The organism is Pseudomonas sp. 50_B, from assembly GCF_017491625.1.
Taxonomy (GTDB): Bacteria; Pseudomonadota; Gammaproteobacteria; order Pseudomonadales; family Pseudomonadaceae; genus Aquipseudomonas; species Aquipseudomonas danubii.
Window position 1 is genome coordinate 31,011 of the sequence record NZ_JAFGYX010000022.1, and the last position, 83,039, is coordinate 114,049.

Genomic DNA, 83,039 nt, shown 5'->3' on the forward strand with positions numbered 1-83,039 from the left:
AAAATCCGGGGCTATAGCTCAGCTGGGAGAGCGCTTGCATGGCATGCAAGAGGTCGACGGTTCGATCCCGTCTAGCTCCACCAATTTACAGTTCAAGGCCTGGCCACACCGGCCTTGAATCGATCAGAACTCAGCACTGATCAACTGTTAGAAGGGTATGTGTCCCCTTCGTCTAGTGGCCTAGGACACCGCCCTTTCACGGCGGTAACAGGGGTTCGAGTCCCCTAGGGGACGCCACGTTTACCCGCTATGCGGGATTTTTAAGGGTCATTCAATTATTGAATGGCCCTTTTGTTTTTCTGGCGTCCGGCCAACTTTTACTCTCTTCCTCAGCCTGCACTTCTGACCGGCGGTCACACTGACGACTTGCGGAAAATTATTATGAGAATAATATTTTGTCCGTAATATTCGGAGGCAACGATGAACGATAAAAAAGCTCAAACCCGCGAACGTATTCTCCAGGCTGCCAGTTCGGCGCTGATCCAGCGAGGCCCGGCCGAACCGAGTGTGGGGGAGGTGATGGGGGCTGCCGGGCTGACGGTGGGTGGCTTCTATGCGCACTTCGAGAGCAAGGATGCGCTGATGCTTGAGGCGTTCACCCAACTGCTCGCCCACCGACGTGGCTTGCTCGACGAGCTGGACGCAGGTTTGAGTGGTGAGGAGCGAAGGGCGCTGACGGCAGCGTTCTATCTGTCGCGCAAGCACCGCGACTCCACTGAGCAGGCCTGTCCGATTCCGGCATCTGTGGGTGAGCTGGGGCGGCTGCCAGAGAGTTTTCGCAAGGCTTTGAACGAGCATATGGAGCTGATGATCGCGCAGTTGGCCGCAAGCCCCGAGGACACGGACAAGGCGTTGGCGGATATGGCGTTGATGGTGGGTGGGCTGTCCCTGGCGCGAGCTCTTGGGCCGGGTGAATTGTCCGATCGTCTACTGCGTGCCGCCAAGTCGGCGGTTCTATGACCTGAAGTTTGGTTGCGAGGTGTTGGGCGATGAGCGGATTGAGCTGGATTCGTGGTGTCAATGGCACTCTGGGCTGGGTGGCTCCTCAGTGGGCGGCGAATCGGATGCGCCAGTTGTTCATGACTCCCCGTGAGCTGCCGCCCCGAGAGTGGGAATTGCCCCTGCTGGAGCGTGCTGAGCGTCTGACCTTGCGCTTTGGCCTCTCTGCCTTGCGTTGGGGGCAGGGGCCGACAGTGTTGCTGATGCATGGCTGGGAAGGGCGACCCACTCAATTTGCCAGCCTGATCGAGGCGCTGGTGGCGGCTGGCTATACCGCAGTGGCGCTGGACGGTCCCGCCCACGGCCGCTCTCCAGGGGAGGAGGCCAATGTGGTGCTCTTTGCCCGGGCGATGTTGGAGGCAGCGGCGGAATTGCCCCCCTTGCGTGCAGTGATTGGTCACTCCATGGGCGGTGCCAGCGCCATGCTCGCTGTGCAGTTGGGACTGCGCACCGAAACCCTGGTCAGTATCGCCGCGCCGGCTCGGATTCTTGGCGTGTTGCGAGGTTTTGCCCGCTACATGCGCTTGCCGCCCAGGGCGCGCTCGGCCTTTATCCGTCAAGTGGAGAAGGATGTAGGAATGCGTGCCGCGACCCTGGACGTGGCTCAGTATCAGTTGGAGATGCCTGGCCTGATCATTCATGCCGAAGATGATCGATTTGTACCGGTCAAGGAGTCGGAGTTGATCCACCAGGCCTGGTTCGACAGTCGCTTGCTGCGCTTGAGTGAAGGTGGTCATCAGCGAGTGTTGGCCGATCCCCGAGTGATCGACGCTGTGATCACTCTGGTCACCGGACGCCATCTGCAGGCGCGCCAATCTGCCTGAGCATCCGCTACACTGCCCCGGTCAAAAAAACTGACCGGGAGTTGGGCATGAGTTGGGATCTGGCAACGCCATTCGTTATCGATCTGCAGGTAGTGGCCGAGGATATCGATGGCTTGGGGCACGCCAACAATGCGGTCTACGTGACCTGGCTGGAGCGTTGCGCCTGGCGTCACTCGCAACGTCTGGGGCTGGATCTGGCCGAGTATCGTCGCCTGGATCGGGCGATGGCCGTGGTGCGGCACGAGATCGACTATCTGGCCGCGGCTTATGAAGGCGATGAGCTGCAACTGGCCACCTGGATCGTCGATTGGGATCAGCGCCTGAAGATGACTCGACGTTTCCAGCTGGTCCGTCCGAGCGATGGCAGTACCTTGTTGCGGGCCCAGACCACTTTTGTCTGTATCGAGCTGTCCAGCGGCAAGCCCAAGCGTATGCCCGCTGAATTCCTTGAGGGCTACGGCCCAGCCCTGCAGGGCTCGTGATCACCTTGGCTCCTGTGTGGATACCGTCTTGCCAGCGAAGGCGTGTTCAAGGGCGCTGTCAGGCCCGAGAGTCCATTTGTCGCTAAGCGCAACGCCGCTCGGCCGTTCCTACAAAATTCCTGTTATCGGGTGAAACCCAGTAAACTGGTGGACGTTTTTTCGCCTGATTTTTCGTTGAGTGTGTTTCATGCAAATTGCCCTGGCGCCCATGGAGGGGTTGGTCGACAACATCCTGCGGGATGTGTTGACTCGTGTTGGCGGGATCGACTGGTGTGTCACCGAGTTCATTCGCGTCAATGACCGTCTACTGACGCCTGCCTATTTCCACAAGCTCGCTCCCGAGTTGCTGCAAGGCGCGCATACCGCTGCCGGCGTGCCATTGCGCGTGCAGTTGCTGGGGTCCGATCCGGTGTGCCTGGCCGAAAATGCCGCGCTGGCCTGCGAGCTTGGCAGCGAGGTGATCGACCTGAATTTTGGCTGTCCAGCCAAGACCGTCAACAAGTCCCGGGGTGGGGCGGTGCTGCTTAAGGAGCCCGAACTGCTGAATCAGATTGTCGAGCATGTGCGGCGAGCGGTGCCTGCGCATATCCCGGTCACGGCAAAAATGCGCCTGGGCTTCGATAGTCCGGACGGTTCGCTGGTGTGCGCTACGGCGCTGGCCGAGGGCGGCGCGGAACATATCGTGGTTCACGCACGGACCAAGGTTGATGGTTACAAGCCGCCCGCTCATTGGGAGTGGATTCCTCGGGTGCAGGATGTGGTCAAGGTGCCGGTGTTCGCCAACGGCGATATCTGGAGCGTCGAGGATTGGCGGCGCTGTCGGGAGATCAGTGGCGTGGAGGACATCATGCTCGGTCGTGGGCTGGTCTCGCGTCCGGACCTGGCCCGGCAGATCGCCGCCGCTCGCGCTGGGGAGGAGGTGGTGGAAATGTCCTGGGCCGATCTGCAGCCCATGCTTCAGGACTTCTGGGCCCAGGTGGTGGTGCAACTGACCCCCCGTTCAGCCCCGGGGCGTTTGAAGCAATGGCTGGCCATGCTGACCCGCAACTATCCGGAGGCGGTTGAGCTGTTTACCGCTCTGCGTCGGGAAACCGATCTGGATCAGGTGGGGCGGCTGCTGGGCATGCCCCGCAGCGAAGCGGCGTAAAAAATTCAAAAAAAGCCTCTTGAAATGTCAGGAGCGGTCCCTATCTCTTGGGTACGCGACGCCGAATTCGGGTCGCGGAGATAACCACTCGCTGAAAAATCAGGAGATAGACCCATGAGTACTGCATTTTCCCTGGCTCCACTGTTCCGTTCCTCTGTTGGCTTCGACCGTTTCAACGACCTGTTTGAATCGGCGTTGCGCAACGAACCGAGCAGCAGCTATCCACCCTACAACGTTGAAAAACACGCCGACGACCAATACCGCATCGTCATCGCCGCTGCCGGCTTCCAGGATGACGATCTGGAACTGCAAGTGGAGAAAGGCGTGTTGACCGTGAGCGGTGGCAAGCGCGACGCCAATGAAAGTGTCACTTACCTGCACCAGGGCATTGCCCAGCGTGCATTCAAGCTGTCCTTCCGCCTGGCCGACCATATCGAGGTCAAGGCCGCGGCCCTGAGCAACGGTCTGCTGAACATTGACCTGCTGCGGGTTGTACCGGAAGAGGCGAAGCCAAAGCGCATCCCGATCAACGGTGCGCAGCAGCCGGCTCTGCAACACTAAGACCGCTGTAAAAAAGGGCGCCCTGGTGGCGCCCTTTTTCGTGCCTGTCATTTCAGCAGCTTCTTGAATTCGCTCAGAGGTAGCGGCTGGCTGTGCAGGTAGCCCTGGTACAGATGGCATTCCAGCCCCTGGAGGAATTCCAGTTGCTGTGGGGTTTCCACGCCTTCGGCGATGACCTTCAGGTTCAGGCTGCGGGCCATGGCGACGATGGCCCGGATGATTTCCGCATCGTTGGGGTCGTGGGTGGCATCGCGGACAAATGACTGGTCTATTTTCAGGGTGTCCACCGGCAGGCGTTTTAGGTACGTCAGGGAGGAGTAGCCGGTGCCGAAGTCGTCCATGGCAAAACTGACCCCGAGTTTTTTCAGTCGACGCATCTTGTTGATGGTGTCATCCAGGTTCTGGATCACGATGCCTTCGGTGATCTCCAGCTTCAGCAATGATGAGGGCAGGGCATAGGCAGTCAGGCTGTGTTCGATTCGTTCGACGAAGTCGTTCTGGCGAAATTGCCGAGGGCTGATGTTGACGCATAGGCTGAAGTGGTGCGGGTCCACCAGGCCTTGCTCGATCAATTGGCTGAAGGCCAGGCAGGCTTCATCGAGAATCCAGGTGCCCACTTCAAGGATCAGTCCGCTGTCCTCCAGCACCTTGATGAACTCCGTCGGTGATTGCGCCCCCAGCTCCGGGTGCTGCCAACGCACCAGGGCCTCGGCGCCGACGATGCGGTTGTCGCGGGCATCCACCTGTGGCTGGTAGTGCACGCTGAATTCGCCGCGGGACAGGGCCAGACGCAGGTCGGTTTCCATGCGCAGGCGTTCGCTGGCGGCCTTCTGCATGGTGTTGTGGTACATCTGCGTGGTGTTGCGCCCGGAGTCCTTGGCGCGGTAAAGGGCAATGTCGGCGCGCTTGAGCAGGTCGGTGGGGGTCGAGCCGTGATCGGGAATCAGCGCCACGCCGATGCTGGGGGTGACCTGCAGGCGCTGGCCGTCGAGGAACATCGGTTCCGAGAGCAGCTCGCGCAGGGTCCCGGCCAGTTGCCGCACCTGTTCACTGACCTCATTGCGCGAGCCTTCCAGGCCGCTGAGCAGCACCACGAATTCATCGCCGCCCAGGCGCGCGACGGTGTCCTCCATGCGCACGCTGGCTTCCAGTCTGGCGGTGATGATCTTCAGTACGGTATCGCCCACCGGGTGCCCCAGGGAGTCGTTGATGTGCTTGAAGTGGTCCAGGTCGAGGAACAGCAGGGCGCCCCGCAGATTGTGGCGCTTGAGCAGAGCGATCTGCTGGCTCAGGCGGTCCATCAGCAGGGCGCGGTTGGGCAGGTTGGTCAAGGGATCGTGGTAGGCCAGGTGGCGGATCTGCGCCTGGGCATTCTTCAGCAGACTGACGTCCCGGGCCGTCAGCAGCAGGCACGGGGTTTCATTGAGGATGATCGGCTCCACCGAGACCTCTAGGGTGAGGATTTCCCCGCGCTTGTTACGCCCGAGCATTTCCAGGTGATGCACCCGGCCCTTGAGCCTGAGCTCCGCCAGCAGTGTGGCGAGCTGGGCTTCTTCGGCCCAGATGCCGACCTGATACATGGTGTGGCCGAGCACTTCATCGGTGCGGTAGCCGGTCAGGCGGCAGAAGCCGTCGTTGACCTCCAGGTAGCGGCCGGTGTCGCGCTCGGTGATGGTGATGGCGTCAGGACTGGAGTGGAAGGCCTTGGCGAACTTCTCTTCGCTGGCCTTGAGCGCGGCCTCGGAACGCTGTTGCTGGGTGATATCCCGCAGCGTGGTGACGATGCACGGCTGCTTGTCGACGGTGATCAGGCGGCTGGAAATGATGCAGGTCAGTGCCTGGCCGCTCTTGTGGTTGACCACCACTGCCACGTTGTTCAGCGCCTGTTCGCGAATCACCTGTTCGATCCGCCGCAGACGCGGGGCGGGATCTGCCCAGAAGCCGATCTGTTCGGCGCTGCGGTTGATCACATCTTCCGGGGTCCAGCCGAAGGTCTGGGTGAAGCTTGAATTGATCTCGATGAACTGACCGGTTTCCAGCAGCGTCAGGCAGATGGGGTCCGGGCTGACCTGGAACAGGCTGGCGAACTTCTCTTCCGAAGTGATCAGGCGCTGTTCGCGTTCCACCTGTTCGGTGATGTCCAGCAGCGTTCCGGCCATGCGCAGTGGATTGCCCTGCTCGTCGCGATAGAGGCGAGCGCGGCTTTCCAGGTAGCGCGAGCTGCCGTCCGCCAGTTGCACCCGGTAAGTCAGCTGGTAGTTGCCCGCCGGGCCTTCCCGCAGGCTGCGATAGGCATCGCGCATGCTGTCGCGTTCTTCAGTGGGGACGCCCTCGAAAAAGGCTTCGAAGGATTCATGGAAGGGCGCCGGCTCCAGGCCGTGCAATTGTGCGGCCCGGGCCGAGCCATAGAGCATGCCGCTGGGAATGTGCCAATCCCAGGTGCCCAGTTGCGCCGAATCCAGGGCCAGGTCGAGGCGTTCCTGACTGTCTTTGAGGGCCTGTTCGGCTCTTTTGCGTTCGCTGGTATCGAGAAAGGTGCTGAGCAGGTAGGGCTTGCCTTCCAGTTCGATTTTCTGCGCGCTGAGAATGCCGTCGTGGATCTGGCCGTTGCTGGCGCGGAACTGGACTTCGAGGCTGGCGGCCTGGCCCTTTTTCTGCACGGCCTTGATCAGTTGGGCGCGCTGTTCGGGATTAACCCACAGGCCGATCTCCAGGGTAGTGCGGCCTATCACATGTTCGGCGGGCCAGCCGAACTGGCTTTCGAAGTATTGGTTGGCCTCGCTGATCAGGCCATCTTCCAGGCGGGTCAGCAGCACCATGTTGGGGCACAGGTGAAACAGGGTGGCGAAACGTTTTTCCGAGCTGCTGAGGGCTTCCTCCCGCTGGCGTTGGTGGGTGATCTCGCGGATCACCCCGATCATTCGGGGCTTGCCATGCTTGTCCGGTAGCACGCTGCCGTTGATCTCCAGCCAGTGCAGGCTGCCATCGGGCCAGCGAATGCGGTGGTGCATCGCGTGTTCCAGGGGCGCTCCCGCCAGCACTGAATGAAAAGCCCGTACGGTTCTGGCCCGGTCTTCAATGGGGAGCAGATCGAGGTATTCGAGGTTTTCCGGCAGGGGTTGGCGTGGATCGAAGCCAAACAGTGCCTGGGTGCCCCGGGACCAGCTGATCTGTCCGCTTTCAATATCCCAATACCAGGCTCCCAGCCGCGCGCCATTGAGAGCGGCGAGCAACTGCGGTGCGCTTTCCCAGCTTTGCTCCGACTCCCTGGGGTCGACAGCATGGATACGCGGCATGGGTGGAATACGGTCAGCGGGTTTTGGCATGGGTGTCAGGCCTTGAGCTGAGTCATTCGTTTGGCGCGGGATACTCATGACAGTTCGGCTTGGCACGGGCAATACCCGGAAGAGCTATGCCGGGTTCCCTGGCCAATCGACTTGTGCATCCAGTAAGGCCATGAAGGCCCGCGCAGCATTCGACAGCGTCCGTTCGGTATGCAGGATATAGCCTAGCTGGCGTCGCAGTTGTATGCCCGGTAAAGGAATGCGCGCCACTTGATCGTCGAGCATGGTGCGGGGCAGGACGCTCCAGGCCAGACCGATGGAAACCATCATCTTTATAGTTTCCAGATAGTTAGTGCTCATGGCGATGTTCGGCGTCAGGCCTTGGGCCTCAAACAAGCGTTGGACAATATGGTGGGTAAAGGTGTTGCCGCCGGGAAAAACTGCCGGATGCAGGGCAATATCCGCCAGGCTGACCTGGCCGTTGCTGACCAGCGGATGTTCCGGGGCGGCGACAAAGTCCAGCGGGTCGTCCCAGACCGCGGTGGCCTTGATCAGGCTGTGGGGCTCGGGTGCCAAGGTGATCACCGCCAGTTCGGCGCGGCCGTGGAGGATTTCCTCGTAGGCCACCTCGGAATCGAGGAATTGGATGTCCAGCGCCACTTGCGGGTAGCGCCGGGTAAAGGCCCGCAGCAGCGGCGGCAGGCGGTGCAGGCCGATGTGATGGCTGGTGGCCAGGGTCAGGCGGCCGCTGACTTCCCCGGTGAGGTTGGTCAGGGCGCGACGGGTGTCGTCCAGCACGTTGATGATCTGATACGCCCGGGGCAGCAGAGCGCGTCCGGCTTCGGTCAGGCCGACCTCGCGGCCCAGGCGGTCGAACAGCCGCACATTGAGCTGCTGCTCCAGGCCGGCGATACGTTTGCTGATAGCGGGCTGGGTCAGGTGCAGGCGTTCACCGGCGCCGGAAAAGCTGCCGGTCTCGGCGATGGCTATAAAGGCATTGAGGTTGGCCAGGTCCATGGTTGTATTCCAGTTGGTTATCCAAAGCATGAAAAATATGAATTTGAGTTATTTAATCTAACGCCATAGCATCAGCCTCACAAGCCAAGGGGTTATTGATCGGCCGACGGTCAGGGCCCGGGGCATAGAAACAAGCTGATGAGGAATGGTCCGATGGCCGGCAAGACGCTCTACGACAAGCTCTGGGATTCGCATTTGGTCAAGCAGCGCGACGATGGTTCGGCGCTGATCTATATCGATCGTCACATCATCCATGAAGTGACCTCGCCGCAAGCGTTCGAAGGCCTGCGTCTGGCCGGACGCAAGCCTTGGCGCATCGATGCCAACATCGCTACCCCGGACCACAACGTACCGACTACGCCTGAGCGCAAGGGCGGGATCGAAGCGATTGCCGATCAGGTCTCCCGGCTGCAGGTGCAGACCCTCGATGACAACTGTGACGAATACGGCATCGTCGAATTCAAGATGAACGATGTGCGTCAGGGCATCGTCCACGTGATCGGCCCGGAACAGGGCGCCACCTTGCCGGGCATGACCGTGGTCTGCGGTGACTCCCACACCTCCACCCACGGTGCCTTTGGTGCCCTGGCCCATGGCATCGGCACTTCCGAGGTGGAGCATGTGCTCGCCACTCAGTGCCTGGTGGCCAAGAAGATGAAGAACATGCTGGTGCGCGTGGAAGGCACCTTGCCCTTTGGCGTGACCGCCAAGGACATCGTCCTCGCAGTGATCGGCAAGATCGGCACTGCCGGTGGCAACGGCCACGCCATCGAGTTCGCCGGCAGCGCGATTCGCGACCTTTCCGTTGAAGGCCGCATGACCATCTGCAACATGTCCATCGAAGCCGGTGCCCGTGTCGGACTGGTGGCGGCGGACGAAAAGACCGTGGCTTATGTCAAGGGTCGTCCATTTGCACCCAAGGGCGCCGAATGGGACTTGGCGGTCGAGGCCTGGAAAGACCTGGTGTCCGATGCCGATGCCCAGTTCGACACCGTGGTCGAGCTCGACGCCGCGCAAATCAAGCCGCAAGTCAGCTGGGGCACTTCGCCGGAAATGGTTTTGGCCGTGGATCAGCGCGTGCCGGACCCGGCCAAGGAAATGGACCTGGTCAAGCGTGACTCCATCGTCCGTGCCCTGAAGTACATGGGTTTGAGCGCCAACCAGGCCATCACCGACATTCAATTGGATCGCGTGTTCATCGGTTCCTGCACCAACTCGCGGATCGAAGACTTGCGTGCCGCGGCGGTGATCGCCAAGGGCCGTAAAGTGGCCTCCACCATCAAGCAGGCGATCGTGGTTCCGGGTTCGGGGCTGGTGAAGGCCCAGGCCGAGTCGGAAGGCCTGGACAAGATCTTCCTCGAAGCCGGCTTCGAATGGCGTGAGCCGGGCTGCTCGATGTGCCTGGCGATGAACCCGGATCGCCTGGAGTCCGGTGAGCATTGCGCGTCGACGTCGAACCGCAACTTCGAAGGGCGCCAGGGTGCCGGTGGGCGCACCCATCTGGTCAGCCCGGCCATGGCCGCCGCCGCCGCTGTCAGCGGTCGTTTCGTCGACGTCCGTGAATTGATTTAAGGAGCGCAGCATGAAAGCTTTCACCCAGCACAATGGTTTGGTCGCGCCTTTGGATCGTGCCAACGTCGACACCGACCAGATCATCCCCAAGCAATTCCTCAAGTCGATCAAGCGCACCGGCTTCGGTCCGAATCTGTTCGATGAGTGGCGCTACCTCGACGTGGGCCAGCCCTACCAGGACAACTCCAAGCGTCCGTTGAACAAGGAGTTCGTCCTTAACGCCGAGCGTTACCAAGGGGCCAGCGTGTTGCTGGCGCGGGAGAACTTCGGCTGCGGCTCGAGCCGTGAGCACGCGCCCTGGGCCCTGGAAGAGTACGGTTTTCGCAGCATCATCGCGCCAAGCTATGCCGACATCTTCTTCAACAACAGCTTCAAGAACGGTTTGTTGCCGATCATCTTGAGCGACGCCGAAGTCGACGAGCTGTTCCAGCAGGTCGAAGCCACGCCGGGTTACCAGTTGCACATCGACCTTGAGGCGCAGACCGTGACCCGTCCCGACGGCAAGGTGTTGAAGTTCGAGATTGATGCCTTCCGCAAGCATTGCCTGCTCAACGGTCTGGACGACATCGGCCTGACCTTGCAGGACGCTGACGCCATTGCCGCCTTTGAGGCCAAGCATCGGGCCAGCCAGCCCTGGTTGTTCCGCGAAGCCTGATCGCCGGCAGCCGGCTCCTGCGGATTTGTGTTGCAGGAGCTGGCTGGCCAGCGAACGCCGTTCCCCTGATCAAAAGGACCACAGCATGACCAGCAACGCCCATAGCCAGGTGGTACAGAAGCAATTCGGTGAACAGGCCTCGGCCTACCTGAGCAGTGCCGTACACGCTCAAGGCGCCGAATTCGCGCTGCTACAAGCCGAAGTGGCGGGCCGGGGTGCTGCCCGGGTCCTGGACCTGGGCTGTGGCGCCGGTCATGTCAGCTTCCACGTTGCGCCGCTGGTCAAGGAAGTGGTGGCTTACGACCTCTCCCAGCAGATGCTGGATGTAGTGTCGGGAGCCGCGCAGGAGCGTAATCTGCACAATGTCCGCACTGTTAAAGGCGCAGCCGAGCGCTTGCCGTTCGCCGACGGCGAGTTCGACTTCGTCTTCAGTCGCTACTCGGCTCACCATTGGAGCGACTTGGGCCTGGCCTTGAGAGAGGTGCGCCGGGTGCTGAAGCCGGGTGGCGTGGCGGCGTTCATTGATGTCTTGTCGCCGGGCAGTCCACTGCTGGACACTTACCTGCAAAGCGTCGAAGTGCTGCGTGACACCAGTCATGTTCGTGACTATTCGGCTGGGGAGTGGCTGCGCCAGGTCAGCGAGGCAGGGTTGCATACCCGCAGTACCGCTCGTCAGCGTCTGCGCCTGGAGTACAACTCCTGGGTCGAGCGCATGCGCACGCCCCAGGTGCTGCGGGCGGCAATTCGCGAGCTGCAGCAGGCAATGGGCAATGAAGTGCGCGAATATTTTGAGATTGAGGCCGATGGTTCGTTCAGTACAGATGTACTGGTGCTGTGGGCCGAGCGATAGAACTTTTCCGGGCGCGCCTGCGGGTGCGCCGACAGAGCAAATGAGGAACGCATGAGCAAGCAGATTCTGATTCTCCCAGGTGACGGTATTGGTCCGGAAATCATGGCCGAGGCGGTCAAGGTGCTGGAATTGGCCAATGACAAGTACAGCCTGGGCTTCGAGCTGAGCCACGACGTCATCGGTGGTGCTGCCATCGACAAGCACGGTGTGCCCCTGGCCGATGAGACCCTGGATCGTGCTCGTGCCGCCGATGCTGTGCTGCTGGGTGCTGTGGGTGGTCCGAAGTGGGACAAGATCGAGCGTGATACCCGTCCTGAGCGCGGCTTGCTGAAGATTCGTGCGCAGTTGGGTCTGTTCGGCAACCTGCGCCCGGCGATCCTCTATCCGCAACTGGCCGATGCCTCGAGCCTGAAGCCGGAAATTGTCTCGGGCCTGGATATCCTCATCGTGCGCGAGTTGACCGGCGGTATCTACTTCGGCGCGCCTCGCGGCACCCGTGAGCTGGAAAATGGCGAGCGCCAGTCCTACGACACCCTGCCGTACAGCGAAAGTGAAATCCGTCGTATCGCCCGGGTCGGCTTTGACATGGCGCGGGTGCGTGGCAAGAAGCTCTGCTCGGTGGACAAGGCCAACGTTCTGGCCTCCAGCCAGTTGTGGCGTGAAGTGGTCGAACAAGTGGCGCTGGACTACCCGGATGTCGAGTTGAGCCACATGTATGTGGACAACGCCGCCATGCAACTGGTGCGTGCGCCGAAGCAGTTCGACGTGATCGTCACCGACAACATGTTCGGCGACATCCTCTCCGATGAGGCTTCGATGCTCACCGGTTCCATCGGCATGCTGCCGTCGGCTTCCCTGGATGCCAACAACAAGGGCATGTACGAGCCTTGCCACGGTTCGGCGCCGGACATCGCCGGCCAGGGTGTTGCCAACCCGCTGGCGACCATCCTCTCGGTGTCGATGATGCTGCGTTACAGCTTCAACCTGAATGACGCGGCAGATGCCATCGAGCAGGCAGTGAGCCGAGTGCTGGATCAGGGTTTGCGCACCGGTGACATCTGGTCGGCCGGTTGCACCAAAGTCGGTACGCAGGAAATGGGCGATGCAGTAGTCGCCGCGCTGCGGAATCTGTAATCTTTCGGGCCCACCGCACAGACGGTGGCCCACTTTTGTAAAGGTGTAGTTGCGATGAAACGTGTAGGTCTGATCGGTTGGCGCGGTATGGTCGGTTCCGTGCTCATGCAGCGGATGCTTGAAGAGCAGGACTTCGATCTTATTGAACCGGTGTTTTTCACCACTTCCAATGTCGGTGGCCAGGGGCCGTCGGTGGGCAAGGACATTGCTCCACTGAAGGACGCCTACAACATTGAAGAGTTGAAAACCCTCGACGTGATTCTGACCTGCCAGGGTGGCGACTACACCAGCGAAGTCTTCCCCAAGCTGCGTGAAGCCGGCTGGCAGGGTTACTGGATCGACGCCGCTTCCAGCCTGCGCATGCAGGATGATGCGGTGATCATTCTTGACCCGGTGAACCGCAAGGTCATCGACCAGCAACTGGATGCCGGGACCAAGAACTACATCGGTGGCAACTGCACCGTCAGCCTGATGCTGATGGGCCTGGGCGGCTTGTTCGAAGCCGGTCTGGTGGAGTGGATGAGCGCCATGACCTACCAGGCGGCCTCCGGCGCCGGCGCGCAGAACATGCGCGAGCTGATCAAGCAAATGGGCGCGACCCACGCGGCTGTCGCTGATGACCTGGCCAATCCGGCCAGCGCCATCCTCGACATCGACCGTAAAGTGGCTGAAGCCATGCGCAGCGATGCCTATCCGACCGAGAACTTCGGCGTGCCGCTGGCCGGCAGCCTGATCCCGTGGATCGACAAGGAACTGCCTAACGGCCAGAGCCGTGAAGAGTGGAAGGCCCAGGCCGAGACCAACAAGATCCTCGGTCGCTTCAAGAGCCCGATCCCGGTGGATGGCATTTGCGTGCGCATCGGCGCCATGCGCTGCCACAGCCAGGCGCTGACCATCAAGCTCAACAAGGATGTGCCGATCGCCGATATCGAAGGGCTGATCAGCCAGCACAATCCCTGGGTCAAACTGGTGCCGAACCAGCGCGACATCAGCATGCAGGAGCTGAGTCCGACCAAGGTCACCGGCACTCTGAACATTCCGGTAGGCCGTCTGCGCAAGCTGAACATGGGCTCGCAGTTCCTCGGTGCCTTCACCGTGGGCGACCAGTTGCTGTGGGGTGCAGCCGAACCGCTGCGCCGCATGCTGCGGATCTTGCTGGAGCGTTGATTCTCTAAGCGTTTGAAACAGCCCGCCCCTTGCACAAGGCGCGGGCTTTTTCATGCTCATGTAGCGGACTCGCCCGCGAAGAGTGCTCTAGCCCAACCGGCACTTTCCCCCGCGAATTGCCTCGCCACCCCGTGCCGGGTAAAGTGCCGCTCCCCCCGTTCCGCCTGAGGTAGCACCATGACCCCGTCCTTTGATATTGCTGTTATCGGCGCCACCGGCACGGTTGGCGAAACCCTGGTGCAGATTCTCGAAGAGCGTGATTTCCCCGTTGCCAACCTGCACCTGCTCGCCAGCAGTGAGTCGGCCGGTCACTCGGTGCCGTTTCGCGGCAAGAATGTTCGTGTGCGAGAAGTCGACGAGTTCGACTTTGGCAAGGTTCAGTTGGCGTTTTTCGCCGCGGGCCCTGCGGTGACCCTGAGCTTCGCTCCGCGAGCCACAGCGGCCAATTGCGCCGTGATCGACCTCTCCGGTGCCTTGCCGTCGGCCCAGGCACCCAATGTCGTGCCTGAGGCCAATGCCCAGGCGCTGGCTGGTCTAAAGAAGCCGGTGCAACTGAGCAGTCCCAGTGCTGCGGCCACGGCACTGGCGGTGGCGCTGGCGCCATTGCAGGGCGTGCTGGATATCCAGCGGGTCAACCTGACGGCCAGCCTGGCGATTTCCAGCCAGGGGCGTGAGGCCGTCAGCGAGCTGGCCCGGCAAACCGCCGAACTGCTGAATGTGCGACCGCTGGAGCCGCGTTTCTTCGACCGCCAAGTAGCCTTCAATCTGCTGGCTCAGGTCGGTACGCCAGATGCCCAGGGACACACTCTGTTGGAAAAGCGTCTGGTGAGAGAGTTGCGGGAGGTGCTGGGGCAGCCTTTATTAAAGATTTCTGTCACTTGCATTCAAGCACCGGTGTTTTTTGGCGATAGCTATAGCGTGACTTTGCAGTCAGGTGCCGACGTCGATCTGGCGGCGGTGAATGCGGCGCTGGAGGCGGCTCCCGGCCTGGAACTGGTGGACGCCGGTGATTATCCCACCGCAGTGGGTGACGCCGTGGGCCAGGACGTAGTCTATGTGGGGCGGGTTCGTGGGGGCGTCGACGATTCGGCGGAACTGAATCTGTGGCTGACTTCGGACAACGTCCGCAAAGGTGCGGCCTTGAACGCTGTGCAGCTGGCTGAATTGTTGATAAAAGACCTGCTGTAAAAGATACTTGGCAACAATTTGCAGAATGAATCTAGCTGGGCGCTATGCTTGGCAAGTTGCTGGAGGTGAGTGGCCGTCAGGTGCTCCCGGGGCATGCAGTAAATAATCCCGCGTGGCGGTCGCTCATGATCCCGCGCAGTGCCTTATGGCAGCCGCTACAAAACCTTCTCGCTGGCCGAGGAATGTTCAAACAAAGGATGAGGCTATGGTTCAAGTTCGCAAACTGGTGTTAGCAATAGCGGCCGCCTCGGCGCTGTCCTCCGGTATGGCGCAGGCGCTTGGGCTCGGGGAGCTGACCCTGAAGTCGAGTCTGAACCAGCCTCTGGTAGCAGAAATCGAATTGCTCGATATCAAGGACCTTACTGCTGCGGAAGTGGTGCCCAGCCTGGCCCCGGCAGAAGAGTTCGCCAAGGCCGGCGTCGATCGTCAGGCCTTTCTCAATGACCTGAGTTTTACTCCTGTTCTCAATCCCGGCGGCAAGAGCGTACTGCGGGTGACCTCTAGCCAGCCGTTGTCGGAGCCGATGGTCAAGTTTCTGGTCCAGGTAATGTGGCCTAACGGTCGTCTGCTGCGCGATTACAGCGTGCTGCTGGACCCTTCGAAGTTTTCCCCGCAAACCGCTGCTGCTGCACAGGCGGCACCGGTCAGTGGCCCGGCGGTGAATGCCCCGGTCACTCGTGCCAACAAAATCAGCAAGCCTGAGCAATACACAACTGCGCCTCGTGACACGCTGTGGGAAATCGCCGCAAAGAATCGCAATGGCGCGTCGATCCAGCAAACCATGCTGGCGATCCAGGCGCTGAACCCGGATGCCTTTATCGACGGCAACATCAATCGATTGAAAGCTGGCAGGGTCCTGCGCCTGCCTGACGTGGTGCAGAGCACCGCGTTGCCGCAGCCCAAGGCCATTGCCGAAGTTGCTGCGCAGAATGCTGCCTGGCGTCAGGGGCGTCGCGCTGGTGCACGGAGCCAGCTGCAGGTGGATGCGACTCGTCGTGCGGGTGCCGAAAAGGCGCCCAAGCAGGTCAACACCAAGGACAACCTGAGCCTGGTTTCTGCGGACAGCGGCAAGGCTGGTGGCAAGGGCGTCGCGGGTGATAGCAAGGCCCTGAACAACAAGCTGGCGGTGACTCAGGAAAGCCTGGATGCAACCCGTCGCGATAATGCTGAGCTCAAGGAGCGCATGGCGGATCTGCAGAGTCAGCTGGACAAGCTGCAGCGCCTGATCGAATTGAAGAACAACCAGTTGGCCAAGTTGCAGGCTGAAGGTGCAGCCCCTGTCGCTCAGCCAACAGCGGTGATGCCTGCTGAGCTGGTGGCCAAACCTGAGGCGCCTGCGGCGACGCCAGTGGTTGCGCAAGCTCCAGTCAGTGAGCCAGCAGCCAATCCGGCTCCGGATGTGCCAGCGGCCCAGGCTGACGAAGACAAGTATGGCGACCTGCTGACCAATCCAATCCTTCTCGGGCTGGTAGGTGGCGGTGCGATAGTGGCGGTGTTGCTGCTGTTGCTGTTGCTGGCGCGTCGTCGCAAGGCTCAGCAGGAAGCGGAAAAGCACCTGCGCATGGCGCGGGCGTTGTCCGAGGAAAATAGCGACTTCGCCGAGGAACTGGATCTTCCGGAAGGTAGCTTCGAAGGCCTTGAAGTCCCGCCACCAAGCGTCAAGCTTGCTCCAGCTCCAGCTCCAGCTCCAGCTCCAGCTCCAGCTCCAGCTCCAGCTCCGGTGATGGCGCCAGTTCCGGCGGCGCCGGTTGAGCGAGCCACCGATGTGCTGGGACAGGCGCAGAACCATATCGATGGTGGTCGCCTGAATCAGGCGGCAGCCATTCTTGAAGAGGCGGTCAAGCTCGAGCCGCAGCGCAGTGATCTGCGCCTCAAGCTGATGGAAGTGTATGCGCATCAGGGGGATCGCAGTGCCTTCGTCGCTCAGGAGCGGCAGCTGGTAGCCAATGGCGATAACCACGCTCAGGTCGAGCAGCTCAAGAGCCGTTTCCCGGCGATGGTGGCGGTGGCGGCGACAGCTGGGCTGGCTGCTGCGGCTGTGGCTGCGGAACTGGATGCTCAGTATGTCAAGGAGCTGCTGGATGAGCCTGAGCCCGCGGCGCCTGTGGAAGGTCTGGACGCGGATTTCGATCTGAGCCTGGATGACCTCGAGGCAGCTTCGCCAGCGGTAGTGGCGTCCGAACCTGAGGTTGAGCTGGAGGAGTTCCCTCTGGACGACGACCTGAGCTTTGGTTCGGTTCTTGAGCAGCAGACTGCGGCCCAGGAAAGCCTGGATAATCTGGGGGATTTCGACCTTGATCTCGGAGCGGACCTGCCGGCGTCGACCCAGAGTGACGACGACTTCCTGTTGAGCCTGGAAGACGGTCTCAAGGATCTGCCGGCTGGCGATGTGCCTACCGTCACCGAGTCGACGCTGGATGACTTGGATCTGTCGGCGGACTTCGATCTGTCCCTGGCTGATGAAATGGATGCCGCGGCAGAGCCCAAGGACGCCTTTGCCTCCGAGCTGGATGATGTCAACGCCGAACTGGATCGTCTGGCCCAGAGTCTGGATCAGGCGGAGCCGGCTACGCCAAGCTTCACGGCTGAAGATGCTGCGGCTGCGCCTGAGGAAGCGGATTTCGACTTCCTCGCCGGCAGCGATGAAGTGGCCACCAAGCTGGATCTGGCTCAGGCCTATATCGATATGGGTGACAACGACGGCGCGCGGGATATTCTGGGCGAAGTGCTCAGCGAGGGTAATGAAGGGCAGAAGAGCGAAGCGCAGGAAATGCTCGCAAGGCTGGCCTGAAACAACCCGATGCTTGAGCAGAACGGCAGCCGATAAGGCTGCCGTTTTTGTTGGTGGCGCTTTTGGCGGTCATTCAGACCAGCAGGTCTTCGTAGAAGGCGCCAAAGGGGCGAGTGGGGTGGGCGATCTGGATTTCCAGGATCCACAGGCCCACTTGTGGGCAGTCGGCGAAGTCCCCCAGGTCTCCAGCGCGATAGATGGCGTGGGGGAAGTCGCTGACCCGATGCCCCTTGATCTCCAGGTTGAGCATCCAGCCCATGGCGCGGGCCTGTTCTTCGGCATATTGGTACAGTTCGGCGCCGGCCACTTGATGGGTTTTCCAGTGATCGTGCACCTGATCGAACAGGCTCTTGGCGGCCGCGGCACAGGCGTGCATTTCCTCGTCGCAACCTACGACGTAAGTCGCTCCGCAATCGCCTTCGTGGCGATCCCAGACGACTCCCAGGTCAATGAAGAACAGATCGTTTTCATTCAGCTGGGGGTCGCTGTCGGAGCGTTGCTTGAAGGTCTTAAGGGTGTTGGCGCCAAAACGAATCAGCAGTGGGTGCCAAATACGTTCCATGCCCAGCTCCTGTAATACTTGCAGGCCCATCTCCCTGGCGGTGGATTCGTGCATGCCGGGCCTGATCCGCCTGGCCATTTGCGCGATGGCCTCCCAGGTCATGCGCTTGGCGTGGAGCATGCCTTCCAGGCTGTAGGCCAGGCCCACGGCTTCTTTGTTGGTTGCGATCATTCGTCGGCTCTCGGTCAGGGTGTTTGTTTTTCTACCGCTATGTAGATTGCTATATAGCGATGACCTGGCGGCTGATGCAATCGTTGTCGACGTGAAGCAATCTGCAACTAAACCGCGGCAGTGCATGGCGTCTGCTCCCGCCAGCCTTATAATGAGCGCCTTTGCGCATATCAGCAGGCTGTAAGTTCTTGGCAAATATAGATAACCCGGCCGCCGAAATGGCGGCCGCAGGCTTTTCCCGTATCGCTCTGGGTGTTGAATACAAGGGATCGCGCTATCGCGGTTGGCAGCGTCAGGCTTCTGGTGTGCCCAGCGTCCAGGAAACCCTGGAGAAGGCCTTGTCCAGGGTCGCGGACTCTCCGGTGGTGGTGGCTTGTGCGGGGCGTACCGATGCCGGTGTGCATGCCTGTGGTCAGGTGGTGCATTTCGATACCCAGGCCGTGCGCTCAATGAAGGCTTGGGTCATGGGGGCCAATATCAACCTGCCTCATGACATCAGTGTCAGTTGGGCTCGTGAGATGCCGGCGCATTTTCATGCTCGGTTCAAGGCGATTGCCCGGCGCTATCGCTATGTGATCTACAACGATCAGATCCGTCCGGCCCATCTCAATGAGGAGGTCACTTGGAATCACCGGCCGCTGGATATCGAACGGATGGCCCAGGCTGCCGCGTTTCTGGTGGGGACCCATGATTTCAGTGCGTTCCGGGCCGGCCAGTGCCAGGCCAAGTCACCGATCAAGGAGATTCACCACCTGCGGGTTACCCGGCACGGCAAGATGATTGTCCTGGACATTCGCGCCAGTGCCTTCCTGCATCACATGGTGCGCAATATTGCCGGGGTCTTGATGACCATTGGTGCGGGCGAGCGGCCGGTGGAGTGGGCGCGGGAGGTGTTGGAGAGCCGGATTCGCCGCACGGGCGGGGTCACCGCCCATCCTTTCGGCCTGTATCTGGTGCAGGTGGAATACAAGGATGAGTTCCAGTTGCCGGAGCGATACATCGGGCCACATTTCCTCACCGGTTGGTCTGAACTTGACGGCTGACGCCCGGAAAAGCATTTGCTACCATCCGGAACTTTCCGAATTTGCCCCCGAGGTTCAAACGACATGTCAGCTGTTCGCAGCAAGATTTGCGGGATTACCCGCATAGAAGATGCGTTGGCAGCGGTGGCGGCGGGGGCCGATGCCATCGGTCTGGTGTTCTATGCCAAGAGTCCCCGGGCGGTGAGTGTGCAGCAGGCGCGGGCGATCATCGCCGCCTTGCCGCCATTCGTGACGACGGTCGGGCTGTTCGTCAATGCCAGTCGCTGCGAGTTGGGGGAGATCCTCGATGCCGTTCCGCTGGACCTGCTGCAGTTCCATGGCGATGAGTCGGCAGCGGATTGCGAGGGTTATCACCGTCCCTATATCAAGGCGCTGCGCGTCAAGGCCGGGGATGACGTTGCTGCTGCCTGCCTGGCTTATCCGCGCGCCAGCGGAATTCTGCTGGATACCTATGTCGAGGGTGTGCCGGGGGGAACTGGCGAGGCCTTTGACTGGTCCCTGGTTCCTCAGGGGCTGAGCAAGCCGATCATCCTGGCTGGCGGACTGTCTGCGCAGAACGTCGCCGAGGCCATTACTCGGGTTCGCCCCTACGCGGTGGACGTCAGTGGCGGTGTGGAGCAGAGCAAGGGCATCAAGGACCCGGCAAAGATTCAGGCATTTATGCAGGCAGTGCGTCGTAGCAACGAGTCGATGTGACGGCTGGCAGTCTGCCGCCGTCCATAACACCACTGTACAAAACAGGCAGGCGCCGCCTTAAGGCGGGGTCGGAATCGAGTGGCAACCGCTCTATTGCGGGTTGTCGGGATGGCTGAGGGGCGCTTCATTGCAGGCAGGTCGAGCCCGGTGCTGACCGCGGTAGCGAAGTGATCATCGCCGCACACATGAATTTAGCTCAAGGGCATACGCGGGGTTGCGAACCAGAGCGTTCGGGCCGCCGGTACTGGAGAAAGAAAGCATGAGCAACTGGTTAGTAGACAAACTGATCCCTTCGATCATGCGTTCCGAGGTGAAGAAAAGCTCGGTGCCCGAAGGTCTTTGGCACAAGTGTCCGTCCTGCGAGGCGGTGCTTTATCGTCCGGAGCTGGAAAAGACCCTGGATGTTTGCCCCAAGTGCAATCACCACATGCGCATCGGTGCTCGCGCCCGGATCGATATTTTCCTCGACGCCGAAGGTCGTGCCGAGCTGGGCGCTGACCTGGAGCCGGTTGACCGTCTGAAATTCCGTGACGGCAAGAAGTACAAGGACCGTCTGACAGCAGCGCAGAAGCAGACGGGCGAGAAGGATGCTCTGATCTCCATGAGTGGCACTCTGCTAGGCATGCCGGTCGTGGTCTCGGCCTTTGAGTTCTCCTTCATGGGCGGGTCCATGGGCGCCATCGTTGGCGAACGCTTTGTCCGCGCGGCCAACTACGCTCTGGAAAACCGTTGCCCAATGATCTGCTTCTCCGCCTCCGGTGGTGCGCGGATGCAGGAGGCGCTGATCTCCCTGATGCAGATGGCCAAGACCTCCGCCGTGCTGGCGCGCCTGCGTGAAGAAGGTATTCCATTCGTCTCCGTGCTGACCGACCCGGTCTACGGTGGTGTTTCCGCCAGTCTGGCGATGTTGGGTGATGTAATCGTCGCCGAGCCTAAAGCCCTGGTGGGCTTCGCGGGGCCGCGAGTGATCGAGCAGACCGTGCGGGAAAAACTGCCGGAAGGCTTCCAGCGCAGCGAATTCCTTCTGGAGCACGGTGCCATCGACATGATCATCTCCCGTCAGGAGCTGCGTCCGCGCCTGGGTAATCTGCTGGCCCAGCTCATGGGGCTGCCGACGCCTGAATTCGTGGCTGCTCCCGTTGAACCGATCGTGGTTCCGCCGGCTCCAGCAAACCTATGACCCAGCGTACCCTGGGCGATTGGCTCGCCTACCTTGAGCAGTTGCACCCTTCGGCCATCGATATGGGGCTTGAGCGCTCGCAGCAGGTAGTGGCCCGGATGGGGCTGGGCAAGCCGGCGCCTCGGGTCATCACGGTCACGGGTACCAATGGCAAGGGCTCTACTTGTGCCTTTGTCGCTTCCCTGTTGCGGGCTCAGGGTCTGCAGGTTGGGGTCTACAGCTCGCCGCACCTGCTGCGCTACAACGAACGGGTGCAGATCAATGGCGTTGAGGCCACTGATCAGCAACTGTGCGAGGCCTTTGTTGCGGTAGAGGCGGGGCGTGGTGATGTTTCCCTGACCTATTTCGAGATGGGCACCCTGGCGGCGTTCTGGCTGTTCCAGCGCGCGGCCCTGGATGCCGTAGTCCTGGAAGTGGGGCTGGGTGGGCGTCTGGATGCGGTCAATCTGGTGGATGCCGACCTGGCATTGGTCACCAGCATTGGTGTCGATCATATCGAGTACCTGGGGGATTCCCGGGAGTCCGTGGCTTTCGAGAAGGCTGGAATCTTCCGTGCCGGCGCTCCAGCTCTGTGTGGCGACCTGAATCCGCCGCAGCCTTTGCTGGACAAGGCGCGAGAGCTGGGTTGTCCGCTTTTTCTCCGGGGGCGAGATTTCGACCTCGGGCTCACCGAAGAATATTGGCAATGGCGCGGTCTGGATGCCCGGGGCAATCAGGTTGAGTTGCGGGATCTGCCGCTGCTCGATTTGCCCATGGAAAACGCGGCGTTGGCGTTGCAGGCCTACCTGCTTACCGGGTTGCCCTGGCAGCCTGAGCTGATCGGTGCAGCTCTGCAGCGGACCCGGGTGACCGGCCGTCTGGATCGTCGGCAGATCGAGTGGCAGGGCAAGCGTCTGAACCTGCTGCTGGATGTGGGGCACAATCCCCATGCCGCGCAGTATCTGGCTGAGCGCCTGGCGCGTCGACCCGTAGCCGGCAAGCGCCTGGCGGTATTCGGCCTGCTGGCAGACAAGGATCTGTCGGGAGTTTTCGGCAGTTTGCAGGCCTCGGTCCAGCACTGGGCGGTGGCTCCACTGGATTCGCCTCGGGCGCGTCCTGTTGAGGATCTGCAGGCCGCCTTGGAGAACCTTGGTGCTTCGGTAGCGTCTTATGCCAGTGTCGCAGCGGCGTTGGACGCGCAATGTGCGCAAGCGACTGCAGATGACGAAATTCTGCTGTTCGGATCTTTTTATTGTGTTGCCGAGGCGCTTGAGTGGCTCGCCCGGCGCTCCACGGAGGAAGCTGCACATGGCAATGCTGGATAAGGTCTACAAGCAGCGAATGGTTGGAGCGCTGGTGTTGGTGGCTTTGGCGGTGATTTTTCTGCCGATGCTGTTCTCGCGAGAGGATGAGCAGCGCCACGTAACGGTTGAAGCGCCGCCGGCGCCACAGGCCTCGGCCATGCCTCAGGTTCAGGTTGAGCCGGTGGTGGTGCCTGAGCCCCAGGTATTGCCCCAGGAACCGGTGCCTGTCGAGGAGCCTGTGGTGCAGCAGGTTGCACCGTCGATGCCGATTGCTCCGAGTGCGCCAGCACCTGTAGTGGCCAGCAAGCCGGCGCCAGCGCCTAAGCCTGCCCCTGTGCCGGCCCCAGCCCAGCCGATTGCCGTAGCCAAGCCTGACACCAGTCAGAGTCGGATCGATGCCAATGGTCTGTCCATCAGCTGGTCGGTGCAGTTGGCCAGCCTGTCGAGCCGTGAAAGTGCGGAAAACCTGCAGAAAACCCTGCGCAGCCAGGGCTATAACGCATATATCCGTTCTGCTGAAGGCAAGAATCGGGTGTTTGTCGGGCCGTTGATCGAGCGGGCCGAGGCTGATCGTCTGCGTGACCTGTTGGGTCGTCAGCACAACCTCAAGGGGTTTGTGGTGCGCTTCCAGCCGGAGCGTGGCTGAGGCTATCTGGCTGATTTCAAAAGCACAGTGAATCGCAGCTTACCGACAGCCAAGCGCTCTGTTAAAATGCGCCGCCTTATCCGTCTGTAGGCTGCACTGTGCCATTTACCTGGGTTGACTGGGCGATCGTTGCAATAATCGCCATCTCCGCTTTGATCAGCTTGAGCCGCGGTTTCGTCAAAGAAGCCTTGTCGTTGCTTACCTGGATCATCGCAGGAGTCGTTGCCTGGATGTTTGGTGGCTCACTGTCCGAGTACCTCGGCGGTTATATCGAAACTCCTTCGGCTCGCGTGATCGCGGGCTGCGCAATCATGTTTGTCGCCACCTTGCTGGTGGGGGCAATGGTCAACTATCTCATCGGCGAATTGATTCGTGTCACCGGTCTCTCCGGAACCGATCGATTTCTCGGCATGGCCTTCGGCGCGGCGCGTGGCGCGTTGCTGGTGGTCGTGGCCGTCGGGCTCTTGAGCCTGGGGCCGGTTCAGCAGGATTCCTGGTGGCAACAGTCGCGACTGGTGCCACAATTTCTATTGGTTGCAGACTGGTCCAAGAACCTCATTCTGGGGTGGAGCAGTCAGTGGCTGGCCAGCGGTATCAGCGTACCCGCTGAAATACCGTTCAAGGAGCACCTCTTACCGGCCAAAACGCCTCAGTAAGATGTGTTCAGTTCAGTTTCATTAAGTAGGGGTTGCGTCGCATGTGTGGCATCGTCGGTATCGTCGGTAAGTCGAACGTCAATCAGGCGCTGTATGACGCGCTAACCGTCCTCCAGCACCGCGGCCAGGACGCTGCCGGTATCGTGACCAGCCATGATGGCCGGTTATTCCTGCGCAAGGACAATGGCCTGGTTCGTGATGTGTTCCAGCAGCGGCATATGCAGCGTCTGGTCGGTCACATGGGTATTGGCCATGTGCGTTACCCGACTGCGGGCAGTTCGACTTCGGCCGAGGCTCAGCCGTTCTACGTCAACTCGCCGTACGGCATCACCCTGGCGCACAACGGCAACCTGACCAATGTCGAGCAGTTGGCCAAAGAGATCTATGAGTCCGATCTGCGCCACGTCAACACCAACTCCGACTCCGAAGTGCTGCTCAACGTGTTCGCTCACGAGCTGGCCCAGCGCGGCAAGCTGCAGCCTACCGAGGAAGACGTGTTTGCTGCGGTGACTGACGTGCACAACCGCTGTGTCGGTGGTTACGCAGTGGTGGCCATGATCACCGGTTACGGCATCGTCGGTTTCCGTGATCCACACGGTATCCGTCCGATCGTCTTCGGCCAGCGTCATACCGACGAAGGCGTGGAGTACATGATTGCCTCGGAAAGCGTTTCCCTGGACGTGCTGGGCTTCACTCTGATTCGCGACCTGGCTCCGGGCGAGGCGGTCTACATCACTGAAGAAGGCAAACTCTACACCCGCCAGTGCGCCACCAACCCGCAGCTGACTCCGTGCATCTTCGAGCACGTTTATCTGGCTCGTCCTGACTCGATCATTGATGGTGTCTCGGTGTACAAGGCGCGTCTGCGTATGGGCGAGAAGTTGGCCGAGAAGATCCTGCGCGAGCGTCCGGAGCACGATATTGATGTGGTGATCCCGATTCCGGACACCAGTCGTACCGCGGCGTTGGAGTTGGCCAACCATCTGGGCGTCAAGTTCCGCGAAGGTTTCGTCAAGAACCGCTATATCGGTCGCACCTTTATCATGCCGGGCCAGGCGGCGCGGAAGAAATCCGTGCGTCAGAAACTCAATGCAATTGAGCTGGAATTCCGCGGCAAGAACGTGATGCTGGTGGATGACTCCATCGTCCGTGGCACCACCTGCAAGCAGATCATCCAGATGGCCCGTGAAGCCGGCGCGAAAAACGTCTACTTCTGCTCGGCGGCCCCTGCTGTACGCTATCCGAACGTGTACGGCATCGACATGCCAAGCGCCCATGAACTGATTGCCCACAATCGTTCGACCCAGGATGTGGCGGACCTGATCGGTGCCGACTGGCTGATCTATCAAGACTTGCCAGACCTGATCGAAGCGGTCGGTGGTGGCAAGATCAAGATCGAGAGCTTCGATTGCGCCGTGTTTGATGGCAAGTACGTCACTGGCGATGTGGATGAGGCCTATCTGAACAAGATCGAGGACGCTCGTAATGATGCTTCCAAGGCCAAGACTCAGGCAGTCAGCGCCATCATCGATCTGTACAACAACTGATCCAGAGCATTTAAGAAGACATTAGGAGTAGGCGGCATGAGTCAGGATTGGGATGCCGGTCGGCTGGACAGCGACCTTGAAGGCGTAGCGTTCGATACCCTGGCGGTGCGCGCCGGCCAACACCGCTCGCCGGAAGGCGAGCACGGTGATCCAATGTTCTTTACCTCCAGCTATGTGTTCCGTACAGCTGCCGATGCGGCTGCGCGGTTCGCCGGCGAGGTTCCTGGTAACGTCTATTCGCGCTACACCAATCCGACGGTGCGCTCGTTCGAAGAACGAATCGCGGCGCTGGAAGGTGCGGAGCAGGCAGTCGCCACGGCCACTGGCATGGCGGCCATTCTTTCGGTGGTGATGAGTCTTTGCAGTGCTGGGGACCACGTGCTGGTGTCGCGCAGTGTATTCGGCTCGACCATCAGCTTGTTCGAGAAGTACTTCAGGCGTTTTGGTGTTGAGGTTGATTACGTACCCCTGGCGGACCTGTCCGGCTGGGATGCGGCAATCAAGAGCAACACCAAATTGCTGTTTGTCGAGTCGCCATCCAATCCCTTGGCCGAGTTGGTGGACATCGCCGCACTGGCCGAGGTAGCTCATGCCAAGGGTGCGATGCTGGTGGTCGACAACTGTTTCTGTACCCCTGCGTTGCAGCAGCCGCTGAAGCTTGGTGCGGACGTGGTGGTGCATTCGGCGACCAAGTTCATTGACGGTCAGGGCCGTTGTATGGGCGGTGTGGTGGCCGGCCGCAGCGAACAAATGAAAGAAGTGGTGGGTTTCCTGCGTACTGCAGGGCCGACCCTGAGTCCGTTCAATGCTTGGATTTTCCTCAAGGGGCTGGAGACTCTGAGCTTGCGGATGCGTGCCCACTGCTCCAATGCCCTGGCCCTGGCGCAATGGCTGGAGCAGCAGGACGGTGTCGAGAAGGTGCACTACGCAGGTCTTGCCAGTCATCCGCAGCACGAGCTGGCCAAGCGCCAGCAGCGTGGTTTCGGTGCGGTGGTGAGCTTTGAGGTCAAGGGTGGTAAAGAGGGCGCCTGGCGCTTTATCGATGCCACTCGGCTGATTTCGATCACTGCCAACCTGGGCGACAGCAAAACCACTATTACCCATCCGAGCACCACTTCCCACGGGCGTCTGGCGCCTCAGGAGCGTGAGGCTGCGGGTATTCGTGACAGTCTGATCCGCATTGCAGTGGGGCTGGAGGATGTGGCTGACCTGCAGGCCGACCTGGCTCGCGGTCTGGCAGCCTTGTGATCGAGTTGTCCACGCCTCAGGGTGGCGTTAATGGTCGTGTTGCGCTGGTCACCGGCGCGGCGCGGGGCATTGGCCTGGGGATCGCTGCATGGCTGATCAGTGAAGGCTGGCAAGTGGTGCTGACCGATCTGGATCGGGAGCGCGGTTCCAAGGTTTCCAAGGTGCTGGGTGAGAATGCCTGGTTCATCACCATGGACGTGGCGGATGAGCAGCAGGTGGCTCAAGGGGTTGCCGAGGTGCTGGGGCAGTTCGGGCGCCTGGACGCCCTGGTCTGCAATGCTGCGGTGGCCGATCCGCACAACATCACCTTGGAAAGCCTGGACCTGGCCTACTGGAATCGGGTGCTGGCGGTGAATCTTGGCGGGCCTATGCTGCTGGCCAAGCATTGCGCGCCTTATCTGCGTGCCCATGGCGGTTCTATCGTCAACCTGGCTTCTACTCGTGCTCGGCAATCGGAGCCCGACAGTGAGGCCTATGCGGCGAGCAAGGGTGGTTTGCTGGCCTTGACTCACGCCCTGGCAATTAGTCTGGGACCGGAAATTCGGGTCAACGCCGTGAGTCCTGGCTGGATCGACGCTCGTGATCCAGCGGTGCGACGTGCCGAGCCTTTGTCTGATGCTGATCACGCCCAGCATCCAGCGGGCAGGGTGGGGGCGGTGGAGGACGTGGCAGCGATGGTGGCTTGGCTACTGTCGCGCAACTCGGGATTCGTTACTGGTCAAGAGTTCGTGGTGGACGGCGGCATGACCAAGAAAATGATTTATCAGGAATGATACGGTCTTGGCTTTTGCCTGGGCCTCGCAGTGTGTCGCTTGCAGCTGTTTCTGAAAAAAACTTCAAGCCTGCTATTGACTTAGCTTCGGTACCTGCGTAAATTTCGCGGCCTCAGCGAAGCAAAGGGTGATTAGCTCAGCCGGGAGAGCATCTGCCTTACAAGCAGAGGGTCGGCGGTTCGATCCCGTCATCACCCACCATTGCTGAGAGTCTTTCGAGAGAAAGGCGGAAGCTTCCAAGGAAGCCTCCAACCGACGCGCAGCGGTAGTTCAGTCGGTTAGAATACCGGCCTGTCACGCCGGGGGTCGCGGGTTCGAGTCCCGTCCGCTGCGCCATATTTTCCAGATCAGGTTGACCTGGTTTGAGATTGAAAAGTCCAAAAGCTTTTTAGTCAGACGATTTAAACGGTTCACATGGACGCAAGTCCAAGCGATACGCAGCGGTAGTTCAGTCGGTTAGAATACCGGCCTGTCACGCCGGGGGTCGCGGGTTCGAGTCCCGTCCGCTGCGCCATATCAGTTTCAAGGACCACTGAACGCCTTGAAGCAACGAAGAAAGCCAAAGGCTTGATTCGCATAGATAGCAAAGACCCTGGTCGAAAGACCGGGGTTTTTTGTTTTTGCAATAAGCATGGCGCAGTTGTGCAATTTGAGTGGAAATGTCCGAGCATAAAAAAACCGCCTGTTGGGCGGTTTTTTTATGGTGTCAGAAAGGCCGTTTATCAGAGGCCGAACTTGTCTCGTAAACTGTAGTACCAGGCTCCTAGTGCGGTGAATGGAGTGCGCAGCAATTGGCCTCCAGGGAAAGGGTAGTGGGGTAGATCGGCGAAGGCGTCAAAACGCTCTGCCTGGCCTCTTAGGGCTTCTGCCAGGACCTTGCCCGCCAGGTGGGTATAGGTCACGCCGTGTCCACTGCAGCCCTGGGAGTAGTAGATGTTGTCTCCCAGACGACCAACCTGTGGCAGGCGTGACAGGGTTAGCAGGAAGTTGCCGGTCCAGGCGTAGTCGATCTTCACGTTTTGCAGCTGCGGGAAGGCCTTGAGCATCTTCGGCCTGATGATCGCTTCGATATTGGCCGGGTCACGGGCGCCATACACTACTCCGCCGCCGAAGATCAGGCGCTTGTCGCCGGAGAGGCGGTAATAGTCCAGCAGGTAGTTGCAGTCCTCGACGCAGTAGTCCTGGGGCAGCAGGCTGGCTGCCAGCTCATCGGCCAAGGGTTCGGTAGTGATCACCTGGGTGCCGCACGGCATGGATTTGGCTGCCAGCTCCGGAATCAGGTTGCCCAGGTAGGCGTTGCCGGCGACGATGATGAACTTGGCGCGGACTTTACCCTGCGGGGTATGTACCACGGGGCTGGCGCCGCGCTCGATGCGTAGCGCTGGGGATTGTTCGTAAATGGTCCCGCCCAGGGATTCCACGGCAGCCGCTTCACCCAGGGCCAGGTTCAGCGGGTGGATGTGGCCGCCACTCATATCGAGCATGCCGCCCTTGTACTGGTCGCAGGCCACGACTTCACGAATCCGCCGCTCGTCCAGTAACTCCAGCTGAGTGTGGCCGTAGCGCTCCCAGAGACGCTTTTGCGACTCCAGGTGACCCATTTGCTTGTTGGTCAGTGCGGCAAACACGCCCCCGTCTTTCAGATCGCACTGGATCTGATACTTGGCGACGCGCTCGCGGATGATACGGCCGCCCTCGAATGCCATCTGACCCAGCAGTTGTGCTTGCTTGGGGCCGACAGTGCGTTCGATTACATCGATGTCGCGACTGTAGCTGTTGACGATCTGCCCGCCATTGCGCCCGGATGCACCGAAGCCGACCTTGGCGGCCTCGAGCACGGTCACCCGGAAGCCGTTTTCCAGAAGAAACAGGGCGCTGGACAGGCCCGTGTAACCTGCGCCTATCACGCAGACGTCGGTTTCAACCTCATCTTGCAACTGTGCGCGTTCCGGGGCCGCATTGGCGGAAGCAGCGTAATAAGACTGTGGGTAGGGAATGTTCGCCATCCTGCGACCTCATGTGTTTAATATATTTTACGAGTGCGTCGATGCTACCTGAGTTGAAAATCCGCTACCAGACAGGAAGAAAAACTTCTTCGTGGCCGCGAAATTAAAAAATTCGCATATTCATAGGCTTAGCTGCAAAAAAGGTGTTGACACCCCTTTGGAATTCCGTAGAATGCCGCCTCACAGCAGGCACGTAGCTCAGTTGGTTAGAGCACCACCTTGACATGGTGGGGGTCGTTGGTTCGAGTCCAATCGCGCCTACCAAACAAAATCCGCTCTGCTGGGCGGTCTAGAAGGGGTTCACCGAAAGGTGAGCCCTTTTTTGCTTTGGGCGTTTTAATTGTATTGCGAGGTGCTCTTCAGAACTTCGGTGCGATCACTGTTTTTCCGCATGGCGCTTCTTGTCCTGATGGCGGCCGGAGTGAGCGGGCCGCTTGGGGATGTCGGGTCAGGGCGCTCGAACGAACTCCTTCCAGTGCTGAAACAACGCCGCGATATTGCTACTGGTCATCAGTTGCATTACCGCTTTTAACTGGTCGTCGCTCCAGTGCCTCCACTGCATCGCCAGAAGCCTCTCGATGCTACGTTCGTCGAAGCGTTTACGGATCGTCTTGAAAGGACTGCCGCCGACGATTGCCTAAGGTTCGACATCTCGTGTCACCAGGTCGCGGGTGCCTATCACTGCACCGTCTCCGATTTTGATGCCGGGCATGACAACGGCTTCGGAACCCATCCAGACATCATTGCCGATCACCGTGTCCCCAGCGGCTTCGTAGCCGTTTTGCGCGCCTGTGAACGCAGGCTCCTCGGACATCCAATAGAAGGGGAAGGTGCTGATCCGCTCGTTCCTATGCCCTTGGTTGCCGGGCATTATGAATGCCGCCCCTGAGCCAATTGAGCAGAAGCTGCCGATAATCAGTTGGTCAGCGCCTTCATCATGAAGAAGGTAGTTTGCGCAGTCATTGAAGCTGTGATCGCGCTAGTAACCTGAGTAGTAGCTGTAGCGGCCCACCTGGATATCCGGGTGGGTTACTTGCTGATCAAGGGGATGCCTTTGAAGGGGGCTTTCAAAATAGCTGTTCATCAAGGTTTTTACTCCGTGTCTTCCATTGTCCTGGTCGTTGCCGTCCACGGTTCTTTTTGTGGGTGGCGGTCCTGTTGGCGAGTGGGTTGAGGATTTTTTACGTGCGGTTCCCTGTTTGCGCAGGCGAAGCTCGCCAACTTCTGGTGCAGGGAGCCGTCGTGATGGCCGGCTCCCGTGGCCGGGGGGCAGTCTTGGGCTATGAACGCGTTGCCGTTGAAACGGCGTACCGGGTTGCCGCGCTCCACTCGGTGATGGGCGTCGCGGCGTTGCAGACGCAGTGCTTCCTCGGATTGCTGTTGCCGATCCGCCAGGCGCTGCTGGATCAGCAGGCGAGCAACGCGCTTGTTGTCGTGCTGACTGCGTTCGGACTGCACTTTCACGCTGATTCCAGTTGCCAGGTGCGTGGCACGCACTGCGGAGTCGGTGGTGTTCACGTGTTGTCCGCCCGGACCTGATGCACGCATGGCTTCAAAGCGGATTTCGCCGTCCATGCTGTCTTGTGGAGCCTTGAACAGTTGCCCGGCGAAATACCAGTTCTTGCGTTTGTGTCCAGGGCGACACGGGCTTTTGCAGGTCCAGAGCAGGGTGCCTGTCCAGCGTTCAGCCAGTCTTGCAGCCTGTTCGCCATCAAGGCTGATCAGGACCGACTTGTGGGTGTCCCGGGTTTGGCCGGGTACCAGTTCGACCAGGCTGGTGCTTACGCCTTGTGCCTCGGCTTCGCGATACAGCAGGCGCAAGGCCTTGGTCACCGCCAGCTCGCACTCGGCAGGCCCCTGGGCAGAGGACAGCTGTAACAGCATCAGCAGCACCCCCGGCGTTTGTAAGTCAGTACCGGCTTGAGCCGGGCGATGACCTTTACCAGGCCGGCGTCCCGCAGGCTGCCCACTACGCTGTCGATGCTCTTGTAGGCTTCGGGCGCTTCCTCGTACATCAATCCGCGGTCTTCGCAGATCACTCGGCTGCCCAGTTGCGTGCGCTTGAGCTGGTCGAAGCTGAAGCGGGTCGCCAGCCGGCCCTTGCAGTCGCTGCGCAGCCATTTGCGTCCGGCGCCGTGGGCCAGGGAGAACAGGCTGACAGGCGTCGGAGTGGGCTGTACCAGGTAGCTGTAGTCACCGCGGGAGCCCGGAATGACCACTGGACCCTGGTCCGATGGTGTGGCGCCCTTGCGATGCAGCCAGCCCTCGACGCCATCGATATTCGCCGGGGACACCAGGTTGTGGTTGATGTCCAGAGTGGCGTGCCCCTTGGCTCGCAGGTTGTGCAGCAGGCGTTCGGCAATCAGTCGTCGGTTGGCTTCGGCGAAGCGCAGGGCCTCATCATGCTCTTGCAAGTACTGGACGCCAGCGGCGCTGGTCATCTCCAGGCCGTTGTGCCCGTGCTGATCCACATGGCGCCGCAGTATGGCCTCTCCCAGGCCGCGAGAGCCGCTATGCACCAGCAGCAACAAGGCTTTCGGATTCAGTTCCAGAGCCAGCAGGGCTGCGGTGTCGTACACCTGATCGAGCTGTTGCAGCTCGGCGAAGTGATTGCCGCCGCCAATGGTGCCCAGTGAGTGCTCGTGACCGGTGAGGGGCAGGCCCAGCTGGGCACGTTCTTCATCCCACTGTTCATCCAAAGGGAGATCGATATTGCCGATTTTCTTTTCCAGCTTGTCCAGATTGAGGCGGCTGCTGGAGAGGTCGGTTTGCCACAGCGCCATGCCGCAGCCGATGTCGTTGCCCACCAGTGCCGGATAGGCCACCTCAGTGGAAAAAAATGCTGCACCTACCGGGTAGCCTCGGCCTGGGTGCAGGTCAGGCATGCCTACGACCTGGCGCATGCCGGGTAGTTGGGCGGTGGTGTGCAGTTGCTGGAGCGCTTTGTCTTCGATCCAGGTGGTGTCGGAGGCGATAAGAGAGACGCCATTCGACAAATGACGGATGCAAGTGTCCATGTCCAATTCCTGATTGGAAAAAAATATTCAGGTAGTGGCAGGACGGAGCGGGGTTAAGCGAAGGCGCTAACGGGTAGCGGATACAGCGTTTAAACCAGGCACGTCCTGCAAGGGTTGATCAGCTGTTGCATGGTGGATCTCCTTGGCAAAAGTGTGGGAAGGGGCGCGAAGGTTAATCCTTTGCCTGAGGCCTTGCAATGGGGTTTGTAAACAAAAGGCAATTGGCATCGCGGCTTCTTTTTTTCTGCTCAAACGCCTTTTCTCCGCCGTGTGAGCGATACTCTCGCGTTTTATGGACGAGGTGGCAGCATGCGGGTTTTGATGGCGGTGATGGTTGCGGTGTTGTTGGCCGGCTGTGCAAGTTCCACCATGGACGATGCCCGGACAAGAACGCCCAACAAGACCCTGACCTCGGCCAAGGCCGATCAACTGGTGGCGCAATGCGTACAGTTCGCCTGGCAGGATGAGGCGGTCTTTGGTGTGGATGCGGCTGCCTACCTGCAAGCTGGCAAGGTAGGCGGATATACGGTGTATACCCGTGCAGCTGAAGTCTTCGTGGATATCAAGGCCGAGCCCTCGGGCACCGCTGTCCACTATTACGCGATCGAGGGCAGCTCTGTTTCGAAGCGTCGATTGGCCGCGTTGGCGACCTGTCTGTAAGCCCAGACAGCGCTTCAGGTGTAGGCGCTCAGCCTTTCTGTCAGCAAACCCGGCAATCGCCGGGTTTTGTTGTTTCTGGGTGCCGTGTTTTCAACGCAAGTTGTATGGCTTGATATTTTCTCTCGGCAGAAAGTATGAGTTTTAGTGTAGAAAAGCGTGTAATACATTGACTCTTTAAAGTGTCAGTTCAAACAAAGAAGTCTAGTGTTTAATAGGGCTGGCGCTGAATTGTGTAAATTGTTCTGGATGGTTAGTTTGTGATGTGGTGAAGAAAATCGAGAAAAGTGCGCTAAGTTAAAGGTGCTCAACAAGGAGCAAGACTTACTTAATCAATGGAGTGAAAGATATGAACAAGCCACAAGCTCAAGTTAAACATGGTCGCGTTGTTTCGCCTTCCAGTCGTGGTGCGGTTGCTGTAGAGCTGGGATTGCTGGGAACCTGGCAGGTGAATGAAATGGAAGGCGGGAAAAACTTTCCGGCTCTGACCGCCGGGCCTTTCCCGAAACCTTACGACAGCGATGTCGGGAGCGCGGTACCTCCCGCAGATGGCCACATTCTCAGTGGTGGCAAGGTGGATGAGCGCGACTGCATCAACTTCACCAACGAGGAAATGTCGAAGAAAATCAATCGTGCCTTCAGCTGGCCGCTGCTCAATGTGGACCCCGGTCAGGTGTTCCGGGTGCAATGGGAGTACACCGCGCCCCACGTCACTCGTGGCTACAGCTGGTTCATCACTAAAGATGGTTGGGACCCGAAGCAACGCATCAGCCGCGCACAACTGGAACCTCAGGCTTTTTATCAGGATTTTTATACCGAAGTTCCATTCGACAAGTTTGGCTCGGTATTGAAGGCTAAGACTAATCATGAAGTTGTGCTGCCAAAAAACAAGAAAGGCCACCATGTTGTGGTGCTGGTGTGGGTTGTCGCCAATACCGGAAACGGGTTTTATCAGGCCTTCGATCTGGACTTCAAGTAAGTCTCGGTCGTGCAGCCCCCTTTAACAGTTCTGAAGGATTAGAGCGTGAATAAAATCGATTTTGCATTAAACAAGAGTCAAGCTGCCGATGCGGCCGCCATGATGCCGAGCATTGCCGGCAAGAAGATCCTCATGGGCTTCTGGCATAACTGGGCCGCCGGTTCTGCCGACGGTTATCAGCAGGGGCAATTTGCCAATCTGAGCCTGCTGGATGTCCCCAAGGAGTACAACGTGGTGGCGGTGGCCTTCATGAAGGGCAACGGCATTCCCACCTTCAAGCCCTACAACCTCTCGGACGCCGAGTTCCGGCGTCAGGTCGGTGTGCTCAACAGCCAGGGGCGCGTCGTGCTGATTTCCCTGGGTGGTGCCGATGCGCATATCGAGTTGCGCAAGGGCGACGAGCAGCCTTTGGCCAACGAAATCATCCGTCTGGTGGAGACTTACGGCTTCGATGGCCTGGATATCGATCTGGAGCAGAGTGCAATCGACTATGCCGACAACAAGAGTGTGTTGCCGGCAGCCTTGAAGCTGGTGAAGGATCACTATGCCGGTCAGGGCAAGCATTTCATCATCAGCATGGCGCCGGAGTTTCCGTACCTGACCAGCAATGGCAAGTACGTGGCTTACCTGCAAGCCCTGGAGGGCTACTACGACTTTGTCGCGCCGCAATACTACAACCAGGGTGGCGATGGACTCTGGGTGCCGGAGGCCAATGGCGGGCAGGGCGCTTGGATTGCCCAGAACAATGATCAGATGAAGGAGGACTTCCTGTTCTACCTGACCGACAGCCTGGCTTCGGGCTCTCGCGGTTACACCCGGATTGCGGCGGACAAGCTGGCAATCGGCTTGCCCAGCAACGTCGATGCCGCGGCCACGGGCTATGTCATCGATCCCGCGGCTGTGAGCAATGCGTTCAAGCGGCTGCAGGATGCTGGTCATGCCATCAAGGGCTTGATGACCTGGTCGGTGAACTGGGATGCCGGAGTCAGTCGGCAAGGCGTGCCGTACAACTGGGAGTTCCGCAACCGTTATGCGCCGTTGATCCATGGCGATGGCGCAGAGCCCGAGCGTCCCGGGGCACCTGGAAACCTGCAGGTGCTGGGAGCCACTCGTAGCAGTGTCACCTTGAGCTGGGGCGCCTCCAGTGGTGTGCGCCCGGTGGAGTTCTACACCCTGTATCGCGATGGCAATGCGGTGGGCCAGGCGACTTCCCTGGGCTTCGAAGACAAGGGGCTGAGTGCCGATACCCAGTACAGTTACTTCGTCACGGCCACTGATACTCAGGGTCGTGAATCGTTGCCCAGTCGCAGCCTGAGTGTCAGGACCGCGGGTGGCGCCGTCGATCCGAGCTTTCCTGAGTGGAGTAGCAGTCAACGCTATCTCCGGGATGACGGAGTGAGCTACGAGGGCAATCACTATCTCTGCCTTCAAGAGCACACTTCAAACCCGGCATGGACGCCCTCCGTGGCCTTCACCCTGTGGAGCAAGGTGTTGCTGGAGCGTCATGGCTGAACAGTGACGTCGTTGTTTTTCTCAACGGCAAGGCGGCCCGCACGGATGTTGTCGATCCGAATGCGGGTCGCCTTTTCTTTCTGAAGGCTGTCCATGGATGATCGGCGGCAGGTGGATGGGCGTGGCGCCTGGTGTGGCATTGGCTCAGTTGTAATCATTGGTAAGCGGGGCTGCACTTGGGATCGGCTTGGGCGTAGTCTCGCGGCTCGATCAATGAGCAATGGACTTTTGCCATGTTTCAAATGAATAACCTGGTTCCGGAAATGCTGGTCACGGACCTGGAGCGCAGTCTGATTTTTTATCGCGATACCCTCGGTTTCAAGGTGGAGTATCAGCGTCCGGAACACTTCTTTGCCTTTCTTTCCTTCAACGGCGCTCAGTTGATGCTGGAGCAGGATGATCAGGAGGAATCAGAGTGGCGCGTCGGCCCCTTGCAGGCGCCTTTTGGCCGAGGCATGAACTTGTCTATCGAGTGCCCGGACATTCGCCAGATGGCTGCCGCTCTGGCGCATGCCGGTATCGTCCTGCGCAGGGAAATCCAGGAGTGCTGGTACCGGCATGATGAGTTACTGCATGGTGAGTTGAACCTGCTGGTGCTTGATCCGGACGGCTACCTGCTGCGGTTCACTGAGGATCTGGGGTTCAAGCCAGCGGTCAGCGCCTGACCGCCGAGCCCGGGTGCGACGCCTGTATTGCTGAGGCGCCGCGTACCGGGAGGCTGCGGTTGGTACTTGCCAGAAAAGGGCGATAGTCAGTGCTTGATGACAATCCAGTGGGCGGGAATCTGTTATAGCCGCAATCCGGTCAGGGCATGCAGGTGTTCTGTAGGAGAGGTTCAAGACAAATAGGGCACGCGCCGCGCCAGCTGTTGGGCACAGGCAGGGAGCGGGTGCTCATTGGATTCATGGGGTTTCGCGTTTGTCCGGGGCGGTCAGTCCGGCTTGAATGCGTTGATAGATTTCCTCGCGGTGTACCGCGACGTCTTTTGGCGCGTTGATACCGATGCGGACCTGTTGGCCGCTGACGCCGAGAATGGTGATCGTAATGTCGTCACCGATGTTTATGCTTTCACCGACTTTGCGGGTGAGTATCAGCATGATCTTCTCCTTGATGGCTTTGTAGAGCACCAGATTCAAACAGTGCAGAGGTCGGTCTTAGGTATAGATTAGTGCGAAGTTCCACTGAGTGGGTGCCTCTTTCTGACGCGCAGACGATCTATTAATTCCCAAGGCGCAACTATACAGAGGCAATAAATATCATTCTTCCTGTTTCGGCCTGTTTTTGTGACGAGGTCTCTTTTGTCTTGAGTGCTAAAATCGCCGCCTCAGACTTTCTAGGGGTAGGTTGTGCGCACAGTAGCGATGATGATGGCGGTGTTGGCGTTGGCCGGTTGCGGTGAAGGCAAGCCAGTCGAGGCGAACAAGAGCGCTTTGGCGACGACGCAGGTTCAGCCGGTTCAGGCTTCTACCGCGCCGCAGTGGGATGTGTGGGTGGGCAGCGAACTGCCCCTGGCGGTCAGTGATCTCACAGGTTGGCTGATCGAGCACGGGATCATGTCCAATGTGGTGACCGTGGAAGGCAAGAAACGGGTGCTGCTCGGGCCTTTTGCGTCCCAGGCCGAGGCCGAGGCAAAAAAGACCGAAGTGGTCGAGAAACTCATCAAGGCCAAGAAGCGTGACATCGATGTCACGGTTATCGAGCACCAGGCTGCACAGTAAGCCTGCCCCCGCCATATCGAGAGGCGCCCACATCAAGGGGCGCCTCTGGGTCAGCCGCAGGCCTTGAGGTTGACGGTTCCGACAAACTCGTTCCCACGCCCCATCACGCAGGCCACGCTCTGATTGCGTTGGCGCTCCCAATCCTGCACCGGATAGGTTTTGTTCCAGGCTTCGAAGAGCTGTCGATCCTGTTTCGACAGGCGCAGACCGTATTGCTTGCTCATGTAGAAGTAGGTGCGGGCGATCATGCCGCGAATCGAGGGGCGGGGCATGACTTTCTTGGCCTTGAAATCCACCTGGGTCAGGCATGAGCCATATTGCCCGGATTGCTCCGGCAGCCAACCGAAACTGAAGTTGCTGCGGTCGCCATTCACTTCGCCAATGCTTGGTACCAGGTTATGCAAGTCCGCTTCGGCCCGCTGATAGACCGGGTCGGTACGGGTGCAATTCTTGCGCCCGCCTTGCTGCCAGCATTGGCGCTGATGACCGATCTGCCAGGCCGGCACTATGTGTTCCCATTCGATGCGCTCCGCACGCTTGGCGTTCTTGCGCGGTATATAGCCGCAAGCGGCGAGGTTTATCCGGTTGCCGTTGTACTTGCAGCCGCAGTAGAACTCGGTTGATTGGGGGGCATAGAGTTTCCAGGCGACTTTCTTGGCTTCGCTGAAGGTGCGTGGGGCATCGGCTTGGGCGGTGAAGGTGACGAAAAACAGCAGTACGGCAAAACAACGGACACTCATCAACTCAGTCTTCCTTCGGTACGACCCAGAAAATTTGCACGCCACCATCGTCGCGATAGGCGAGGGTGACGTTGTCGTTCTCGGCGATTTCCTCCAGCAGGCGTTCCCACTCGTCCTGGGGCTCATCGGCGAGGCGGAAGATCAGGGCTGCCTTGGCTTTCTGTGCGGTAGGGGAGTTGATGATTTTCTGGATGCGTACACCCAGGCGTTCGTAGGAGCTGAGGGGCGTTTGGGTCGTGGCCACGGAACAATCCTTAATAAGCTGTACGTGTATACAGTATTTAACTGTAGGACATTTCGCAACTGCTTAAGATTCAAGAAGTTCCTCTGACCATGCTTTACGCATTTGTCTCACGGATGAGGGAGATTTTTTACGGGGGAGGGCGCGACGAGGCTGTTAGGCGGGGGGCGGAACCACTCGCCTGGATCGGCGAGTGGTTGAAGCCTGCTCGACCGGAGTCGGTCGAGCGGAGGGCTGTCAGTATTCCCAGAACATGCGTTGCAGTTCTTTGCTGTCCTGAGTCTTGGTCAGAGCGACCATGGCCAGGATGCGGGCTTTTTGCGGGTTCAGGTCGTGAGCCACGACCCAGTCGTTCTTGTCGTCAGGTTGTTCAGCGTTGCGCAGTACGAAGCCGCCAGCATTGACGTGGGAAGAACGAATGATCTGCACGCCGTTCTTGCGCAGCTCTTGCAAGGCTGGCACTACGCGGGAGGACACGGAGCCGTTGCCGGTACCGGCATGGATGATGGCTTTTGCACCACCTTGTGCCAGGGCCTTGTAAGCGGTGTCGCTGACGTTGCCGTAGCCGTAGGCGATTTCTACGTCAGGCAGGCTCTTGATGTTCTTGATGTCGAATTCCGAATCCATGGTGTGACGCTTGGCAGGCAGGCGGAACCAGTAGGATTTGCCTTCCACTACCATGCCCAGTGGGCCCCATGGGCTCTTGAAGGCTTCGGTCTTGATGTTGATCATCTTGCTGACATCGCGACCGGACTGGATTTCATCGTTCATGGTGACCAGCACGCCTTTACCGCGGGCGTTCTTGCTGCCGGCTACGGCTACTGCGTTGTACAGGTTGAGCATGCCGTCGGCCGACATGGCGGTGCCTGGGCGCATGGAGCCGACGACCACGATCGGCTTGTCGGTCTTTTCCACCAGGTTGAGGAAGTAGGCGGTTTCTTCCAGGGTGTCGGTGCCGTGGGTGATGACGATGCCATCGACGTCTTTGCTGTCGGCCAGTTCGGCAACGCGGCGACCCAGTTGCAGCAGGTTTTCGTTGGTGATGCTTTCCGAAGCGATCTGCATGACTTGCTCGCCACGCACATTGGCCAGTTGGCTCAGCTCGGGGATGCCGGCGATCAGTTGTTCGATGCCGACTTTGGCTGCTTGGTAGGTGGCGCTGTTCGCGGCACTGGCGCCGGCGCCGGCGATGGTGCCACCGGTAGCAAGGACCACAACGTTGGCGAGTTTCTGTTGGGTTTCAGCTTCTTTGGCCTGCACAGCTGCGGGCAGAAGCAGGAGGAGGGCCAAAGCGCCCGGAGCGAAGGTTTTGAAGGCAGATTTCATTATTTTCTCTCTAGTAGTGAGACGGTGCTGATGCAGGTTCATCTAGAAACACCCCGATCGCAGATCTGTATGCGGTGAGGCGGTGAGGGTTGAGCAGGATCTGTACCAGCGCTACCTTGGTCCGATAAGTATTTTAAGTTACTGATTTATATCAACTTTATTCATTTTTCTGACGGCGATGGAGTGGTGTGCGTCCGGGTTTCCGAACGTTTGCGCGGGTAGGCGTTCGGCAATCCGAAAATGCCCGTCAGCGGTTTGGTGAAAAGGGGCAGGGGCGGTCATTAAAGAATGTCGCGAGACGGTCGATGACCCGACAGGATCTTTTTTTCAGGAGTTCATATGTCTCTGTCAGTCGGATTTCCTGGCGCAGGAGCGATTTTGATCAATGGCAAGTCACCGGCGACCATTGATGCGTTGAGTAACGCCACTGCCGAGGAGGCGTCCACGGCGCTGGGCACCGATGAGTCGGACACCCTCCGGGTGGGTTCCGGCAAGCAGGCGGAAAAGTCCGAAGCCGCAGACTCGGGTGGAGATAATCAGAGCATCGTCGTCAAGATGCTGCTCAAGCGTATGCAAGAGTTGCAGGAGCAGCTCAAGCAGCAGCAACAGCAACTGGCTGCCGCCCAGGCCGCCGACTATCCGACCCCTGAAGCCAAGCAGACCGTGGTGATGGGCCTTCAAGGGCAGATCGCCCAGACCAACGGGGCCCTGGCCGAGGTATCGGGCAATCTGGTCCGTGAGCTGGCCAAGGACTCCTCCTCGGGCGGCCTGGTAAACACCACCGCATGACCCTCTGAGCCTGTTCGACGCTACGGTGCGGACAGGTTTCTCCTCTCCAGCAGTGGGGTTTTGCCCCCTGTCTGTCTGCTTTTTCCAGACACTGATCGGCGTTGACAAACTCTGGCTAGGTTCGCATAGTTCGTTTTACGCAAACGTTTGCGCGGCCTTTGGACAACGACAATCGTCTATCTTTCCAAAGTGCGGCACCGGCCTCCCATCCCTGCTGATGACGGCCTGCTCACCCTGCCGTGCGGACGCTGCTCACAATAATCATAAGATCGGAGTGAATTCATGAAGCTGCCCTTCGCTGGACGTCTACTCGCTGTTGCTGTTCTGGCTGCTGCATCCGCTGCCCTCCCTCTCTCTTCGGCCCATGCCGACACCGCGCAGAAACCCAAGGTCGCCCTGGTCATGAAGTCCCTGGCCAACGAGTTCTTCCTGACCATGGAAGACGGCGCCAAGGCTTATCAGAAAGAGCATTCCGCCGATTTCGAGCTGGTGTCCAACGGCATCAAGGACGAAACCGATACCGCCAACCAGATCCGCATCGTCGAGCAGATGATCGTCTCCAAGGTCAATGCCCTGGTGATTGCACCCGCCGACTCCAAGGCCATGGTGCCAGTGATCAAGAAGGCGGTGGATGCCGGGATCACCGTGATCAATATCGACAACCAACTCGATCCCGGTGTGCTGAAAAGCAAGAACATCAGCGTACCTTTCGTGGGGCCGGACAACCGCAAGGGGGCTCGCCTGGTGGGTGAGTACCTGGCCAAGCAACTGAAGGCCGGCGACGAAGTGGGGATCATCGAAGGGGTCTCCACCACCACTAACGCACAGCAGCGCACCGCTGGCTTCAAGGACGCGATGGACGCCGCGCAGATCAAGGTGGTCTCGCTGCAATCCGGCGACTGGGAAATCAACGCAGGCAACCGTGTGGCCTCGGCGATGCTCAGCGAGTACCCGAACCTCAAGGCATTGCTGGCCGGTAACGACAGCATGGCAGTGGGGGCGGTTTCCGCCGTGCGGGCCGCCGGTAAGGCAGGCAAGGTCCAGGTAGTGGGCTACGACAATATCAACGCCATCAAACCCATGCTCAAGGATGGCCGGGTCCTGGCCACTGCCGACCAGTTCGCTGCCAAGCAGGCGGTGTTCGGCATCGAGACCGCGCTGAAGATCCTCAAGGGCGAGAAAGTCGACAGCGGTGCCAACGGCGTGATCGAAACTCCAGTTGAGCTGGTCACCAAGTAGTCCTTCCGGCGGCACAACGGCGCTCGCCCGTTCGGGCGAGCGCATGGAGAGTTTCTTATGTCAGTTTCCGCTGCGAACGCTGTCCTCTCGGTCAGCGGTATCGGCAAGACCTATGCACAACCGGTATTGACCGGCATCGATCTGACGCTGATGCGCGGGGAGGTGCTGGCCCTGACCGGTGAGAACGGCGCCGGCAAGAGCACCTTGTCGAAGATCATCGGTGGTCTGGTCAGCCCCACCACCGGCCACATGCAGTTCAATGGCCAGGACTATCGTCCCGGTAGCCGGACCCAGGCGGAAGAGGCGGGGGTTCGCATGGTCATGCAGGAGCTCAACCTGCTGCCGACCCTGTCGGTGGCCGAGAACCTGTTTCTCGACAACCTGCCCAGCAGTGGTGGCTGGATCAGCCGCAAGCAATTGCGCAAGGCGGCGATCGAGGCCATGGCCCAGGTCGGCCTGGACGCTATCGATCCCGACACGCTGGTGGGTGAATTGGGCATCGGTCACCAGCAGATGGTGGAGATCGCCCGCAACCTGATCGGCGACTGTCATGTGCTGATTCTGGATGAGCCGACGGCCATGCTCACTTCCCGCGAGGTGGAGATGCTCTTCGAGCAGATCTCCCGCCTGCAGGCCCGTGGTGTGTCCATCATCTATATCTCTCATCGCCTGGAAGAGTTGGCACGGGTGGCTCAGCGCATTGCTGTGTTGCGTGACGGTTGCCTGGTGTGTGTCGAGCCCATGGCCAACTACAACAGCGAACAGTTGGTGAACCTGATGGTGGGGCGCGAGCTGGGCGAACACATTGATCTGGGCGAGCGCAAGATCGGTGCGCCGGCGCTGACGGTCAGCAACCTCAGTCGCTCGGACAAGGTTTGTGATGTGTCCTTCGAGGTGCGCAGTGGCGAGATCTTCGGCATCTCCGGCCTGATCGGGGCAGGGCGTACCGAGTTGCTGCGGCTGATCTTTGGTGCCGACGTCGCCGACAGCGGCAGCATTGCCCTGGGCACGCCGGCCCGTCCGGTGACCATTCGCTCCCCGGTGGATGCGGTGGCCAACGGCATTGCGTTGATCACTGAGGATCGCAAGGGCGAAGGGTTGCTGCTGACCCAGTCCATCAGCGCCAATATCGCCCTGGGCAACATGCCGGCTATTTCCAGTGGCGGCCTGGTCAATGGCCAGGACGAAGAGCAACTGGCCCGGCGGCAGATCGATGCCATGCGCATTCGCAGTTCCAGTCCGGCGCAATTGGTGTCCGAATTGTCCGGCGGCAACCAGCAGAAAGTGGTGATCGGTCGTTGGCTGGAGCGCGACTGCTCGGTGTTGCTGTTCGACGAGCCCACTCGCGGTATCGATGTCGGCGCCAAGTTCGATATCTATGGCTTGCTGGGAGAGTTGACCCGCCAGGGCAAGGCCCTGGTGGTGGTGTCCAGCGACCTGCGCGAGTTGATGTTGATCTGTGATCGCATCGGCGTGCTCTCCGCCGGGCGTCTGATCGACACCTTCGAGCGTGACAGCTGGACCCAGGACGAATTGCTTGCCGCCGCCTTTGCCGGCTATCAAAAACGAGATGCGTTGCTCAGCGAAGCGACGCCTAGGAATGCATCATGAAAACTGCACCTGCAAGCGGCAAGCGAGGCGGCCATTACTACGGCCTCGGCACCTACCTGGGTCTGGCGGGGGCGTTGTTGGGGATGATCGTCCTGTTCTCCCTGCTCAGCAGCCACTTCCTTTCCTATGACACCTTCAGCACCCTGGCCAACCAGATTCCCGACCTGATGGTGCTGGCGGTGGGTATGACCTTCGTCCTGATCATCGGTGGCATCGATCTGTCCGTGGGGTCGGTGCTGGCCCTGGCGGCCTCGACAGTCAGCGTGGCGATTCTCGGCTGGGGCTGGAGCGTGGTACCTGCGGCATTGCTGGGCATGGCCTGTGCAGCGCTGGCGGGAACCATCACCGGCTCGATCACTGTGGCCTGGCGTATCCCGTCGTTCATTGTGTCCCTGGGGGTGCTGGAAATGGCCCGGGGCGTTGCCTATCAGATGACCGGCTCGCGCACGGCCTATATCGGTGATGCCTTCGCCTGGTTGTCGAATCCGATTGCCTTTGGCATTTCGCCGTCGTTTATCATTGCCCTGCTGATTATCTTCCTGGCCCAGGCGGTGCTGACGCGCACCGTGTTCGGTCGCTACCTGATCGGCATCGGTACCAATGAAGAGGCGGTGCGTCTGGCGGGGATCAATCCCAAACCCTACAAGATCCTGGTGTTCAGCCTGATGGGGTTGTTGGCGGGCATTGCAGCGCTGTTTCAAATTTCTCGCCTGGAAGCGGCAGACCCGAATGCGGGCTCCGGTCTGGAGTTGCAGGTCATCGCTGCGGTGGTGATTGGCGGCACCAGCCTGATGGGCGGACGCGGTTCGGTGATCAGTACCTTCTTCGGCGTCTTGATTATTTCCGTGCTGGCTGCAGGCCTGGCGCAAATCGGCGCATCAGAACCGACCAAGCGCATCATCACCGGCGCGGTCATTGTGATTGCCGTGGTGCTGGACACCTATCGCAGCCAGCGCGCCAATCGGCGGGTTTGATTCATGGCAACAATCAAGGATGTGGCAGCGCTGGCGGGGATTTCCTACACCACGGTGTCCCATGTACTGAACAAGACGCGGCCGGTCAGTGAAGAGGTGCGGGTCAAGGTCGAGGCGGCGATCAAGCGCCTCGACTATGTACCCAGTGCGGTGGCTCGTTCACTCAAGGCTAAGACCACCGCGACCATCGGCCTGCTGGTGCCCAACAGTCTCAACCCCTACTTCGCCGAACTGGCACGAGGGATTGAGGACTACTGCGAACGCAACGGTTACTGCGTGATCCTCTGCAACTCCGACGATAACCCGGACAAGCAGCGCAACTATCTGCGTGTGCTTCTGGAAAAGCGCATCGACGGGCTGATTGTGACATCCGCTGGTGGCGACAGTGGTCTGGCCCAGGGCCTGGCCGGGGTGCGCACGCCGATGGTGATTGTCGACCGTGGGCTGGAAGGGGTGGACGCCGATCTGGTGCGTATCGACCACCATTACGGTGCCTACCTGGCGACCCGGCACCTTCTGGAGCTGGGGCACCGGGACATCGCCTGTATCGGCGGGCCGGCGAACACTAGCGTGGCGCAGATGCGTCTGGCGGGGTTTCGCCAGGCGTTGCAGGAAGCCGGTGTCGAGGTGCCAGCAGGGCGCATCCTGGAAAGTGACTTCAGCAGCACTGGTGGTTATCGGGCTGCGGCGCAGTTGCTTGAGAGGCGCCCGCCAAGCGCCATTTTCGCCGCTAACGACATGATGGGCATCGGTGTGTTGCGGGCCGCGGCGGAGCGCAATATCCGTGTACCCAGTGAGCTCTCGGTGATCGGCTTCGACGACATTCTCATGAGCCGTTATGTCTACCCGGCGCTGACCACGGTGGGTCAGTCGATCCTGCAACTGGGGGAGACCGCGGCAGAGTTGCTGCTGCGCCGGATCGCTGCGCGGGAGTTGCCGGTCGACCAGCGCATCGTTACGCCGAATATTGTCTTGCGGGAATCGACAGCGCCGCTCAGTAGCGCATTTGCCGAGTACCGCTGAATCCAATTGATTGAGTATCGATGTATGCCAGCAAAAGTAGTGGTAGTGGGAAGCCTCAATATGGATCTGGTGACCCGGGCCGAGCGCTTGCCGCGAGGAGGCGAGACGCTGATTGGCAAATCCTTTGCGACGGTGTCCGGTGGCAAGGGAGCCAATCAGGCAGTGGCGGCCGCCAGGCTGGGGGCGCAGGTGTCGATGGTCGGCTGTGTTGGCGATGATGCCTATGGCGAGCAATTGCGCAGTGCCTTGCTCGCCGAGCAGATCGATTGCCAGGCGGTGAGCGCGGTAGAGGGTTCCAGCGGCGTGGCCCTGATCGTGGTGGATGACAGTAGCCAGAATGCAATTGTCATCGTCGCCGGTGGCAACGGCCTGCTCAGCCCCGAGAAGGTTGCCGGGTTTGATCGGGTGTTGCAGGAGGCCGACGTGATCATCTGTCAGTTGGAAGTGCCCCTGGCAACGGTGGGGTACACCCTCAAGCGCGGGCGTGAGCTGGGCAAGACGGTGATTCTCAATCCGGCGCCGGCCAGCGGCCCGCTGCCGGAGCAGTGGTACGGCTCGATCGACTACCTGATTCCCAATGAAAGCGAGGCGTCCGCCCTCAGTGGCGTGGCGGTGGACTCGCTGGAGAGCGCCGAAGCTGCGGCCGGTCGCTTGATCGCCGCCGGTGCCGGCAAGGTCATCATCACCCTGGGGGCACAAGGTTCGCTGTTTGCCAATGGCCGCAGTTTCGAGCATTTTCCGGCGCCCAAGGTCAAGGCCATCGACACCACGGCCGCGGGGGATACCTTCGTCGGTGGTTTTGCCGCCGCCCTGGCTGCCGGCAAGAGCGAGGCCGAGGCGATCCGCTTTGGTCAGGTCGCTGCGGCGCTTTCGGTGACGCGCGCCGGTGCACAACCTTCCATTCCCACACTGTCCGACGTACAGGCCTTTGTCCCTTCATGAAAAAGACACCTTTGCTCAATATTGCCCTGTCACGCTTGATTGCCTCTTTGGGCCACGGCGACATCGTGGTGATCGGTGATGCCGGTCTGCCGGTGCCTCCTGGCGTCGAATTGATCGATCTGGCCCTGACCCACGGCGTGCCCGATTTTCTCGGCACGCTCAAGGTGCTGCTCAGCGAGATGCAGGTGGAGAGTCACGTGCTGGCCGAGGAAATTCTGCTCAAGCGGCCGCAGCCTTTACTGGGGCTGGACGTGCTTAACCTCAGTGGCGAGCTCGGGGCGCGCAGACTGATGAGTCACGAAGATTTCAAGGTGCTCAGTCGCCAGGCTCGTGCAGTGATTCGCACGGGAGAGTGCCAGCCGTATTGCAACATCGCCCTGGTTGCCGGGGTGACCTTCTAGGCCGCTGTCCGGCTTTTCCTTACCTTGCACAAGGAGTGCGCCATGCACCGCTATGCTCTGCTGTTTCAACACTGGTTCCGGAGTCTGCTGCTCTTGTCTCTACTCACTGCTACCGGCGCTCAGGCGGCGGAAAAAATCGATCTGATCATCGACACCGACCCGGGGGCCGACGATGTGGTGGCTCTGTTGTTCGCCCTGGCATCGCCCGAGGAGCTGCATATTCGTGCCTTGACCACGGTGGCGGGCAACGTACGCCTGGACAAGACCTCGCGCAATGCGCGCCTGGCCCGTGAGTGGGCTGGTCGCGATGAAGTACCGGTCTACGCCGGGGCGCCAAAACCGCTGCTGCGCACGCCGATCTATGCCGAGAATATTCACGGCAAGGAAGGCATTTCCGGGGTGACTGTGCATGAGCCCAAGGCGCCGCTGGCCAAGGGCAATGCGGTCAACTATCTGATCGATACGTTGCGGGCGGCGAAGCCCCACAGCATCACCATTGCCATGTTGGGGCCGCAAACCAACCTGGCACTGGCATTGATCCAGGCGCCGGATATTACCCAGGGCATCAAGGAAGTGGTGGTCATGGGGGGCGCACACTTCAATGGCGGTAATATCACCCCGGTGGCAGAGTTCAACCTGTTCGCCGATCCTCAAGCGGCCGAAGTGGTGCTCAAGAGTGGCGTCAAGCTGACCTACCTGCCACTGGACGTCACCCACAAGGTGCTGACCAGCGAGGCGCGACTGCAGAAGATCGCCGCCTTGAACAACAATGCCAGCAAGGTGGTTGGGGATATCCTCAATGAGTACGTCAAGGGCGACATGGAGCACTACGGTATTCCCGGCGGCCCGGTGCATGATGCGACGGTGATCGCCTATCTGCTCAAGCCTGAGCTGTTCAGCGGGCGTCAGGCCAACATGGTTGTCGACAGTCGTGAAGGGCCGACGTTCGGCCAGACCATCGTCGACTGGTACGACGGCCTGAAGCAGGAAAAGAACGTGTTCTGGGTTGAGAACGGTGATGCTCAGGGCTTTTTCGACTTGCTCACCGAGCGTCTGGCTCGCCTCAAGTAAGCAGCGCCCCCGCAGGCTCCTGCCTGCGGGGTTCTATTCCCGTTCCGGGTCCTGTGCGCCTGGGTGATCAGTAGGGTACTTCTCGAAAACCTGCTCAATGAACGCCCAGGCGGATTGGGTTCCCAGCTCCTTGACCAGCAGGTCTATGCCAATGATCGCCAACTCTTCCGGGCTCCCTGGGCTGTAGGAGCACTGGCCCTGGGGCCATTTGGCTTTGATGTCGGCGTCGATACTCACGGTGGCCATGAAAGTCTCACGAATTCGGATAAGGCGGGCGCCAGGGCCGGGCCTGGGCGGGTGTTTGCTGCGTCGCAGAGTTAACCATGTTGCCGGGCGTTTGGCACTCCGACTTAGGCATCAAGCGGGGGCTATGCGACACTGGCGCTTTTCCTGCGCTCAAGGAAGCTTCTGTGCAAATCGATTTGAATCAGCCTGATGCCCTGACCCTGGAGGCGGTGCGCCAGCTTCTGGCTTCGGCCAGTGACAACGTGCATACCCAGTTGCGTGTCACCAGGACCGGGATTGCCTACATCTCTTCGGGAGTGGTGGGAGGTGTCGACATCGAGGGTTTGTTGTTTCGCCTGGAAACCTGGGCCGCCGGATCCGGCTATGTCGGTAACGTGGCTGCCAGTGATGAGGTTTGGGTAATGCAGATCTTCAATGCACTCAAGCAGAACTGGCCGAAACCGGCGTTCGACTACATCGATATCTATTGAGTACTGTTCATATTCAGTGACGATTGTCCTGTGAAAGTGTCGCGATGCCTGAGGCAGACTTACTCGCTGTCCGTGACATAGGGCAAAAGGCCATTTTGTCTTGAAACCAAAAGCCAAATCGGCTGTCGCACGATCTCTGCTTAATTTTGAAAAGGAGGCTTCATGCCTTGGAAGCTCGCTTCATTCGGAACCTTGTTGGCCGCTGTTGTCCTCAGTGGATGCAGCACCACCGGGTCGACAAAGGAACCTGTGGCCTCTGAATCCGGGCACACGCGTTGTGAAGCAACAGCTGCCGAATTTGCCGTCGGCAAGAAGGCTTCTCCCGAACTGCTGGAGCAGGCCCGTACTCGCGCAGGAGCGCAATATGCGCGTTTCCTCAAGCCTAATGACATGATTACTCTGGAGTACCGCTCCGACCGCCTGAACCTCAATACCGATGCCGGCCTGGTGGTTACTCGGGTCAACTGTGGTTGAGGGTTAGGCTTTTTGCCCGCGCATAAAAAACCCCGTCACATGGACGGGGTTTTTTTAGCTCGCTGAAAACTTACTCAGGGCGAACTTGTGCAGCTTGCATACCCTTTTGGCCTTTCTCAGCCACGAAGGAAACGGTTTGGCCTTCTTTCAGGCTTTTGAAACCGTCGCTTTCAATAGCTTTGAAGTGTACGAACAGGTCGTCACCGCCACCTTGAGGAGTGATGAAGCCGAAGCCTTTTTCATCGTTGAACCATTTTACGGTGCCGGTTTGGCGATTAGACATGGTGTATCTCCAAGAAACATATATTTTCAGTAGTGCTGTGCTGCTCAGGCCAACTGGGCACACCGAGCTATCATAGTCGAAATGTTCGGCTTGGGAGCCCCCTGTAGGTGCTCTTTGCCCGGTGTGTCCGTGTATTTTGCCGTTCAATTTGCCTGTAGGCCCCGGTTTAAGGGGCTTTCGCGGAAAACAAACGGTGATAAAAAAACCCGTAAAAGCTGCGTAAATTGTGAAAAAAACCGCGTTTTAGGCCTGCTGACATGCCTTGGTACAGCCTGTTTCGAGCGGTGGTTGGTTATTTGACCACTCGGCAAGCAGCGATGGCGTCCAGGGCTCGGGTTCTCAGTTCTGCACTAGGTTGCTTGGATTTACTCATCAGCTCCTTGATTTCATCGGTGGTGAATTTTTCATTCAGCTTGTCTGCACCGCAGGCGCAATGTTTCTCGGCGCTTTTGGCGTCGATGCTTTGGCTGGCTGCTGCAGTGCAATCCTTCATATAGTCGGCACGAGCTCCGGCAGGCCATGCAGCCTGTGCGCTCAAGGGCAGGAGCAGGGCGAGTGGGGCGGCAAGGGTAAGCAATTGGGTAAGGCGCATGAGTCGAGTTCTCCTGAGGTCGATAGCAAGGACGACGATTCTCTTGGTATTTGAGGTTCGGCGTACATCGCAAGTTCACTTTCTTCAATAAAAGACCGGAAAGTATCTTTTGGGAAACTTGCTGCGCGGTGCTTGCGATTTATCTGTGCTAGCATGCCCGGCTTGGGTGTTTTCAAGCTTTGGGTGTTGCACTTCTCCCTCGCGGTCTATGCCTCATTAATTTTGATTTGAACCCCAGTCACTCTGGTTCGGTTTCCCGGTTGGCCGCAAGGCTCTTGCCACTGTGAGGCAGGCGTTTGTTACAGAACGGCCGGACTGAATCGCGTACTGGCTCATCCCAACCCACGTGACCTTTGGTAGGGGTCACCACTAGGAGAGGAGGCGCCATGCCCACCATTACTCTTCCCGACGGCAGTCAACGTTCATTCGATCATGCGGTATCCGTAGCCGAGGTCGCTGCATCTATTGGCGCAGGTTTGGCTAAGGCCACCCTGGCCGGCAAGGTCAATGGCAAGCTGGTCGACGCCTGCGATGTGATCGACAGCGACGCAACCCTGCAAATCATCACGCCAAAGGACGAAGAGGGGCTTGAGATCATTCGCCACTCTTGCGCTCACTTGGTAGGGCATGCGGTCAAGCAGTTGTATCCGACCGCCAAGATGGTCATCGGCCCGGTCATTGATGAAGGCTTCTATTACGACATCGCCTACGAGCGTCCCTTCACGCCCGAAGACATGGCGGCTATCGAACAGCGCATGCAGCAGCTGATCGAGAAAGACTACGACGTGATCAAGAAGGTCACCCCGCGAGCCGAAGTGATTGAAGTGTTCAAGTCTCGTGGCGAGGACTACAAGTTGCGCCTGGTGGAGGACATGCCGAATGAGCAGGCAATGGGCCTGTACTATCACGAAGAATATGTCGACATGTGCCGCGGTCCGCACGTGCCGAACACGCGCTTCCTGAAGTCGTTCAAATTGACCAAGTTGTCTGGTGCCTACTGGCGCGGCGACGCCAAAAACGAGCAATTGCAGCGGGTTTACGGTACTGCGTGGGCGGATAAGAAGCAGCTCGCTGCCTATATCCAGCGTATCGAAGAGGCCGAAAAGCGCGACCATCGTAAGATTGGCAAGCGTTTGGGGCTGTTCCATACCCAGGAAGAAGCGCCGGGCATGGTGTTCTGGCACCCCAATGGTTGGACTTTGTACCAGGTGCTCGAGCAGTACATGCGCAAGGTGCAGCGTGAAAACGGCTATCTGGAGATCAAGACTCCGCAAGTGGTCGATCGCAGCCTTTGGGAAAAGTCCGGGCACTGGGCCAACTATTCCGAGAACATGTTCACCACCGAATCGGAAAGCCGCGACTACGCGATCAAACCCATGAACTGCCCGTGCCACGTGCAGGTGTTCAATCAGGGTCTGAAGAGCTACCGCGAGCTGCCGATGCGCTTGGCCGAATTCGGTGCTTGCCACCGTAACGAGCCTTCGGGAGCGTTGCACGGCATCATGCGTGTGCGCGGTTTTACCCAGGACGATGCTCACATCTTCTGTACTGAAGATCAGATGCAGGCCGAGTCCGCTGCGTTCATCAAGCTGACTATGGATGTCTATGCCGACTTCGGCTTCAAGGACATCGAGATGAAACTTTCCACTCGTCCTGAAAAGCGCGTGGGTTCCGATGAGTTGTGGGATCGTGCGGAAAATGCGCTAGCTGCGGCTTTGGATAGTGCCGGGTTGCCGTATGATCTGCAGCCGGGCGAGGGCGCGTTCTATGGTCCGAAGATCGAGTTCTCGTTGAAAGACTGCCTGGGGCGTGTATGGCAGTGTGGTACCTTGCAGCTGGATTTCAACCTGCCGATCCGCCTGGGTGCTGAATACGTATCCGAAGACAACAGCCGTAAGCATCCGGTGATGCTGCACCGGGCGATTCTCGGCTCCTTCGAGCGTTTTGTCGGGATTCTGATCGAGCATTACGAGGGCGCGTTCCCTGCGTGGCTAGCTCCGACTCAGGCCGTGGTGATGAATATCACTGATAAACAGGCAGATTTTGCCCTTGAAGTAGAAAAAACACTCAATCAAAGCGGATTTCGTGCCAAGTCCGACTTGAGAAATGAAAAGATCGGCTTTAAAATCCGCGAGCATACTTTGCTCAAGGTTCCCTATCTCTTGGTTATTGGAGATCGGGAGGTCGAGATGCAGACTGTCGCTGTGCGTACCCGTGAAGGTGAAGACCTGGGCTCGATGCCTGTGGACCAATTCTCGGCGTTCCTCGCACAAGCGGTTTCCCGGCGTGGTCGCCAAGATTCGGAGTAATTATTATTAAGCGTGATATGAGACAAGATAAACGAGCTGCACCGAAAGCCCCGATCAACGAGAATATCTCGGCACGCGAGGTTCGGTTAATTGGCGCTGACGGCGAGCAGATTGGCATCGTCTCGATTGATGAAGCGCTTCGTATAGCTGAAGAAGCCAAGCTGGATTTGGTGGAGATTTCCGCCGACGCAGTCCCACCTGTTTGCCGGGTGATGGATTACGGCAAATCGATCTTCGAAAAGAAGAAGCAGATTGCTGCTGCGAAGAAGAACCAGAAGCAGATTCAGGTTAAAGAAATCAAGTTTCGTCCAGGGACGGAGGAAGGGGATTACCAGGTAAAACTGCGCAACCTGGTACGTTTCCTGAGTGACGGGGACAGGGCCAAGGTATCCTTGCGATTCCGCGGCCGTGAGATGGCCCACCAGGAGCTGGGGATGGAACTCCTCAAGCGGGTTGAAGCTGACCTGCAAGAGTACGGTTCGGTCGAACAGCATCCTAAGATGGAAGGACGCCAGCTGATCATGGTCATCGCCCCGAAAAAGAAGAAGTAATCAACAGGGCACGGCAGGCCTTCTGATTATGTTTATCAACTGAATGCGGAGTATCCGAACATGCCAAAGATGAAAACCAAAAGTGGTGCTGCTAAGCGGTTTCTGAAAACTGCTAACGGTATCAAGCACAAGCACGCTTTCAAGAGCCACATCCTGACCAAAATGTCGACCAAGCGTAAGCGTCAACTGCGCGGTAGCAGCTTGCTGCATCCGTCTGACGTGGCAAAAGTCGAGCGCATGCTGCGCCTTCGTTAATTTTTGGATCAAGAATAGAGGAAGTAACTCATGGCTCGTGTAAAGCGTGGCGTCATTGCCCGTAAACGTCACAAAAAAATTCTGAAACTTGCTAAAGGCTACTACGGCGCACGCTCGCGCGTATTCCGTGTTGCCAAGCAAGCGGTAATCAAGGCAGGCCAATACGCCTACCGTGACCGTCGTCAGAAAAAACGTCAGTTCCGCGCTCTGTGGATCGCTCGTATCAACGCTGGTGCTCGTACCAACGGTCTGTCTTACAGCCGTTTGATCGCTGGCCTGAAAAAGGCGTCCATCGAGATCGACCGTAAGGTTCTGGCTGATCTGGCAGTGAACGAAAAAGCGGCGTTTGCTGCGATTGTCGAGAAAGCTAAAGCCACCTTGGCTTAAGTACCCCCGACAGTCATCCGGGCTCACCTATCGTGGGCTCTGGTGTTAAACGTCATAAATAGGGGAAGAGCCTTCAAGCTCTTCCCCTATTTTGTATCTGGAGTCTGTACATGGAAAACCTGGATGCGCTGGTTTCTCAAGCACTTGAGGCCGTGCAACACGCTGAAGACATCAATGCCCTGGAGCAGATCCGGGTTCACTTCCTTGGCAAGAAGGGCGAGCTGACTCAGGTGATGAAGACCCTGGGCAATCTCCCTGCCGAAGAGCGCCCGCAAGTCGGTGCGCTGATCAACGTGGCCAAGGAGCGTGTGACAGAGGTTCTCAATGCGCGTAAAGCCGCTTTCGAGGAGGCGGAACTCAGCGCCAAGCTCGCCGCCGAATGCATTGACGTAACCCTGCCGGGCCGTGGCCAGACCTCTGGCGGTCTGCACCCGATTACGCGGACCCTGGAACGTATCGAGCAATTCTTTACCCACATTGGCTACGGCATCGCCGAAGGCCCTGAGGTTGAAGACGACTATCACAACTTCGAGGCGCTCAACATCCCTGGCCATCACCCGGCCCGGTCGATGCATGACACCTTCTATTTCAATGCGAACATGTTGTTGCGCACCCACACCTCGCCGGTACAGGTCCGCACCATGGAATCGCAGCAGCCGCCGATTCGCATCGTCTGCCCGGGCCGTGTGTATCGTAGCGACTCCGATATCACTCACTCACCGATGTTCCATCAGGTCGAAGGCCTGCTGGTCGACCGCGATATCAACTTCGCCGACCTGAAAGGCACCATTGAAGAGTTCTTGCGGGTGTTCTTTGAAAAAGAACTGGCCGTACGTTTCCGTCCTTCCTACTTCCCGTTCACCGAGCCTTCCGCTGAAGTTGATATGGAATGCGTGATGTGCAGCGGTAAAGGCTGCCGTGTCTGCAAGCAGACTGGCTGGCTGGAGGTGATGGGTTGCGGCATGGTTCACCCGAACGTGCTGCGTATGTCCGGGATCGACCCGGAAGAGTTCCAGGGCTTTGCCTTCGGCATGGGCGCCGAGCGCTTGGCCATGCTGCGTTACGGTGTCAATGACTTGCGCCTGTTCTTCGACAACGACTTGCGGTTCCTTGCGCAATTTCGCTAGTCGCGCGTCCGTAACGAATCTATTAGGAGAGCAGGATGAAATTCAGTGAACAATGGTTGCGTGGCTGGGTTAGCCCGCAAGTAAGTCGCGACGAGTTGGTTGCTCGTCTGTCGATGGCCGGTCTTGAGGTTGATAGCGTAACGCCAGCCGCCGGAGATTTCAGTGGGGTAGTGGTGGGTGAGGTGTTGAGCACCGAGCAGCACCCGGATGCCGACAAGCTGCGTGTGTGCCAGGTCAGCAATGGCGCGGAAACCTTCCAGGTGGTCTGCGGCGCACCCAACGTGCGTCCAGGCTTGAAGATCCCATTCGCGATGATTGGCGCCGAGCTGCCGGGCGATTTCAAGATCAAGAAAGCCAAGCTGCGTGGCGTTGAATCCAACGGCATGCTGTGTTCCCAAGCCGAACTGCAGATTGGCGAAGGCAGCGATGGTCTGATGGAGCTGCCGGCCGATGCTCCGGTGGGGGAGGACGTTCGCGTCTATCTGAACCTGGACGATGCCAGTATTGAGGTCGATCTGACTCCAAACCGTGGTGACTGCCTGTCGCTTGCCGGTCTGGCCCGTGAGGTCGGTGCGCTCTATGCCGCTAAAGTGCAGCGCCCTGAAGTGAAAGTGGTTGCCGCAGTGCACGACGAAGTACGCCCTGTGGAAGTACTGGCTCCGACGGCCTGCCCGCGCTATCTGGGTCGGGTTATTCGCAATGTCGATTTGTCCAAGCCGACCCCTCTGTGGATGGTTGAACGCTTGCGTCGCGCCGACGTGCGCAGTATCGATGCGGCGGTGGACATCACCAACTATGTGATGCTCGAGCTGGGCCAGCCGCTGCATGCTTTCGATCTCGCCGAAATCAACGGCGGTATTCGAGTGCGCATGGCCGAAGAGGGCGAGAAACTGGTACTGCTCGACGGCCAGGAAGTTACCCTGCGTAGCGATACCCTGGTGATTGCTGACCACACCCGTGCTCTGGCAATCGCTGGCGTTATGGGCGGTGAGCACAGTGGCGTTACCGCTAACACCCGCGATGTGTTTTTGGAAAGCGCTTTCTTCGACCAGATTTCGGTTGCTGGCAAAGCCCGCTCCTATGGCCTGCATACCGATGCTTCTCATCGCTATGAGCGTGGTGTGGACTGGCAGTTGGCTCGCGAGGCCATGGAGCGTGCAACTGGCTTGTTGCTGGAGATCACTGGCGGCGAAGCTGGTCCGATCATCGAAGCTGTCAGCGAGCAGCACTTGCCATCTGTTGCACCTGTGACGCTGCGCGCTGAGCGCATCACCCAGATGCTGGGCATGGAAATCGACGGTCCCGAGGTCGAGCGTCTGCTCACGGCGTTGGGCCTGACAGTCACTGCTGATGGTGCAGACCAGTGGCGCGTTGAAGTGCCAAGCCACCGTTTCGATATCAGCCTTGAAGTCGACTTGATCGAAGAGTTGGCGCGTCTCTACGGCTACAACCGTTTGCCGGTTCGTTATCCGCAGGCTCGCCTGGCTCCTCAGGCTAAGGCGGAAGCGCAAGGTGATCTGCCTGCCCTGCGGCGTCTGTTGGTAGCTCGTGGTTATCAGGAAGCAATCACTTACAGCTTCATCGATCCGAAATTGTTTGAGCAGTTCAATCCAGGTGTTGAACCGCTGCTATTGGCCAACCCGATTTCGGCTGACATGGCGGCCATGCGCTGCTCTTTGTGGCCTGGCCTGGTCAAGGCACTTCAGCACAACCTGAACCGTCAGCAAGATCGCGTCCGCATGTTTGAAAGCGGCTTGCGCTTTATCGGTCAACTGGAAGGCTTGAAGCAGCAGCCAATGTTGGCCGGCGTCGTTTGCGGCAGTCGCTTGCCTGAAGGTTGGGCGCAAGGTCGCGACGGTGTCGACTTCTTTGACGTCAAGGCGGATGTCGAGGCAGTGCTGGGCCTTGCTGGCGCACTGGATGAATTCACTTTTGCTCCGGGCAAGCATCCTGCGCTGCATCCTGGTCAGACTGCACGTATCGAGCGTGATGGTCGTGAGGTCGGTTATCTGGGGGCTATTCACCCGGAACTGGCAAAAAACCTCGGCCTGGATCGTCCGGTTTACGTGTTTGAGCTGGTTCTGGGCGAGGTGGCTCAAGGTCGTCTTCCGAAGTTCCACGAGCTTTCGCGTTTCCCAGAAGTACGCCGTGACCTGGCATTGCTGGCGGATCGTGACGTGGCGGCGAGCGCAGTACTGGACGTAATTCGTGAAAATGCAGGCGAATGGCTGACAGACCTCAGGCTCTTTGACGTCTATCAGGGTAAAGGCATTGATCCGCATAGAAAAAGCCTTGCCGTCGGCTTGACCTGGCAGCATCCATCGCGCACTCTTAATGACGATGAGGTGAACTCCACGACACAAAACATCCTCACCTCGCTCGAACAAAGGTTGAACGCCACGTTAAGGAAGTGACGTATGGGGGCTCTGACGAAAGCTGAAATGGCCGAACGTCTCTACGAAGAGCTAGGCCTGAATAAACGCGAGGCCAAGGAATTGGTCGAGCTTTTCTTTGAAGAAATCAGGCACGCTCTCGAAGATAACGAACAGGTCAAATTGTCCGGTTTCGGTAACTTCGACCTTCGGGATAAACGCCAGCGTCCTGGCCGCAACCCGAAAACGGGTGAAGAAATCCCGATCACGGCTCGCCGTGTGGTCACCTTTCGTCCAGGGCAGAAGTTGAAGGCCCGAGTTGAGGCTTATGCTGGAACCAAGTCATAACGACGAGCTCCCGGTCATCCCGGGTAAGCGCTACTTCACCATTGGTGAAGTCAGCGAGCTCTGTGCGGTAAAACCGCATGTGCTGCGTTATTGGGAGCAAGAGTTTCCTCAACTCAACCCCGTCAAACGCCGCGGAAATCGCCGGTATTATCAGCGCCAGGACGTGTTGATGATCCGGCAGATCCGCGCGTTGCTTTATGATCAGGGGTTTACCATCGGTGGAGCGCGCTTGCGCCTTTCCGGTGATGAGGCCAAAGACGACACCACCCAATACAAGCAACTGATCCGTCAGATGATCTCTGAGCTTGAAGATGTGCTTGTGGTGCTCAAGAAGTAATTCATCGTATTAAATACTTCCACTTTTCAAAAGCTTGCGGTATATTCCTCAACGTTTCCTGAGAAGTGAAACAGGTTTCACGCCTAGTCGGGGCGTAGCGCAGTCCGGTAGCGCACTAGCATGGGGTGCTAGGGGTCGAGTGTTCGAATCACTCCGTCCCGACCATATTTTTCAATGACTTAGCCGCTTTCGAGCGGTTTTGTTGTTTCTGCCATAGTGACTTTCCAAGTGACCCTGGCCTTTTTCTTCAGGCCTCCCTCCTTTTCAAAATCGTCAGCGCTGGTGCATGCGAGTCAGTTGCTGATACGTTGTTTGCCGCCTCAATGAGCTGATCCAGTTCTGCTGCCGAGCAGTGCTTTTCGATCCTCCTAAGTCACGCCCGCGGCACGTCGCCTTCTCCCCAAGGTGTCGCGAATGCGGATTCTGACAAAGCCATCATGCGTCGGCCGCAGGAACTTCTCCTGCCACTTTCTCGCAGCCCTGACCCTGGCCCGCTTCCAGGCTGAGTCATTCATGTGGTGGAACGTCGTTTCATTCCCCTCGCTATCAGGCTTGCCAAGCGGGAACGCGTAGAGCGGTTGCTTTCCCTGCGGCTTCTCGATTACCGACCTGGCCAACTCTCCGCCCATGGCAAGGACGCTATAGAAGGGCATTCCAACTGGACGAGAACGCCCTACGGAGTTTGAAAGACTGTCAAAGCATGGCACTCAGCAACCATCCGGCTACACCACCACCGATCACCACCAACCAGGGCGGTTGCTTCCAAAACATCAGAGCGACCAGGCACACCAATGCCAAACCGAAGTCCTGTGGCTTAAGGATCGCGCTCGTCCACACAGGCTGATAAAGCGCCGCTAGAAGCAAACCCACCACCGCCGCATTGATCCCAAGCAACGCTGCTTGGATATGTACGCTGCGCCGCAGTTGTTCCCAAAACGGTAACGTACCAACGATCAATAGAAACGACGGCAGAAAAATGGCTAGCAAACAAATGACTCCGCCGACCCAGCCAGAGGGTTCGACGCTCATCGAAGCGCCTAGAAATGCCGAGAAGGTCAAAAGCGGCCCAGGAACAGCCTGCGTTGCACCATACCCGGCAAGAAAGGTTTCATTGCTGACCCAGCCTGAAGGCACTACTTCGGCCTGCAACAATGGCAACACCACATGACCACCACCAAACACCAGAGACCCGGAGCGATAAAACGCATCTACCATGGAGAGCGTCTGATTGAGTAGCATCTGGCTCATTATCGGTAAGCCGACCAGCAAAGCGAAGAACAGTGATAACCAGAACAAACCTGCTCGGTAACCGACCTTTATAGGCAGTGGATCATGTTCGGCGGCGTGAGCGGGTTTGAATAAAAGCAAGCCGGCAAAAGCCGCGACAACAATTGAGCCGATCTGCCCCCATGCAGACGGAACCAACAGCACCACACACGTCGTAATCGCCATGATCGTGATACGCAACGCATCAGGGCATAGATTCCGTGCCATTCCCCATACGGCTTGAGCGACCACCGCAACGGCCACGACTTTCAGGCCGTGCAGTACGCCAGGCGCGATGATGTCGCCATGATTGGAAATACCTAACGCAAACAGGATCAGAAGGATGGCCGAGGGCAGCGTGAAACCTGCCCAGGCGGCCAGCGCCCCAGAGTAGCCCGAACGAGAGAGTCCCAGCGCCATGCCAACCTGACTACTCGCGGGGCCTGGCAAGAACTGGCAAAGTGCGACCAGGTCAGCATAGCTACGCTCAGTCAGCCATTGCCGGCGCGTGACGAACTCATCGCGGAAATACCCCAAGTGTGCGATGGGGCCGCCAAATGAGGTCAGTCCCAAGCGCAAAAAGATGAGGAATATAAAAAACGGTCGACGGTCACCTTTGCTGTTTATGTTCATGCACATGTTTTCTGCATTGAATTAGACATTCATGACGATGAGGAAAAGAGGGCTGCAAACGGGTCTGCGTCTACGAAAGCTGGGGGCGGAAAAAAGGTCGTGAATCTTCATGTCGTGGTTTTTCCTTGCGATTTGCGCCGCGTAGACCAGGGCTCGGTAGAGATACACCTCGAATCTGGGCGCCACCATAGCGTTCGATTGAGGTGTCAAAACTCACTAAGCCAGTTCATACGAACTCGTTGTACCTTGAAAGTCTGACAGTGGCTGCCATGGCATGAAAACAGGAGAGGGTATTCCTCCTTTCATCACGGGCTTCTGTGGCGGACTGACCACCTTTTCCACATTTTCCACCGAGACAGCTGCCCTGATTCAGGAGGGCAAATGGCTGTGTTCACTCGGCTCGGTTTCATTGCGCGCCGCAGGGCTTCTGTCCTAGCAAATGATCGGTACGCGCTGAGGAAATGAAAATGGAAGGTTTTCTGGTGATTTTCTTTACCCCACAGAAGCGTCGTTATCACAGACCCCCCAAGGGGCAGCGCAAGTCCGCAGCTTGGGTCAAAAACCACATCAGCACTAACAGCCGGCTGCGATAGTGGCGGTTTTTCCGTTCATTGATCCGCTTCTCCCGTGATGGCCAGAACGCTGCACGGCACCTGATGCAGAACATGCTCGGTAGTACTGCCAATAAGCTTGTCCACCCCTTTGTGATGGGTATTTCCCATTACGAAGACATCTGCTCGAGTATGAGTGGCAAATTCGGCCATCGCTTTGGTTGGCGGCCCTGCAATGAAGTGTTGCCGCTCAGGTGGCACGCCATGGCGTTCCGCCAAGGCAATGAAGCACTTTTCAAGTGACCGGCGCACGTCGTCGCTGAAGCCTGGCATCGTCACGGCGCCGGTACCCGCATCAGAGAAATGTGTGTGTGTCAGTTCATAGGCATACAGCATGTGCAATTCAGCCTCACATTGCGTCGCCAGTTCGTTCGCCGCCTGAATGATGCTGTCGTTGATTCCGCTGATCTGACCCTCTGGATGCGATGGGTCAACCGCCGCCACAATCATCCGAGGAAGCGGACACCTGACTTCGCTGACCAGATGTAAGGGGGTCGGACATTGACGCAACAACTGCCAATCCAAAGGTGTGACGAATACGCGTTTGAGCGCTGATTCATGATGTACGTCCTTAATAATCAGGTCCGGCTGCACTTCAGCCACATGCTCAAGGATTGCTTGCAGCGGGTCACGGGTCACTGCAACTTCGGTGGTCACGTTGATGCCCTGCCTGTGCATGAGTTCGGCCTCATCCGTCAACCACTGCAGGTTCTCCTGCCGGCAACTCTCACGAAGTTGTTCGCTGTTGCTCATTAACCGCATAAGGTCGAAGTCTTCGATGAACACTGCGATATGCAGCGCGGCGCCCGTAGCGTCGGCCAGGGCGATTGCCCGCTCCATCGCCGGCGAGTGACGCATGGTGGGACCTGCGATCAGAAAGAGTCGTTGATATTGCCTCATGTGACACCTCCAGCGTTTCGGGTTATCCGCTAGCGCCCCCAGCACCCTCGCTTGTCCCACCATTGGCGACCTTTTATCGCCTCAACTACCTGGATCGACACTATCAATATACGCCTGCATCAGCGGCTAGCCAGTTGCCAAGACTGTCGAAGTGTCTAGCAGACCTTTGCACGTGCATGGCTACAGCAGAGAGTTGGTGGGCAGCGACGTCAATGGCAACGATCTGCTCATCGTTGGAGGTGGGGCAGAGGCCCGGGTGGCATGCCGCGAGCGCCCACAGATTGCGGTTGCGCCTGGAGCAATTCGTCGAGCACCCCCATGAAGGCGTCCACCAGTTGGCTGCGCCCTTGCTTGCGGGTCAGTACCAGCAGTTGCGCCGTGGCGCCGGGGTCCGTCAGCGGTCGGTAGGTCACGCCTTTTTTGGCCAGGGTCTGGGTACAGCGAGGCACCAGGGCAATGCCCCGGCCGGCGGCGACCAGGGCGATGATCGAGGTGATCTGCCGGCCGCTGGGGCCCGGTCGCAGGGGCAGGCCGTTGCGCCGGTAGAGTTGTTCGATCGCCTCGTTGAGCCCCGAGCCGTAGTCCGCCGGAAACAGGATCAACGGGTGTTCGCTGAGCTCGGCCAGGGTCACCTGATCCTGGGCGGCCAGGGGGCTGTCGCTGGAGATGGCCGCCACCAGGGGTTCGTCCCCCAGGGACAGGGCCTGGATTTCGCTCTGCTCGCTGGGTGGCTGCATCCGGCTCATGCCGATATCGATTCGCCCGTCGACGATCTGTGACCACTGGCTGACCGACGCGCCCTCGACTAGGGTCAGTTGCACGTCCGGGTAGCGCTGGGCGAAGGCCTGGATCGCCTGGCTGAACAGGTCCGACAGGGCGATCGAGCTGGCGTAGCCCAGGGCCAGTTGCCCGGCGCTGCCCTTGGCCAGCTTGCTGGCCATGACCTGGGTCAGGTCCACCTGTTCCAGCACGGCCCGGGCGTAAGGCAAAAAGTGCCGGCCCTGGGCGGTGAGGGAGACGGTGCGACTGGTGCGGTCGAACAGGCGAAACCCCAGTTCGGCTTCCAGTGCCGAAATCTGCCGGGTCAGCGGCGGTTGCGCGAGGTGCAGGCGCAGGGCGGCACGGCCAAAGTGCAGCTCCTCGGCGACGGTCAGAAAGTAACGCAACTTGCGTAGATCGAGCATCCTGTTCCCTGGGTATTGATCGGTCGTAAATCGGTATTGGTCTTGGGGTCGCGGGGTATTTTATAAAGGCCTTTCGTCATAAAACGAGAGGTTTCATGAATCCGCGCCAGCATTGTGCTCGCATCGCCCTGTTTTTGTGCGGTTGTGCGGCCTTTCTCAACCTGTATGCAACCCAGGGCATTCTTCAGGAGCTCGCCCAGAGCTTTCAGGTGAGTATCAGGGACGCGGGCTGGAGCATCACCGTGACCACCCTGGCGGTGGCCATCACCGCACCTTTTGTCAGCCGTTTCACCGGCCGTTTCCAGCAGCGCTCGGTCATGGTCCTGGCGTCCCTGCTGTTGGCGCTGCCGGCGCTGCTGGCAGCCTGTGCCGGCAGCTTTGCCCAGTTGCTGTTCTGGCGTTTTATCGAAGGCATGCTGATCCCGGTGGTGTTCGCCACCAGCGTGGCCTACATCGGCGATCGCTGGAGCGGCGGCACCGTCACCGAAGTCACCAGTCTCTACGTGGCCGGCACCGTGCTGGGCGGTTTCGCCGGACGTTTCGTCACCGGCTTCATGACCGAGTACGTCGGCTGGCGCGAGGCCTTCGCGCTATTGGCCGGCCTGAGTCTGCTGATCGGCGTGGCCATCCATTTCCTGCTGCCGGCCAATGCGCCCGTGGTCAGCAGCCGTGCACAGAACCGCATGCGGGATCTGCGCGAGCTGTGCAGCCGGCCCTTGCTGGCGGCCTATGGCGTGGGCTTCTGCGTGCTGTTCTCCCAGGTGGCCACCTTCACTTACGCCGGGCTCTACCTCAGCCTGCCGCCCTTCGACCTGGGCGCCGCGGCCCTGGGGGCCATCTACAGCGTATTCCTGCTGGCACTGGTGGTGATTCCCATCGCCGGCCGCCTGAGCAAGTCCCGGCCCCAGGCCGAGTTGCTCAAGGTCGCGGCCCTGCTCGGGGTCGGCGGCTCGGCCCTGACCCTGCTGCCTTCGCTGTGGCTGATCGTGCTGGGCCTGGCCTTGAGTTCCACCGGGGTGTTCATGGCGCAGGCCGCCGCCAACTCCTTCACCACCGCCACCGCCCGCCACAACAAGGCCGGGGCGGTGGGGCTGTACCTGACGTTCTACTACTTGGGCGGCAGTTTCGGCGCTGTGGTCCCGGCATTGCTCTGGAGCCATTGGGGCTGGCAGGGCTGTGTGGCGCTGATCGTGGTTTTCCAACTGCTGTCGCTGCTGATTGCCTGGGGCGGCTGGAAGCCCCTCGAACCCGAAGCACCGGTCGCCGATCCCAGGCCGGTGAACCCCCTAGATGCATCATCCAACAAGGAATACGTGAGGTGACCATGAATAACGTACTGACCCGGCAGAGCCAGTTGTTGAAGATTGTCGAACCTGTGTTGAACGACATGCCGGCCAGTGTCTTGAAGCATGCGCTGTTCGAGGCGTTCTGGAGCGAAGAGAGCGCCCTGGTGGACATCGAGCATGCCTTCGAGAAGCTCACCTCGCGCCGCCACGCGCCTGCCGTGCTGCGCAAGTTCTTTGCCAGCTGGTCGAAGACCAACAATTCCGCCACCAGCGTTTCCGGCCTGGCCAACCGCATCACCTTGCTGGCCCGTTCGGGGCAGGGCTCGGCAGCCGCCGACGGCCTCTATCGTGCCTGCGGCAGCCTGCAGCGCATCACCGATGAAGACCTGGGCGCTCTGGGCAACACCCTGCATTCGGACCTGTTCTACAACATGGCAACGCCCATCTGCGGCGACGATCAGTGGCTGCTCAAGGAAAACTGCCTGCCCTCGGCGCAAGGCTTCAAGGACTGGACCGACTTCCGCCGTCTGCGCGATCGCGATCTGCTCCAGGGCCTGCTGACCACCCTGATCCACGAGGTCTATACCCACGGTGAAGTGGAGTTCATCCACCCGCTGTACAAGCAATGGTTCGTGCGCGACATGGGTGTGCCGGCGGAAAAGGCCCGGACCACCGTGGCCTGGGTCACGGTGCACACCGGCGGCACCGAGAGCAACCACTTCGCCCATGCGGTGGCGGCGGTCGAGGAATTCGTCGATGCCATGCAGGTGCGTGTCGACCCCCAGGTGGCGCGGGAAATCTTCTGCGAATACCTGCAGCGCAAGGCCCGGGTGATGCGCGACTGCAGCCAGTTGTTGCGCTGATGGCGTGCGGCCCGGCCCTGGCAACGGGGCTTGTGGCTGGCCCAGGCTTGCCTATCCTGTGACTGATTCCTATCCCTTCGACCTCGCAGCCCGCCCCCAAGATGAATGACCTGAAACACAGCGCCTCCCTGGAGGCCATGCCGGCCACCGACACTTCGGTACGCCGCCGCTCCCTGGTGGCCGGTTGCAGTGCTCATGCGGTACACGACGGTCTCACCGATGTGATCTACGTGCTGCTGCCGATCTGGCAGGCGCAGTTCGCCCTGAGCTATGCCCAGATCGGCCTGTTGCGCGGGGCCTATTCCGGGATGATGGCCGGGTTCCAACTGCTGGCCAGCCGTGCTGCCAAGCGCTGGGGCCGCGAGCGCTTGCTGGTGGGCGGCACGGCGCTGGCCGGGCTGGCCTACCTGCTGGCAGGGCAGGCCGGGGGCTTGAGCGTGTTGCTCCTGGCCCTGCTGCTGGGCGGCCTGGGGGCCAGTACCCAGCATCCGCTGGCGTCTTCCTTGATCACCGACACCCACGAAGCCGGAGGCGGGGTCAAGGAGGCCCTGTCCCAGTACAACTTTGCCGGGGACATCGGCAAGACCCTGATCCCCGGCCTGGTGGGCCTGTTGCTGACGGTGATCAGCTGGCGCGCCAGTGTCACCCTGATCGGCCTCCTGGGGCTGGCCGCCGCGCTGTTGCTGTGGTGGCTGATTCCCTCCCGGGCCGTCACCGCGGCCATGAGCGAGAAGGCGCCCAAGGCGGTCAAGGGCCAAGGCTCGGCCAGCGGAATGCGTGCGTTGATCCTCACCGGCACCCTGGACAGTGCAGTGCGCATGGGCTTCTTGACCTTCCTGCCGTTTTTGCTCAAGGCCAAGGGCGCCGGCACCGCCGGCATCGGCCTGGCCCTGACCCTGTTGTTTGTCGGTGGCGCCTTCGGCAAGTTGCTGTGCGGTTACCTGGGGGCGCGCATCGGCATGATGAAGACGGTGTGGATCACCGAATTCACCACCGCCAGCCTGATCGTGCTGGCGGTGTTTCTGCCCTACAACGGCCTGATGCTGATGTTGCCCCTGCTGGGCCTGGCGCTGAACGGCACCTCCTCGGTGCTGTACGGCGCGGTGCCGGACCTGGCGGGGGCCGGCAAACGCGAGCATGCGTTCTCGTTGTTCTATACCGGCACCATCGGTGGCGGGGCGCTGGCCCCGGTGCTGTTCGGCAGCCTGGGGGACGTTACCGGGATACCCCTGGCGGTGATGGCCCTGGCCGCCACGCTGCTGCTGACGCTGCCGCTGTCCTGGTACGTGCAGCGCGGCCTGGACGCCGATGCCCGGGCATTGTCCAGCCCTGGCTGATGCTTGCTGTCGACCCTTGAATCATCAGGCCCGGGGCTGTTCTGCCCGGGCCTGATGCGTTCTGCGCCCGGGCTCGCGGCAGGGGCCTCGCGGGCATCAGATATTTCTTACTTTTGCAGTATCAATCACGACGCAAACGGTATTGGCCGGACATTCTGACTGTCATCAGAATGTAAGAAGACCTGGCTGGAGCCCCCATCCAGGTTGGCTGTGCAGGGTGTTTCCGGTATTCGGGGCGCCTTGTTTCCAGATCGTTTTCGCAGGTAAGAACATGAATAACAGCGAAGCCACTGCAAGCCGATTTTCCTTGTCCAAGCGTGCCCTGGGCCTCAGTGCCCCCGGTACGTCCAGCATGCGCAGCAAAGCCAACGCCCTGAAGGAAAGCGGGGTCAAGGTGATCAACTTCGCCGCCGGCGAATTGTCCTTCGACGCCTGCCAGGACATGCGCACCGGGGCCATCGACGCCATCGAAAACGCGCGCAATCGCTACACCCCGCCCATTGGCCTGCCGGCCCTGCGGGAAAAGCTCGCCCAGCAGGTCAGCCAGCGCACCGGCGTGACTTTTGCGGCCAATGAGGTGGCCGTGACTGCCGGGGCCAAGCAGGCCCTGTACAACGCCTGCATGGTGCTGCTCAACCCCGGTGACGAGGTGATCGTGCCGACCCCGTACTGGGAAACCTTTCCCACCCAGATCCGCCTGGCGGGCGCCACGCCCGTGTTGGTCGAGACCCGGGGCGACGACTACCGGCTGACCCTTGAGGCGGTGCAGGGTGCGCTGAGCGAGCGCACCCGGATGATCGTCATCAACACCCCCAACAACCCCACGGGCACCGTCTATCAACGTCAGCAACTGCTGGCGATCGCTCAGTTGGCCTTCAACCAGGGGCTCTGGGTGATGTTCGACGAGTGCTATCGCGGCCTGGTGCGCGAGCCCCATGAGCATCACAACATCCTCTCGCTGTTCCCGGCACTGAAACCGCAAACCGTGCTGATCGACTCCTTTTCCAAGAGCCAGGCAGTGACCGGCTGGCGGATCGGCTACGCCTGCGCCCCGGCGCCGGTGATCGCGGCCATGCACAACCTCCAGGGCCACACCACCTCCAACCCCAGCAGCCTGTCCCAATACGCCGCGCTCAACACCCTGAACGCCGATTCATCGCAGTTCGCCGACCAGGTCAATCCGTTCCTGCAACGGCAGCTGCACGCTGCCCGCACCTACCTGGATCGCCTGGAAGGCATCCGCTACGCACCACCGGAAGGGGCCTTCTATCTCTACCTGGATGTCTCCTCCCGCCTGGGGGGCTACTACCGCGGCGAGCAGGTGCGGGATGTCGAGCACCTGGCCGACCTGCTGCTGACCGAGGCGCATATCGCCGTGGTCCCGGGCTCGGGGTGTGGCGACCCGCATTGCATCCGGATTTCCTACGCCGTCGAGTACCAGGAGTTGATCGAGGGGCTGGGCCGTTTCAACCAGTTCATGTCGGCCATCGTCATGGACTGAAGGCGCTTCAAGTCGCCCGCCGTTGCACCGTCATCACCGCTGTTCCCGCGCCCCCTGTGGTGGCCCGGGTGGCGTCGCTCGTCTTGCTGTCCGTGAAGTGAACAATAAATACAGGAGAGAAACATGGAGAGTTCCCGCAAAGCGTTCATCGGCTACGTGCACCAGGCCCTGGTGGATGTCGAAGACCGGAATCTGGTGGAGGCCCTGCTGACCGGCTTTGAAAACCATCCCGACAAGCTGGACGGCTACTGCCAGACCTATCAGCGCATGACATCCAGCCGCTGGTCCGAGGATTCGCTGTGCACCTTTTTCTGCGGCTGGCGCAGCCCTGATGGTGCGGCCCACGCGGTGTCCAGCATCATCGTGCGGCTGTTGCAGGAGTCCGCGGACCTGCACGGCGACGACAACAAACTCAAGCTGCTGGAGGCCGCCCGGCATTGCGGCGAGATCATCGTCGAAGACGTCGGCCTCGGCGAAATGCACGGCCATCCCCACCATTCCAAGCTGTACCACCGCATGGCCTCGGCCATCTGCGGTTCCGACAACTGGCGCCTGCAGGACAAGTACCTGAACCCCATCACCAAGGAGTTCTCCACCTGGGTCGGGGAGAAGCGCCCCCTGGCGCCGAACCTGGTGGAAGCCCTGGAGATGATGGCCCTGACCGAGCTGTTCAACACCGGCGAATACAACCTGATGACGCCGCTGTGGAAGAACTGGCTGCGCGAGTCCTGCGGTTATCCGGCGGGGGAGGCCAACCGCATCGCCGGTTTCCTCAGCGTTCATTGCGGCGCCGTCGAGGCCCGGCATTTCCGCCACGCCACCGACGCCCTGAAGCTCTACACCCAGGCCACCGGCCAGCAGATCAACTACCGGCGCATCGCCGCGCTGTCCGACGAGTACGTGGTGCGGGCCTGCGCGCACCTGGAAAAAATGGCCTCCGTGCTCAAGGCGTAGGGCCCCTGCAAACCATGCCGGGCGCGGCGACGGCCCGGCCTCCCATGACTGACTGTGCTGCATAGCAAAGACTGGAGAACCATGAACATGCGTCTTGAATCCGACTCGATGGGTTCCATTTCCGTACCGTCCAACAAGTACTGGGGCGCCCAGACCGAGCGCTCGATCCTCAACTTCCCCATCGGCCGTTCGCGCTTCCAGTGGGGCGCGCCGATGATCCGTGCCATGGGCATCCTGAAAAAGGCCGCGGCCCTGGCCAACCTCAAGCTTGGCGAACTGCCTGAAGCCATCGCGCTGCCCATCGTCAAGGCGGCGGACGAAGTCATCAGTGGGCAGTTGGATGATCACTTCCCGCTGGTGGTGTTCCAGACCGGCTCCGGCACCCAGTCCAACATGAACGCCAACGAAGTGATCGCCAACCGGGCCATCGAGATGCTCGGCGGCGAGCTGGGCAGCAAGAAGCCCATCCACCCCAACGATCACGTCAACCGTGGGCAATCGTCCAACGACACCTTTCCCACGGCCATGTACATGGTGGTGGTGACGGAAATCTTCGAGACCCTGCTGCCCGGGGTGGCAACCCTGCGAGACACCCTGTTCGAGAAATCCCAGCAGTATCGCGACGTGGTCAAGGTCGGCCGGACCCACCTGCAGGACGCCACCCCGATCACCCTCGGCCAGGAAATCGGCGGCTGGGTCGAACAGATCGACTACGCCCTGGGGGCCATCGAACTCAACCTTGGCGGCCTCTACGACCTGGCCATCGGCGGCACGGCGGTGGGCACCGGGCTCAACTCCCACCCGCAGTTCGGCGACGAGTGCGCGCGAATCATCGCCGAGCTCACCGGCTACCCGTTCAAGTCCTGCGCCAACAAGTTCTTCGCCCTGTCGGCCCATGACGCGCTGATCAACACCTCGGCGGCGATCCGTACCCTGGCCATGGCCCTGATGAAGATCGCCAACGACGTGCGCTGGCTGGCCAGCGGCCCGCGCTGCGGCATCGGCGAGATCGACATCCCCGAGAACGAGCCGGGCTCTTCGATCATGCCGGGCAAGGTCAACCCGACCCAGTGCGAGGCGCTGACCATGGTCTGTGCCCAGGTCTTCGGCAACGACGCCAGCGTGGCCTTCGCCGGCAGCCAGGGCAATTTCCAGCTCAACGTCTACAAGCCGGTGATGGTGCACAACGTGCTGGAAAGCATCACCTTGCTGGCCGAATCCTGCCGCGCCTTCAACGACCATTGCGCAGTGGGCATCGAGCCCAACCGAGCGCGGATCGAGGCCAACATCGAGAAGAACCTGATGCTGGTGACCGCCCTCAACCGGCACATCGGCTACGACAAGGCGGCCATCATCGCCAAGACCGCCCACCAGGAGGGCAAGTCCCTGCGGGAGGTGGCGCAACAGCTTGGCTACGTTTCGGCCGCGGATTTCGACCGCTATGTGGTGGCCCTGGACATGACCCATCCCTGAGCCCAGGCCCCGCAGCCAACCCGCTGTTCCTACTCACAAGAGGCGCGTGAATCCCATGCAGGACGCTGATATTCGCCGAACCAACCTCAGCCAGTTGCTGCGCCGCAAGCGCTGTCTGCGGGTCCTTGAAGCCCACAGCCCGATCTCGGCGCTGCTGGCCGAACAATCCAGGCTGGAGCGCGGGCCCGGGCCCAGCCTGAGTTACGACGCCATCTGGTCCAGTTCCCTGACCGACTCGACCCACAAGGGCCTGCCGGACATCGAGATCCTCTCGCCCAGCAACCGCCTGCACGGCATTCGCGAGATCTTCGATGTCTGTTCGCTGCCGATGATTTTCGACGGCGACACCGGGGGCAAGGCCGAGCACTTCGCCATCCACGTGAAGATGCTGGACCGGGCCGGGGTCTCGGCGGTGGTCATCGAGGACAAGTGCGGGCTGAAGAAGAACTCCCTGTTCGGCAACGCCGTGAGCCAGCTTCAGGACTCCATCGAGGAGTTCTGCGACAAGATCCGCGTCGGCTGCAGCAGTCGCAGCCACGAGGACCTGCTGATCATCGCCCGCTGTGAAAGCCTGATCCTCGACAAGGGCATGGACGACGCCATCGAGCGCTGCCTGGCCTATGTCGCCGCCGGCGCCGACGGGATCATGATCCACAGTCGGAAAAAGGACGGCCTGGAGATTCTCGAATTCGCCCGGCAGTTCCGTCGCCAATGCCCGCGGGTGCCGCTGATCTGCGTACCCACCAGCTATGCCCACTTGAGTTTCGACGAGCTGGAAGGAGCCGGCTTCAACGCGGTGATCTACGCCAACCACATGCTGCGCAGTGCCTACATGGCCATGCGTGATGTGGCGGTGGGCATTCTCGAACATGGCCGGACCCTGGAGGTGGAACCCCGTTGCCTGGGCATCGAGGAGATCCTTGATCTGGTGCCGGGCACCCGTTAAGCGCGGGCGACCGCGGCGGTCCCGAGCATTCTTGGAAGATTCTGGTTTTATCCCCGTCGATTGCGCGACCGAGGATATGCAGGAATAAGAATTTTCTTACATACGTTGCCAGGACCGCTGCTTAGAATTGCCCCGTTCGCCCGGCCAGCCACCACAGGCACCATGCCCAGTGGTGGTTTCTGGTCAGGGCGGGCTGCAACATCGCAATACCTGCCTGCCCGGTCCGTGTTCTGCCTACTGCCCTTGGCTGGCCGGGTCGGCACTTCAGGTTCGATGCGTTCAACATCCCCCGCTAGCCGCTACTTCCCCCTCCAACCTAGAACCTCAATTCGGACCTCAAGCCGAGGGGCGCGTCAGGGTTGTGCCTGGGTGCCGGCCAGGCTCGGTGCTTCACTCCAGGCGCCCCCCAGGGCCCGGTACAGGTCGACCTCGGCCAGCAGCTGCGCCAGGTGGTCGTTGATCAGGCCCTGCTGGGCGCTGAACAGCGAGCGTTGGGCATCGAGGAACACCAGGTTGCTGTCCACGCCGATGCGATAGCGATGCTCGGCCAGGTTGTAGTAGTCCTGGCTGGCCTGCACCAGATTGCCCTGGGCCATCAATTGCTGCTGATAGGTCTGGCGAGCGGCCAGGCCGTCGGCCACTTCCTGGAAGGCGGTCTGAATCGACTTCTCATACTGGGCGACGCTGATGTCCTTCTGCAGCCGGGCGTAGTCCAGGCTGGCGCGCAGGCTGCCGGCATTGAAGATCGGCAGGTTGATCTGCGGTTGAAAGGTCCAGCCGCCAGCCCCTCCCTTGAACAGCCCGGAAAGCTCCTTGCTGGAGCTGCCGGCATTGGCAGTCAGGCTGACGCTGGGGAAGAACGCTGCTCTTGCCGCGCCGATATTGGCGTTGGCGGCCTGCAGTTGGTACTCGGCCTGGAGAATGTCCGGGCGCCGCTGCAACAGGCTCGAAGGCAGGCCCGCGGGCACCTGGGCCAACATGCCTTCGGCCAGCCTGCGCTGGGGCAGGTCGGCGGGGAGGGGCGCCCCCACCAACAGGGTCAGGTTGTTCAGGTCCTGGGCCACCTGGCGCTGGTAGCGGGCCAGGTTGGCCCGGGCGCTGTCGACGCGGGTGCGGGCCTGGGCCACGTCCAGGGCCGAGATCTTCCCGGCATGGCCGTTGCGGGTGGTCAAACGCAGGCTCTGCTCATCCGCGGCCAGGGTCTTGCGGGTCAGCTCCAGCAGTTCCTGGTCGGCGCACCAGGTCAGGTAGGCACTGGCGACATTGGCCACCAGGCTCAACTGCGCGCTGCGCCGGGCTTGCTCGCTGGCCAGGTAGGTCATCAACGCCTGTTGGCTGAGGCTGCGGATGCGGCCGAAGAAATCCAGTTCGTAGGCGCTGATGCCCAGGTTCGCCCCATAGCTGGAATTGATCAGCGCCTTGCCGCCGGTCATCTGCTCGGGCAGCCGCTGGCGCTTGCCGTTGACACTGGCCGCCACCGCCGGCAGCAGGTCGGCGCGCTGGATGCGGTACTGGGCCTGATAGGCCGCGACGTTCAGCGCCGCCACCCGCAGGTCGCGGTTGTTGTCCAGGGCACTGTGGATCAACCGTCGCAGCAAGGGGTCCTGGAACAGGCCGGACCAGTCGGCTCCCGCGGTGCCGGCGGCCGAGGCGTAGGCCAGGCCTTGAGGGTAATGGGCAGCAACCGGCGGCGCTGGGCGCTGGTAGTCCGGGATCAGCGAGCAGCCGCCGAGGGCCAGGGCCAGGGCCGCCAGGATCGAAGGGGAGGTACGCATATCAGCCTCGTGACAAGGACAGCCTGAGGGTGGACGACAGGGGCGCAGCAACCGCGCCTCAGGCGCCGACCATCCACTTGGCCAGGCCGTGGCGGCCACTGACCCCGAGCTTGGCGGCGGCACGCTTGAGGTAGGTTTCGATGGAGCTGTTCTTGACGCTCAGGCGCTGGGCCATTTCCGGCACCGTGCCTCCGGTCAACAGCCCCAGGCAGACTTCTTTTTCCCGGGCCGAAAGGCTGATGTCCCCCAGGGACAGGCGCTCGTCGAACTCCCGTTGCAGGGGCGTCTGCTGACGCGCATCCACCGGGCGGCTGCTCCAGCTGCGCAGGTTCTTCAGGGCCTGTTGCCGGTGCAGTTGGGCATGGCGCTCCAACAGCGGCAGCAGGGTGGCCGACAGGCTCTTGAGAAAGGACAGTTCGGCCAGGGAAAAACCGCCCTGGGAGGGTTCGCGATAGAGGGCGATGACACATCGGCGGTTGGCTTTGCGTGAGACCAGATGGCATTGGTGCGGGGTGTGGCGCGATGTTCCGCCCTGGGCCTGGGCATTCATCTGAATCAGCAGCGAGTCGTCCATTTCCAGCATCTTGTGCAGCAGCGGATCATGGCGTCGCGGGGGCTCCGGCAGAGGCAGGTCCTCCTGCAGCCCGGCCCGCCCCAGCAAGGTGATTGCCAGGGAGCTGGCCTGGCGTTCGTCGAGGGTCCACTCACTGAGCAGCAGTTGGCTGACCGGCACCAGCTTGTCCACCAGTTGCAGCATGTCCCTGGCGAATCCGCAATGGCCGGTACTGGAGATCAACTGCCCCAGTTCGAAGTAGAAGGGTGGAGTTTCCATGTTGGCGATACTGCTGGTCAGACCCATATCCTTATCATCCTTGATCGAGACAAATCGCTGATCGAAACGCGGTCGCCACGGTGTCCCGCGGCACAGTGTTCATGCACCTGATTTGGTCGGAAAAATCTGATTTAAGCCTAAGAATTTACTTCGCGTCTGTAGGGGTAAACCGGGACAGGCAGGCCGCATCAGAGCGCTGCCGGGCTGTCCCCGTGGGTCGGCAACAGGCGCGCAATCCCCGCTGGCGTTCGTCCTCGCGGTTGTGCAAGGCGCTGCCGGCACAGGCTCATCAGGCCTTGACGGCAAGGCAGGCGAGGCCAGGAGCCTCATGTACGGGTGGTCAATGTCCTACAGCTATTTCAGCCGATCCGCAGCAGCGTCCCGGCGCTGACGGTGCCTGCGCGGGGGCTTGCCTGGCGGCCTGCCAGAGCCGTTCTCAAGGCCTTGAGCCTGCTCCGACAGGGCTCGGGAATGTCCGGGTTTCGGGTGACATACAGGGTGTGGGGCCGATGCTTAAATCCGCGGACGCTGGTGCCCGGGCCCATCACATGAGAAGGATCTTATGACGCGTTTTTCTGCCTTTGCCGTGGCCGATCTGGTCGCGCCAATCACCCTTGTCATCCACGGTGCGCTGCCTGCTGGACGTTCAGCACCGGTGATGGCATGAGCGCCGGGGCGGGGCTGGCCCAAGGCTTGCCGCTGACCACCGGGCAACGGGATATCTGGCTCGATCAACTGAGCCGCGGTGACTCGCCGCTGTACAACATCGGCGGCTATGCCGACCTCAAGGGACCGCTCCAGCCCGAGCTGATGCAGCGCACGGTGGAGGCGCTGGTGCGCAAGCATGATGTGCTGCGCACGGTGCTGTCCCTGGAGGGCAGCAGCGACGGCCTGCCGTTGCAGTACTTCGACCGCGACTGGCCGGTGCAGTTGGCATTTCACGACTTGTCCGCCGAGGCCGACCCGCTGGCCGCTGCCCTGGCGCGGATTCACTGGCAGATGCAGCAGCCGTTCAAACTCAGTGGCGAACGCCTGTGCCGCTTCTCGCTGTTTCGCCTGAGCCCCGAGCATCACCTGATGCAAGCCGAGGCCCATCACCTGATCCTCGACGGTTGGGGCTTTGCCCAGTTGTCCCAGTCCTTGGGTAGCCTCTACAGCGCCCTGGTGCGGGGCGAGCAGCCCGGCCCTGGCGCACCGTCCTTTGTCGATTTCATCGAGGACGACGCGCGCTACCAGCAGTCCAGCCGTTATGCCCGCGACCGGGACTACTGGCTGGCCAAGTACCAGAGCCTGCCGGAGCCGCTGCTGCGCCCGCGCCATCGTCCGGGCCAGGAAGCCGGGACGCCCGGGGCGACCCTGGTGCAGGCCTTTCCCGCAGCCCTGCATGAGCGGATGAAAGCCCTGGGCACAAGCACCGGGGCTTCGGCCTTCCACGTGCTGCTGGCGGCCTTGCATGTGTATTTCGCCCGCACCGGCCAGCGCGACCACTGGGTCCTGGGCATGCCGGTGCTGAACCGGCCCAACGCCGCCTTCAAGGTGACCCTGGGCTGTTTCACCCAAGTCAGTGCGGTGCACATGGACTTCGGCCGCGAGCTGAGTTTCGAGGCGCTGGTGGCGGCGGTGCGGGACGTGCTCAAGCAGGATTATCGTCATCAGCGCTTTCCCCTGAGCGAGCTCAATCGCGCCCTCGGCCTGCTGCGTGAAGACCGCGGGCAATTGTTCGAACTGACCCTGTCCTATGAACTGGAGGACCTGCAATACCGCTACGGCGATGCCGTGGCCTCGTCGGTGAAAGTTTCCAATCGCCACGAGCCGACGCCCCTGGCCATCCACCTGCGCAGCAACCGTTTCGACGACAACGCCTGGATGCATTACGTCTACGACACGGGGTATTTCCAGCCCCATGAGATCGAGGCCCTGGCCGCTTGCCTGATCCATGTGCTGGAGCAGGGGTTGGCGAACGTGGCCTTGCCGGTGCAGCAGTTTTCGCTGCTCAGCGCAGAGCAGAACGCGCGTTTGCAAGGGTGGAACGCCACCCGCCAGCCGCTGGCTGCCGAGCAGCGCATCCACAAGCGGGTCGAGGCCTGGGCCCAGCGCACTCCAAGCGCCGTGGCCCTGGTTGCCCAGGGCCAGCAGCTGAGTTACGACCAGCTCAACCGCCGGGCCAATGCCCTGGCCCTGCACCTGCAAGGGCTTGGGGTCGGTCCCGATCAGCGGGTGGCGATCCTGGCCCGACGCAGCCTGGAGACCCTGGTCGGCCTGTTGGCGATCCTCAAGGCCGGTGCTTGTTACGTGCCGCTGGACCCGGCGTATCCCCCTGAGCGACTGGCCTACCTGCTGGAGGACTGCGAGCCGGTGGCGCTGCTGACCCAGGCCGGTTTGCGCGAGCGCCTGCCGAGCCTGGCAGTGCCGCTGATCGAGCTGGACGATCAGCAATGGCAGTCAGGCTCGGCGCCCGGTCCCCAGGTGCCCGGGCTGACGGCGCAGCACCTGGCCTACGTGATCTACACCTCCGGCTCCAGCGGTTTGCCCAAGGGCGTGATGGTGGAACACCAGAGCCTGTCCGCCCTGGTGGACTGGCATTGCCGGGCCTTCGAGCTGCAGGCCGGCAGCCACACCTCCTGCCTGGCCGGCTTCGGTTTCGATGCCATGGCCTGGGAAGTCTGGCCGGCCCTGTGCGCCGGGGCGACCCTGCACCTGGCCCCGGCCAGTGACGGCCCCGAAGACCTCAATGGGTTGCTCGCCTGGTGGCGGGCCCAGCCGCTGCAGGTGAGCTTCCTGCCCACGCCGGTGGCCGAGTACGCCTTGAGCCAGCGGCTCGGTCATCCGACCCTGCGCACCCTGTTGATCGGTGGCGATCGCCTGCGCCAGTTACCCGAGCCACAGCGCTTTGCCCTGATCAACAACTACGGCCCCACCGAAGCCACGGTGGTGGCCACCTCCGGGAGCATCGAGGCCGGGCAGCCGCTGCATATCGGCCGGCCCATCGCCAATACCCGGGTCTATCTGCTGGATGAGCGCCAACGCCCGCTGCCCATCGGCATTGCCGGCGAACTCTATATCGGTGGCCACGGGGTGGCCCGGGGCTACCTCAATCGCGACGAGCTGACGGCCGGGCGTTTCCTCGACGATCCCTTTAGCGACCGGCCCGGTGCGCGCATGTACCGCACCGGCGATCTGGCTCGCTGGCTGGAGGACGGCCGCCTGGAGTACCTGGGGCGCAATGACGATCAGGTGAAGATCCGTGGCCAGCGCGTCGAGCTGGGAGAAATCGAAACCCGCCTGGGCGCCCATCCCGCGCTGCAGGAGGTGCTGGTCCAGGCCCGGGACGGCCAGTTGGTGGCCTGGTTCACCGCCCGCGAGGCCGTGCCGATCAGTGACCTGCGGGACTTCCTGCGCCGGCAGTTGCCCGACGCCCTGGTGCCCGTGGCCTATGTACGGCTCGAGGCATTGCCCCTCACCGCCAACGGCAAGCTGGACCGCCAGGCCTTGCCCGCACCCGGGCCCGAGGCCCTGGTCAGCCGCGAGTACCAGGCCCCCCAGGGCCCGTTGGAAACCACCCTGGCCCAGCTCTGGGCCCAGGTGCTGCAGGTGCAACAGGTGGGTCGCCATGACCATTTCTTTGAACTGGGCGGCCATTCGTTGCTGGCCCTGGAACTGATCCAGCGCATGCAGGAGCAGGGGCTGCATGCCGATGTGCGGGTGCTGTTCGGCCAGCCGACCCTGGCCAGCCTGGCCGCGGCGGTGGAGGGCCGGCAGGACGTGGAAATCCCGGCCAATGGCATACCTGCCGATTGCCGGCACATCACCCCGCAGATGCTGACCCTGGTGGACCTGGACCAGGCAAGCATCGACCGGGTGCTGGCCCAGGTTCCCGGTGGTGTGAGCAACGTGCAGGACATCTATCCCCTGGCGCCGCTGCAGGAGGGCTTGCTCTACCACCACATGACCTTTGCCGCGCATGACCCGTACCAGCAGCACGCGCTGCTGGCCTTTTCCCGTCGCGAGGACCTGGACGCCTTCGCCCAGGCCTTGCAGGCGGTGATCGAGCGCCACGACATTCTGCGCACCAGCCTGGTCTGGGACGCGGCAGAGCAGCCGCTGCAGGTGGTCTGGCGCCAGGCCCGGTTGCCGGTGGAGCAGTGGCAGCCGGCGGCCGAGGGCGGCTCGCTGGCGGAGCAGTTGCGCGAGCATTACCACCCGCGGCACAACCCGCTGGATATCCGCCAGGCACCGCTGCTGGCCCTGGCCTGGGCCGAGGACCGGCCGAACCAGCGCTGGCTCGCGCTGCTGCGCTTTCATCATCTGGTCAACGATGCCACGTCCACGGCCCTGCTGATGGCGGAAATCGCCGACCACATGAACGGCCGGCAACAGCCGCTGGCGCCGGCCTTCGCCTACCGTGACTACGTGGCCCGCACGCGGATGGGACAGGCCTCTCATGCTGCGTTCTTCCGTGAATACCTGGCCCAGGTGGACCAGCCGACCCTGGCCTTCGAGTGGCAGGAGCGTGCGGGCGAGCCGCTGGATCAGCAACATGCCAGTGCTCTGCTGGATCACGACTTGAGCCTGCGCCTGCGTCATCAGGTGCGGCAGTTCGGGGTCAGTGCCGCCAGCCTGTTCCACCTGGCCTGGGGCCTGGTGCTGGGGCGCTCCAGCGGCCGCGAGGACCTGCTGTTCGGCACGGTACTGCTGGGTCGCTTGCAGGCCGGTGCGGGAGCGGACCGGGCCCTGGGCATGTTCATCAACACCTTGCCGCTGCGTCTGGAACTGGCGGGGCTGACGGTGGCGGCCGGGTTGCGCCAGACCCAGGAACGCCTCAGCGCGCTGCTGGCCCATGAGCAGGGGCCCCTGTCCCTGGCTCAGCGTTGCAGCGGCGTGGCGGCGCCGACGCCACTGTTCAATGCCTTGCTCAACTACCGGCACAACGTCGCCGCCGACGCCCAGGCCCTGTTGCAAGGGGTGCCGGGGGCGCAATGGCTGAGCAGCGAAGAAGTGCTCAGCTACCCCTTGATGCTGGCGGTGGACGACCTGCAACCGGGCTTTCGCCTGGGAGTCCGGGCGCCCAGGCGGATCGGCGCGCAGCGTCTGCTGGACTACCTGAGCTGCGCCCTGGAGGGGCTGGTCCAGGCCTTGGAACAGGCACCGCAGACCCTGCTGCAGAGCCTGTCCATCCTGCCGGCGGCGGAGTATCGGCAGCAGATGCTGGCGTTCAACGCCACCGCGTCCGACTACCCCAGCGAGCTGACCCTGCACGGGCTGTTCGAAGCCCAGGTCCGCCGCACGCCCCAGGCGATTGCCCTGCAGGCCGGCGAGCAATGCCTGAGCTACGCCCAGCTCAACCAGCGGGCCAATCAGCTGGCCCATCACTTGCGCGAGCAAGGGGTGGGGCCGGACGTGCGGGTCGGGCTGTGCGTGGAGCGCGGCCTGGAAATGCTCATCGGCCTGCTGGGCATCCTCAAGGCCGGTGGCGCCTATGTGCCCCTGGACCCGGAGTACCCGCCGGAGCGGTTGAGCTTCCTGATCAATGACAGCCAGCCACTGGCGGTGCTGGTGCACCAGCCCACCCGGGCGCTGCTGCAGGCCCAGGCCGTGCCGCTGATCGATTTCGACCGCGACCACTGGCAGCACCCGGGCCAGGATGACCCTGTGGTGCCGGGGCTCGGGGTCAGGCACCTGGCCTATGTGATCTACACCTCGGGCTCCACCGGCAACCCCAAGGGGGTGATGGTGGAGCACCGTGGCCTGGGCAACCTGATGCACTGGAGTTCGCGACTGTGTGGGCCATGTCCGGGCGGCACCTTGCTGCAAAAGGCCCCGTTCAGTTTCGACGGCTCGGTGTGGGAGCTGTTCTGGCCCCTGGTCAGCGGCATGCGCCTGCTGCTGGCGCGGCCCGACGGCCAGCGTGATCCGGGCTACCTGGCGCAGTTGGTGCAAGCGCAGCAGGTGACCATGATCAAGTTCGTGCCGGCGATGCTCCTGCAGTTCCTGCAACTGGAGGAGAGCGGACAGTGCCACAGCCTGACCGACGTTTTCTGCGGTGGTGGCGAGCTCACCGAGGCCATCGCCCGGCTGTTCCAGCGGCGCCTGCCCAAGGCCCGGTTGCATAACGTCTACGGCCCCACCGAGGCCACGGTGGACAGCAGTGCCTGGACCCTGGAACCCGGGGCCCCTGTACCGCCGGTGCAGTTGCCCATCGGCCGGGCCATTACCAATACCCGGCTGTATGTGCTCGATGCCCATGACCAGCCGGTGCCCCTGGGGGTCAGCGGCCAGTTGCATATTGGCGGCGTCGGCGTGGCCCGGGGCTACCTGGGCTTGCCGCAGTTGCAGGCCGAGCGCTTTATCGACAGCCCCTTCGTGGCCGGTGACCGCCTGTACCGCAGCGGCGATCTGGTGCGCTACAACGCCGACGGCGACCTGGAGTTCCTCGGCCGCAACGACTTCCAGGTCAAGCTGCGCGGGTTGCGCCTGGAGCTGGGGGAGATCGAGGCACGGCTGGCGCAACACCCGGCCCTGCGCGAGGTGGCGGTGCTGATGCGCGATGAGCGTCTGGTGGCCTATTTCAGCCTGCACCCGGACCAGGCGCCGCCGGGTATCGAGGCACTGCGGGCCCATGTCCTTGAGCAGTTGCCGGAGTACATGGTGCCGGCCGCCTATGTGCGGCTGGCATCGCTGCCCCTGAGCGCCAACGGCAAGCTGGACCGCAAGGCGTTGCCGGAACCCGGGGTGGACGCAGTGCTGAGCCGCGAGTTCGAGGCGCCCCAGGGCGAGCTGGAAACGACCCTGGCGCGGCTCTGGGCCGAGGTGCTGCAGGTCGAGCGGGTGGGGCGCCATGACCATTTCTTCGAACTGGGCGGGCACTCGCTGCTGGCGGTCAGCCTGGTGGCGCGCATGCGCCAGGAGGGCCTGCATGCCGATGCCCGGCTGCTGTTCAGCCAGCCGACCCTGGCGGCCCTGGCGGCCCATACCCAGTGCCAGTTGCAGCGCCTGGAGATTCCCGTCACCACCATTCCCCAGCTCAAGCGCCAGCGGCGCCTCTGAGCCCATCTTCGGCCTTGCAGGGGCGCCACAGGACGGAGGCCGGGACAGCGCCGGGGCATGTCCTGGCTTCCCATGTCAGACACTCAAGGACGGATGTTTTAGCGTTTCCAGGCTGCCGGGAGCCCTGGCGGGATCAGTGCCTGCGGCGTTTGCCCGAGCCGCTGGCCGTTGGCCGCTGAGCGCTCGGGCCCTGCGCCGCCTCTGAAAGGTTGCATCTGAAACAAGGACGTTCTCTTCAACCATTTCCGAATTCCCAGGCAGGTTACGACATGCAGTTCAGCGAATTGATGGCCGTTCTTTCGACCCTCGCGATCCGTCTTCAACGGGACGGCGAGGATCTGCTGGTGCAGGGCGATGACGAGGCCCTGGACGACGCACTCTGGGACAGCCTGATCCAGCACAAGGCGCAGCTTCTGCAGCAGGTGAGCGAACAGGGCGGCCACTGGCTGAGCCCGGCCTTCAGGATCACCCCGGACATGCTGCCCCTGGTGTCACTGGAGCAGCCGGCCATCGACCGCATCGTTGCCGGCGTGCCGGGGGGCGCCGCCAATGTGCAGGACATCTACCCCCTGGCGCCGCTGCAGGAAGGCATGCTCTATCACTACCTGTCCGCGCCCCAGGGCGATCCCTATGTGCTCCAGGCGCATTTCGCCTTTGCCGACCGACAACGGCTGCAGGCCTTTGCCGAGGCCTTGCAATGGGTGATCGAGCGCCACGACATCCTGCGCACCGCGATCGTCTGGGAACGCCTCGATGAACCGCTGCAGGTGGTCCTGCGCCAGGCGCCGCTGCAGTGTGAAGCACTGCCGCTGGACGCCGCCGGGGGCGATGCCCTGGCCCAGTTGCAGCAGCACTACGATTCCCGGCATTTCCGCCTGGACCTGCGTCAGGCGCCGCTGTTGCGCCTGGTGCACGCCGAGGACCCGGTCAACTCGCGCCAGGTGGCGTTGCTGCTGTTCCATCACATGGCCCTGGACCACGCCGCCCTGGATGTGGTGCGCCAGGAAATCCGGGCCTGTCTGCTGGGCCAGCGCGAGCAGTTGCCGCTGCCGGTGCCGTTTCGCAACCACCTGGCCCAGGCCCGCCTGGGGCAGAGCGAGGAGCGCCACGCCGCCTTCTTCCGCGAGATGCTCGGGGATATCGATGAGCCGACCCTGCCGTTCGGCCTGGGGGATGTGCAGGGCGCAACCGGCCGCATTGAAGAACACCGGCTGCCTCTGGAGCGCCAGCTCAGCCAACGCCTGCGCAGCCAGGCCCGGCAACTGGGGGTGAGTGTGGCAAGCCTGATGCACCTGGCCCTGGGCCGGGTCCTGGGCCAGCTGTCCGGGCGCGAGGCGGTGGTGTTCGGCACCGTGTTGCTGGGGCGCATGGAGGTGGGCGAGGGCGGTGAGCGGGCCCTGGGCATGTTCATCAACACCCTGCCGCTGCGGGTGGATGTGGGAGCGCAAGGCGTGCGCGCCGGGGTGCTGGCGACCCATGCTCGGCTGAGCGCCTTGCTGGCCCATGAGCACGCCTCCCTGGCCCTGGCCCAGCGTTGCAGCGCAGTCAGTGCGCCGACCCCGCTGTTCAGCGCCATGCTCAATTACCGCCACAGCCACCGGGCCGATGGCGACCAGGTCCAGGAGCTGGTGCCGGGCATCCTGGTGCTGGGTGCCCAGGAGCGCACCAACTACCCGCTGACCGTCAACATCGACGATCTGGGCGAGGACCTGCAGATCACCGCCCTGGTGGACGCCAGCCTGGGGGCCGAGCGCATCAGCGGCTACCTGCTGACCACCCTGGAAAGCCTGGCCCTGGCCCTGCAGGCAAACCCCGAGGCGCCGTTGTACAGCCTGGAAATGCTCCCGGCCAGCGAGCGGCGTTACCTGTTGCAGGGCCTGAACACACCCCTGGGGCAGTACCCCGACAGCCCGCTGATCCATCAGCAGGTGGAGGCCCAGGCCCGGGTCCAGCCCGAGGCGCCGGCGCTGCTTTTCCAGGCGCAGCGCCTGAGTTACGGCGAGCTCAACCGCCGCGCCAATCAGGTGGCCCATCGCTTGCTGGCGCTGGGGGTGCGTGCGGACCAGCGCGTGGCGATCTGCGTCGAGCGCGGCCCGGAAATGATCATCGGCCTGTTGGGCATCCTCAAGGCCGGTGGGGCCTATGTGCCCATCGACCCGGCCGCTCCCCGGGAACGCATCGCCTACACCCTGGAGGACAGCGCCCCGGTGGCGCTGCTGGTGCAGGCCGATACCCAGGCCCTGGTGGCCGACCTGCGGGTGCCGCTGATCGACCTCGACAGCCGCACCCTGGCCCACGAGTCCGCGGACAACCCCGACGTGCCGGGGCTGACCCCGGCCAACCTGGCCTATGTGATCTACACCTCCGGCTCCACCGGTCTGCCCAAGGGCGTGATGGTGGAACACCGCAACGTCGCCCGGCTGTTTTCCGCCACCCGCGACTGGTTCGATTTCAACTGGCGCGACGTCTGGGCGCTGTTCCATTCCTTCGCCTTCGACTTCTCGGTGTGGGAGATCTGGGGCGCCCTGATCCATGGCGGCCAGTTGCTGGTGGTGCCCCAGGTCGTCAGCCGTTCCCCGCAAGCTTGCTACGCACTGTTGTGCGAGGCCCGGGTGAGCATCCTCAACCAGACCCCCAGTGCCTTCCGCTCGCTGATTGCGGCCCAGGGCCAGAGCGGGCTCAAGCACTCCCTGCGCCAGGTGATCTTCGGCGGCGAAGCCCTGGAGCCGGGGATGCTCAAGCCCTGGTACGCCCGGCTGGAGAACGTCGGCACGCAGCTGGTGAACATGTACGGCATCACCGAAACCACGGTGCACGTGACCTACCGGCCGTTGCAGGCGGCGGACGCGCAATGGGTGGGCAGCAGCCCCATCGGCCGACGGATTCCCGACCTGCAACTCTATGTGCTGGACGCACGCCGCGAGCCCTTGCCCACGGGGGTGGTGGGGGAACTGTATGTAG

The 83,039-nt window shown here is 60.9% G+C and carries 71 protein-coding genes, 7 tRNA genes and 3 pseudogenes; 61 read left to right on the forward strand and 20 right to left on the reverse strand.

Translation table 11 applies throughout. The annotated features are described in order from the left end of the window. Positions 1 to 7: 7 nt before the first annotated feature. The 7 genes from J5M73_RS24885 (at position 8) to J5M73_RS24915 (ending at position 4,013) form a co-directional block, all read left to right on the forward strand. Positions 8 to 83, forward strand: a tRNA-Ala gene (locus J5M73_RS24885). 78 nt (positions 84 to 161) lie between these two features. Then, a tRNA-Glu gene (locus J5M73_RS24890) sits at positions 162 to 237 on the forward strand. Between the two features lie 183 nt (positions 238 to 420). Continuing rightward, a complete protein-coding gene (locus J5M73_RS24895) occupies positions 421 to 960 on the forward strand; it encodes a TetR/AcrR family transcriptional regulator (RefSeq protein ID WP_102863682.1) in 540 nt (179 codons plus the stop codon). 29 nt (positions 961 to 989) lie between these two features. Then, positions 990 to 1,823: an alpha/beta fold hydrolase gene (locus tag J5M73_RS24900; RefSeq protein ID WP_102863681.1), complete on the forward strand. Its 834-nt coding sequence runs from the start codon at positions 990 to 992 to the stop codon at positions 1,821 to 1,823. Positions 1,824 to 1,870: 47 nt separating this feature from the next. Further along, the gene (locus J5M73_RS24905; RefSeq protein ID WP_102863680.1) at positions 1,871 to 2,305 is read left to right on the forward strand and encodes a thioesterase family protein; all 435 of its coding nucleotides are present in this window, start codon (positions 1,871 to 1,873) and stop codon (positions 2,303 to 2,305) included. 187 nt (positions 2,306 to 2,492) lie between these two features. Next, entirely contained in the window at positions 2,493 to 3,452 is a 960-nt protein-coding gene (locus tag J5M73_RS24910; protein WP_102863678.1) for a tRNA-dihydrouridine synthase, read from the forward strand. Positions 3,453 to 3,566: 114 nt separating this feature from the next. Then, on the forward strand, positions 3,567 to 4,013 hold the full coding sequence (locus J5M73_RS24915) for an Hsp20 family protein (RefSeq protein ID WP_102863676.1): 447 nt from the start codon (positions 3,567 to 3,569) through the stop codon (positions 4,011 to 4,013). A 47-nt stretch (positions 4,014 to 4,060) separates the two neighbouring features. On the opposite strand, the gene J5M73_RS24920 is transcribed toward J5M73_RS24915, so the two are convergent. Both J5M73_RS24920 and J5M73_RS24925 read right to left on the reverse strand, forming a co-directional pair. Continuing rightward, positions 4,061 to 7,339: an EAL domain-containing protein gene (locus J5M73_RS24920; RefSeq protein WP_102863674.1), complete on the reverse strand. Its 3,279-nt coding sequence runs from the start codon at positions 7,337 to 7,339 to the stop codon at positions 4,061 to 4,063. Between the two features lie 84 nt (positions 7,340 to 7,423). Next, positions 7,424 to 8,314, reverse strand: coding sequence for a LysR family transcriptional regulator (locus J5M73_RS24925; RefSeq protein WP_102863672.1), 891 nt, complete (start codon positions 8,312 to 8,314; stop codon positions 7,424 to 7,426). A 153-nt stretch (positions 8,315 to 8,467) separates the two neighbouring features. On the opposite strand from J5M73_RS24925, the gene leuC reads away from it, so the two are divergent. The 7 genes from leuC (at position 8,468) to J5M73_RS24960 (ending at position 17,671) form a co-directional block, all read left to right on the forward strand. Further along, positions 8,468 to 9,886 carry a 3-isopropylmalate dehydratase large subunit gene (gene leuC / locus J5M73_RS24930; RefSeq protein WP_102863671.1) on the forward strand — a complete coding sequence of 473 codons (1,419 nt, stop codon included), beginning with the start codon at positions 8,468 to 8,470 and terminating at the stop codon, positions 9,884 to 9,886. A 10-nt stretch (positions 9,887 to 9,896) separates the two neighbouring features. Next, positions 9,897 to 10,541 (forward strand): 3-isopropylmalate dehydratase small subunit, encoded by a 645-nt coding sequence (gene leuD / locus J5M73_RS24935; RefSeq protein ID WP_102863669.1) that lies wholly within the window; start codon positions 9,897 to 9,899, stop codon positions 10,539 to 10,541. 85 nt (positions 10,542 to 10,626) lie between these two features. After that, positions 10,627 to 11,391, forward strand: a complete 765-nt coding sequence (locus J5M73_RS24940; protein WP_102863667.1) for a class I SAM-dependent methyltransferase — start codon at positions 10,627 to 10,629, stop codon at positions 11,389 to 11,391. Between the two features lie 51 nt (positions 11,392 to 11,442). After that, the gene (gene leuB / locus J5M73_RS24945; protein WP_102863665.1) at positions 11,443 to 12,525 is read left to right on the forward strand and encodes a 3-isopropylmalate dehydrogenase; all 1,083 of its coding nucleotides are present in this window, start codon (positions 11,443 to 11,445) and stop codon (positions 12,523 to 12,525) included. Positions 12,526 to 12,579: 54 nt separating this feature from the next. Then, entirely contained in the window at positions 12,580 to 13,692 is a 1,113-nt protein-coding gene (gene asd / locus J5M73_RS24950; RefSeq protein WP_102863663.1) for an aspartate-semialdehyde dehydrogenase, read from the forward strand. 177 nt (positions 13,693 to 13,869) lie between these two features. Continuing rightward, on the forward strand, positions 13,870 to 14,880 hold the full coding sequence (locus J5M73_RS24955) for an aspartate-semialdehyde dehydrogenase (RefSeq protein ID WP_102863662.1): 1,011 nt from the start codon (positions 13,870 to 13,872) through the stop codon (positions 14,878 to 14,880). Positions 14,881 to 15,085: 205 nt separating this feature from the next. After that, positions 15,086 to 17,671, forward strand: a complete 2,586-nt coding sequence (locus J5M73_RS24960) for a FimV family protein (RefSeq protein ID WP_207816310.1) — start codon at positions 15,086 to 15,088, stop codon at positions 17,669 to 17,671. Positions 17,672 to 17,744: 73 nt separating this feature from the next. On the opposite strand, the gene J5M73_RS24965 is transcribed toward J5M73_RS24960, so the two are convergent. Continuing rightward, entirely contained in the window at positions 17,745 to 18,404 is a 660-nt protein-coding gene (locus J5M73_RS24965) for a M24 family metallopeptidase (RefSeq protein ID WP_102863659.1), read from the reverse strand. A gap of 188 nt (positions 18,405 to 18,592) precedes the next feature. Between J5M73_RS24965 and truA the strand changes: the two genes are divergently transcribed. The 12 genes from truA (at position 18,593) to J5M73_RS25025 (ending at position 27,990) form a co-directional block, all read left to right on the forward strand. Continuing rightward, positions 18,593 to 19,447: a tRNA pseudouridine(38-40) synthase TruA gene (truA, locus tag J5M73_RS24970; protein ID WP_170002255.1), complete on the forward strand. Its 855-nt coding sequence runs from the start codon at positions 18,593 to 18,595 to the stop codon at positions 19,445 to 19,447. Positions 19,448 to 19,510: 63 nt separating this feature from the next. Then, positions 19,511 to 20,143 (forward strand): phosphoribosylanthranilate isomerase, encoded by a 633-nt coding sequence (locus J5M73_RS24975; protein WP_102863655.1) that lies wholly within the window; start codon positions 19,511 to 19,513, stop codon positions 20,141 to 20,143. A 259-nt stretch (positions 20,144 to 20,402) separates the two neighbouring features. After that, the gene (gene accD / locus J5M73_RS24980; protein WP_060838410.1) at positions 20,403 to 21,323 is read left to right on the forward strand and encodes an acetyl-CoA carboxylase, carboxyltransferase subunit beta; all 921 of its coding nucleotides are present in this window, start codon (positions 20,403 to 20,405) and stop codon (positions 21,321 to 21,323) included. Beyond that, positions 21,320 to 22,627: a bifunctional tetrahydrofolate synthase/dihydrofolate synthase gene (folC, locus tag J5M73_RS24985; protein ID WP_102863653.1), complete on the forward strand. Its 1,308-nt coding sequence runs from the start codon at positions 21,320 to 21,322 to the stop codon at positions 22,625 to 22,627. The genes accD and folC overlap by 4 nt, the downstream gene beginning before the upstream one ends. Beyond that, complete coding sequence (locus tag J5M73_RS24990; RefSeq protein ID WP_115581986.1) at positions 22,611 to 23,252, forward strand: SPOR domain-containing protein; 642 nt, start codon at positions 22,611 to 22,613, stop codon at positions 23,250 to 23,252. The genes folC and J5M73_RS24990 overlap by 17 nt, the downstream gene beginning before the upstream one ends. A gap of 98 nt (positions 23,253 to 23,350) precedes the next feature. Continuing rightward, positions 23,351 to 23,908, forward strand: coding sequence for a CvpA family protein (locus tag J5M73_RS24995; RefSeq protein ID WP_016968003.1), 558 nt, complete (start codon positions 23,351 to 23,353; stop codon positions 23,906 to 23,908). A 41-nt stretch (positions 23,909 to 23,949) separates the two neighbouring features. Further along, complete coding sequence (gene purF, locus J5M73_RS25000) at positions 23,950 to 25,455, forward strand: amidophosphoribosyltransferase (RefSeq protein WP_102863649.1); 1,506 nt, start codon at positions 23,950 to 23,952, stop codon at positions 25,453 to 25,455. A 36-nt stretch (positions 25,456 to 25,491) separates the two neighbouring features. Continuing rightward, on the forward strand, positions 25,492 to 26,703 hold the full coding sequence (locus tag J5M73_RS25005) for an O-succinylhomoserine sulfhydrylase (protein ID WP_102863647.1): 1,212 nt from the start codon (positions 25,492 to 25,494) through the stop codon (positions 26,701 to 26,703). Continuing rightward, complete coding sequence (locus tag J5M73_RS25010) at positions 26,700 to 27,476, forward strand: SDR family oxidoreductase (protein ID WP_102863645.1); 777 nt, start codon at positions 26,700 to 26,702, stop codon at positions 27,474 to 27,476. Before J5M73_RS25005 ends, J5M73_RS25010 begins: the two co-directional genes overlap by 4 nt. A gap of 125 nt (positions 27,477 to 27,601) precedes the next feature. Beyond that, positions 27,602 to 27,677: transfer RNA gene (locus tag J5M73_RS25015), tRNA-Val, on the forward strand. A gap of 58 nt (positions 27,678 to 27,735) precedes the next feature. Then, a tRNA-Asp gene (locus J5M73_RS25020) sits at positions 27,736 to 27,812 on the forward strand. Between the two features lie 101 nt (positions 27,813 to 27,913). After that, positions 27,914 to 27,990: transfer RNA gene (locus J5M73_RS25025), tRNA-Asp, on the forward strand. Between the two features lie 208 nt (positions 27,991 to 28,198). Here the strand turns inward: J5M73_RS25025 and J5M73_RS25030 are convergent. After that, entirely contained in the window at positions 28,199 to 29,482 is a 1,284-nt protein-coding gene (locus J5M73_RS25030) for an FAD-binding oxidoreductase (RefSeq protein ID WP_102863644.1), read from the reverse strand. A 187-nt stretch (positions 29,483 to 29,669) separates the two neighbouring features. On the opposite strand from J5M73_RS25030, the gene J5M73_RS25035 reads away from it, so the two are divergent. Beyond that, a tRNA-Val gene (locus J5M73_RS25035) sits at positions 29,670 to 29,746 on the forward strand. Between the two features lie 184 nt (positions 29,747 to 29,930). On the opposite strand, the pseudogene J5M73_RS25040 reads toward J5M73_RS25035, so the two are convergent. From J5M73_RS25040 to J5M73_RS25050, 3 genes and pseudogenes are all read right to left on the reverse strand, one after another. Continuing rightward, a pseudogene (locus tag J5M73_RS25040) lies at positions 29,931 to 30,566 on the reverse strand (CatB-related O-acetyltransferase). 8 nt (positions 30,567 to 30,574) lie between these two features. Further along, positions 30,575 to 31,366 (reverse strand): peptide chain release factor H, encoded by a 792-nt coding sequence (gene prfH, locus J5M73_RS25045; RefSeq protein ID WP_102864092.1) that lies wholly within the window; start codon positions 31,364 to 31,366, stop codon positions 30,575 to 30,577. Further along, the gene (locus tag J5M73_RS25050; RefSeq protein WP_102863642.1) at positions 31,366 to 32,499 is read right to left on the reverse strand and encodes an RNA ligase RtcB family protein; all 1,134 of its coding nucleotides are present in this window, start codon (positions 32,497 to 32,499) and stop codon (positions 31,366 to 31,368) included. The genes prfH and J5M73_RS25050 overlap by 1 nt, the downstream gene beginning before the upstream one ends. Before the next feature lie 309 nt (positions 32,500 to 32,808). On the opposite strand from J5M73_RS25050, the gene J5M73_RS25055 reads away from it, so the two are divergent. From J5M73_RS25055 to J5M73_RS25070, 4 genes are all read left to right on the forward strand, one after another. Next, positions 32,809 to 33,159, forward strand: coding sequence for a hypothetical protein (locus J5M73_RS25055; RefSeq protein WP_102863641.1), 351 nt, complete (start codon positions 32,809 to 32,811; stop codon positions 33,157 to 33,159). Positions 33,160 to 33,505: 346 nt separating this feature from the next. After that, positions 33,506 to 34,135, forward strand: coding sequence for a lytic polysaccharide monooxygenase auxiliary activity family 9 protein (locus J5M73_RS25060; protein WP_102863640.1), 630 nt, complete (start codon positions 33,506 to 33,508; stop codon positions 34,133 to 34,135). A gap of 99 nt (positions 34,136 to 34,234) precedes the next feature. After that, the gene (locus J5M73_RS25065) at positions 34,235 to 35,647 is read left to right on the forward strand and encodes a glycosyl hydrolase family 18 protein (protein WP_102864091.1); all 1,413 of its coding nucleotides are present in this window, start codon (positions 34,235 to 34,237) and stop codon (positions 35,645 to 35,647) included. Positions 35,648 to 35,880: 233 nt separating this feature from the next. Next, entirely contained in the window at positions 35,881 to 36,312 is a 432-nt protein-coding gene (locus tag J5M73_RS25070; protein WP_102863638.1) for a VOC family protein, read from the forward strand. Between the two features lie 237 nt (positions 36,313 to 36,549). On the opposite strand, the gene csrA is transcribed toward J5M73_RS25070, so the two are convergent. Next, positions 36,550 to 36,744 carry a carbon storage regulator CsrA gene (gene csrA / locus J5M73_RS25075; protein ID WP_007920550.1) on the reverse strand — a complete coding sequence of 65 codons (195 nt, stop codon included), beginning with the start codon at positions 36,742 to 36,744 and terminating at the stop codon, positions 36,550 to 36,552. A gap of 264 nt (positions 36,745 to 37,008) precedes the next feature. Between csrA and J5M73_RS25080 the strand changes: the two genes are divergently transcribed. Then, positions 37,009 to 37,365: a penicillin-binding protein activator LpoB gene (locus J5M73_RS25080; protein WP_102863637.1), complete on the forward strand. Its 357-nt coding sequence runs from the start codon at positions 37,009 to 37,011 to the stop codon at positions 37,363 to 37,365. Positions 37,366 to 37,415: 50 nt separating this feature from the next. Here J5M73_RS25080 and J5M73_RS25085 read toward each other — a convergent pair whose 3' ends face one another. From J5M73_RS25085 to J5M73_RS25095, 3 genes are all read right to left on the reverse strand, one after another. Next, a complete protein-coding gene (locus tag J5M73_RS25085; protein WP_102864090.1) occupies positions 37,416 to 38,105 on the reverse strand; it encodes an endonuclease I family protein in 690 nt (229 codons plus the stop codon). Positions 38,106 to 38,109: 4 nt separating this feature from the next. Beyond that, positions 38,110 to 38,379, reverse strand: a complete 270-nt coding sequence (locus tag J5M73_RS25090) for a DUF1654 domain-containing protein (RefSeq protein WP_102863635.1) — start codon at positions 38,377 to 38,379, stop codon at positions 38,110 to 38,112. A gap of 204 nt (positions 38,380 to 38,583) precedes the next feature. Continuing rightward, a complete protein-coding gene (locus J5M73_RS25095; RefSeq protein ID WP_102863633.1) occupies positions 38,584 to 39,672 on the reverse strand; it encodes an asparaginase in 1,089 nt (362 codons plus the stop codon). A gap of 339 nt (positions 39,673 to 40,011) precedes the next feature. Here J5M73_RS25095 and J5M73_RS25100 point away from each other — a divergent pair, with 339 nt between their 5' ends. The 8 genes from J5M73_RS25100 (at position 40,012) to J5M73_RS25135 (ending at position 47,722) form a co-directional block, all read left to right on the forward strand. Continuing rightward, positions 40,012 to 40,461 carry a hypothetical protein gene (locus J5M73_RS25100; RefSeq protein ID WP_102863631.1) on the forward strand — a complete coding sequence of 150 codons (450 nt, stop codon included), beginning with the start codon at positions 40,012 to 40,014 and terminating at the stop codon, positions 40,459 to 40,461. Between the two features lie 282 nt (positions 40,462 to 40,743). Further along, complete coding sequence (locus J5M73_RS25105) at positions 40,744 to 41,700, forward strand: sugar ABC transporter substrate-binding protein (protein ID WP_102863630.1); 957 nt, start codon at positions 40,744 to 40,746, stop codon at positions 41,698 to 41,700. Between the two features lie 57 nt (positions 41,701 to 41,757). After that, on the forward strand, positions 41,758 to 43,311 hold the full coding sequence (locus tag J5M73_RS25110) for a sugar ABC transporter ATP-binding protein (RefSeq protein ID WP_102863628.1): 1,554 nt from the start codon (positions 41,758 to 41,760) through the stop codon (positions 43,309 to 43,311). Further along, positions 43,308 to 44,285: an ABC transporter permease gene (locus J5M73_RS25115; RefSeq protein WP_102863626.1), complete on the forward strand. Its 978-nt coding sequence runs from the start codon at positions 43,308 to 43,310 to the stop codon at positions 44,283 to 44,285. Before J5M73_RS25110 ends, J5M73_RS25115 begins: the two co-directional genes overlap by 4 nt. 3 nt (positions 44,286 to 44,288) lie before the next feature. Then, positions 44,289 to 45,308, forward strand: coding sequence for a LacI family DNA-binding transcriptional regulator (locus J5M73_RS25120; RefSeq protein ID WP_102863624.1), 1,020 nt, complete (start codon positions 44,289 to 44,291; stop codon positions 45,306 to 45,308). 24 nt (positions 45,309 to 45,332) lie between these two features. Beyond that, on the forward strand, positions 45,333 to 46,250 hold the full coding sequence (gene rbsK / locus J5M73_RS25125) for a ribokinase (protein WP_102863622.1): 918 nt from the start codon (positions 45,333 to 45,335) through the stop codon (positions 46,248 to 46,250). Further along, positions 46,247 to 46,651 (forward strand): D-ribose pyranase, encoded by a 405-nt coding sequence (gene rbsD / locus J5M73_RS25130; RefSeq protein ID WP_102863620.1) that lies wholly within the window; start codon positions 46,247 to 46,249, stop codon positions 46,649 to 46,651. Before rbsK ends, rbsD begins: the two co-directional genes overlap by 4 nt. Before the next feature lie 42 nt (positions 46,652 to 46,693). Next, positions 46,694 to 47,722 carry a nucleoside hydrolase gene (locus tag J5M73_RS25135; RefSeq protein WP_102863619.1) on the forward strand — a complete coding sequence of 343 codons (1,029 nt, stop codon included), beginning with the start codon at positions 46,694 to 46,696 and terminating at the stop codon, positions 47,720 to 47,722. 33 nt (positions 47,723 to 47,755) lie between these two features. Here J5M73_RS25135 and J5M73_RS25140 read toward each other — a convergent pair whose 3' ends face one another. Further along, positions 47,756 to 47,968, reverse strand: a complete 213-nt coding sequence (locus tag J5M73_RS25140) for a hypothetical protein (RefSeq protein WP_102863617.1) — start codon at positions 47,966 to 47,968, stop codon at positions 47,756 to 47,758. A gap of 164 nt (positions 47,969 to 48,132) precedes the next feature. On the opposite strand from J5M73_RS25140, the gene J5M73_RS25145 reads away from it, so the two are divergent. Both J5M73_RS25145 and J5M73_RS25150 read left to right on the forward strand, forming a co-directional pair. Then, positions 48,133 to 48,438 (forward strand): hypothetical protein, encoded by a 306-nt coding sequence (locus J5M73_RS25145; RefSeq protein ID WP_102863615.1) that lies wholly within the window; start codon positions 48,133 to 48,135, stop codon positions 48,436 to 48,438. 162 nt (positions 48,439 to 48,600) lie between these two features. Further along, positions 48,601 to 48,912 carry an I78 family peptidase inhibitor gene (locus J5M73_RS25150; protein ID WP_102863613.1) on the forward strand — a complete coding sequence of 104 codons (312 nt, stop codon included), beginning with the start codon at positions 48,601 to 48,603 and terminating at the stop codon, positions 48,910 to 48,912. Between the two features lie 70 nt (positions 48,913 to 48,982). Here the strand turns inward: J5M73_RS25150 and J5M73_RS25155 are convergent, their stop codons facing one another. Continuing rightward, entirely contained in the window at positions 48,983 to 49,195 is a 213-nt protein-coding gene (locus J5M73_RS25155; RefSeq protein WP_003179963.1) for a cold-shock protein, read from the reverse strand. 292 nt (positions 49,196 to 49,487) lie between these two features. Beyond that, positions 49,488 to 49,787 carry a hypothetical protein gene (locus tag J5M73_RS25160; protein WP_102863612.1) on the reverse strand — a complete coding sequence of 100 codons (300 nt, stop codon included), beginning with the start codon at positions 49,785 to 49,787 and terminating at the stop codon, positions 49,488 to 49,490. A gap of 386 nt (positions 49,788 to 50,173) precedes the next feature. Here J5M73_RS25160 and thrS point away from each other — a divergent pair, with 386 nt between their 5' ends. The 9 genes from thrS (at position 50,174) to J5M73_RS25205 (ending at position 57,638) form a co-directional block, all read left to right on the forward strand. Then, positions 50,174 to 52,096 carry a threonine--tRNA ligase gene (gene thrS / locus J5M73_RS25165; protein WP_102863610.1) on the forward strand — a complete coding sequence of 641 codons (1,923 nt, stop codon included), beginning with the start codon at positions 50,174 to 50,176 and terminating at the stop codon, positions 52,094 to 52,096. Beyond that, positions 52,096 to 52,647: a translation initiation factor IF-3 gene (infC, locus tag J5M73_RS25170; protein WP_169893379.1), complete on the forward strand. Its 552-nt coding sequence runs from the start codon at positions 52,096 to 52,098 to the stop codon at positions 52,645 to 52,647. Before thrS ends, infC begins: the two co-directional genes overlap by 1 nt. 60 nt (positions 52,648 to 52,707) lie before the next feature. After that, positions 52,708 to 52,902, forward strand: coding sequence for a 50S ribosomal protein L35 (gene rpmI / locus J5M73_RS25175; RefSeq protein ID WP_002553160.1), 195 nt, complete (start codon positions 52,708 to 52,710; stop codon positions 52,900 to 52,902). A 30-nt stretch (positions 52,903 to 52,932) separates the two neighbouring features. Further along, positions 52,933 to 53,289: a 50S ribosomal protein L20 gene (rplT, locus tag J5M73_RS25180; protein ID WP_016963673.1), complete on the forward strand. Its 357-nt coding sequence runs from the start codon at positions 52,933 to 52,935 to the stop codon at positions 53,287 to 53,289. Between the two features lie 110 nt (positions 53,290 to 53,399). Next, positions 53,400 to 54,416 (forward strand): phenylalanine--tRNA ligase subunit alpha, encoded by a 1,017-nt coding sequence (gene pheS, locus J5M73_RS25185; protein ID WP_011060419.1) that lies wholly within the window; start codon positions 53,400 to 53,402, stop codon positions 54,414 to 54,416. A gap of 35 nt (positions 54,417 to 54,451) precedes the next feature. Continuing rightward, positions 54,452 to 56,830 (forward strand): phenylalanine--tRNA ligase subunit beta, encoded by a 2,379-nt coding sequence (gene pheT / locus J5M73_RS25190; RefSeq protein ID WP_102863609.1) that lies wholly within the window; start codon positions 54,452 to 54,454, stop codon positions 56,828 to 56,830. Positions 56,831 to 56,833: 3 nt separating this feature from the next. Further along, positions 56,834 to 57,136: an integration host factor subunit alpha gene (gene ihfA / locus J5M73_RS25195; protein WP_002553164.1), complete on the forward strand. Its 303-nt coding sequence runs from the start codon at positions 56,834 to 56,836 to the stop codon at positions 57,134 to 57,136. After that, the gene (locus J5M73_RS25200) at positions 57,117 to 57,473 is read left to right on the forward strand and encodes a MerR family transcriptional regulator (protein WP_007920509.1); all 357 of its coding nucleotides are present in this window, start codon (positions 57,117 to 57,119) and stop codon (positions 57,471 to 57,473) included. Before ihfA ends, J5M73_RS25200 begins: the two co-directional genes overlap by 20 nt. A gap of 88 nt (positions 57,474 to 57,561) precedes the next feature. Continuing rightward, positions 57,562 to 57,638, forward strand: a tRNA-Pro gene (locus tag J5M73_RS25205). Between the two features lie 82 nt (positions 57,639 to 57,720). Here J5M73_RS25205 and J5M73_RS31945 read toward each other — a convergent pair. Both J5M73_RS31945 and chrA read right to left on the reverse strand, forming a co-directional pair. Beyond that, positions 57,721 to 57,994, reverse strand: a pseudogene (locus J5M73_RS31945) (site-specific integrase); the annotation flags it as partial. Positions 57,995 to 58,166: 172 nt separating this feature from the next. Beyond that, the gene (gene chrA / locus J5M73_RS25210; protein ID WP_102864089.1) at positions 58,167 to 59,372 is read right to left on the reverse strand and encodes a chromate efflux transporter; all 1,206 of its coding nucleotides are present in this window, start codon (positions 59,370 to 59,372) and stop codon (positions 58,167 to 58,169) included. Between the two features lie 304 nt (positions 59,373 to 59,676). Between chrA and J5M73_RS25215 the strand changes: the two are divergent. Then, positions 59,677 to 59,808: pseudogene (locus J5M73_RS25215) on the forward strand (CrcB family protein); the annotation flags it as partial. 172 nt (positions 59,809 to 59,980) lie between these two features. Here J5M73_RS25215 and J5M73_RS25220 read toward each other — a convergent pair. Beyond that, positions 59,981 to 60,883, reverse strand: coding sequence for a universal stress protein (locus J5M73_RS25220; RefSeq protein WP_207816312.1), 903 nt, complete (start codon positions 60,881 to 60,883; stop codon positions 59,981 to 59,983). A gap of 227 nt (positions 60,884 to 61,110) precedes the next feature. Next, positions 61,111 to 62,067 carry a LysR family transcriptional regulator gene (locus tag J5M73_RS25225; RefSeq protein ID WP_207816313.1) on the reverse strand — a complete coding sequence of 319 codons (957 nt, stop codon included), beginning with the start codon at positions 62,065 to 62,067 and terminating at the stop codon, positions 61,111 to 61,113. A 95-nt stretch (positions 62,068 to 62,162) separates the two neighbouring features. On the opposite strand from J5M73_RS25225, the gene J5M73_RS25230 reads away from it, so the two are divergent. The 7 genes from J5M73_RS25230 to aepX all read left to right on the forward strand — a co-directional run bounded on the left by J5M73_RS25230 (position 62,163) and on the right by aepX (position 70,427). Further along, positions 62,163 to 63,389, forward strand: a complete 1,227-nt coding sequence (locus J5M73_RS25230; protein WP_102863605.1) for an MFS transporter — start codon at positions 62,163 to 62,165, stop codon at positions 63,387 to 63,389. A 2-nt stretch (positions 63,390 to 63,391) separates the two neighbouring features. Next, a complete protein-coding gene (locus J5M73_RS25235; RefSeq protein WP_102863604.1) occupies positions 63,392 to 64,216 on the forward strand; it encodes a hypothetical protein in 825 nt (274 codons plus the stop codon). A 101-nt stretch (positions 64,217 to 64,317) separates the two neighbouring features. Next, positions 64,318 to 65,553 (forward strand): MFS transporter, encoded by a 1,236-nt coding sequence (locus J5M73_RS25240; protein ID WP_102882424.1) that lies wholly within the window; start codon positions 64,318 to 64,320, stop codon positions 65,551 to 65,553. A gap of 271 nt (positions 65,554 to 65,824) precedes the next feature. Further along, the gene (locus J5M73_RS25245; RefSeq protein WP_102863602.1) at positions 65,825 to 67,054 is read left to right on the forward strand and encodes a pyridoxal phosphate-dependent aminotransferase; all 1,230 of its coding nucleotides are present in this window, start codon (positions 65,825 to 65,827) and stop codon (positions 67,052 to 67,054) included. A gap of 123 nt (positions 67,055 to 67,177) precedes the next feature. Further along, complete coding sequence (locus J5M73_RS25250) at positions 67,178 to 68,008, forward strand: hypothetical protein (protein ID WP_207816314.1); 831 nt, start codon at positions 67,178 to 67,180, stop codon at positions 68,006 to 68,008. An 81-nt stretch (positions 68,009 to 68,089) separates the two neighbouring features. After that, on the forward strand, positions 68,090 to 69,481 hold the full coding sequence (gene fumC / locus J5M73_RS25255; protein WP_205413466.1) for a class II fumarate hydratase: 1,392 nt from the start codon (positions 68,090 to 68,092) through the stop codon (positions 69,479 to 69,481). Between the two features lie 55 nt (positions 69,482 to 69,536). Further along, positions 69,537 to 70,427 (forward strand): phosphoenolpyruvate mutase, encoded by an 891-nt coding sequence (aepX, locus tag J5M73_RS25260; RefSeq protein WP_115582002.1) that lies wholly within the window; start codon positions 69,537 to 69,539, stop codon positions 70,425 to 70,427. 353 nt (positions 70,428 to 70,780) lie between these two features. On the opposite strand, the gene J5M73_RS25265 is transcribed toward aepX, so the two are convergent. Together J5M73_RS25265 and J5M73_RS25270 are read right to left on the reverse strand one after the other, a co-directional pair. Beyond that, positions 70,781 to 72,202, reverse strand: a complete 1,422-nt coding sequence (locus J5M73_RS25265; protein WP_207816315.1) for an efflux transporter outer membrane subunit — start codon at positions 72,200 to 72,202, stop codon at positions 70,781 to 70,783. A 58-nt stretch (positions 72,203 to 72,260) separates the two neighbouring features. Continuing rightward, positions 72,261 to 73,061 carry a helix-turn-helix transcriptional regulator gene (locus tag J5M73_RS25270; protein ID WP_207167360.1) on the reverse strand — a complete coding sequence of 267 codons (801 nt, stop codon included), beginning with the start codon at positions 73,059 to 73,061 and terminating at the stop codon, positions 72,261 to 72,263. A gap of 636 nt (positions 73,062 to 73,697) precedes the next feature. Between J5M73_RS25270 and J5M73_RS25275 the strand changes: the two genes are divergently transcribed. Further along, entirely contained in the window at positions 73,698 to 80,078 is a 6,381-nt protein-coding gene (locus tag J5M73_RS25275) for a non-ribosomal peptide synthetase (RefSeq protein WP_207816316.1), read from the forward strand. 269 nt (positions 80,079 to 80,347) lie between these two features. Next, on the forward strand, positions 80,348 to 83,039 hold a 2,692-nt coding region (locus J5M73_RS25280), incomplete at its 3' end, for an amino acid adenylation domain-containing protein (protein WP_207816317.1).

Bases quoted from the DNA above. Each gene is read 5' to 3' on its own strand.
- J5M73_RS25065 (WP_102864091.1), top strand. From the start codon at position 34,235: ATGATGCCGAGCATTGCCGGCAAGAAGATCCTCATGGGCTTCTGGCAT.
- rplT (WP_016963673.1), top strand. From the start codon at position 52,933: ATGGCTCGTGTAAAGCGTGGCGTCATTGCCCGTAAACGTCACAAAAAA.
- J5M73_RS25270 (WP_207167360.1), bottom strand. From the start codon at position 73,061: ATGGGTCTGACCAGCAGTATCGCCAACATGGAAACTCCACCCTTCTAC.
- J5M73_RS25105 (WP_102863630.1), top strand. From the start codon at position 40,744: ATGAAGCTGCCCTTCGCTGGACGTCTACTCGCTGTTGCTGTTCTGGCT.
- J5M73_RS25115 (WP_102863626.1), top strand. From the start codon at position 43,308: ATGAAAACTGCACCTGCAAGCGGCAAGCGAGGCGGCCATTACTACGGC.
- J5M73_RS25155 (WP_003179963.1), bottom strand. From the start codon at position 49,195: ATGTCTAATCGCCAAACCGGCACCGTAAAATGGTTCAACGATGAAAAA.
- J5M73_RS25085 (WP_102864090.1), bottom strand. From the start codon at position 38,105: ATGAGTGTCCGTTGTTTTGCCGTACTGCTGTTTTTCGTCACCTTCACC.
- J5M73_RS25080 (WP_102863637.1), top strand. From the start codon at position 37,009: ATGATGATGGCGGTGTTGGCGTTGGCCGGTTGCGGTGAAGGCAAGCCA.
- J5M73_RS25220 (WP_207816312.1), bottom strand. From the start codon at position 60,883: ATGAGGCAATATCAACGACTCTTTCTGATCGCAGGTCCCACCATGCGT.
- J5M73_RS25230 (WP_102863605.1), top strand. From the start codon at position 62,163: ATGAATCCGCGCCAGCATTGTGCTCGCATCGCCCTGTTTTTGTGCGGT.
- J5M73_RS25135 (WP_102863619.1), top strand. From the start codon at position 46,694: ATGCACCGCTATGCTCTGCTGTTTCAACACTGGTTCCGGAGTCTGCTG.
- prfH (WP_102864092.1), bottom strand. From the start codon at position 31,366: ATGCTGTTACAGCTGTCCTCTGCCCAGGGGCCTGCCGAGTGCGAGCTG.
- leuD (WP_102863669.1), top strand. From the start codon at position 9,897: ATGAAAGCTTTCACCCAGCACAATGGTTTGGTCGCGCCTTTGGATCGT.
- J5M73_RS25100 (WP_102863631.1), top strand. From the start codon at position 40,012: ATGTCTCTGTCAGTCGGATTTCCTGGCGCAGGAGCGATTTTGATCAAT.
- J5M73_RS25245 (WP_102863602.1), top strand. From the start codon at position 65,825: ATGAATAACAGCGAAGCCACTGCAAGCCGATTTTCCTTGTCCAAGCGT.
- asd (WP_102863663.1), top strand. From the start codon at position 12,580: ATGAAACGTGTAGGTCTGATCGGTTGGCGCGGTATGGTCGGTTCCGTG.
- J5M73_RS25200 (WP_007920509.1), top strand. From the start codon at position 57,117: ATGCTGGAACCAAGTCATAACGACGAGCTCCCGGTCATCCCGGGTAAG.
- J5M73_RS24965 (WP_102863659.1), bottom strand. From the start codon at position 18,404: ATGATCGCAACCAACAAAGAAGCCGTGGGCCTGGCCTACAGCCTGGAA.
- J5M73_RS25055 (WP_102863641.1), top strand. From the start codon at position 32,809: ATGCGGGTTTTGATGGCGGTGATGGTTGCGGTGTTGTTGGCCGGCTGT.
- J5M73_RS25265 (WP_207816315.1), bottom strand. From the start codon at position 72,202: ATGCGTACCTCCCCTTCGATCCTGGCGGCCCTGGCCCTGGCCCTCGGC.
- leuB (WP_102863665.1), top strand. From the start codon at position 11,443: ATGAGCAAGCAGATTCTGATTCTCCCAGGTGACGGTATTGGTCCGGAA.
- csrA (WP_007920550.1), bottom strand. From the start codon at position 36,744: ATGCTGATACTCACCCGCAAAGTCGGTGAAAGCATAAACATCGGTGAC.
- J5M73_RS24925 (WP_102863672.1), bottom strand. From the start codon at position 8,314: ATGGACCTGGCCAACCTCAATGCCTTTATAGCCATCGCCGAGACCGGC.
- J5M73_RS25235 (WP_102863604.1), top strand. From the start codon at position 63,392: ATGAATAACGTACTGACCCGGCAGAGCCAGTTGTTGAAGATTGTCGAA.
- J5M73_RS25005 (WP_102863647.1), top strand. From the start codon at position 25,492: ATGAGTCAGGATTGGGATGCCGGTCGGCTGGACAGCGACCTTGAAGGC.
- J5M73_RS25225 (WP_207816313.1), bottom strand. From the start codon at position 62,067: ATGCTCGATCTACGCAAGTTGCGTTACTTTCTGACCGTCGCCGAGGAG.
- J5M73_RS24940 (WP_102863667.1), top strand. From the start codon at position 10,627: ATGACCAGCAACGCCCATAGCCAGGTGGTACAGAAGCAATTCGGTGAA.
- J5M73_RS25275 (WP_207816316.1), top strand. From the start codon at position 73,698: ATGAGCGCCGGGGCGGGGCTGGCCCAAGGCTTGCCGCTGACCACCGGG.
- pheT (WP_102863609.1), top strand. From the start codon at position 54,452: ATGAAATTCAGTGAACAATGGTTGCGTGGCTGGGTTAGCCCGCAAGTA.
- purF (WP_102863649.1), top strand. From the start codon at position 23,950: ATGTGTGGCATCGTCGGTATCGTCGGTAAGTCGAACGTCAATCAGGCG.
- J5M73_RS24905 (WP_102863680.1), top strand. From the start codon at position 1,871: ATGAGTTGGGATCTGGCAACGCCATTCGTTATCGATCTGCAGGTAGTG.
- J5M73_RS24895 (WP_102863682.1), top strand. From the start codon at position 421: ATGAACGATAAAAAAGCTCAAACCCGCGAACGTATTCTCCAGGCTGCC.
- J5M73_RS25160 (WP_102863612.1), bottom strand. From the start codon at position 49,787: ATGCGCCTTACCCAATTGCTTACCCTTGCCGCCCCACTCGCCCTGCTC.
- J5M73_RS25060 (WP_102863640.1), top strand. From the start codon at position 33,506: ATGAACAAGCCACAAGCTCAAGTTAAACATGGTCGCGTTGTTTCGCCT.
- J5M73_RS24920 (WP_102863674.1), bottom strand. From the start codon at position 7,339: ATGCCAAAACCCGCTGACCGTATTCCACCCATGCCGCGTATCCATGCT.
- J5M73_RS25110 (WP_102863628.1), top strand. From the start codon at position 41,758: ATGTCAGTTTCCGCTGCGAACGCTGTCCTCTCGGTCAGCGGTATCGGC.
- J5M73_RS25150 (WP_102863613.1), top strand. From the start codon at position 48,601: ATGCCTTGGAAGCTCGCTTCATTCGGAACCTTGTTGGCCGCTGTTGTC.
- J5M73_RS25070 (WP_102863638.1), top strand. From the start codon at position 35,881: ATGTTTCAAATGAATAACCTGGTTCCGGAAATGCTGGTCACGGACCTG.
- chrA (WP_102864089.1), bottom strand. From the start codon at position 59,372: ATGAACATAAACAGCAAAGGTGACCGTCGACCGTTTTTTATATTCCTC.
- leuC (WP_102863671.1), top strand. From the start codon at position 8,468: ATGGCCGGCAAGACGCTCTACGACAAGCTCTGGGATTCGCATTTGGTC.
- J5M73_RS25030 (WP_102863644.1), bottom strand. From the start codon at position 29,482: ATGGCGAACATTCCCTACCCACAGTCTTATTACGCTGCTTCCGCCAAT.
- J5M73_RS25050 (WP_102863642.1), bottom strand. From the start codon at position 32,499: ATGGACACTTGCATCCGTCATTTGTCGAATGGCGTCTCTCTTATCGCC.
- J5M73_RS24960 (WP_207816310.1), top strand. From the start codon at position 15,086: ATGGTTCAAGTTCGCAAACTGGTGTTAGCAATAGCGGCCGCCTCGGCG.
- J5M73_RS25250 (WP_207816314.1), top strand. From the start codon at position 67,178: ATGGAGAGTTCCCGCAAAGCGTTCATCGGCTACGTGCACCAGGCCCTG.
- J5M73_RS24975 (WP_102863655.1), top strand. From the start codon at position 19,511: ATGTCAGCTGTTCGCAGCAAGATTTGCGGGATTACCCGCATAGAAGAT.
- aepX (WP_115582002.1), top strand. From the start codon at position 69,537: ATGCAGGACGCTGATATTCGCCGAACCAACCTCAGCCAGTTGCTGCGC.
- folC (WP_102863653.1), top strand. From the start codon at position 21,320: ATGACCCAGCGTACCCTGGGCGATTGGCTCGCCTACCTTGAGCAGTTG.
- fumC (WP_205413466.1), top strand. From the start codon at position 68,090: ATGAACATGCGTCTTGAATCCGACTCGATGGGTTCCATTTCCGTACCG.
- accD (WP_060838410.1), top strand. From the start codon at position 20,403: ATGAGCAACTGGTTAGTAGACAAACTGATCCCTTCGATCATGCGTTCC.
- J5M73_RS24990 (WP_115581986.1), top strand. From the start codon at position 22,611: ATGGCAATGCTGGATAAGGTCTACAAGCAGCGAATGGTTGGAGCGCTG.
- pheS (WP_011060419.1), top strand. From the start codon at position 53,400: ATGGAAAACCTGGATGCGCTGGTTTCTCAAGCACTTGAGGCCGTGCAA.
- J5M73_RS24915 (WP_102863676.1), top strand. From the start codon at position 3,567: ATGAGTACTGCATTTTCCCTGGCTCCACTGTTCCGTTCCTCTGTTGGC.
- J5M73_RS25140 (WP_102863617.1), bottom strand. From the start codon at position 47,968: ATGGCCACCGTGAGTATCGACGCCGACATCAAAGCCAAATGGCCCCAG.
- ihfA (WP_002553164.1), top strand. From the start codon at position 56,834: ATGGGGGCTCTGACGAAAGCTGAAATGGCCGAACGTCTCTACGAAGAG.
- rbsD (WP_102863620.1), top strand. From the start codon at position 46,247: ATGAAAAAGACACCTTTGCTCAATATTGCCCTGTCACGCTTGATTGCC.
- J5M73_RS25240 (WP_102882424.1), top strand. From the start codon at position 64,318: ATGAATGACCTGAAACACAGCGCCTCCCTGGAGGCCATGCCGGCCACC.
- J5M73_RS25120 (WP_102863624.1), top strand. From the start codon at position 44,289: ATGGCAACAATCAAGGATGTGGCAGCGCTGGCGGGGATTTCCTACACC.
- thrS (WP_102863610.1), top strand. From the start codon at position 50,174: ATGCCCACCATTACTCTTCCCGACGGCAGTCAACGTTCATTCGATCAT.
- J5M73_RS24910 (WP_102863678.1), top strand. From the start codon at position 2,493: ATGCAAATTGCCCTGGCGCCCATGGAGGGGTTGGTCGACAACATCCTG.
- rbsK (WP_102863622.1), top strand. From the start codon at position 45,333: ATGCCAGCAAAAGTAGTGGTAGTGGGAAGCCTCAATATGGATCTGGTG.
- rpmI (WP_002553160.1), top strand. From the start codon at position 52,708: ATGCCAAAGATGAAAACCAAAAGTGGTGCTGCTAAGCGGTTTCTGAAA.
- J5M73_RS24900 (WP_102863681.1), top strand. From the start codon at position 990: ATGAGCGGATTGAGCTGGATTCGTGGTGTCAATGGCACTCTGGGCTGG.
- J5M73_RS24955 (WP_102863662.1), top strand. From the start codon at position 13,870: ATGACCCCGTCCTTTGATATTGCTGTTATCGGCGCCACCGGCACGGTT.
- J5M73_RS25095 (WP_102863633.1), bottom strand. From the start codon at position 39,672: ATGAAATCTGCCTTCAAAACCTTCGCTCCGGGCGCTTTGGCCCTCCTC.